The 114,676-nt window shown below is 64.9% G+C and carries 100 protein-coding genes, 1 tRNA gene and 4 rRNA genes (1 of these 105 cut by a window edge); 51 read left to right on the top strand and 54 right to left on the bottom strand.

All coding sequences use genetic code 11. From position 1 onward, the window contains the following. A protein-coding gene (locus AC1MB9_RS15390; protein ID WP_479962788.1) for an MFS transporter crosses the window boundary here: on the bottom strand, positions 1–999 show its 5' portion. The gene continues 330 nt to the left of window position 1, outside the view; 999 of the gene's 1,329 nt are visible here — the first part of the coding sequence; it begins with the start codon at positions 997–999; its stop codon lies off the left edge, out of view. Between the two features lie 166 nt (positions 1,000–1,165). Here AC1MB9_RS15390 and AC1MB9_RS15385 point away from each other — a divergent pair, with 166 nt between their 5' ends. Beyond that, on the top strand, positions 1,166–2,359 hold the full coding sequence (locus tag AC1MB9_RS15385; protein ID WP_479962787.1) for a PucR family transcriptional regulator: 1,194 nt from the start codon (positions 1,166–1,168) through the stop codon (positions 2,357–2,359). Positions 2,360–2,375: 16 nt separating this feature from the next. On the opposite strand, the gene AC1MB9_RS15380 is transcribed toward AC1MB9_RS15385, so the two are convergent. The 4 genes from AC1MB9_RS15380 to AC1MB9_RS15365 are packed head-to-tail and all read right to left on the bottom strand — an operon-like array spanning position 2,376 to position 6,118. Further along, positions 2,376–2,990 carry an RraA family protein gene (locus AC1MB9_RS15380; RefSeq protein ID WP_479962786.1) on the bottom strand — a complete coding sequence of 205 codons (615 nt, stop codon included), beginning with the start codon at positions 2,988–2,990 and terminating at the stop codon, positions 2,376–2,378. Positions 2,991–3,033: 43 nt separating this feature from the next. Further along, positions 3,034–4,413 (bottom strand): TRAP transporter large permease, encoded by a 1,380-nt coding sequence (locus tag AC1MB9_RS15375; RefSeq protein ID WP_479962785.1) that lies wholly within the window; start codon positions 4,411–4,413, stop codon positions 3,034–3,036. 12 nt (positions 4,414–4,425) lie between these two features. Then, a complete protein-coding gene (locus AC1MB9_RS15370) occupies positions 4,426–4,980 on the bottom strand; it encodes a TRAP transporter small permease subunit (RefSeq protein WP_479962784.1) in 555 nt (184 codons plus the stop codon). A gap of 40 nt (positions 4,981–5,020) precedes the next feature. After that, complete coding sequence (locus AC1MB9_RS15365; RefSeq protein WP_479962783.1) at positions 5,021–6,118, bottom strand: C4-dicarboxylate TRAP transporter substrate-binding protein; 1,098 nt, start codon at positions 6,116–6,118, stop codon at positions 5,021–5,023. A gap of 582 nt (positions 6,119–6,700) precedes the next feature. Here AC1MB9_RS15365 and AC1MB9_RS15360 point away from each other — a divergent pair. Then, positions 6,701–8,386, top strand: coding sequence for a thiamine pyrophosphate-binding protein (locus AC1MB9_RS15360; protein WP_479962782.1), 1,686 nt, complete (start codon positions 6,701–6,703; stop codon positions 8,384–8,386). Positions 8,387–8,585: 199 nt separating this feature from the next. Here AC1MB9_RS15360 and AC1MB9_RS15355 read toward each other — a convergent pair whose 3' ends face one another. Then, entirely contained in the window at positions 8,586–9,302 is a 717-nt protein-coding gene (locus AC1MB9_RS15355; protein ID WP_479962781.1) for a fumarylacetoacetate hydrolase family protein, read from the bottom strand. 235 nt (positions 9,303–9,537) lie between these two features. On the opposite strand from AC1MB9_RS15355, the gene lhgO reads away from it, so the two are divergent. After that, on the top strand, positions 9,538–10,725 hold the full coding sequence (lhgO, locus tag AC1MB9_RS15350) for an L-2-hydroxyglutarate oxidase (RefSeq protein ID WP_479962780.1): 1,188 nt from the start codon (positions 9,538–9,540) through the stop codon (positions 10,723–10,725). A gap of 134 nt (positions 10,726–10,859) precedes the next feature. Here the strand turns inward: lhgO and AC1MB9_RS15345 are convergent, their stop codons facing one another. Continuing rightward, entirely contained in the window at positions 10,860–11,780 is a 921-nt protein-coding gene (locus AC1MB9_RS15345) for an AEC family transporter (protein WP_479962779.1), read from the bottom strand. A 92-nt stretch (positions 11,781–11,872) separates the two neighbouring features. Here AC1MB9_RS15345 and AC1MB9_RS15340 point away from each other — a divergent pair, with 92 nt between their 5' ends. After that, a complete protein-coding gene (locus AC1MB9_RS15340) occupies positions 11,873–12,688 on the top strand; it encodes an alpha/beta fold hydrolase (RefSeq protein WP_479962778.1) in 816 nt (271 codons plus the stop codon). A gap of 40 nt (positions 12,689–12,728) precedes the next feature. Here the strand turns inward: AC1MB9_RS15340 and AC1MB9_RS15335 are convergent, their stop codons facing one another. Together AC1MB9_RS15335 and AC1MB9_RS15330 are read right to left on the bottom strand one after the other, a co-directional pair. Further along, entirely contained in the window at positions 12,729–13,592 is an 864-nt protein-coding gene (locus AC1MB9_RS15335; protein ID WP_479962777.1) for an SDR family oxidoreductase, read from the bottom strand. Between the two features lie 102 nt (positions 13,593–13,694). Further along, positions 13,695–14,090 carry a sortase gene (locus tag AC1MB9_RS15330; RefSeq protein ID WP_479962776.1) on the bottom strand — a complete coding sequence of 132 codons (396 nt, stop codon included), beginning with the start codon at positions 14,088–14,090 and terminating at the stop codon, positions 13,695–13,697. Positions 14,091–14,447: 357 nt separating this feature from the next. Here AC1MB9_RS15330 and AC1MB9_RS15325 point away from each other — a divergent pair, with 357 nt between their 5' ends. Both AC1MB9_RS15325 and AC1MB9_RS15320 read left to right on the top strand, forming a co-directional pair. Next, positions 14,448–15,590, top strand: coding sequence for a methyltransferase (locus tag AC1MB9_RS15325; RefSeq protein ID WP_479962775.1), 1,143 nt, complete (start codon positions 14,448–14,450; stop codon positions 15,588–15,590). Positions 15,591–15,606: 16 nt separating this feature from the next. Next, on the top strand, positions 15,607–16,956 hold the full coding sequence (locus AC1MB9_RS15320; protein WP_479962774.1) for an MFS transporter: 1,350 nt from the start codon (positions 15,607–15,609) through the stop codon (positions 16,954–16,956). A 35-nt stretch (positions 16,957–16,991) separates the two neighbouring features. Here the strand turns inward: AC1MB9_RS15320 and AC1MB9_RS15315 are convergent, their stop codons facing one another. Next, entirely contained in the window at positions 16,992–17,768 is a 777-nt protein-coding gene (locus AC1MB9_RS15315; protein ID WP_479962773.1) for a DNA alkylation repair protein, read from the bottom strand. Positions 17,769–17,805: 37 nt separating this feature from the next. Next, positions 17,806–19,236 carry an APC family permease gene (locus AC1MB9_RS15310; protein WP_479962772.1) on the bottom strand — a complete coding sequence of 477 codons (1,431 nt, stop codon included), beginning with the start codon at positions 19,234–19,236 and terminating at the stop codon, positions 17,806–17,808. 340 nt (positions 19,237–19,576) lie between these two features. Here AC1MB9_RS15310 and AC1MB9_RS15305 point away from each other — a divergent pair, with 340 nt between their 5' ends. From AC1MB9_RS15305 to AC1MB9_RS15290, 4 genes are all read left to right on the top strand, one after another. Continuing rightward, positions 19,577–20,983: a DUF6421 family protein gene (locus tag AC1MB9_RS15305; RefSeq protein WP_479962771.1), complete on the top strand. Its 1,407-nt coding sequence runs from the start codon at positions 19,577–19,579 to the stop codon at positions 20,981–20,983. Then, the gene (locus AC1MB9_RS15300) at positions 20,976–21,623 is read left to right on the top strand and encodes an SDR family NAD(P)-dependent oxidoreductase (protein WP_479962770.1); all 648 of its coding nucleotides are present in this window, start codon (positions 20,976–20,978) and stop codon (positions 21,621–21,623) included. The genes AC1MB9_RS15305 and AC1MB9_RS15300 overlap by 8 nt, the downstream gene beginning before the upstream one ends. A gap of 62 nt (positions 21,624–21,685) precedes the next feature. Then, a complete protein-coding gene (locus tag AC1MB9_RS15295) occupies positions 21,686–22,570 on the top strand; it encodes an ABC transporter ATP-binding protein (protein WP_479962769.1) in 885 nt (294 codons plus the stop codon). Beyond that, positions 22,567–23,676: an ABC transporter permease gene (locus AC1MB9_RS15290; protein ID WP_479962768.1), complete on the top strand. Its 1,110-nt coding sequence runs from the start codon at positions 22,567–22,569 to the stop codon at positions 23,674–23,676. Before AC1MB9_RS15295 ends, AC1MB9_RS15290 begins: the two co-directional genes overlap by 4 nt. Before the next feature lie 64 nt (positions 23,677–23,740). Here AC1MB9_RS15290 and rrf (AC1MB9_RS15285) read toward each other — a convergent pair. The 4 genes from rrf (AC1MB9_RS15285) to AC1MB9_RS15270 all read right to left on the bottom strand — a co-directional run bounded on the left by rrf (AC1MB9_RS15285) (position 23,741) and on the right by AC1MB9_RS15270 (position 29,485). Continuing rightward, positions 23,741–23,857: ribosomal RNA gene (gene rrf, locus AC1MB9_RS15285) — 5S ribosomal RNA — on the bottom strand. A gap of 294 nt (positions 23,858–24,151) precedes the next feature. Then, positions 24,152–24,268, bottom strand: a 5S ribosomal RNA gene (rrf, locus tag AC1MB9_RS15280). Positions 24,269–24,391: 123 nt separating this feature from the next. After that, positions 24,392–27,519: ribosomal RNA gene (locus AC1MB9_RS15275) — 23S ribosomal RNA — on the bottom strand. A 432-nt stretch (positions 27,520–27,951) separates the two neighbouring features. Further along, positions 27,952–29,485 (bottom strand): 16S ribosomal RNA (locus tag AC1MB9_RS15270). The 16S, 23S and 5S rRNA genes sit together here, the layout of an rRNA operon. A gap of 689 nt (positions 29,486–30,174) precedes the next feature. Between AC1MB9_RS15270 and AC1MB9_RS15265 the strand changes: the two genes are divergently transcribed. The 3 genes from AC1MB9_RS15265 to AC1MB9_RS15255 all read left to right on the top strand — a co-directional run bounded on the left by AC1MB9_RS15265 (position 30,175) and on the right by AC1MB9_RS15255 (position 33,644). Then, complete coding sequence (locus AC1MB9_RS15265; protein WP_479962767.1) at positions 30,175–31,245, top strand: threonine aldolase family protein; 1,071 nt, start codon at positions 30,175–30,177, stop codon at positions 31,243–31,245. Beyond that, complete coding sequence (locus AC1MB9_RS15260) at positions 31,242–32,930, top strand: long-chain-fatty-acid--CoA ligase (RefSeq protein WP_479962766.1); 1,689 nt, start codon at positions 31,242–31,244, stop codon at positions 32,928–32,930. Before AC1MB9_RS15265 ends, AC1MB9_RS15260 begins: the two co-directional genes overlap by 4 nt. Positions 32,931–33,038: 108 nt before the next feature. Beyond that, positions 33,039–33,644, top strand: coding sequence for a nitroreductase family protein (locus AC1MB9_RS15255; protein ID WP_479962765.1), 606 nt, complete (start codon positions 33,039–33,041; stop codon positions 33,642–33,644). Between the two features lie 5 nt (positions 33,645–33,649). On the opposite strand, the gene AC1MB9_RS15250 is transcribed toward AC1MB9_RS15255, so the two are convergent. The 3 genes from AC1MB9_RS15250 to AC1MB9_RS15240 form a co-directional block, all read right to left on the bottom strand. After that, positions 33,650–34,120, bottom strand: coding sequence for a hypothetical protein (locus AC1MB9_RS15250; RefSeq protein ID WP_479962764.1), 471 nt, complete (start codon positions 34,118–34,120; stop codon positions 33,650–33,652). A gap of 50 nt (positions 34,121–34,170) precedes the next feature. Then, the gene (locus AC1MB9_RS15245; protein WP_479962763.1) at positions 34,171–35,220 is read right to left on the bottom strand and encodes a zinc-dependent alcohol dehydrogenase family protein; all 1,050 of its coding nucleotides are present in this window, start codon (positions 35,218–35,220) and stop codon (positions 34,171–34,173) included. Between the two features lie 68 nt (positions 35,221–35,288). Beyond that, a complete protein-coding gene (locus tag AC1MB9_RS15240; RefSeq protein ID WP_479962762.1) occupies positions 35,289–37,472 on the bottom strand; it encodes an ATP-dependent Clp protease ATP-binding subunit in 2,184 nt (727 codons plus the stop codon). A gap of 158 nt (positions 37,473–37,630) precedes the next feature. On the opposite strand from AC1MB9_RS15240, the gene AC1MB9_RS15235 reads away from it, so the two are divergent. The 9 genes from AC1MB9_RS15235 (at position 37,631) to AC1MB9_RS15195 (ending at position 51,244) form a co-directional block, all read left to right on the top strand. Further along, positions 37,631–41,032 carry a DEAD/DEAH box helicase gene (locus AC1MB9_RS15235; RefSeq protein ID WP_479962761.1) on the top strand — a complete coding sequence of 1,134 codons (3,402 nt, stop codon included), beginning with the start codon at positions 37,631–37,633 and terminating at the stop codon, positions 41,030–41,032. A gap of 149 nt (positions 41,033–41,181) precedes the next feature. After that, positions 41,182–42,366, top strand: a complete 1,185-nt coding sequence (locus AC1MB9_RS15230) for an ABC transporter substrate-binding protein (protein ID WP_479962760.1) — start codon at positions 41,182–41,184, stop codon at positions 42,364–42,366. Position 42,367: 1 nt separating this feature from the next. Further along, a complete protein-coding gene (locus tag AC1MB9_RS15225) occupies positions 42,368–43,240 on the top strand; it encodes a branched-chain amino acid ABC transporter permease (protein WP_479962759.1) in 873 nt (290 codons plus the stop codon). Between the two features lie 4 nt (positions 43,241–43,244). Beyond that, positions 43,245–45,155, top strand: coding sequence for a branched-chain amino acid ABC transporter ATP-binding protein/permease (locus tag AC1MB9_RS15220; protein ID WP_479962758.1), 1,911 nt, complete (start codon positions 43,245–43,247; stop codon positions 45,153–45,155). Next, positions 45,152–45,862: an ABC transporter ATP-binding protein gene (locus AC1MB9_RS15215; RefSeq protein ID WP_479962757.1), complete on the top strand. Its 711-nt coding sequence runs from the start codon at positions 45,152–45,154 to the stop codon at positions 45,860–45,862. The genes AC1MB9_RS15220 and AC1MB9_RS15215 overlap by 4 nt, the downstream gene beginning before the upstream one ends. A 215-nt stretch (positions 45,863–46,077) precedes the next feature. Continuing rightward, positions 46,078–46,650, top strand: coding sequence for a histidine phosphatase family protein (locus tag AC1MB9_RS15210; RefSeq protein WP_479962756.1), 573 nt, complete (start codon positions 46,078–46,080; stop codon positions 46,648–46,650). A gap of 117 nt (positions 46,651–46,767) precedes the next feature. Beyond that, on the top strand, positions 46,768–48,729 hold the full coding sequence (locus tag AC1MB9_RS15205) for a primary-amine oxidase (RefSeq protein WP_479962755.1): 1,962 nt from the start codon (positions 46,768–46,770) through the stop codon (positions 48,727–48,729). A 37-nt stretch (positions 48,730–48,766) separates the two neighbouring features. Continuing rightward, on the top strand, positions 48,767–49,678 hold the full coding sequence (locus AC1MB9_RS15200) for a universal stress protein (RefSeq protein WP_479962754.1): 912 nt from the start codon (positions 48,767–48,769) through the stop codon (positions 49,676–49,678). Between the two features lie 21 nt (positions 49,679–49,699). Then, on the top strand, positions 49,700–51,244 hold the full coding sequence (locus tag AC1MB9_RS15195) for an APC family permease (RefSeq protein WP_479962753.1): 1,545 nt from the start codon (positions 49,700–49,702) through the stop codon (positions 51,242–51,244). A gap of 29 nt (positions 51,245–51,273) precedes the next feature. Here the strand turns inward: AC1MB9_RS15195 and AC1MB9_RS15190 are convergent, their stop codons facing one another. The 5 genes from AC1MB9_RS15190 to dnaK all read right to left on the bottom strand — a co-directional run bounded on the left by AC1MB9_RS15190 (position 51,274) and on the right by dnaK (position 56,486). Beyond that, positions 51,274–52,440 (bottom strand): class I SAM-dependent methyltransferase, encoded by a 1,167-nt coding sequence (locus AC1MB9_RS15190; RefSeq protein WP_479962752.1) that lies wholly within the window; start codon positions 52,438–52,440, stop codon positions 51,274–51,276. Positions 52,441–52,527: 87 nt separating this feature from the next. Next, positions 52,528–52,944, bottom strand: a complete 417-nt coding sequence (locus tag AC1MB9_RS15185) for a heat shock protein transcriptional repressor HspR (protein WP_479962751.1) — start codon at positions 52,942–52,944, stop codon at positions 52,528–52,530. 2 nt (positions 52,945–52,946) lie between these two features. Continuing rightward, entirely contained in the window at positions 52,947–53,957 is a 1,011-nt protein-coding gene (locus tag AC1MB9_RS15180) for a DnaJ C-terminal domain-containing protein (protein ID WP_479962750.1), read from the bottom strand. After that, positions 53,950–54,603 carry a nucleotide exchange factor GrpE gene (locus AC1MB9_RS15175; RefSeq protein ID WP_479962749.1) on the bottom strand — a complete coding sequence of 218 codons (654 nt, stop codon included), beginning with the start codon at positions 54,601–54,603 and terminating at the stop codon, positions 53,950–53,952. The genes AC1MB9_RS15180 and AC1MB9_RS15175 overlap by 8 nt, the downstream gene beginning before the upstream one ends. Before the next feature lie 8 nt (positions 54,604–54,611). Beyond that, positions 54,612–56,486: a molecular chaperone DnaK gene (gene dnaK, locus AC1MB9_RS15170; protein WP_479962748.1), complete on the bottom strand. Its 1,875-nt coding sequence runs from the start codon at positions 56,484–56,486 to the stop codon at positions 54,612–54,614. A 214-nt stretch (positions 56,487–56,700) separates the two neighbouring features. Between dnaK and AC1MB9_RS15165 the strand changes: the two genes are divergently transcribed. The 3 genes from AC1MB9_RS15165 to AC1MB9_RS15155 all read left to right on the top strand — a co-directional run bounded on the left by AC1MB9_RS15165 (position 56,701) and on the right by AC1MB9_RS15155 (position 65,544). Then, positions 56,701–63,189: a DUF4082 domain-containing protein gene (locus AC1MB9_RS15165; protein ID WP_479962747.1), complete on the top strand. Its 6,489-nt coding sequence runs from the start codon at positions 56,701–56,703 to the stop codon at positions 63,187–63,189. A gap of 125 nt (positions 63,190–63,314) precedes the next feature. Then, complete coding sequence (locus AC1MB9_RS15160) at positions 63,315–64,634, top strand: MFS transporter (RefSeq protein WP_479962746.1); 1,320 nt, start codon at positions 63,315–63,317, stop codon at positions 64,632–64,634. A gap of 109 nt (positions 64,635–64,743) precedes the next feature. Continuing rightward, complete coding sequence (locus tag AC1MB9_RS15155) at positions 64,744–65,544, top strand: isocitrate lyase/PEP mutase family protein (RefSeq protein ID WP_479962745.1); 801 nt, start codon at positions 64,744–64,746, stop codon at positions 65,542–65,544. A 142-nt stretch (positions 65,545–65,686) separates the two neighbouring features. Here the strand turns inward: AC1MB9_RS15155 and AC1MB9_RS15150 are convergent, their stop codons facing one another. Then, positions 65,687–66,211 (bottom strand): hypothetical protein, encoded by a 525-nt coding sequence (locus AC1MB9_RS15150; RefSeq protein WP_479962744.1) that lies wholly within the window; start codon positions 66,209–66,211, stop codon positions 65,687–65,689. 151 nt (positions 66,212–66,362) lie between these two features. Between AC1MB9_RS15150 and AC1MB9_RS15145 the strand changes: the two genes are divergently transcribed. From AC1MB9_RS15145 to AC1MB9_RS15100, 10 genes are read left to right on the top strand one after another with little or no spacing between them, the layout of a single operon-like run. Further along, complete coding sequence (locus AC1MB9_RS15145; protein ID WP_479962743.1) at positions 66,363–66,794, top strand: hypothetical protein; 432 nt, start codon at positions 66,363–66,365, stop codon at positions 66,792–66,794. 23 nt (positions 66,795–66,817) lie between these two features. After that, positions 66,818–67,717: a hypothetical protein gene (locus AC1MB9_RS15140; RefSeq protein WP_479962742.1), complete on the top strand. Its 900-nt coding sequence runs from the start codon at positions 66,818–66,820 to the stop codon at positions 67,715–67,717. Continuing rightward, on the top strand, positions 67,704–69,005 hold the full coding sequence (locus tag AC1MB9_RS15135) for a V-type ATPase 116kDa subunit family protein (protein WP_479962741.1): 1,302 nt from the start codon (positions 67,704–67,706) through the stop codon (positions 69,003–69,005). The genes AC1MB9_RS15140 and AC1MB9_RS15135 overlap by 14 nt, the downstream gene beginning before the upstream one ends. Beyond that, positions 69,002–69,436, top strand: coding sequence for an ATP synthase subunit C (locus tag AC1MB9_RS15130; protein ID WP_479962740.1), 435 nt, complete (start codon positions 69,002–69,004; stop codon positions 69,434–69,436). Before AC1MB9_RS15135 ends, AC1MB9_RS15130 begins: the two co-directional genes overlap by 4 nt. 14 nt (positions 69,437–69,450) lie before the next feature. Beyond that, complete coding sequence (locus AC1MB9_RS15125) at positions 69,451–69,675, top strand: hypothetical protein (RefSeq protein ID WP_479962739.1); 225 nt, start codon at positions 69,451–69,453, stop codon at positions 69,673–69,675. Beyond that, complete coding sequence (locus AC1MB9_RS15120) at positions 69,672–70,199, top strand: ATP synthase subunit B family protein (protein ID WP_479962738.1); 528 nt, start codon at positions 69,672–69,674, stop codon at positions 70,197–70,199. The genes AC1MB9_RS15125 and AC1MB9_RS15120 overlap by 4 nt, the downstream gene beginning before the upstream one ends. Beyond that, complete coding sequence (locus AC1MB9_RS15115) at positions 70,196–71,929, top strand: V-type ATP synthase subunit A (protein WP_479962737.1); 1,734 nt, start codon at positions 70,196–70,198, stop codon at positions 71,927–71,929. Before AC1MB9_RS15120 ends, AC1MB9_RS15115 begins: the two co-directional genes overlap by 4 nt. Beyond that, positions 71,926–73,362 carry a V-type ATP synthase subunit B gene (locus AC1MB9_RS15110; protein WP_479962736.1) on the top strand — a complete coding sequence of 479 codons (1,437 nt, stop codon included), beginning with the start codon at positions 71,926–71,928 and terminating at the stop codon, positions 73,360–73,362. The genes AC1MB9_RS15115 and AC1MB9_RS15110 overlap by 4 nt, the downstream gene beginning before the upstream one ends. Next, positions 73,359–74,000 (top strand): V-type ATP synthase subunit D, encoded by a 642-nt coding sequence (locus tag AC1MB9_RS15105; RefSeq protein ID WP_479962735.1) that lies wholly within the window; start codon positions 73,359–73,361, stop codon positions 73,998–74,000. Before AC1MB9_RS15110 ends, AC1MB9_RS15105 begins: the two co-directional genes overlap by 4 nt. Next, a complete protein-coding gene (locus tag AC1MB9_RS15100) occupies positions 73,997–74,422 on the top strand; it encodes a universal stress protein (RefSeq protein WP_479962734.1) in 426 nt (141 codons plus the stop codon). Before AC1MB9_RS15105 ends, AC1MB9_RS15100 begins: the two co-directional genes overlap by 4 nt. Before the next feature lie 47 nt (positions 74,423–74,469). Here the strand turns inward: AC1MB9_RS15100 and dcd are convergent, their stop codons facing one another. Beyond that, positions 74,470–75,057 carry a dCTP deaminase gene (dcd, locus tag AC1MB9_RS15095; protein WP_479962733.1) on the bottom strand — a complete coding sequence of 196 codons (588 nt, stop codon included), beginning with the start codon at positions 75,055–75,057 and terminating at the stop codon, positions 74,470–74,472. Between the two features lie 71 nt (positions 75,058–75,128). Between dcd and AC1MB9_RS15090 the strand changes: the two genes are divergently transcribed. From AC1MB9_RS15090 to AC1MB9_RS15065, 6 genes are all read left to right on the top strand, one after another. Continuing rightward, positions 75,129–75,199: transfer RNA gene (locus AC1MB9_RS15090), tRNA-Gly, on the top strand. Between the two features lie 119 nt (positions 75,200–75,318). Further along, positions 75,319–76,173 carry an NAD-dependent epimerase/dehydratase family protein gene (locus tag AC1MB9_RS15085; RefSeq protein WP_479962732.1) on the top strand — a complete coding sequence of 285 codons (855 nt, stop codon included), beginning with the start codon at positions 75,319–75,321 and terminating at the stop codon, positions 76,171–76,173. A 139-nt stretch (positions 76,174–76,312) separates the two neighbouring features. Then, positions 76,313–76,720: a DUF4383 domain-containing protein gene (locus AC1MB9_RS15080; protein WP_479962731.1), complete on the top strand. Its 408-nt coding sequence runs from the start codon at positions 76,313–76,315 to the stop codon at positions 76,718–76,720. A 34-nt stretch (positions 76,721–76,754) separates the two neighbouring features. Beyond that, positions 76,755–77,312 (top strand): hypothetical protein, encoded by a 558-nt coding sequence (locus AC1MB9_RS15075; protein WP_479962730.1) that lies wholly within the window; start codon positions 76,755–76,757, stop codon positions 77,310–77,312. A 222-nt stretch (positions 77,313–77,534) separates the two neighbouring features. Further along, positions 77,535–77,816, top strand: a complete 282-nt coding sequence (locus tag AC1MB9_RS15070; protein WP_479962729.1) for a hypothetical protein — start codon at positions 77,535–77,537, stop codon at positions 77,814–77,816. Between the two features lie 57 nt (positions 77,817–77,873). Then, the gene (locus AC1MB9_RS15065) at positions 77,874–78,572 is read left to right on the top strand and encodes an HNH endonuclease signature motif containing protein (RefSeq protein WP_479962728.1); all 699 of its coding nucleotides are present in this window, start codon (positions 77,874–77,876) and stop codon (positions 78,570–78,572) included. 66 nt (positions 78,573–78,638) lie between these two features. On the opposite strand, the gene AC1MB9_RS15060 is transcribed toward AC1MB9_RS15065, so the two are convergent. Both AC1MB9_RS15060 and AC1MB9_RS15055 read right to left on the bottom strand, forming a co-directional pair. Continuing rightward, the gene (locus tag AC1MB9_RS15060; protein WP_479962727.1) at positions 78,639–79,946 is read right to left on the bottom strand and encodes an ATP-dependent DNA helicase; all 1,308 of its coding nucleotides are present in this window, start codon (positions 79,944–79,946) and stop codon (positions 78,639–78,641) included. 92 nt (positions 79,947–80,038) lie between these two features. After that, positions 80,039–80,809, bottom strand: a complete 771-nt coding sequence (locus AC1MB9_RS15055; RefSeq protein ID WP_479962726.1) for a Gmad2 immunoglobulin-like domain-containing protein — start codon at positions 80,807–80,809, stop codon at positions 80,039–80,041. A 64-nt stretch (positions 80,810–80,873) separates the two neighbouring features. Between AC1MB9_RS15055 and AC1MB9_RS15050 the strand changes: the two genes are divergently transcribed. Further along, positions 80,874–81,920, top strand: a complete 1,047-nt coding sequence (locus tag AC1MB9_RS15050) for a hypothetical protein (protein WP_479962725.1) — start codon at positions 80,874–80,876, stop codon at positions 81,918–81,920. Between the two features lie 44 nt (positions 81,921–81,964). Here AC1MB9_RS15050 and AC1MB9_RS15045 read toward each other — a convergent pair whose 3' ends face one another. The 15 genes from AC1MB9_RS15045 to AC1MB9_RS14975 all read right to left on the bottom strand — a co-directional run bounded on the left by AC1MB9_RS15045 (position 81,965) and on the right by AC1MB9_RS14975 (position 96,193). Next, the gene (locus tag AC1MB9_RS15045) at positions 81,965–83,941 is read right to left on the bottom strand and encodes a bifunctional copper resistance protein CopD/cytochrome c oxidase assembly protein (protein WP_479962724.1); all 1,977 of its coding nucleotides are present in this window, start codon (positions 83,939–83,941) and stop codon (positions 81,965–81,967) included. Positions 83,942–84,140: 199 nt separating this feature from the next. Next, positions 84,141–84,428 carry an HU family DNA-binding protein gene (locus AC1MB9_RS15040; RefSeq protein WP_035835256.1) on the bottom strand — a complete coding sequence of 96 codons (288 nt, stop codon included), beginning with the start codon at positions 84,426–84,428 and terminating at the stop codon, positions 84,141–84,143. A 372-nt stretch (positions 84,429–84,800) separates the two neighbouring features. Further along, entirely contained in the window at positions 84,801–85,106 is a 306-nt protein-coding gene (rpsN, locus tag AC1MB9_RS15035) for a 30S ribosomal protein S14 (RefSeq protein WP_134173000.1), read from the bottom strand. Positions 85,107–85,108: 2 nt separating this feature from the next. Beyond that, positions 85,109–85,276, bottom strand: a complete 168-nt coding sequence (gene rpmG, locus AC1MB9_RS15030; protein WP_022885354.1) for a 50S ribosomal protein L33 — start codon at positions 85,274–85,276, stop codon at positions 85,109–85,111. After that, complete coding sequence (gene rpmB, locus AC1MB9_RS15025; protein WP_479962723.1) at positions 85,276–85,512, bottom strand: 50S ribosomal protein L28; 237 nt, start codon at positions 85,510–85,512, stop codon at positions 85,276–85,278. Before rpmB ends, rpmG begins: the two co-directional genes overlap by 1 nt. A gap of 190 nt (positions 85,513–85,702) precedes the next feature. Continuing rightward, the gene (locus tag AC1MB9_RS15020) at positions 85,703–86,104 is read right to left on the bottom strand and encodes a Fur family transcriptional regulator (RefSeq protein WP_479962722.1); all 402 of its coding nucleotides are present in this window, start codon (positions 86,102–86,104) and stop codon (positions 85,703–85,705) included. Further along, positions 86,101–86,907 (bottom strand): metal ABC transporter permease, encoded by an 807-nt coding sequence (locus AC1MB9_RS15015; RefSeq protein ID WP_479962721.1) that lies wholly within the window; start codon positions 86,905–86,907, stop codon positions 86,101–86,103. Before AC1MB9_RS15015 ends, AC1MB9_RS15020 begins: the two co-directional genes overlap by 4 nt. Further along, on the bottom strand, positions 86,907–87,794 hold the full coding sequence (locus tag AC1MB9_RS15010; RefSeq protein WP_479962720.1) for a metal ABC transporter permease: 888 nt from the start codon (positions 87,792–87,794) through the stop codon (positions 86,907–86,909). Before AC1MB9_RS15010 ends, AC1MB9_RS15015 begins: the two co-directional genes overlap by 1 nt. Continuing rightward, positions 87,795–88,580 (bottom strand): metal ABC transporter ATP-binding protein, encoded by a 786-nt coding sequence (locus tag AC1MB9_RS15005; RefSeq protein WP_479962719.1) that lies wholly within the window; start codon positions 88,578–88,580, stop codon positions 87,795–87,797. 7 nt (positions 88,581–88,587) lie between these two features. Beyond that, positions 88,588–89,598 (bottom strand): metal ABC transporter substrate-binding protein, encoded by a 1,011-nt coding sequence (locus AC1MB9_RS15000; RefSeq protein WP_479962718.1) that lies wholly within the window; start codon positions 89,596–89,598, stop codon positions 88,588–88,590. 58 nt (positions 89,599–89,656) lie between these two features. Beyond that, a complete protein-coding gene (locus tag AC1MB9_RS14995; RefSeq protein WP_479962717.1) occupies positions 89,657–91,390 on the bottom strand; it encodes a hypothetical protein in 1,734 nt (577 codons plus the stop codon). 112 nt (positions 91,391–91,502) lie between these two features. After that, complete coding sequence (locus tag AC1MB9_RS14990; RefSeq protein ID WP_479962716.1) at positions 91,503–92,852, bottom strand: dihydrolipoamide acetyltransferase family protein; 1,350 nt, start codon at positions 92,850–92,852, stop codon at positions 91,503–91,505. Between the two features lie 34 nt (positions 92,853–92,886). Further along, positions 92,887–93,849, bottom strand: a complete 963-nt coding sequence (locus AC1MB9_RS14985) for an alpha-ketoacid dehydrogenase subunit beta (protein ID WP_479964667.1) — start codon at positions 93,847–93,849, stop codon at positions 92,887–92,889. 80 nt (positions 93,850–93,929) lie between these two features. Next, positions 93,930–95,021 carry a thiamine pyrophosphate-dependent dehydrogenase E1 component subunit alpha gene (locus AC1MB9_RS14980; protein ID WP_479964666.1) on the bottom strand — a complete coding sequence of 364 codons (1,092 nt, stop codon included), beginning with the start codon at positions 95,019–95,021 and terminating at the stop codon, positions 93,930–93,932. Between the two features lie 65 nt (positions 95,022–95,086). Further along, positions 95,087–96,193, bottom strand: coding sequence for a histidinol-phosphate transaminase (locus tag AC1MB9_RS14975; protein WP_479962715.1), 1,107 nt, complete (start codon positions 96,191–96,193; stop codon positions 95,087–95,089). 85 nt (positions 96,194–96,278) lie between these two features. On the opposite strand from AC1MB9_RS14975, the gene AC1MB9_RS14970 reads away from it, so the two are divergent. After that, positions 96,279–96,665 carry a phage holin family protein gene (locus AC1MB9_RS14970; protein ID WP_479962714.1) on the top strand — a complete coding sequence of 129 codons (387 nt, stop codon included), beginning with the start codon at positions 96,279–96,281 and terminating at the stop codon, positions 96,663–96,665. Here the strand turns inward: AC1MB9_RS14970 and AC1MB9_RS14965 are convergent. Both AC1MB9_RS14965 and AC1MB9_RS14960 read right to left on the bottom strand, forming a co-directional pair. Next, positions 96,640–98,124, bottom strand: coding sequence for a hypothetical protein (locus tag AC1MB9_RS14965; RefSeq protein ID WP_479962713.1), 1,485 nt, complete (start codon positions 98,122–98,124; stop codon positions 96,640–96,642). The two genes, AC1MB9_RS14970 and AC1MB9_RS14965, sit on opposite strands and share 26 nt — an antisense overlap. A gap of 81 nt (positions 98,125–98,205) precedes the next feature. Beyond that, positions 98,206–98,487: a hypothetical protein gene (locus AC1MB9_RS14960; RefSeq protein WP_479962712.1), complete on the bottom strand. Its 282-nt coding sequence runs from the start codon at positions 98,485–98,487 to the stop codon at positions 98,206–98,208. 126 nt (positions 98,488–98,613) lie between these two features. On the opposite strand from AC1MB9_RS14960, the gene AC1MB9_RS14955 reads away from it, so the two are divergent. After that, positions 98,614–99,141, top strand: a complete 528-nt coding sequence (locus tag AC1MB9_RS14955) for a low molecular weight protein-tyrosine-phosphatase (protein ID WP_479962711.1) — start codon at positions 98,614–98,616, stop codon at positions 99,139–99,141. Further along, entirely contained in the window at positions 99,138–100,520 is a 1,383-nt protein-coding gene (purB, locus tag AC1MB9_RS14950) for an adenylosuccinate lyase (RefSeq protein WP_479962710.1), read from the top strand. Before AC1MB9_RS14955 ends, purB begins: the two co-directional genes overlap by 4 nt. An 85-nt stretch (positions 100,521–100,605) precedes the next feature. Here purB and AC1MB9_RS14945 read toward each other — a convergent pair whose 3' ends face one another. The 5 genes from AC1MB9_RS14945 to AC1MB9_RS14925 are packed head-to-tail and all read right to left on the bottom strand — an operon-like array spanning position 100,606 to position 104,381. Beyond that, the gene (locus AC1MB9_RS14945; RefSeq protein WP_479962709.1) at positions 100,606–100,857 is read right to left on the bottom strand and encodes a hypothetical protein; all 252 of its coding nucleotides are present in this window, start codon (positions 100,855–100,857) and stop codon (positions 100,606–100,608) included. Next, positions 100,854–101,459 (bottom strand): HdeD family acid-resistance protein, encoded by a 606-nt coding sequence (locus AC1MB9_RS14940; protein WP_479962708.1) that lies wholly within the window; start codon positions 101,457–101,459, stop codon positions 100,854–100,856. Before AC1MB9_RS14940 ends, AC1MB9_RS14945 begins: the two co-directional genes overlap by 4 nt. A 50-nt stretch (positions 101,460–101,509) precedes the next feature. Beyond that, complete coding sequence (locus AC1MB9_RS14935) at positions 101,510–102,883, bottom strand: NAD(P)(+) transhydrogenase (Re/Si-specific) subunit beta (RefSeq protein WP_479962707.1); 1,374 nt, start codon at positions 102,881–102,883, stop codon at positions 101,510–101,512. Continuing rightward, the gene (locus tag AC1MB9_RS14930) at positions 102,880–103,194 is read right to left on the bottom strand and encodes an NAD(P) transhydrogenase subunit alpha part 2 (protein ID WP_479962706.1); all 315 of its coding nucleotides are present in this window, start codon (positions 103,192–103,194) and stop codon (positions 102,880–102,882) included. The genes AC1MB9_RS14935 and AC1MB9_RS14930 overlap by 4 nt, the downstream gene beginning before the upstream one ends. After that, complete coding sequence (locus tag AC1MB9_RS14925; RefSeq protein WP_479962705.1) at positions 103,194–104,381, bottom strand: Re/Si-specific NAD(P)(+) transhydrogenase subunit alpha; 1,188 nt, start codon at positions 104,379–104,381, stop codon at positions 103,194–103,196. Before AC1MB9_RS14925 ends, AC1MB9_RS14930 begins: the two co-directional genes overlap by 1 nt. Before the next feature lie 172 nt (positions 104,382–104,553). On the opposite strand from AC1MB9_RS14925, the gene AC1MB9_RS14920 reads away from it, so the two are divergent. Further along, entirely contained in the window at positions 104,554–104,961 is a 408-nt protein-coding gene (locus AC1MB9_RS14920; protein ID WP_479962704.1) for a GtrA family protein, read from the top strand. A 7-nt stretch (positions 104,962–104,968) separates the two neighbouring features. Here the strand turns inward: AC1MB9_RS14920 and AC1MB9_RS14915 are convergent, their stop codons facing one another. Continuing rightward, the gene (locus AC1MB9_RS14915; RefSeq protein ID WP_479962703.1) at positions 104,969–106,456 is read right to left on the bottom strand and encodes an MFS transporter; all 1,488 of its coding nucleotides are present in this window, start codon (positions 106,454–106,456) and stop codon (positions 104,969–104,971) included. 113 nt (positions 106,457–106,569) lie between these two features. Here AC1MB9_RS14915 and AC1MB9_RS14910 point away from each other — a divergent pair, with 113 nt between their 5' ends. Then, positions 106,570–107,199, top strand: a complete 630-nt coding sequence (locus AC1MB9_RS14910; protein ID WP_479962702.1) for a TetR/AcrR family transcriptional regulator — start codon at positions 106,570–106,572, stop codon at positions 107,197–107,199. Between the two features lie 14 nt (positions 107,200–107,213). Here AC1MB9_RS14910 and AC1MB9_RS14905 read toward each other — a convergent pair whose 3' ends face one another. Both AC1MB9_RS14905 and AC1MB9_RS14900 read right to left on the bottom strand, forming a co-directional pair. Beyond that, on the bottom strand, positions 107,214–107,714 hold the full coding sequence (locus AC1MB9_RS14905) for a nucleoside deaminase (protein WP_479962701.1): 501 nt from the start codon (positions 107,712–107,714) through the stop codon (positions 107,214–107,216). A 2-nt stretch (positions 107,715–107,716) separates the two neighbouring features. Then, positions 107,717–108,505, bottom strand: coding sequence for an IclR family transcriptional regulator (locus AC1MB9_RS14900; RefSeq protein ID WP_479962700.1), 789 nt, complete (start codon positions 108,503–108,505; stop codon positions 107,717–107,719). 239 nt (positions 108,506–108,744) lie between these two features. Between AC1MB9_RS14900 and aceB the strand changes: the two genes are divergently transcribed. From aceB to AC1MB9_RS14885, 3 genes are read left to right on the top strand one after another with little or no spacing between them, the layout of a single operon-like run. Then, positions 108,745–110,349, top strand: coding sequence for a malate synthase A (gene aceB / locus AC1MB9_RS14895; protein ID WP_479962699.1), 1,605 nt, complete (start codon positions 108,745–108,747; stop codon positions 110,347–110,349). A gap of 5 nt (positions 110,350–110,354) precedes the next feature. Further along, positions 110,355–111,629, top strand: coding sequence for a DUF6986 family protein (locus tag AC1MB9_RS14890; RefSeq protein ID WP_479964665.1), 1,275 nt, complete (start codon positions 110,355–110,357; stop codon positions 111,627–111,629). A 4-nt stretch (positions 111,630–111,633) separates the two neighbouring features. Further along, positions 111,634–112,452: a bifunctional allantoicase/(S)-ureidoglycine aminohydrolase gene (locus AC1MB9_RS14885; protein WP_479962698.1), complete on the top strand. Its 819-nt coding sequence runs from the start codon at positions 111,634–111,636 to the stop codon at positions 112,450–112,452. 26 nt (positions 112,453–112,478) lie between these two features. Here the strand turns inward: AC1MB9_RS14885 and pucL are convergent, their stop codons facing one another. Further along, positions 112,479–113,381: a factor-independent urate hydroxylase gene (gene pucL / locus AC1MB9_RS14880; RefSeq protein WP_479962697.1), complete on the bottom strand. Its 903-nt coding sequence runs from the start codon at positions 113,379–113,381 to the stop codon at positions 112,479–112,481. A 1-nt stretch (position 113,382) separates the two neighbouring features. Continuing rightward, entirely contained in the window at positions 113,383–113,721 is a 339-nt protein-coding gene (gene uraH, locus AC1MB9_RS14875) for a hydroxyisourate hydrolase (protein WP_479962696.1), read from the bottom strand. 359 nt (positions 113,722–114,080) lie between these two features. Between uraH and AC1MB9_RS14870 the strand changes: the two genes are divergently transcribed. Beyond that, a complete protein-coding gene (locus AC1MB9_RS14870) occupies positions 114,081–114,560 on the top strand; it encodes a nucleoside deaminase (protein WP_479962695.1) in 480 nt (159 codons plus the stop codon). Positions 114,561–114,676: the final 116 nt, after the last annotated feature.

Here is a 114,676-nt window from a genome sequence, read left to right as displayed (position 1 = left end):
AGCCGGCACGGCAACGATCGCAGATACGACCCCGCCGTAGAAGATGACTCGGCTGGCGCCGAACCGCTCCCCCAGACGGCCTCCGATGATCAGCACCGGTATCTCAACGACCGCAGCGATCATGCCGCCGAGCAGCATCAGCCTGGCGCTGTAGCCCAGCGTATTGACGCCGTACCAGACGACGAACGCCGTCACCAGGTAGAACCCGCCCACGCCCAGCATGCCGGCGGCCATGCCAATAATGATCTGCTTCCAGTGGTTCACGAGGGTCGTCTTAATGGGCGCCTTTTCCGTCTGACCGTTTTCCACGAGCTCGGTGAAGACCGGGGACTCTTCGAGACGGCTACGAATGTAGAGCGCGAGCAGAAGCATCGGGAAAGCGGCAAGGAACGGGATGCGCCAGCCGAAAGCCGTGAAGTTCTCCTGCGAGAAGAAGAACGTCATCAGGAAGAACCCTCCGGACGAGAGGATGGTGCCGATCGGTGAACCGATCTGCGGGATTGCCGCATAGCGAGCCCGGCGGTGCAGGGGCGCATTCTCCACGACCAGGGTCATGGCGCCCGACCATTCGCCGCCCACGAAGAGCCCCTGCAAGACCCGGAGCAGCACCAACAGGATCGGTGCGGCCACGCCGATTGCGGCATACGTCGGCAACAGTCCGATCAGGCCGGTAATGACGCCGATGCCGGCGATAGTGATCATCAGGGTCTTGCGGCGGCCGATCTTGTCGCCCATCGCCCCGAAGAACATGCCGCCGAGGGGACGGGCGACGAGCCCGACCCCGAAGGTGGCGAAGGCGGCCAGCGCGGAGGCCGTCGCATTCTCGCTGTGGAAGTACTGGACGTTGAAGACCAGTGCGGCAGCAGCGCTGAAGAGGAAGAAGTCGTACCACTCCATGGCGGTGCCGATCAGGGCCCCGATTGCGACCTTTGTCGCTTCTTTGTCGGAGATCTGCCGCGTCGCGCCAGCCTCCACATTAACTTCGCTTACTACGGTCATTAGCATCTCCGCGGTGAGGGACGAGGCCTACCGCGGTTCAGATTGAAGATCCGCGGGGCCTCTTATGGGAATTCATCAAAGTATTCCAGTGGATCGCCCTCGCAGGCTGAACGAAATGAAACGGGTTGGCGCAGCAAGCGTGTGCAAAACCACATAAAATGATGAAATGAACCCCATTGCCGGCCCGCAAAATGTTGAATCAGCCAGGGATGACGCGAAACGATGGAGCGCGCTCTTGGCCCAGCTGTCAGTCGATGACCTGACCGCGCACTTTCTCGACCGTGTTCTTCGCGTGCCGGGATATGACGCCCTGCCGCTCCCGAGCAGTGAGATCCGCCGCACCGGAGCGGCATCCTTCGACGCTTTGATTCGAGGGATGCGGCAGGGAGCCGAGGTCGGCAACGACGGCAGCGGGAGGGCGGAATGGTTGGCCATCGCCACCGATGTTGGTGTCTCCCGCGCCCGCGCCGGGATTCCAATCGAGTCCTTGATGACCGCGATCCGCCAGGACTTCTCGATTCTCTGGGGCGAGCTGACTTCAATCGCAGATGACGCCGATGCAGGACTTCTCGTGCGCCACGCAGATCGAGTGTGGGACATAGTTGATTCCTATGCGAGTCAAACTCAATCGATCTATATGGCCGAACGGCAGCGCATGCACAACGAAGCATCCTCGATACGGCAGGGGTATGTAGCGGCGCTTTTCGGCGAGACAAGCCCGCCCTCGGAGATGCTCAGCCACATCGCTGGCGAACTGAAGCTAGCCGAGGCTGCACCGCTCTGTGTTGCGATGGCGATCGGGGACGAAATGGCGAGATTGCGTGTCGTCGTTGCTTCGGCCGCTCATCGCGATGCGGAGATCTTCACCCATCACCTGGGCGACGGACTCGTCGCATTCTGGCGGCACGACGATCGACCGGGGTCGGCCGTTCAAGAGGCGGCGTCACAAATCGGCGATCTTCGTGTGGGGCTCGTGGAAGCGGTGCAGGGCATCGCGGACCTCCCTGATGCGGCACGCCTCGCCCGAGAACTTGCACATTTGTTGACTCCTCAGGACGGACGGGCGCTAACGATGACCATCGCCTGGGCGCGCATCGCTCGGCTGCGACTCGGAGCGTCGGGATCGCCCATCACTGCGGATGTCGATGCTGCGCTGGCCCGTTGCGGCGTTGTGGAACGAGCCAGATTGATCGAAGGGGTGCGAGCATATCTCGCGTCGGGAAGTATTGCCGCTTCCGCGGAAAGCCTCTTCTGTCATCGAAACACCATGATGAATCGCCTCCGCCGGTTTGCTGAAGTCACCGGGGTCGATGTCACGGTGCCACAACAGGCCGCCCGCCTCGTGGTCGCCTGGGCGTAGTGAGTTGGGGGCCGACCTATCCGCCTATGTAGAGCAGCTCGGTGAGCGGAATGCCGGAGCGCATGCGGGCGAGCAGATCGGGTTCGGCTGCGTCGTTCTCGAGAGACATGTCAATGACGGCCTCAAGTGTCTCATCGTCGGCGATGAGTACGCCGTTTCGGTCACCGAGCACCCAATCGCCTGGGTTCACTGTGACCCCACCGACCCGCACCGGAACATCGAAGGTTGAATTGCCGGTACCGCGTCGCTTAGTGGTCATACCACTGCTGCCGCGAGCGAAGACGGGAACGCCAACGCGCTCGAGGTCGTCGAGATCCGTGACAAGTCCGTTCACCAGCACACCGGCGAGGCCGACGGTCTGAATCGCGGCGATCGTCACGGCGCCAATGCAGGCGTGGATCGCGTCGTCGCCGAGGTCGACGACGAGCACCTCTCCGGGCTCCGCTCGCATAATCGCGAGGTTGACTCCTGCGGCATCGGAGTCTGGAACGCTCACGGTGCGCGCCCGTCCGACCACCCGCATACTGCGTGCGATCGCCTTGATCGACGGGTCGCAGAACCCCTCGTCGATGAAGTGCCCGAGCGTCGGGAACTCGACTCGTTCGAGTTTGGACTGCAGCATTTCTTCCATGTCGGACTCCTTTTCTCGTGAATGCGGGTGATTGTTGTCGGCGTTATCCGACGGCAGAGGAGAGATCTGGCAGCCAGGTGACGATACCCGGAAACGCGAACAGCACCGCGATGATGGCGATGTCGGCAAAATAGAAGGGAATAACTCCCTTGAACACCTCGTGCACACCGAGGCCCTTCGTGGTGCCGGCCGTGACGAACACATTCATCCCGATCGGGGGAGTAATCATGCCGAGCTCGATGAGCTTCACGACCAGAATGCCAAGCCAGATGCCGTTGAAGCCCAGATCCATGATCGGCTGGTACACGAGCGGGACCGTGATGACAAGCAGCGAAATGGAATCGAGGAACATGCCGGCGGGTATGAGGATAAGGAGCAGGAGGATCACCGTGAGCTCCGGCGGAACATCGAGGCCGACCACGAACTTCGAGATCGCGGTGGGCACACCCGATGCGACCAGGAAGTACGAGAAGATGCCAGCTCCAACAAGGATCATGAAGATCATCGAGTTCAGCGAGACAGTGTCCCAAATCGAGCTTGAGAGATTCTTGAGCATCACCCGCGGCTTTTTGATGTGCTGGCTAATGAGCAACAACATCGCCACAACAGCGCCGACCGCAGCCGATTCGCTTGGGGTGAAAATGCCGGAGTAAATACCGCCCATGACGGTGAGAAAGATGAGGCCGATTGCAATCAATGCGCGGGTGACCGACGCCGTACTGATTTTCACTGACTCCATCTGCTCTAGCTGGTGGTCCTTGCCGACGGCCCTTGCGTCTTCAGCGAGCTGGCGACCCTGGGAGCCATCCACGAGCGCAGGCTTGCGCCAGGGCAGAACCAGCGCAAAGGTCGTGAGCATGATGGCGGAGAGCACACCTGGGACGATTCCGGCGATCAGTAGGCTGCCAACTGACTCTCCCGTGACCGCACCATAGAGCACCAGGATGACGCTCGGCGGAATGAGAACAGCGAGCGAACCCGATACGGCGACCGCAGCACCCGCGAAGCCGCGATTGTAACCGTGGCGCACCATCTCGCTGATCGCCAACTTACCGATTGTGCTCACGCTCGCCATGCTTGATCCTGAGACAGCGCCGAAGCCGGCCGAGGCGAAGATGGTCGCGATTGCAAGGCCGCCGGGCAGGCGTTTCAGCACCTTGGCCGCTAACGCGAACAGTTGCTCAGCTATGCCACTGTGCAGCGTGAACATGCCCATGAGAATGAATAGCGGCACGACCACGAGACCGGAGCGACCGACGGCAGTGTAGCTGGTTCCGGCAATAACACTGCCTACGATGTCTCCACCCGACATCAGAGCGAGACCCACGACACCGGTCACCGCCAGTGAGAAAGCGACGGGAATACCCGAGAGCAGGAGGACAAGAAGCACAACCAGTGCGACAAGAAGGGGAATGGTTTCCATGTGGTTCGTTCCTTAGTAGAGATCCGCCGAGGCGTTGACGGTCGCGACCTCTTTGCCGAAGGCATTGCGCACGTTGTCGATGAGACGTGGCACGGCCTCGAGGAAGTAGGCGGCGAACCCGAGCGCAATAGCTACGCGACCTGGCCAGACGGGAATCTGAACAAGTCCGAATCGGAACTCGTTCTGCTCGATCGACTCGAGTGCCCGCCCGGTGGTCACCCAGACCATCCAGGCGAGCGTCGCGAGCACGAGGAGCATACTGACGGAGCTGATGATCGCCGCTAGGCGCGGAGGGAGCTTCTCGAGAACGATAGTCACGCGAACGTGAGCGTTACGGTACTCGGCGAATGCGAGACCGAGGAACACGCTCATCACCATGAGTACTTCGCCGACCTCTGTTACGCCGGGGATCGGGGCGCCGGTGAAGTAGCGGCTGGCTACGTCAGCGACGGTGGCGACCATCATGAACGCGATCGCCGCCGCTGCGACGCTCGCGAGCGCGATTGAGACCCCATGTATCGTGCGCCGAAGCGCATGCTCCTTTGGTGGCGAGACTTGAGTTGTCATGTGTGACTACCTAGTTCGATTGCTTGGATAAGTCCGCGACTTAGCGAGCTGCGCAGCGCTGAAGTGCGGGCTCGTAGGTGCTTTCGGCTTCGTACTTCTTCACGACAGCGGTGTACTCGTCGTAGAAGGCGCTGGCGTCACTGGTTGAACCGGAGCTCTTGACGTTGCTCTCCCACGCATCCTTGATCGCCGGACTGACCTGTTGGGACCACTCGTCGGCTTCGGTCTGATCGAGTACGGTGATGGTGCCGTCGGCATCGATGAGCTTGGTGCAGGCAGCATCCTCGTGCGCCATGAGCACCTCCATGTAGATATCGAGGTAGTCTTCGCTCTCAGTATTCATGGCGTCCTGTACATCGGAGGGCAGGCCGTCCCACAGCTTCTTGTTGATGATCACGGCCGACACAGCGTAGTTCCCAGCCCGCAGATCCATGAAATTCGGGGCGATCTCCTGGTAGTCGCGGTCGGTGAGGATGTCGAGCGAACCGCCCGAGACGCCGTCGATGACGCCGCGTTGTAGCGCTTCGTAGACTTCGCTGTGCGAGATGGCCACAGGGGTGATGCCGACCTGCTGGAAAGCCTCAGCTGAGAAGCCGATCTGGCGAACCTTGCGGCCCTCGAGGTCTCCGAGGTCCTTCGCGGGCTTCTCGAGTGCGACGGTGTTCGGCGGAACCGGTGCCCACATGAGCACATGAACGCCCTGCTTGTCCCACTCTGCGCGGAATGCCTCGTTGGTCTCGTACAGTTCGGCGAATGCCTTGCCCTGAGCCTCGGCGCTGGAAGTGATGAAGGGCACGCCTGCAATGTTGGTGAGGGGAAGCTCGCCCGGGTAATACGCATCGGCGACGTAGCCCATGTCAGCGCGGCCATCGCCGACACCCTTTAGGATCTCGGCGCCAGGAAGCAGAGCCTCCTGGTACATGTACTCGACGTCGACGCGGCCGTCGGTAGCCTCGTTCACGTTGTCAATCCACTTGAGGGTGGCCTCCGGCTCCGCAGCCCCCGGAGGCTGGTACGACGCCAGCTTGAGCGAGAAGCTTTCCTCGCCCGATTCATCTCCGCCACCGGCGGAGCAGCTGGTCAGGGCAAGTGCGGCGATCGCGAACACCGCAATAGACAGGGAATGTTTCTTCATCATTGTCTTAGCCTTCTGCTTGTCTGCGCCGTCCGAGGCCGCAGATGGTTCCAGAGCGATACGAAACCGCAAGCCCTTGCCCATCAACTATTCAGAAGGGAGCAGAGATGAGCAAGGAGATGCTGCACACGGTTCGGCGGTGCTCGATGTGCATATGCACTATCGCGGAAAGAGTCGACGGGAGACTGGCAAATGCATACGCACAGCCTGGATGCTTAAATCGGGGGCGCGGGCACCTCGGCGCCGAAGCGGGACGGTGAAAGGATGAAAAGCAACTCCGCAACGTACGGCGGTTTCACGAGAAGATGGATTCGCCGATGCCGCCCAGATGCCACGCAGGACATCTGATCGTCGGGCATCCAGCCACAGCTGAAACTGAGCGGGTTTACAGCGAGGCGCTCTTCACCGCAGATTGTGGTCGCCCTGGGCCCATCGTCGTCGGACTTCCCGAGGACGTGCCCACGCGCCTCACCCAGCGTGAAGCAGCCACTAATTGCCGAGCAGCCGCGTCGGCGCCGCCGCACTCCCAGGCGCGCTCGTCGAACCGAAGTAGCTGAAGCTACTACAAGTAAAAGGAGAGCAACCATGAATGCTGCCACTGGACACCCTACGGATGAAAAAATTGCCGAGAGCACCGAGGCACGTGACAATCTCGGGTACGCAATTCTTCATCTCATCGCCGGATATGGCGTGCGAACGATCTTTGGTATTCCGGGAACGCACAACCTTGAGTTCTATCGGCATTTCGATCGGTTGGGTATTCACGCGGTCACTGCTCGTCACGAGCAGGGAGCAGGGTACGCGGCAGATGCCTGGGGGAAACGCACCCGACTCCCCGGAGTCGTCATTGCCACCTCAGGACCCGGTCTTCTGAACGCACTTTCGGCGGCCGGTACTGCCTATTGCGAGTCTCGTCCAATGATTGTGCTGGCTCCGGGTGTGCCGCTCGGTAGAGAAAACGCCGAGCTCGGCAATCTCCATGAGACCAAGAATCAGCTTCAGGCCGCTGGCGGCGTCTTCGACGTAGCGCACCGTGTCACGAACGCGCAGGAAGCACTCGACGCGGTGCATGATGCCTTCGAACGATTCAGTCTCACGCGTCCGCGCCCCATTTACATCGAGGTTCCACTTGACCTACTAGAGGCCACCGTCGACCCCGCGCTGGTCGCGGAAGCACCACGGGAGATTGGTCCCGTGCCAATGCCTGCGGCCGAGCAGCTGAGCGAGGTTGCTGATCTTCTGGCCAGCGCCAAACGCCCCCTCATCATCGCGGGTGGAGGTTCAATCGATGCCGTCGAGCAACTTCAGTCAGTCGCGGAGCGGCTCAGCTCGCCGGTCTTCAGCACCCTTAATGGAAAAGGCGTGCTGCCGGAGAGCCACCCACTGAGTCTCGGTGCAGAACTTCGCCTCGAAGCCGCGCTCGATTGTGTGCGCGATGCCGATGTGCTTCTGGTCCTCGGTTCCAAGCTCGGCGCCGCAGAGCGCCGCGGCCGCGCTATTGAGGCGAACGGGAAGGTGATTCGCGTTGATATTCTCGACAGCCAGCGCGACCGGAATTTGCGATCGGACTGCGCACTCATCGGTGACACTCCGACAATCCTCGCGGCGATCGACCGTGAGCTCAAGAAGCGTGAAATTCAATCCAAGCCGCAGAATATACCTGCGATGCGCAAGCGATTCGCAGGGGAAGCGGCCGAGTTCGATCCGATCGCCGATGCGCTTTCCGCGCGCATCGTTAGCGCGCTGCCGCAGGGTGTCATGGTCAGTGGCGACTCGTCGCAGATCTTCTTCAATGGTGTCGGTAGCCGGCTGCAGCTTGAGGAGCCCTGCGCGTTCATGTACATGGCGACGTACTGCACCCTGGGCTACGCGCTTCCGGCCGCGATCGGTGCGAAAATCGCAGACCCCGGTCGCCCCTCGGTCGCGATCACCGGCGACGGCGCACTCATGTTCTCCGTCCAAGAACTGCAGACCGCAACCGAGCAGGGTCTCGACATCACGGTGATTTGTGTCGATAACGGCGGATATGGTGAGATTCGACAAAATGAGATTGACCGCAGTATTGCTCCCGTCGGCGTCAACCTGTCGCAGCCGAATTGGCCGCTGCTCGCAGAAGCGTTCGGGGGCACAGGCTACGCGGTGAGGTCCGAGGATCAGCTCGAGCAGACCATCCGCGACGCCATCGCCGCACCGGGCGTGACCCTCGTGCACGTGCCGATGGACCTCTTCGCCGCTTCCCAGCCACTGACGGCATCTAGCAGCGGCGAGTAGCAACCGGCCGCAATTCATCGCCACGTCGGCGGAGGCCGTGTTCTGTCATCGAAACACGCTGATGAATCGCCTCCGCCGGTTTGCGCGGTCGCGTGGGTGTAGCCGCGTACCAAGCCACTGTCGCCAGGAATTCGCCAGAACGGCGCTCCGGCGACTCCGGGCTGCGCCCAGTCAGCGTTCGCGGCCATTCGGCGGGCGCCTACACGATGCGAAAGCTAAGCTCGCCGATTCCGTCGACTCCGCCGACGACCACATTTCCAGGGGCGACGGCCCCAACTCCCGCGGGCGTGCCGGTGAAAATCAGATCCCCGGGCATCAGTGTGACGAAACGTGACAGCGACGCGATCACCTCGGGAACCGTCCAGATCTGGTCGGCAAGGTCACCGTGTTGCCGGGGCTCGTCGTCGACACTCAGCCAGATCGAACCCGCCGTCGGATGCCCGACGTCTTCGGCAGCCACGAGCGCTGTGCACGGTCCCGAGAAGTCGAAACCCTTAGAGAGGTCCCACGGTCTGCGTAGCGACTTGGCCTGGTCTTGAAGATCGCGCCGGGTCAGGTCGACTCCCGCGCCATACCCCCAGACGTGCGCCAGCGCCTCCGCTGGGTCGATGTCGGCCCCGCCGCCGCCCATCGCAACGACGAGCTCCATCTCGAAGTGCAAGTTTCCTGTCTGCGACGGGTACGGCACCTCGTGGGCGGCAACACCCCGTTCCGGGAACCCCTCATCGACGGCGAACACCGTATCGGCCGGCTTGGAGAAGAAGAAGGGAGGTTCCCGGTCGGGATCATTGCCCATCTCCCTCGCGTGATCGGCGTAGTTTCGGCCCACGCAGTACACGCGACGCAGGAAGAAACGGTCCGTCGAGTTCGCGATGGGGAGACTCGGAGGCGTGGGCGGCAAGGACACGTCAGGCATCGGGCCCCTTTCCAGGGTGAAATTCACGTCAAGCGTTCAGAGAGAAGCGGTCCCGCCGTCCGATCATGCAGCGTCCCCTGCGACAACTCATGCATGTCCGGTCCCTCCACTGGACCCGAGCTTACGCAGCCACACTCCTGGCCACCCGGCCTCACCGCAATATAGTAGGTTCGCACTACTCAAACTATAAATTGCTCGCTGCTGAGGTCGAGGCAGGAGGCAGAGGGGCGCGTCAATGGAGACTCACGTCATCGTGGCCGGCGGCGGCATCGTCGGCCTCTCGACCGCCTATGAACTCGGTCGCCGCGGCCATCAGGTGACCGTCCTCGAGAAGGAACGTCAGGTTGCCGCGCACCAGACGGGACACAATTCGGGCGTCATTCACTCGGGGCTGTACTACACGCCCGGGAGCCTGAAGGCGACTTTGGGTCGGGCCGGAGCCATCTCGATGGAGCGGTTCGCTAGAGACAACGGAGTCGCCGTCGACCTCTGCGGAAAACTCGTCGTCGCAACCACACCGGACCAACGCCCGGCACTCGACAGGCTCTACGAGCGCGGGCAGGCCAATGGAGTGAAATGCCGAATTGTCACGCCGGCCGAGGCCCGCGAGACCGAACCACACGTCAACGCTGTGGCCGCTCTCAGGGTTGAGTCGACGGGCATTGTGGACTACCGAGGAATCTGCGACGCCCTCCGCCGTCTGATTGAGGAACAGGGCGGGCGCGTCCTCTTCGACCAGAAGATCGTCGGGGTCGCCACGTACAGGGACGCGATCACGGTCACCACACCTGTGTCGGAGTTTCGTGCCGACGAGTTCGTGAACTGCGCCGGCCTGCACAGTGATCGGGTCGCCCGATTGGCCGGCCTCGAGCCTGATGTCAGGATCATCCCCTTCCGGGGTGAGTACTTCGAGCTCGCCTCCGAGTCGACTCATCTGGTGAAGGGCCTCATTTATCCGGTGCCGAACCCGGCATTTCCGTTCCTGGGCGTGCACCTCACCCGCATGATCAGTGGAGGCGTTCACGCGGGTCCGAATGCGGTTTTCGCGCTCGCACGCGAAGGCTACACCTGGCTGCAGATCAATCCCCGGGATGTGTGGGAGAGCGCCCGATGGCCGGGGCTGTGGAGGTTGGGCAGGAAGTTCTGGCGTAATGGGCTGGACGAGGTCGCCCGTTCGTTGTCCAGGAAGAAGTTCCTCACAAGCCTTCGTGAGCTCGTTCCCGAGCTGGCAGACAACAGCCTGATCCCTGCCCATGCCGGCGTGCGGGCGCAAGCCATGCGACGTGATGGCAGTCTCGTCGACGACTTCCACTTCGAACGAGCACCCCGACAGATTCATGTTCTCAATGCGCCCTCCCCCGCGGCAACGGCCGGGCTCGAAATCGGCCGCGCCGTGGCGAACGAGCTGGCGGCTATCCGATGATCGCTGGCGGACGGCCGGTCGTCCGCGCCGGATATCGATCCCGGCGTGCCCGCTGAATCAGGTGGTGCGGCGCGGCGCTCCGCGACCCAGTGGTCTTTTGACTCCAGGAGACGGGAAGTGGGCATGTCTCCAGGTCAGGCCAGGAGCGCCGCGATCACGAGCAGAGCCGGAATCGACCCGAGGGTCGTCAGCAACACGGTATCGCGGGTGACGACAAGGCCCCGGTTGTAGCGGGACGAAAAGTTGTAGATGTTCTGCGCCGTGGGGAGCGCGGAGATGGCGACGACCGCGAAGAGCTCACCGTCGGCGAGCCCGAAGACGAACCGTCCGAGGAGAAACGCAATCACCGGCATGACGGCCACCTTGATGCCGGCGGCCACGATCACCTGCTTGCGGCCGGTGCCTCGTTTGAGCAGACGCTGGCCGTGCAGGGACATGCCGAAAGACATGAGCACCATTGGAATCGCCGCGCCGCCGATGAGTTCGAGCGGCGCGAGCACCGGAAGCGGAACGTCGATGCCGAGGATGGCGACGACGATGCCGGCCACCGACGCGATGATCATCGGGTTGCGCAGCGGCTGCGTGAGAATCAACCGCAGAGACACACGCCCGCTGGTCGCGATGTCCAGGATCACCAGGACGATTGGCGCGAAGACCAATAACTGCAGCAGCAGCACGGGTGCCACGTAGGACACGCTGCCGAGCACGTAGATCGCCACCGGCAGTCCGATATTGTTGGCGTTCACGTAGGTCGCCGACGCCGCGCCAAGAACGGTTTCGGCCACCGGCATCGGAAAGAAGATGCGCGCGATCACGAGAAACAGCACGATTCCGGCGACGACGGTGCACAGTACGGCCAGCAGGAACGTCGAGAACAGCACGGCGATGTCGGCGTGGGAGAGCACGGTGAACAGCAGCGCAGGCGTGGCCACGAAGAAGGCCATCCGATTGAGTACCCTGGTGGCCCCTGGCCCCGCGATCCCGAAGCGTTCCACGAGGTAGCCGACCAGAATCACGAAGCCGATGATCCCGAAACCCACCAGTACACCGCCCATTCACTCGAGCTTACGACCACGAGCGAGGCTTCCGCCGCAGAACCCGGAGCGGAGGCTATGCCCCGCACGACCCGCACCGCTACGCTCACACCATGGCACACCTCGATGTTCCCGGCGCGGCACTGTACTACGAGACGGCCGGACACGTTTCGGCCCCCGCGCTGCTGCTGCTGCATGCGGGAATCGCCCACCTGCGCATGTGGGATCCCCAGGTGGTGGCCCTCGCGGCCCGCCACTACGTCATTCGTTTCGATGCACGTGGTTTCGGGCGTACGGTCGCCGAAGACGTTCCGTTTTCGAATCGAGCGGATGCCATCGCCCTGCTCGATCACCTCGGCGTGGACCACGCAACCCTGATCGGGTGCAACCGTGGGGGCATGATCGCCCTCGACCTGGCGGTGGAACACCCGGAGCGCGTCGCCGGGCTGGTCACGATCGGGGCCGGACCGAGCGGATTTCCCGAAGTTGAGCTCTCCGAGGCCGAGGACACCGTCTTCGATGCCCTGGACGAAGCGTTCACCGCCCAGGATTCCGAGGCCATCTCGCGCTTGCAGGTGCGGCTGTGGGCGGTCGGCCCACTTCGTGAGGAAGAACACATCGACCCGGCCTTCCTACACATGGCCCAGGCCATGAGCCTCGACAACGCGGCGCACTTCGATGAGCACCCGCGCCCGCAACCGCTGGATCCACCGGCCGCCGACCGGGTGGGCGAGATCACGGTGCCGGCCCTGGTGACCGTGGGCGAATTCGACCTCACGCCCGCCCTCGCCGAATACGAGTACCTGCTCGAGGTGATGCCGCAGGCGAGCGGTTGCACGTTCCGCGATTCCGCGCACCTGCCCAGCGTCGAGCATCCGGAGGAATTTCAGCGCGTTCTCGTGAGCTGGCTCGCGCGCAACGGGCTCTGACTCCGCGGCCGTACCGCGCCGACCGGCGGCCGCGGGGCCGCTAGTCGAGCGGGATCGCGTCGGACGCGAGCGATGCGCGACCGACCCAGTCGTCCATCGAACGGTACACGCCGCTCCCGCCGGCCACGCGGTCCCAGACTGGCAGCGGCAGCACTCCGCGCAGCGCCCGGGCGAGCGTGACCGTCCACGGCATCATCAGCATCGGTTTGCCGGCGAGCATCGCCCGCCACACCCGCTCGACCACATACTCCGGCGTCATCAACGGGGTGAGCAGGGGCCCTCGCGCGCCGTCGAACATACCGGTGGAAATGTAACTGGGGCACACCGTCGTGACCCGCACCTGGCCGAAACCCTGCTGCTCGAGTTCGAGGCGCAGGGAGTCGCTCCAGCCGATGAGTGCCGCCTTCGAGGCCGCGTAGACACTCATCCTTGGGTTGGATAGGGTTCCGGCGGCCGACGCGATGTTGACGATGCGGGCCTCCCGACCCCCGTTTGTCATCATGTGCGGCAGAAATTCGCGCGCGATGTACATGGGCGCCAGCGCGTTCACCTTCATGGTGGGGCGAATGTCATCGCCGTTGTCGTGCTCCCAGAAGAACTTGCCCCGGACGATCCCGGCGTTGTTGATAACGATGTCAGGGTTGCCCACCTCGGTGCGCACCCGCTGTGCGGCCTGCGCGATCGCACCGAGGTCGGCCAGGTCCACCACGAAGGGCGCGATAAGCGTGCCCTTCTCGGCGCGTTCGGCCAACACCGATGCCGTGGTGGCCAGAGCGGCCGCGTCCCGGTCCCACAAAATCACCGCCCTGGCCCCCTCGGCGACCGCCCGCTCGGCATACAACCGGCCCATCCCCCATGCCGCACCGGTAATCAACACACGTGCTCCAGCAACCGTTCGAGTCATACACCCATCATTGCAACTTCTGCAGCCGTTCTGGCGTTCGCGCCGATACGTTTGTGCGAACTTCTTGCGGGTCGACACTCCCCGGGCGCACAGGGTGTCCAGCTAGACGAACATGAGAACCAGGCCGTAGATGCCCGATGCCACGGCCACCAGAATCAGAATGAGTCCGGTCATGCGCAGCGCCCGTCCATCATGAGCGGGGTCGTCGGTGCGGCAGCGCTCCGGCGAGCGCGGCACAAACCACACCGTTATGTCATCGCCCGGCAACAGCCCGTGGGACTCGTGGGTGTTTTGGTGTCCGGCATGCACGTCGCCCTGCCCGTCAAACCAGCGGATGACCGAGCCCGACTTCGAGACGGCGATCACCCCATCCGTCTTCACCCACCGATGGCTCACCGCGCGCACAATCAGCCCGGTGATCAGCAGCGGCACGCCGGCCACGAAACCGACCAGGGTGAGGATCTCACTGATGATGCCGGACGTTGAGTGAAGGTCCAATCCGCCCGCCATCCGTCGTCGTAACTCTCCTGGGTAAATGTTATCGGCTGGTCGGGTACGTCAGGCAACAACGTCCACCGTGCGTTGTTCCTTTTTCGGCGAGTACTGGTGCGCACGTTCTCCCCTGGCGGCGCTCTCGGCCGTTTCCCGCACGCATTGGGCCCGTGTCGGAGCACGTTTGGCCGGCATGATCCACTCCAGGATGCCGCGGCGCACGGATCGCGTACTCCAGAGTGCCTCGGCGATCACCATGGTTCGGGAGGGGCCGACTCAGGGCCGCGGCGGGCACCGACACGGTCCAAGTGGGATAATTCAGGACAGACGGCCGTTTGGTCGCTCGACCCCGGGAGCACCGCAATGCCCAGCACCACGACCACCGCCACCGCACCGCTCATCCACTGGGAGGAGGCCGGGACCGCGCACTCCGCCCTGTGGCGCTCCGACAGCGGCTGGGCGCCGCCCAAACACGTGGTCATCGCCGACGACACCCTCACCGCGGATGCCGCCTACCGCCTCGCCTCCTCGGGAACCGGCATCTTGTGGCGCGGGGACTTTCACAACGCCCGCCAGCTGCTGAGCGCGCTGGCGCGCCGTGTGGAACGCGGGCAGCGCACGCGGGACCGCGACCTGACTGCGGCCTTCCGCCGCCACCGCACCGACGCCCTCCGCCGCGCCCACCTGCTCGGTCTGCTGCTCATCCCCCTCGACCCTGATCTCAGCATCCCGCTGCGCCGGGCGCCGAACGTGCGGCAGGCCTGCCTCGAGGTATACGGCCCGAAGGCCCCTGCCTCCGTCGTCGCTCTCCGCGAAGTGATGGGGGTTATCGGTGCGCACGAGTGGCGCACCAAGGGCGTGGAGATCGAGGAGCTCGGCGCGCGCATCCACCCGCACTACGGGGTGTTCTCCCCCGTGCGCGGCGAATACCTCGAGCTGGTGGCAACGGCTCCGCTTCCCGGCACCCGGCTCGCCTTCGACATCGGCGTCGGCACCGGTGTGCTCTCCGCGATCCTCGCCAATCGCGGCGTCGCGCGTATCGTCGCCACCGATCAGGACCCCCGAGCTCTCATCTGCGCGCGGGAGAATATTTCGGCACTCGGGTTCTCGTCGCGCGTCGACGTGGTCGGCGCGGACCTGTTTCCCGCCGGGCGTGCCGAACTGGTCGTGTGCAACCCGCCCTGGATCCCCGCCGCGGCGACAACGTCCACCGACTTCGCCGTGTACGACCCGGACAGCCGCATGCTGCGTGGTTTTCTCTCGGGGCTGGCCGAGCACCTTGAGCCGAACGGCGAAGGCTGGCTGGTCCTCTCCGACATCGCCGAGCGTCTCGGCCTGCGCTCCCGGTCGCAGCTGCTCGACCTGATCGAGGACGCGGGACTGGACATCATCGCCCGCCTCGATACCCGCCCGAAGCATCCGCGCGCCGCCGACGCCGGCGACCCGCTGCACCCCGCCCGCGCGGCCGAGGTCACCTCACTGTGGCGCCTGAAGATCGCGAACTGAACCGGGCAGACACATCATGACTACGGAAGTTCCTGCCCGGTCACGGTCGATGCGCCTCGACGCCCTGCCCTTCACCCGCGAACACCGCAAACTGCTGGTGGGTTCGGGTGCGGGCTGGGCGCTCGACGCGATGGACGTGGGGCTCATTTCGTTCGTGCTCGCGCAGCTCGCCGTGCAGTGGCAGGCGAGCAGCGTCGAACTGTCGTTCATCGCCTCGGCCGGCTTCGTGGGAATGGCCATCGGGGCCGGACTCGGCGGCCTGCTCGCCGACCGCATCGGCCGGCGCCAGGTCTTCGCTCTGACCCTGCTCGTCTACGGTCTCGCGACCGGGGCGTCTGCTCTCTCGGGCGGCGTCGCGGTTCTTATCGCCTGGCGTTTCGTGGTGGGCCTCGGACTCGGAGCGGAACTGCCCGTGGCGTCGACCCTCGTGAGCGAATTCGCTCCGCCGAGGATTCGCGGGCGCATCATCGTGATTCTCGAATCGTTCTGGGCGGTGGGCTGGACCCTCGCGGCCGTGATCGGCTTTCTTGTGGTGCCGGCCTCTGCGGATGGCTGGCGCTGGGCTCTGTTCATCGGCGCCATTCCCGCCGTCTACGCCGTCGTCGTGCGCCTCGGCCTCCCCGAATCGGTGCGCTTCCTTGAGTCGAAGGGCCGTCATGACGAGGCGGAAGCCACGGTGCGACGCTTTGAAGCCTCGGCGGGGATTCCGGCTCCCCCGGAGGTTACGCCGGCCGCTCCCGACGACGCGGCCCCGCCCGCCGCACGGCCGGTCTCGCGCGTGTCGGCGCTCTGGTCCCCCCTGCTGCGGCGCCGCACGGGCGCCCTGTGGCTGGTCTGGTTCTGCGTGAATTTCTCCTATTACGGAGCGTTCATCTGGCTGCCGACCATTCTTGTTGCGTCGGGGTTCTCCCTCGTGCGGTCGTTCGCCTACACGCTCATCATCACCGTGGCGCAACTGCCGGGCTATGCCGCATCGGCGTGGCTCATTGAACGCTGGGGTCGCCGCCGTACCCTCGCCGTGTTCCTCGTGGGTTCCGCCGTCTCGGCCGTGCTCTTCGGACTCGCCGGGGACACGAGCCAGGTGATTGCGGCCGGCATGATGCTGTCGTTCTTCAATCTGGGCGCGTGGGGCGCGCTGTACGCCGTGACCCCCGAAATCTACCCCACGAGCATTCGCGCCACCGGGGCCGGGTGGGCGGCGGGAATCGGCCGGATCGCGGCGATTCTCGCGCCACTGGCGGTGGTCGCGCTGCGGGAAGTGGGCGGCACGGGCCTGCTGTTCGCCGTGTTCGCGGCCTTCTTCGTGGCGGCGGCCCTGGGCGCCCTCGGCCTTCCCGAAAAGCAGGGCAAGGTTCTCGAAGACTAGGGCGCGTCGGCGTCGGCCGCAGACCGAGGGCTCCGCTACCTCAAGGCACGGTAGGCCGCGCGTATCTCCGGGCTCAAATGTTCGGTCGCGTAGCTCAGCGCCGTGCGCGGCATCGCCGCCGCATGCTGATCGAGGAAGGTCAGCAGCAGCGACTTGTCAATGTGTCGTCCCACTTCGCGGAGCATCCAGCCGACGGCCTTGTGCATGAGCGGTTGCCGATCGCCGAGCAGACGCGCGGCCAGCTGGAGGGTCGTGCTCGCGTCACCGCGCGTGATGAGGCCGAGGGTGCCGACCATGGCCACCCGCCGGTGCCAGAGCACGTCGCTGTCGGCGAGCTCGAAAATTACGTCCCGCGGCCGGTCGAAAAGGTACGCGCCAACGAGCGTGGGCGCCGAACAGTCCACGAGGTCCCAGTTGTTCACCCGTCCTCGTCGCACGGCGGCGAGGTAGGCCGCAGCCAGTCGAGTGCGAATCTCGTCATCGCGGGCGGCCGGCTTGCTCGCCTTCTCGAACTGGGCCACCAACAGAAGCAGACCGGTCGTACGGTGCTCGTGCACCTCACTGTCGAGCAACACGTCGATCTCGGTCTGCGGCATCGCGGTGAAGGACTTCACAATGCTGCGCATGACCGGCATTCTGAGCCCGAGGAACACGTCCCCTTCGGCGTACTGGCCCGGCCCGGTCCGAAAAAACCGGGCCACGCCGGTGGCGAATTCCGGGTCGGCCCGGGCGCCGAGAGCCTCCTGCACCGCAGACGCCGTCGCCGGAGCGACGGCGGGCGGGGCGGGGGAACCGGGCGCCGCATCCGTCATGCGCGCGCTTCCCCGCCGTGGGCCGGTCGGGACCCGATCAGGAGCGTTTCGATCCCAGCGTCGCGTGAAGTCGTTCCTCGGCGTCATGGCCCGGCGCGATGCCGGCCGGAATGCGCAGGAAGAAGAAGGCGCCGCCGACCCACCACAGGCCGAACAGCACCCAGGGTTCGACGGGCAGACCTGCGGGCATGCCCGGCAGGTACAGGCTGAGCAGGGCAAGGCAGAGCACGGCTGCCGCGACGCCGATCACGATGCCGCCGTTGCCCTTGCCGCCGATGCGCAGCGGGCGATCCATATTAGGTTCGCGGCGGCGCAGCAGCACGAAGGCGATGGCCACCAGGATGTACGCGATCACGATGCTGGGCGCACCGGAGTCGACGAGCCAGCCCAGCATCTGCGTGCCGAAGAACGGTGCGATGAACGACAGCGCTCCGATGAAGAGGAGCGCGTTGGTGGGCGTGCGAAACTTCGGGTGCAGCACGCCGAACCAAGCCGGCAGCATGCCGGAGCGCGCCATCGAGAACATCAGGCGTGACGCGCCGAGCAGCAGCGAGTTCCATGACGTGAGGATGCCCGCGATTCCGCCGGCGATCAGCACCTTGGCCATCACATCGCTGCCGAACAGTGCCCCCATGGCATCCGCCGTGGCAATGTCCGTGTTGCCGATGTCGGCGGCGCTCATCGACGATGACGTCGTCAGCACGATCATGACGTACCAGATGGTGGCCAGAATAACAGCGACGACCACGAGCTTGCCGATCTGGCGCGGCGCCACATCGACCTCCTCGGCGGACTGCGGTATCACGTCGAAGCCAACGAACAGGAACGGCACCACCACGAGTACAGCAAAGAAGCCGCCCATACCACCGGTGAAGAACGGCTGCATGTGCTCCGCCGATCCGCCCGTGAACGAGCCGAAGATGAGCATGGCGCCGATGATCAACAAGAAGAGCACGACGAACGTCTGCACGATGCCGGCCAGTTTCACTCCCCGGATATTGATACCGGTGATGACGACGGCGGCGAGGGCCCCGACCAGTGCCCAGGTCAGGTACACCTGCTCGCCGGCGATCTGCCACAGCGGAATCTGGCTCAGGTCCGGGAAGAGATACCCGGCGGTGCGCGGCAGGGCGACGGCTTCGAAGGCGACGATGGTGACGTAGCCTCCGGTGATCGCCCACGATCCGACGAACGACCAGCGCGGTCCCATGGCCCGCAGCAGGAAGTTGTGTTCACCGCCGGCCTTGGGCATGGCCGCGGTGAGTTCGGCGTAGGTGAGGCCGACGATGCCCATGATGATGCCTCCGGCGATCATGGCCGAGACGGCGCCCATCGTGCCGGCTTCGTTGATCCAGCCGCCCGTCAGAACGACCCACCCGAAGCCGATCATGGCCCCAAAGCCAAGCGCTAGAGCGTCTCGGTTTCCCAGGACCTTGAGGAGGGAATGATCTGATTTTTGATTCTGCATGGCAGTGATGTCTCCCAGTTGTTTCTACTCGCACTCGACGCTGAATGGAGCTCGAAAGGTGCGCTTTCGACGAATCACTCGGGTCGCCAAACTGCGTTCCTAGGCATAACTGTGCCACACGAGCGGCCGTGGGCCGAGCGCCTCGCGGAAGCGATCGAAACGCCCCATAACGCGCGTCGCAGGGACGACAGCGATGATTCTCGCCGCAGCGGCCGCTCCGCGCGCAATTACCCCCGCAAAATCGCAAGAAAACGCCGCGTCGGCCTCGATACGCTTAGGACTTGCGCACTCGCTGCGCTTCCAGTCGCATCCGCGGCGATTCAGAGGACGGGAGGTTCCCATGTCGATGTCAGTAAAAGAAACGCACGCTCAAGATGCGCTGGTCGGTGAGCCCGAGGTTCTCGAAGACGCTCGTGCCGCCCGTGTAGCCGATGACCCAGCCTGGTTGCGCCTCAAGGCCGCCGCGACCGCACTTCAGGCCGTGCAGACGCAGGACGGGTCGGTCGCCGACACCTCCCTGCACACGGATGCCGCGGCATCCGTGACCGTGATCACGGATGCGGTGCAGGAACTGGCGCCGCTGTTTGCCCACGACGCGGCGTATCTCACCTCGCTCGTGGCGGACTTTGAGCGGTGGGTCGCCGAGGGATTCGGTGTGCCCGACTTCTACGATGCCCTGATGGCGTTCCAACCGCAGAAGGACCGCATCGACGGCCTGGCGCACCTCGTGGTCTTTCCGATGTACACGCAGAATGGCAGCACGAACCGACTCGTCGAGGCGGTGCTGATCGAGGTGATCTGGCCGCGGTTCATCGCCGAGCTGGAGGAGGGATACACGAACAAGCTGTTCGTCCCGATTCGTTTCCTCGACTTCACGCCGGGGTACGACACGAATTCCGCCGTGTTGTTCCCCGAGACGGTGGCGATGCGGGAGATCCCGACGTTCACCTGGGGCGCGATCTTCGCCGATCGTGAGGCCGCCCGGTTCCGTCGGGTCGTGCGCGCGGCATCCGACATCACTCGACTCGATCTTCCGACGGGAGCAGCGAGCCTGCTCGACGACCAGCACCTCACCGAAGAAACCTTCGTGATGTGGGACCTCATCCACGACCGCACGCACATGCGCGGCGACCTGCCGTTCGACCCATTCATGATCAAGCAGCGGATGCCGTTCTTCCTCTATTCCCTGGAGGAACTGCGCTGCGATCTGACGGCGTTCCGCGAGTCCGTGACGATCGAGCGCAGCGAGCTCGCAAGCCCGGAAGCTCGCCGTCACGCCAAGCTCGTTCAGTATGCCGTGATCTTCGACCGCATCTTTCGATTTGCGATCACCGGCAGCCGGGTGCGCAACTATGACGGTCTCGGCGGTCAGCTGTTGTTCGCGTGGATGCATCAGCACCACGTGCTGCACTGGACGGACACTCGTCTCACCTTTGACTGGGAGGCCGTTCCCGACGTGGTCATTGCGCTCGGCAAGCGGATCGACGACCTGTACTGGGCGTCGATCGACCGGCCGAAGAAGGCGCACTGGCTCGCCGCTTACGACATGATCGCCGAGACACTCACCCCGAACCCGGCCTCGGTCTGGGCCGCGGGGCTGCCGCGTGAGGTGCTCGCGGGGGCACCCAAGGGTTACACCGACGCCGTGTTGGACGACGAGTTTCCCCTGTCGATGTTCTTCGAGGCACTGGAGAAGAAGATGAAGACAGTCATCGCATCGACGGCGGGCATCACCGCTCATGACTAGCGCCGTCGCTGGACGCATCGTGCTGATTGCCGGTGCGTCCAGTGCGGCCGGCCGAGCCACGGCCGCCGCACTGGCCGCCTCCGGCGCGCGGGTCGTGGCGGTCGGCTCGAACGCCGAGCGGCTGGAGTCAGTCTCGGCCGAAGCCCGTTACGTGTGCGACCTCGCCGATTTCAGGGCCGTGCAGCAGCTCGCGGAGACCGTGCGGGCCGACCTGGGTGCGGTCGACGGTCTCATCCACCTCGTGGGCGGATGGCGCGGCGGCGGAGGCCTGGCCGGCCAGAGCGACGAGGACTACGCATTTCTGCACGCACACGTGGTCACGACGCTGCGCAACACGACGCGGGCGTTCAACGCCGACCTGCTTGCATCGTCGGCCGGTCGACTCGCAATTGTGTCTTCGGTGTCCGTCGACCGGCCGACGCCCGGCGGAGCGAATTACGCGACGGTCAAGGCGGCCGCTGAAACCTGGGTGCGCGCGGTCGGCTACGGCTTCGCCAAGGCCGGGTCCGATGCTGCCGCGGTCATCTTCGTCGTGAAGGCACTTGACGTCCTCGAGGCGGAGCTGGCGTCACGTGCGGTCCTATTGTGGGAGGAAACCGCGACAACCGTCAACGGAACGCGGGTCTTGCTCACCGCATGACGTTGCCGCCGCGGCGTTCTCGGTCTGGGTAGCCTGTAGAGCACATCAACGAAAAGGTGGGCATGCTCGATATCAAGGACGTCAATAAGAGCTACGGCAGCAGGTCCGTTCTCACCGATGTGAGCTTCACGGTGCGAAATGGTCGGATGACCGGCTTTGTCGGCGCCAACGGTGCAGGCAAGACCACCACTATGCGCATCATCCTCGGCGTGCTCACGCCCGACTCCGGCACGGTGCTCATCGATGGCCAGCCCGTGACGGCGAGCGATCGACGCCGTTTCGGCTACATGCCCGAGGAGCGCGGCCTGTACCCCAAGATGAAGCTGGGCGAGCATCTCATCTACCTCGCGCGCCTGCACGGTCTGAGCCCGGCATCGGCTCGCGCAAACACCCGCACGCTCCTCGAGCGCCTCGGCCTGAACGAGCGGACCGGCGACCTGGTGCAAGCACTCTCGCTGGGCAACCAGCAGCGGGCGCAGATCGCGGCGGCACTCGTGCACGACCCCGAGTTCCTGGTGCTCGACGAGCCATTCTCCGGGCTGGACCCGATTGCCGTCGAAACGGTCATGACCGTGCTCACCGACTACTCCGCGACCGGCGCACCGGTGCTGTTTTCCTCCCACCAACTCGACATTGTCGAACGCCTCTGCGACGATCTCGTCATCATCGCCGACGGCCGGATCCGCGCCAACGGTTCGCGCGAGGGGCTGCGGCAACGATTCAGCAGTCCTCGGTTCGAAATCACGTCCCCGGGCGACACAGGCTGGATTGGCGCTGTGCCCGGCATCACCCTTCTGGAGACGACTGCCGGCACCGCCGTCTTCGAAGCCGACACGGATGCCGCCAGCCAGACAGTGCTGCGCGAGGCGCTTGACCGGGGCCCGGTGGACTCGTTCAGCCCGCAACATCCCAGTCTCGCCTCGATATTCAAGGAGGTCGTTCAGTGACCGCCCACCGTCCCGTTCACACCGCACCCACGTTCGTGCACAGCGTCTGGCTCGTGGCCAACCGTGAGATCGTCGCGCGGATGCGCAGCAAGACCTTTCTGATTTCAACCGCCATCCTCCTGCTGCTCTCCCTGGCATCCGTCGTTGTCGGGAGCATCGTTGCCCAGAACACGTCATTGCCACGGGTGGCCGTGGTGGGTGTCGCCGCCCAAAAGGTCGAACAGATCACCACGCTGGACCTCATCCCGGCCGCCAGCATCTCCGAGGCGGAAGCCCTCGTGCGTGACGGGAGCGTCGACGCAGCATTGGTGCCCGCAGCCACTGACGCGTCTCCCCTGGGAGTCTCGGTCATCGCACTCTCGGAGCCGCCGGCCACGATCATGGCGACACTGAGCGTCGCGCCAACACTGCGGCTGCTCGAGCCACCCGAGCGGGACAATCGTCTCGCGTATCTGGTGGCCCTCGGGTTTGGGCTCGTCTTTCTGATGTCATCGACGACGTTCGGGGCAACCATCGCACAAAGCGTGGTGGAAGAAAAGCAGACGCGCATCGTGGAGATTCTGATGTCCACAATCCCGGTGCGCGCGCTCCTGGCCGGGAAGGTTGTCGGCAACAGCATCATGGCCTTCGGTCAGATCGTCGCCATCGGCCTGCTGGTGTCGATCGGATTGGCCGCCACCGGACAGAACACCCTGCTCTCGGGCATCGGCCCGTCTATCGCTTGGTTTGCGGTTTTTTTCGCATTTGGCTTCGTGCTGCTCGCATCGTTGTATGCGGCCACGGCATCCCTCGTCGCCCGCCAGGAAGACGTGGGATCGGCCACGTCGCCGGTGCTCGTTCTCGTGATGCTTCCGTATTTTCTGGTGATCTTCTTCAACGACAACCCCACGGTGCTGGCGGTCATGTCGTATGTCCCGTTTTCTGCGCCGGTCGGAATGCCAATGCGCATCTTCCTGGGCGCCGCGGACTGGTGGGAGCCGCTCGTGGCACTCGTCATTCTTCTCCTGACGACAGCGGCAGTGATAGCCCTCGGGTCGCGTGTCTACGCGCACGCCCTGTTGCGCATGGGCGCGCGGGTGCCTCTGCGCGAAGCACTCAGGCGCTGATCGGGGGAGCGTTAACGCAGGAAGGCCGCCCCGTGGGGCGGCCTTCCTGGTGGTGCCAAGTCAAGTCCGGCGGTGTCCTACTCTCCCACAGGGTCCCCCCTGCAGTACCATCGGCGCAAAGAGTCTTAGCTTCCGGGTTCGGAATGTGACCGGGCGTTTCCCTCTTGCTATAGCCGCCGAAACACCTGTGCGACGCCGGGGCGTCAAGTCTTCCGAACAGTATTTGCTTCGTGCTTCCAGCGTACAGGAACCGTGCGGCCGCATATGACCAGATCATGGCGGTTGCGTTGGTCGAGGCGCGACGAAGGAGCGATCGAGACCACGCACCCCGTTCTCAGACCCGACTCCACTCTCAGGGGCGTCTCACCTGGTCTCGATCTCTCGTGCCTCGACCCGCGGCACCGGCGGCACCGGGCGGGTTAACGCAAAAATGGCCACCCCGTGCGGGGTGGCCATTAGTGTGTCGCTAAGTTAAGTCCGGCGGTGTCCTACTCTCCCACAGGGTCCCCCCTGCAGTACCATCGGCGCAAAGAGTCTTAGCTTCCGGGTTCGGAATGTGACCGGGCGTTTCCCTCTTGCTATAGCCGCCGAAACACCTGTGATGCGTGTTTCGAACCTATATTTTTTAGTTATAGTGCTTCCGTAGAAGCGGTTGTTCTCGACCGTACATCGAGAACCACATAGTGGACGCTAAAGCAGCTTCTTCAAACTGAGTGTTATCAAATTATCGGCTTATTAGTACCGGTCAGCTTCATGGGTCTTTAGTCCCCACTTCCACATCCGGCCTATCAACGCAGTAGTCTAGCTGCGAGCCTCTCCCCCGAAGGGATGGAAATCTCATCTCGAAGCTGGCTTCCCGCTTAGATGCTTTCAGCGGTTATCCATTCCGAACGTAGCTAATCAGCGGTGCTCCTGGCGGAACAACTGACACACCAGAGGTTCGTCCATCCCGGTCCTCTCGTACTAGGGATAGATCTTCTCAAATTTCCTGCGCGCGCAGCGGATAGGGACCGAACTGTCTCACGACGTTCTAAACCCAGCTCGCGTACCGCTTTAATGGGCGAACAGCCCAACCCTTGGGACCTACTCCAGCCCCAGGATGCGACGAGCCGACATCGAGGTGCCAAACCATGCCGTCGATATGGACTCTTGGGCAAGATCAGCCTGTTATCCCCGAGGTACCTTTTATCCGTTGAGCGACAGCGCTTCCACAAGCCACTGCCGGATCACTAGTCCCGACTTTCGTCCCTGCTCGACTTGTCAGTCTCACAGTCAAGCTCCCTTGTGCACTTACACTCGACACCTGATTGCCAACCAGGTTGAGGGAACCTTTGGGCGCCTCCGTTACTTTTTAGGAGGCAACCGCCCCAGTTAAACTACCCACCAGGCACTGTCCCTGAACCGGATCACGGTTCGAAGTTAGGTATCCAATATGACCAGAGTGGTATTTCAACGATGACTCCACCTGAACTAGCGTCCAAGCTTCAAAGTCTCCCACCTATCCTACACAAGCCACACCGAACACCAATACCAAGCTGTAGTAAAGGTCACGGGGTCTTTCCGTCCTGCTGCGCGTAACGAGCATCTTTACTCGTAATGCAATTTCGCCGAGTTCGCGGTTGAGACAGCTGGGAAGTCGTTACGCCATTCGTGCAGGTCGGAACTTACCCGACAAGGAATTTCGCTACCTTAGGATGGTTATAGTTACCACCGCCGTTTACTGGGGCTTAAATTCTCAGCTTCGCCTTGCGGCTAACCGTTCCTCTTAACCTTCCAGCACCGGGCAGGCGTCAGTCCGTATACATCGTCTTGCGACTTAGCACGGACCTGTGTTTTTAGTAAACAGTCGCTTCCCACTGGTCTCTGCGGCCTTCGAACGCTCCCGGAGCAAGTCCGTTCACGCCTCAGGCCCCCCTTCTCCCGAAGTTACGGGGGCATTTTGCCGAGTTCCTTAACCACGATTCTCTCGATCTCCTTAGTATTCTCTACCTGATCACCTGAGTCGGTTTGGGGTACGGGTGACTAAAACCTCGCGTCGATGCTTTTCTCGGCAGCATAGGATCACTGATTTCACCCTTACGGGCTACCCATCGGGTCTCAGGCTATATGAACGACGGATTTGCCTATCGTTCGCCCTACATCCTTAGACCGGGTCAACCATCGCCCGGCTCAGCTACCTTCCTGCGTCACACCTGTTAATACGCTAACCGCACCAGAATAGGGTCGTACGCTAGGCCCCACGCCTCACCCCGAAGGGATCGGTCTAGGGGATTCAGATACTTAGCATTACTGGATTAGCTTGGGCGGTTTTTCGTCAGTACGGGAATATCAACCCGTTGTCCATCGACTACGCCTGTCGGCCTCGCCTTAGGTCCCGACTTACCCAGGGCGGATTAGCCTGGCCCTGGAACCCTTGATCTTTCGGAGGACGGGTTTCTCACCCGTCTTTCGCTACTCATGCCTGCATTCTCACTCGTGTGGCCTCCACGGCTGGTTTACACCGCCGCTTCGCTGGCCACACGACGCTCTCCTACCCATCAACACGGCTGAACCAACACCACAAGGGTGCGGCTAACCAAAAATATCAATGCCACAACTTCGGTGGCGTGCTTGAGCCCCGTTACATTGTCGGCGCGGAATCACTTGACCAGTGAGCTATTACGCACTCTTTCAAGGGTGGCTGCTTCTAAGCCAACCTCCTGGTTGTCTGTGCAACTCCACATCCTTTCCCACTTAGCACGCGCTTTGGGACCTTAGTTGGTGGTCTGGGTTGTTTCCCTCTCGACGATGAAGCTTATCCCCCACCGTCTCACTGCTGCGCTCTCACTTACCGGCATTCGGAGTTTGGCTGACGTCAGTAAGCTTTTGGGCCCCATCGGCCATCCAGTAGCTCTACCTCCGGCAAGAAACACGCAACGCTGCACCTAAATGCATTTCGGAGAGAACCAGCTATCACGAAGTTTGATTGGCCTTTCACCCCTATCCACAGCTCATCCCCTCCATTTTCAACTGAAGTGGGTTCGGTCCTCCACGACGTCTTACCGTCGCTTCAACCTGGCCATGGATAGATCACTTCGCTTCGGGTCTAGGACATGCGACTGAATCGCCCTATTCAGACTCGCTTTCGCTACGCATTCCCCTCTCGGGTTAAGCTCGCCACATATCACTAACTCGCAGGCTCATTCTTCAAAAGGCACGCTGTCACCAGAATCAGACTGGCTCCAACGGATTGTAAGCAAACGGTTTCAGGTACTATTTCACTCCCCTCCCGGGGTACTTTTCACCTTTCCCTCACGGTACTTGTTCACTATCGGTCATGTAGGAGTATTTAGGCTTATCAGGTGGTCCTGACGGATTCACACGGGATTTCTCGGGCCCCGTGCTACTTGGGATACTCTTCGGGTGATTGCTGCATTTCGACTACGGGGTTCGCACCCTCTATGACCAGGCTTTCAATCCTGTTCGTCTATACAACGCTCTAACCCTTGCCATTCGGTAGAATCAGCTGAAAAGTCCCACAACCCCGACCATGCAACGCCTACCGGCTATCACACATGATCGGTTTAGCCTCATCCGGGTTCGCTCGCCACTACTAACGGAATCACTATTGTTTTCTCTTCCTGTGGGTACTGAGATGTTTCACTTCCCCACGTTCCCTCTACCCGCCCTATATATTCAGGCGGGAGTCACCAGGTCACCTCACGGGCCTGGCGGGGTTTCCCCATTCGGACATCCTCGGATCACAGTTCGTTTATCAACTCCCCGAGGCTTATCGCAGATTACTACGTCCTTCTTCGGCTCTACATGCCAAGGCATTCACCGTTTGCTCTTAAAAATTTGAAATCACATGAGTTTGAATCGATTGGTGCCACGAATAAATTCGCGGCAGAAATTGACCAATGATCTAATTGCTTAGATCTTTGTAATTTGGGGACCGAAGTCCCACAAATTTAAGATGCTCGCGTCCACTGTGTAGTTCTCAAAGTACGGGCGGTACCCCTCGAAGCCGGCGATTAATGCCCACAACAAGAAGTCCAGAGGAAGGTCCAAACCACCGAAGTGATCCGTTCCGGTCCCTCAGGACCCAACAGCGTGCTCATGCAAGTCTCTCCACCCCAATCTTTTCCAACCTCCGAAGAAGCGTACTTGAACCGAACTGGCCGTTCTTACATCAATGTCAATGTTCCACCCATGAGCGCCATCGAAAACGTTCGTTTCCGTATGACTGGCAACCGTATTCCGCTGTATACAGACGGGATTGCACGTGCTCCTTAGAAAGGAGGTGATCCAGCCGCACCTTCCGGTACGGCTACCTTGTTACGACTTAGTCCTAATCACCGATCCCACCTTCGACAGCTCCATCCCTTACGGGTTTGGCCACCGGCTTCGGGTGTTACCGACTTTCATGACTTGACGGGCGGTGTGTACAAGGCCCGGGAACGTATTCACCGCAGCGTTGCTGATCTGCGATTACTAGCGACTCCGACTTCATGAGGTCGAGTTGCAGACCTCAATCCGAACTGAGACCGGCTTTTTGGGATTCGCTCCACCTTGCGGTATTGCAGCCCTTTGTACCGGCCATTGTAGCATGCGTGAAGCCCAAGACATAAGGGGCATGATGATTTGACGTCATCCCCACCTTCCTCCGAGTTGACCCCGGCAGTATCCCATGAGTTCCCACCATTACGTGCTGGCAACATAGGACGAGGGTTGCGCTCGTTGCGGGACTTAACCCAACATCTCACGACACGAGCTGACGACAACCATGCACCACCTGTATACCGACCTTGCGGGGCGACTGTTTCCAGCCGTTTCCGGTATATGTCAAGCCTTGGTAAGGTTCTTCGCGTTGCATCGAATTAATCCGCATGCTCCGCCGCTTGTGCGGGCCCCCGTCAATTCCTTTGAGTTTTAGCCTTGCGGCCGTACTCCCCAGGCGGGGAACTTAATGCGTTAGCTGCGACACGGAGACCGTGGAATGGTCCCCACATCTAGTTCCCAACGTTTACGGCATGGACTACCAGGGTATCTAATCCTGTTCGCTCCCCATGCTTTCGCTCCTCAGCGTCAGTTACGGCCCAGAGATCTGCCTTCGCCATTGGTGTTCCTCCTGATATCTGCGCATTCCACCGCTACACCAGGAATTCCAATCTCCCCTACCGCACTCTAGTCTGCCCGTACCCACTGCAGGCCCGAGGTTGAGCCTCGGGTTTTCACAGCAGACGCAACAAACCGCCTACGAGCTCTTTACGCCCAATAATTCCGGACAACGCTTGCACCCTACGTATTACCGCGGCTGCTGGCACGTAGTTAGCCGGTGCTTTTTCTGCAGGTACCGTCACTTCCAGGAAAACCCAGTCACTTCTTCCCTACTAAAAGAGGTTTACAACCCGAAGGCCTTCGTCCCTCACGCGGCGTTGCTGCATCAGGCTTGCGCCCATTGTGCAATATTCCCCACTGCTGCCTCCCGTAGGAGTCTGGGCCGTGTCTCAGTCCCAGTGTGGCCGGTCACCCTCTCAGGCCGGCTACCCGTCGTCGCCTTGGTGAGCCATTACCTCACCAACTAGCTGATAGGCCGCGAGCTCATCCTTGACCAAAATTCTTTCCACCCCAGAAGATGCCTTCCAAGGTCGTATCCGGTATTAGCTACAGTTTCCCGCAGTTATCCCAGAGTCAAGGGCAGATTGCTCACGTGTTACTCACCCGTTCGCCACTGATCAAAGAAGCAAGCTCCTCATCACCGTTCGACTTGCATGTGTTAAGCACGCCGCCAGCGTTCGTCCTGAGCCAGGATCAAACTCTCCGTAAATGTTTGAATAGCTACCCAACCGAAATCGAGTGCCCATCTAGTGCACCAAGCCGCCGGAATAGGCGAACAAGATGCAAGTTTGAAACTAGCAAGAACAAATCATTACTGACTTGCTTTTGTTATTTTGCGTGATCGAAACCACGACTTTCAATTCATATTCCAAAGGAATCTCCCGGCTGCGTACCCGCTAGAAACGGGACAACAACCACGAGGTATTTGGCATTTGACATTGTGCACGCTGTTGAGTTCTCAAGGATCGGACGCACCCAGCTTCACACCCTAACGGGCACTCTCGCTGAGGCAACTTGTCTAACTTAGCCACCCTGCTCGCCGCTGTCAAGTCGAGCGAAACGCCGGTTTCGCAGCCGCCGAAGCACACCACAAAACCCACGACTCAGACCTGGAAACCAGCGAGATGGGAGACTTACAATTCTAACCACGAGACAACGTTCATACAAGATGAACAACGGCTGTCTTCACGGCGTCGAGATGGTCCCGCATGAGGCCGAAAAGCTAAGCAGCTTTCCGCACCTGTGGGGTGACTTAGAAGACATTACGGCCATTCCCCAGGCCACGCAAATCCACCCCCAATCCCCCACATCCCGGGCGCGCCGCACCCCCGACGCCGATCTTCCATACGCTCGGAACGCCATGGGCCGGAGTGCAGAAAGGTGCGGAACAATAGGGGGGTGACTCAACTCCATGATTTGACCCTGCGCGGTTTCGCTTCTGACAACTACTCCGGCATTCACCCCGAGATTCTCGAGGCGATCGTGCAGGCAAACGGTGCCCACCAGGTGGCGTACGGCGAGGACGTTTATACGACGCGCCTACAGGAGGTGTTCGTTGAACAGTTCGGCGAGGGCGTCGAAGCCTTCCCCGTCTTCAACGGCACCGGCGCAAACGTGATCGGCTTGCAGTCGATGCTCCCCCGCTGGGGCGCGGTGATCTGCACGTCCACCGCGCACATCAACTCGGATGAAGGCGGCGCTCCCGAGTATGTGGGCGGCTTCAAGTTGTTGCCCATCGTCACCCCCGACGGCAAGCTCACTCCCGACCTCATCGACCAGGAGGCATGGGGCTGGGGCGACGAGCACCGCGCCCAACCCCTCGTGGTCTCGATCACGCAGAGCACCGAGCTGGGTACCGCCTACACCGTGGCGGAGGTGCGGGCCATCGCTGATCACGTGCATGAGAAGGGCATGACCCTGCACATGGACGGCGCCCGCATCAGCAACGCCGCCGCCTCCCTCGGGGTTCCCCTGCGTGCATTCACCCGCGACGCCGGCGTCGATGTGCTCAGTTTCGGCGGCACCAAGAACGGCATGATGCTCGGCGAGTGCATTGTGGTACTCAACCCGGCGGCATCCACCGGGTTGAAGTACCTGCGCAAGACCAACATGCAGCTGTCGTCGAAAATGCGGTTCATTTCGGCTCAGCTCGTTGCCCTGCTGAGCAACGAACTGTGGCTGCGCAACGCGAGCCACGCCAACGCCATGGCGCGGCGGCTGCGGGACGCACTCGAGGCGGGTGCAGCAGATGGCTCGGTCCCGAACGTCGGTTTCACGCAGGCAACGCAGTCCAATGCGGTCTTCGCTCGGCTGCCGCTCGGCATTGCCGACCGGCTCCGCCAAAGCTTCCGCTTCTACGACTGGGACGCGCAGACCGGCGAGGTGCGATGGATGTGCGGTTTTGACACGAGCGAAGAAGACATCGATGCGTTCGTCGCCGCTCTCAAACGTGAGCTCGTCGCCTCGTGAACGCGTTCTCCGACCGCCCGTGGCTCGCTGCCTACGCGCCGGGCGTTCCGCATGAGATCACCGAGCCCACGGAAACGCTCAGCGACATGATGGAGGCCTCGGCCAAGCGCTACGGGCGACACATCGCGCTCGACTTCTTCGGGGCGACGACCAGTTATGAGGAGCTCCGCGAACAGATCAGCCGGGTGGCGAACGGACTCCGCAAGCTGGGGGTGAGCCCGGGCGACCGGGTTGCCCTCGTGCTGCCGAACTGCCCGCAGCATGTGGTCGCGTTCTATGCGGTGTTGCGCCTCGGCGCGATCGTCGTCGAGCACAATCCGCTGTACACCGATCGCGAGTTGCGCCACCAGTTCGAGGATCATGGCGCGCGCGTGGCCATCGTGTGGGACAAGGTTTACGACAGCGTGCGGTCCTTCCCCAAAGACATGGGCGTCACGGAGGTGGTCACCGTTGACCTCATCCAGGCGATGCCCCTCGGCAAACGCCTCGCCCTGAAGCTTCCCGTCAGGAAGGCGAAAACAGCGCGCGCCGCGCTCACGTCCGGCACCGTCAAGGGTTCGACCCCCTGGGACACCCTCGCTGACTCCCGACGGCTGCACCGCTCGCATCCGCGGCCGTCACTCACCGACACGGCCGTGCTGCAATACACAAGCGGCACCACCGGCACACCCAAGGGCGCCATGCTCAGCCACTACAACCTGCGCGCAAACGCAGCACAGGGTGCCGCCTGGGTTCCGGGGCTGCGTCCCGGCGATGAAACGGTGTACGCCGTACTTCCCATGTTCCACGCCTACGGGCTCACCCTGTGCCTCACCTTCGCCATGAGCATGGGGGCGCGGCTGGTGCTGTTCCCCAAATTCGACGAGAAGCTCGTTCTCGATGCCGCCCGCCACGCTCCGCCCACGTTCCTGCCGGCGGTTCCCCCCATCTATGACCGGCTGGTCACCGCGGCCGCCGCACGAAAGACGAGTCTCAAGGGCATTCGCTTCGCTATTTCCGGTGCGATGAATCTGCCGGTGTCCATCGTGGAACGGTGGGAGGGCGCTACCGGCGGGCTGCTCGTGGAGGGGTACGGCATGACGGAGTCGTCGCCGATCGCCACCGGTAACCCGATGGGGCCGAGCCGGAGGCCGGGAACGGTTGGCGTTCCCTTCCCGAGTACGGAGATCCGCGTCGTCGCCCCGTCCGACCCCCTCGTCGATCTGGAGTTCGAAGAAGAGGGTGAGCTGCTGTTGCGCGGACCGCAGATCTTCTCCGGCTACTGGGATCGACCGAGCGAAACCGCGCAGGTGTTGTTGCCGGACGGCTGGTTGCGAACCGGCGACATCGTGCGGGTCTCGGCGGACGGCTTCATCACCGTCGTCGACCGCATGAAGGAACTCATCATTTCGGGTGGTTTCAACGTGGCGCCCTCCGAGGTCGAGGCAGCCTTGCTCAGCCACCCCGACGTTGTCGATGCCGCCGTTGTCGGGCTCCCCAGCGCCTCCGGCGGCGAGGACATCGTCGCGGCGGTCGTTCTGGTTGACGGCTCGGTTCTGGATGTGGAGGCGGTGCGCGAGTACTGCCGCACGCGGCTGTCGGCCTATAAGATTCCGCGTCGCATCGTGGACGTCGCCGACCTGCCGCGGTCGCTGATCGGAAAGGTACTCCGCAGAGAGGTTCGCGCCACGCTGATGCGCGGCTGAGGAACCGCCGGACGGATGCCGCGCGCGGGAATGAGCCGGCGGCATCCGTGGTTGCGGTGGGTGGGTCAGCGTTGCCCCGCACATTCGCCTCGACCAAGGAACTGACCCATGAGCCTCGTCACTGATACCCACAATCGCCGCGCCGACACCGATGCGCCGCTGATTCCGATTCTGGCCGAGCGCTGGAGTCCGCGCGGCTTCGACGCGACCGCCGTCGTGGACGAGGCTGCGTTGACGACGGTGCTCGAGGCCGCGCGCTGGTCTCCGTCGGCCAGCAACGTTCAGCCGACCCGGTTCATCGTCGCCCGTCGCGGCTCGAAGAGCTTCGACACGATCCACGACAGCCTCATGGGCTTCAACCAGACTTGGGCCGATTCCGCATCCGTGCTCATCGCCAACGTGGCGGAGCTGCCCGTTGATTCCGAAACCGGAGTGGCCCAGGAGAGTCCATGGACGCGCTACGACGTGGGCCAGGCCGTGGCACACCTCAGCATTCAGGCGCAGCACGAGGGGCTGCACACCCATCAGCTCGGCGGTTTCGACGGCGTAGCCCTGGCCGAGGCTTTCGGTTTGGCCGCGAACCAGGTCGTCGTTACGGTCACGACCCTCGGTGTTCTGGGTGACGCATCGGCTCTCTCCCCGGCCCTGCTCGAACGAGAGATCGCACCGCGCATCCGCAAGCCCCTCACGGAGCTGCTGCTGATCAACGACTAAGTCGGCTATGCCGCGGCGCGTGGCCCACGGAGTAACAGTGTTGGAATCAACGATCCGACGATGATCAGAGCCGTGAGCCACGCGAGGTGCACCACGAGCGAATACGGCCAGTACATGGTCACACCCACCCCCGCGAGGGTGATCACGATCGCCGCGAGGACCGGCCACCAGACGCGCCGCCAGGCGGCCACCAGGGCTGCAGCCGGGGCCCAGTAGGCAATGTGGCTCCCCAGGCCCAGGGCGCGAACCATGTCGGCCGGGGCCTGCAGAAGCGGCACCGCGTCGATCCATGGCACGAAGAACATCGCCGCGCAGTGGAAGACCAGCGCCAGGGCACTGACCGCGGCCACGGCCGCCCCAACCGGGCCCACGCGCACGGAACGGCGACGCAACAGCGGGTACCCCACGACGAATCGAACACTTCCGGCGGCCACGGCGAAGGCCAGCAGGCCTCCCCACAGGAACGGTTGGTTCACAGTGTTCCTTCCCGGGTGACCTGCGCGGCGCGCATCGTTTCCGGCTGTTCCTACGGGCGGAGCAGCACCTTGATGGCGCGACGCTCGTCCATGGCCGCATAGGCCTCGGCAACCTCGGCCAGAGAAAGCTCCAGGTCGAAGACACGGCCCGGGTTCAGGGCGCCAGAGAGCACCTCGGGCAGCAGCTCTTCGACATAGCTGCGAACGGATGCGACGCCTCCGTTGACGCCGACGTTGTTGCTGAATAGGGCGCGCACGGGCAGCACCGGGCCGCCGTTCGGCACGCCGACATAGCCGACCATTCCGCCGGGTCGGGTCGACCGAATGGCCTGGTCCATCGATTCCTCGGTGCCGACGCACTCAAGCACGCAGTCCGCGCCGATGCCTTCGAGCATCTCGTGTACGCGGGCCACTCCTTCGTCTCCGCGCAGCTCCACGATGTCGGTGGCTCCGAACTCCCGGGCGACGGCCTGACGGTCGGCGTGACGCGACATGGCGATGATTCGTGCGGCGCCGAGGCGCTTGCTCGCAAGCACGGCGCAGAGTCCGACGGCTCCGTCGCCGACGACGACGACAGTGCTGCCCGCGGTGACGCCGGCGGAGACGGCCGCGTGGTGCCCGGTCCCCATCACGTCGGCGAGGGTGAGCAGGCTCGGAACGAGTGCGTCGTCGGGCTGCTCGGGCGTGGCCACGAGCGACCCGTCGGCGTGGGGCACACGAACGCGTTCGCCCTGAGCGCCGTCGGCGAAGCCGCCGATCTTGTCGTCGGAACCCCACCAGGCGCCTTTGAGGCAGGAGGTGCTGACGCCGTTCTGGCAGTTCACGCAGGTGTTGTCACAGTCGTAGAACGGGGCGATGACGAAGTCGCCGACCTTGATCGTGGAGACGTCCGCGCCGATTTCTTCTACGACACCTACGAATTCGTGTCCGATGCGGTGGGGTTCCTTGGTGGGGGCCACGCCGCGATAGGGCCACAGGTCTGATCCGCAGACACACGCGGCGACGACGCGCACGATGGCGTCGCCGCCGGTGGACAGTACGGGATCGGGGACCTCTTCGAGGCGCACGTCACGTTCTCCATGAATAACAGTTGCAAGCATGAATTGACCCTATCCCGCGGTTCTGTGCGGTTCCGGTGCGCCTCCTGTACGCCTCCTGTACGCCCGGCTCAGAACAGGTCGTCGAGGTCGCCGGGGGCGGCATCCTCAAGAGAGGCTGTTGCGACCATGAGTGATCCGCCGTCCGCTGCCAGTTCGACGAGCACCCGGTCCCCGTCGCGAATGTCTCCCGCGAGCAGTGCCCGGGCGAGCCGGTCGTCGATCTCCCGCTGCATGAGGCGCCGAAGTGGACGAGCGCCATAGATGGGATCGTAGCCCTCGTCGGCGAGCCAGCGGCGGGCATCCGGGGTCACAGCGAGCTCAAGACGACGCTCACCGAGTCGGCGCTGCAGGCGGTCGACGTACAGTTCGACGATTTCACCGAGTTCATCGGTGCTGAGGGTCGAGAAGATCACGATGTCGTCGAGGCGGTTGACGAACTCGGGCTTGAAGGCCTGGCGCACCAGTTGCTGCACCGCTTCCTCCTTCTGCTCGGTCGACAGTGTCGGGTCGACGAGAATCTGGGAGCCGAGGTTTGAGGTGAGTACGAGGATGCTGTTGCGAAAGTCGACCGTACGGCCCTGACCGTCCGTGAGCCGGCCGTCGTCGAGCACCTGCAGGAGCACATCGAACACCTCGGGGTGCGCCTTCTCCACCTCGTCGAAGAGGATGACGGAATAGGGTCGTCGCCGCACCGCCTCGGTGAGCTGGCCGCCCTGCTCGTAGCCGACGTAGCCGGGAGGCGCCCCGACGAGGCGGGACACGGAGAATTTCTCGCCGTACTCGCTCATGTCAATGCGAACCATGGCCTTTTCGTCGTCGAAGAGAAACTCGGCGAGCGCCTTGGCCAACTCGGTCTTGCCGACGCCGGTGGGTCCGAGGAAGAGGAAGGAGCCGGTGGGACGGTCGGGATCGGAGATGCCAGCACGGGAGCGCCGCACGGCGTCGGCGACCGCACGAACGGCGGGCTTCTGCCCGATGAGGCGGTGGCCGAGTTCCTGCTCGAGGCTCAGCAGTTTTTCGGTCTCGCCCTGCAGCAGTCGACCCACGGGAATCCCGGTCCAGGCGGCGACAACCGCGGCAATATCTTCGGCGGCGACCTGGTCGTTGACCATGCGCGGGCCGTCGGACTCTTCCTTTTCGGCGGCTCCGAGTTCGCGTTCCATCACGGGAATGTCGCCGTAGAGCAACCGGGACGCCTTCTCGAGGTTTCCTTCGCGCTGGGCGCGATCAGCGTTGCTGCGCGCGGAGTCCAGGCGTTCCTTGAGCTCGCCGATGCGGTTGAGCGATGCGCGTTCCTTGTCCCAGCGCACCTGCAGGTCGGCCAGGACCTCCTGGCGTTCCAAGAGGTCGGCTCGCAGCTTCTCCAGCCGCGCCTTTGAGGCGTCGTCCTTCTCCTTCTTGAGGGCGAGCTCCTCCAACTTGAGCCGGTCGACGCCACGTCGAAGTTCGTCGATCTCCACCGGCGAGGAATCAATCTCCATCCGCAGCCGGCTTGCGGCCTCGTCGATGAGGTCGATGGCCTTGTCCGGCAGCTGGCGAGCGGTGATGTACCGGTTGGACAGGGATGCCGCGGCCACGAGCGCCGCGTCGGCGATGGTCACCTTGTGGTGGGCTTCGTATCGTTCCTTGAGGCCGCGGAGAATGGCGACGGTGTCCTCGACCGACGGCTCGTCCACGAGCACCGGTTGGAAGCGACGCTCCAGGGCGGCGTCCTTTTCAATGAATTCCCGGTATTCGTTGAGGGTTGTCGCCCCGATGAGGCGCAGTTCACCACGGGCCAGCATGGGCTTGAGCATGTTGGACGCTGCCACGGACCCCTCGCCGCCGCCCGCGCCCATGAGCGTGTGCAGTTCGTCGACGAAGGTGATGATCTGACCGTCGGCGTCGTTGATCTCCTTCAACACGGCCTTCAGCCGCTCCTCGAACTCTCCGCGGTACTTGGCTCCCGCCACGAGCGCGGCCAGGTCGAGTGCTACGAGCTGTTTGTCCTTGAGGGATTCGGCAACGTCGCCGGCCACGATGCGTTGCGCGAGCCCCTCTACTACGGCCGTTTTACCCACTCCGGGTTCGCCGATCAGCACCGGGTTGTTCTTGGTGCGCCGGGTGAGCACCTGGCTGATCCGGCGAATCTCCGCGTCGCGGCCGATCACCGGGTCGAGCTTGCCGCTTTTCGCGATGTCGGTGAGGTTGACTCCGTAGAGCTCCAACGCCGACTTGGCTTTTTCCTGTGACGGTTGCTGTCCGGCTTGCATCGCGGTTCCTCCCGAGTTGCGGCGAATTCGCTCAACTGTATCCCTCTCCCCGGCTCCCCCGCCATCGCTGGGCGCTGTTCACCGACGCGCGCCGAGAAACGATTCGGATCAAAGGTGCGACAATAGAGGTTGCCCAAAGACTGGAGTCCTTCATACCTATGGCGCATTCCCTCAGCACACACGAGATTGCACGACTCGTCGGCAGCCAGTCGTTTTCCCGCGGCGAACGCTATGCCCGCAACGGTCACGTCACGTCCAGATCCTGGTTCGGCAACGGCACGCAGCTGTTCGGCAACGTGCAGGGTACGAACCGCGAGCCGTATGCCGTGACCGTGTCATTCACACTCAGCTCAACGGGCGCCGTTCTGCGGGCATCCGGTGTGTGCACCTGCCCCATGAAGACCAATTGCAAGCACGTGGCCGCGCTGTTGATTACGAGCGCAAGCGCGCCGGAGACCAGCCAGCCGCCGCGCGGTACCGGGCGTGCGCTCGGCGACCGACGGATGCCCGTGTTCGAGTCGACCCCGGGGCCGCCGGCTCCCCCGGCTTGGCAGGCCGCGCTCGGGGCGATCACCCGCCAGCGCGAGGATGAGTCCACCGCCACGGCGCTGGCCCTGCAGTTCGACCTGCTCGAGCCGCCCAACGCCACGCGTTTTTCGGCCGCCCGTGGTCCGCAGCCGCAGCGACTGGGCGCGCGCCCCATGGTGATGGGCAAGAAGGGCAAGTGGATTCGGGGCAACATCACGTGGGACAACGTGTCGTATCTGCCTGGCTCGTTCGTTCCTGAGCATCGCAAAATTCTGAGCGCCATCTATGCGCTGTACTCGGCGGGTTCGCGCTTCTACACGTATGCGGATCAGTGGATCCACCTCGACGGCTTCGCAAACCGCGCGCTCTGGGAGCTGCTCGGCGAGGCCGAGGCTAGCGGCCTCCCGCTGGTTTCCACCAAGGCCGCCCAGTCCGCCGTGGTCTTGAGCACTGCGGATGCCGCACTGGAACTCGACATCAGCCGCACCGAGGCAGGCCTGACACTCACACCCCTGGTGGTGCTGGACACCGTGCGGCTCCGGCGCCGCGAATTCGGCTTCATCGGGGAGCCGGCACACGGGATCTTCACCTGGTCCAACGCGGTAGATCTCGATGACGACACCGTGACGAATCTCACGCTGGCGCCCCTCGCGCACCGGGTAAGCGCTGAGGTGCGCGCTCTCGCAACGGCACAGGACCCGCTGCTGATTCCGGTGAATGATGAGCCCGCCTTCGTCGCCGACTACTACCCGACGCTGCGGCAGCAGCTTGCGCTCACGAGCCACGACGGCTCATACACCCTGCCGGAGACCCCGCACCCCGAGCTCGTGCTCGACGTCACCCACCAGGCCGGCCACCGCGTTGAGCTCCTGTGGCAGTGGCGCTACCTCACCGCCGCCGAGGTCGCGGACGACACCGGCGTTTCCGAACCCGATGTCACAGCGCGCGGTCGTGAGCGCTATCGCCTGGGTCTGTGGCGTTCGGCGAGCGACACCGGCTACCGGGACGACGCCGCAGAGACCGCCATCCTGCAGGTTCTCGATTCTTCCCTCGCGGCCTTTCCCACGCTGGCTCCGGAATACCGAGGACGCCCGAGGTTGAACGCGCGATCCAGCCTCGAGGGCTCCGCCATGATCGCCTTTCTCGACACGCTGCTGCCGGCATTGCGGGTCCTCCCCGACGTGAGTGTCGTGGTGGCCGAAGGCGCGCCGAGCTACCGGGAGGCCGACGAGGCGCCGGTGATCAGCCTGGCCACGAGCGCTCGCGCAGACAGCCGCGACTGGTTCAACCTTGACGTCACGGTGAGCATCGATGCCGAAGAGATTCCGTTCGACGAATTGTTCCGTGCGCTCGCTTCCGAGCAGGAACTGATGATCCTGCCCACCGGCACATACTTCAGCCTCGACCGGCCCGAGCTGCATCAGCTGCGCGCCCTCATCGAGGAGGCCCGCGGGCTGCAGGATGCCTCCTCTGACTCGCTCGGGCTGAGCCGCTTCCAGGCCGACCTGTGGGAAGAACTGCAGGAACTTGGCGTTGTCGCCCAACAGGCGGCGACCTGGCGCAGCGCCATCGCCGGCCTGACCGACGCGACGCAGATCGACGAGCGCCCGCTGTCCCCGCTGGTGCATGCCACATTGCGTGGGTACCAGCAGGCCGGTTTTGACTGGCTCAGCTTTCTCTATGACCACGGGCTCGGCGGCGTGCTCGCCGATGACATGGGCCTCGGAAAGACCCTGCAGGCCATTGCGCTCATCGCCCATGCCCGCGACAACCCGTCAGACGGCACCGGACCCCGGTTGCCGTTCCTCGTCGTCGCCCCCACGAGTGTGGTCTCGAACTGGGCCACCGAGTGCGCCCGCTTCGCACCCGGCCTCAGCGTGGCCACGGTCAGTCAAACGGCCGGCAAGCGCGGCGAATCCTTGGCGTCCCTGAGCGAGGGAGCGGACGTCGTGATCACGAGCTACACCTTGTTCCGACTCGACTTCGACGAGTACAACGCAATCGGCTGGGCCGGGCTGCTGCTCGACGAGGCCCAATTCGTGAAGAACCACCAGGCGAAGGCGCACCAGTGCGCGCGTCGCCTCAATGCCCCGTTCAAGCTCGCCATCACCGGCACCCCGATGGAGAACAACCTCATGGAGCTGTGGTCGCTGCTGTCGATCACGGCGCCCGGGCTGTTCCCGAGCCCCGCCCGATTCACGGACTATTACCGCAAACCGATCGAAACCGACGGGGACGGCGAGCGGCTCGGGCAACTGCGCCGTCGCATCCGTCCGTTCATGCTGCGACGCACCAAGGACCAAGTCGCCGGTGACCTGCCCGAGAAGCAGGAGCAGGTGCTTGAGCTCGACCTGCATCCCAAGCACCGCAGGGTGTACGACATGCACCTCGCCCGGGAACGGCAGAAGGTGCTCGGGCTCATCGACAACATGAACGCCAACCGGTTCGAGATCTTTCGCTCGCTCACCATGCTGCGCCAGCTGAGCCTCGACGCGAGCCTGTACGACCGGAAGTACGACAATATTCCGTCGACCAAGCTCGATGCCCTGCTCGAACTTCTGGAAGACACCGTGGCCGAGGGGCACCGCACGCTGATCTTCAGCCAGTTCACGCAGTACCTCGGCAAGGCGCGTGACCGGCTCGACGCGGCGGGAATCAGCTACTCCTACCTCGACGGCAAGACACGCAACCGGGCCAAGGCGATCAGCGATTTCAAGGACGGCGATACCTCGGTGTTCCTGATCAGCCTGAAGGCCGGAGGGTTCGGACTCAACCTCACCGAAGCGGACTACGTGATTCTGCTGGATCCGTGGTGGAACCCGGCGACCGAGGCTCAGGCCGTTGACCGAGTGCACCGCATCGGCCAGACGAAGCACGTCATGGTCTACCGGCTGGTGTCGAAGGACACCATCGAGGAGAAGGTCATGGCGCTCAAGGCCACCAAGGCGGCCCTGTTCGAGAGTGTGATGACGGATGGCGCCGCTCGCGCAACAGCGCTCACCGCCTCCGATATTCGCGAGCTCCTGGCCTGACCGCCCGCGAACTGTCACTGAGTTGTTACGTTATCGAGCCTGAATCGCTTGTGGCAGGCTTCCCGCGACTTGTACTGTGTGTTGTGAAGGTTTAGTTACCGACTGTTCGGTCACTAATTCCTTACCCATTCTCAAAGAGGAGATTTTCAGTGAAACAGTCTCGAATGCGCCTTTTCCTTCCCGTGGTCATCGCGTCCGCCCTGGTACTTGCCGGATGCAGCACGTCCAACCTCGGCGGCTCCAGTGATGGAGACTCGTCGGCGGACGACGGCCCGATCAAGATCGGTGCCGTGCTCGACATCACCGGTGTCGGCGCCAGCCTGGGCGTGCCTGAACAAAACACGCTCACGATGCTCGCCGATCAACTGAAGGCCGACGGCGGCATCAACGGACGTGATGTCGAACTGATCATCGTCGACAACCAGTCCACCGAGGACGGCGCTGCCAAGGCCACCGCCAAGCTCATCGAGAGCGAGGGAGTCGACTTGATCATCGGAGCCTCGCGCACCGGTCCCAGCCTCGCCATGCGACCCCTGGCTGAAGCCGCAGAGATTCCGATGATTTCCGTGGCCGCGAACGTGGCCATCGTCGCAGACTCCAAATGGGTCTTCAAGACCACGCAGAACGACAACACCGTGCTCGAGACCATCCTCAACGACGCCGAGAAGAAGGGCTACACGAAGCTGGCCCTCGTCCGCGACGCCACCGGGTTCGGCGAGGGGATCGCTGACTACATCACCGAGCTCGGAGCCGAACGCGGCATCACGCTCGTGACAACCGAGTCCTTCGAGCCGAGCGCGACGGACTTCACCCCGCAGATGACGAACGTGCGCTCCTCCGACGCCGATGCCGTCATCATCTGGGGAATCAATCCCGCGGCTGGACTGGCACAGAAGGCCTACGTTCAGCTGGGCGTGAACAAGCCGGTTTACCAGTCGCACGGCATCGCCAACCAGGCGTTCTTCGACGCAGCCGGTGACGCGGCCAACGGCGTCATCGCGGCGATGGGTCGTCTGCTCGTCACCGAGCAGCTCGATGCCGACAACCCCCAGCGCCCGGTCATCGAACAGTTCCAGGCCGACTACAACGAGGCGTACGGCGAGCAGCCCTCCACCTTCGGCGGCCACGCGTACGACGCCTGGCACATCGCGGTCAACGCGATTGAAAACGCCGGCACCGATGCGAACGCACTGCGCGATGAACTCGAGAAGACCGAATTCACCGGAATTTCCGGAGTCTACAAAATGACCCCGGACAACCACTCGGGCCTCACGGCATCCGCACTGATCCTCGCTGAGGCGCAGGGCGGCCGCTGGACCCTCCTCAAGGACTGACGTGCTCACCGACTTCCTGCAGCTGACGGTGGCAGGGCTTTCACAGGGATCTGTGTACGCCCTGCTTGCCGTCGGCCTGATCGCCGTCTACACCGTGCGGCATGTCGTGAACATTGCGCAGGGCGAATTTGCGATGCTCGCGGGCATCGGCGGCGCATGGTTGACGGCGGCCGGTATGCCACTATTCCTGGCGATTCTCGTGGCGATTTTCTCGGTGACCCTGGTCGCAATCGCCGTTGAGCGTTTGATCATCGCCCGGGTGAAGAACCTGACAACCCTGTTTTCCATGATCGTCACGCTCAGCGTGTCGATCATGCTCCAGGCCGGCATGTTGCTGCTGTGGGGGCCGGAAGCCCGAGGAATGCCGCGTTTTCCCGGGGAGAATGTGCTCATCGGCGGGGTGAGCATTCGCTCCCAGGAGATCTGGATGCTCGGCGCCCTCATCGTCGTCGGCGGCGGCATCATGCTCTTCTACGAAAAGAGCCGCTGGGGCAAAGCCTTGCGCGCCTGCGCAGAGCAACCCATCGCCGCCAAGATCGTGGGAATCTCACCCGTGATGGCATCCGTCCTCGCCTTCGCAATCGCCGGATTCGTCGGGGGTGTGGTGGGCGTTGTGTCCTCGCCCATAGCGCTGTCGATCTGGTCTGGAGGCCTGCTGCTTGGCCTCAAGGGCTTCGTGGCCGCGATCCTCGGCGGGTTCTCGTCCTTCCGCGCGGCCATCGTCGGCGCGCTGCTGCTCGGCGTGATCGAGGCCTACGTTGCCGGCTATATCGCCTCCGGACTCCGCGACGGCGTGGCCTTCCTCATCCTCATCCTTGTGCTCACATTCAGAACACAGGGCCTCGTTCTCAAGCCCACAGCAGTCAGGGTGTAACGCAATGACAGACTCCACAGCTCCAACGTTCGTCGGCAACCTCACCCCCCGAAAGCGATTCTGGGCGACCAATCGCGGCACCCTCATCGGGTGCTCCATTCTCATCGTTGTGGCGATCATCATCCCGTTCACCGCCAGCGCCTCGATGATGAACGTGGCCGTGTTCGCGATGATCTTCGCCTTGCCCGCCATCGGGTTGAGCCTGCTCATGGGTTTGGCCGGGCAGGTGAGTCTGGGCCAGGCCGCATTCTTCGGGATCGGCGCCTATACGCACGCCATTCTGCTGACCAAGTTCGATGCGTCCGGGCCGGTCGCGGCCACTGCCGGCGTTCTCGCTGCGATGTTCGTCGCGCTGCTGGTCGGCCTGCCTCTCATGCGACTGCGCGGCCACTATCTCGCACTTGCAACTCTCGGCCTCGGCTTCATCGTCATGATCACGGCCCGGGAATGGGATTTCACGGGACGCACCACCGGCATCTTCGGCATCGCAAGGCCGGAGGTGTTCGGGATCGCGATTGACAACAATGGTCTGTTCTTCTGGTTCGTGACGCCGTTCGTCGTGCTCGGTCTCATCCTGGCGCTCAATCTGACCCACAGCCGCGCCGGGCGTGCGCTGTCGGCGGTCAACGATTCCGAACTCGCTGCCGAAAGCCTCGGGGTGAGCACCTATGCACTGCGGTTGAAAGTACTGGTGCTCTCCGCCGGGTTCGCCGGTCTCGGCGGAGTCTTCTACGCCTATCAGGTTGCAATCGTGAGCCCGCAGATCGCCGGCTTCGGTGTCTCGGTCGAGTTCCTGCTCATGGTCGTGATCGGTGGTCTCGGCTCTGTCTGGGGCGCGCTGGCCGGGGCCTTCCTGATCGAATTCCTCGGTGAAGGCATGAGCGAGCTCATCCCGGCGCTCATTCCGGGCGCCACCGGTGAGGTACAGCTGCTCGGCTACGGCATCGTGCTCGTTCTGGTGATCCTGCTTCTTCCGGGTGGGCTGGTTCAAGCCACGACCGCGCTGTGGCGGTGGGTCCGGCACAAACTGCCCGGTAGACCCGCGGTCGGCCTGACCGAAGTCGATGACACTGCGGTTGTCGCGCTGCCCCGAGTCAGTGCCCCTCTGGCAGCTGGCGAGCCGATCCTGGAAATCTCCGGGCTCACCATGCGCTACGGCGGCGTCGTCGCTCTGGATGAGGTGAATCTCACGGTTCCGGCCGGAACGATCCTCGGGCTCATCGGTCCCAACGGCGCCGGAAAGACGACCTGTTTCAACATCATCTCCGGTGCACTGGCGCCCACGTCCGGCACGGTCAGATTTCTCGGTCGAACCATCTCCGGACGCAAGCCGCACGTTGCGGCAACCCACGGACTCACCCGCACGTTCCAGAACCTGCAGATCTTCAGTTCGACCGACGTCGTCGGAAACGTGTACATGGGCCGGTACCGCCGGGGGCGGGCCGGAGTCCTGCGCGGCATGCTAGGTTTGCAGGCACACGAGCAACGGTCGCATCGGGGCGTCGCGCACGACATCCTGCAGTCGATGAATTTGACCGATGTCGCTCAGGAAGACGCCGGGTCGCTCCCGTTCGGCCGCCAGCGCATGATGGAAGTGTGCCGTGCCCTGGCAGCCGAGCCCGCACTGCTGCTCCTCGACGAACCCATGGCGGGTCTGTCCGGTGCAGAGCGCGACGTGCTGGCCGAGCTTCTGCGTCGTTTGCGCGATGCGGGACTGACCATTCTGCTCGTCGAACACGACGTGGCACAGGTCATGTCACTGGCCGACCACGTTGCGGTGCTCGACGACGGCGTGCTCATCGCACACGGCGAGCCCGAGATCGTGCGCAACGACCCGGCGGTCATCGCCGCCTACCTCGGCACCGACGCCGACGAGGTCGAAGCCGAATTGAAGGACTTGGAAGGACACGCATGACACTCTTTGTTTCCGGGCTCCACGCCGGTTACGGCCAGCTCGGGGTACTGCACGACGTGTCGATCGAGGTGGCCCGCGGCGAGATTCTCGCGGTCGTCGGTTCGAACGGAGCGGGAAAGACCACCCTGCTGCGCGCAATCAGTGGACTGATCAAGCCCACCAGCGGATCGGTCATCCTGGAGGACCGCGCGATCGCCGGCAAACCGCCGGAGAAGATGGCCGGATTCGGACTGACCCTGGTTCCGGAAAATCGGCTGTGCTTTCCGACCTTGTCGGTGCGGGACAACCTCATGCTCGGAGCCTGGACGAAGAAGGGACGAGGCGATGTCGACGCCGTGCTTGAACTGTTCCCGCGGCTGAAGTCCCGCATGAGTCAGGACGCCGGAACGCTCTCGGGCGGCGAGCAGCAGATGGTCGCCATCGGTCGAGGCCTCATGGCCGATCCGACGGCGATCATGCTCGACGAGCCGTCGATCGGGCTGGCACCGAAGGTTGTCTCGGAGATCATGGAGGTGCTCGCGCGCCTGTGCAGCGAGAAGCAACTCGCCGTGCTGCTGGTCGAGCAGAACGTGCGTGCGTCGTTCAAGATCGCACACCGCGCGACCGTGCTGCACCGCGGCCGCGTTGCTCTGTCCGGCACACCGGCCGAACTGATTGAGCTGCCCGAGGTGCGCGATGCCTACCTCGGCGGAGGCACCGCGGCCTGATTCATGCGTCAGGGTGCCGCGCGGCTTCCCTGCGCCTGAGTCGTTACCTCTCGGCGAATATCTTCAGATTGCCCTCGCAAGTGCACCCGGCCAACCCAGCGCCTGCCAATACCCCGACACAGATCGCTGCACCCACCCGAAACTTCCCCGCTGACTTCAGCCCCCGAGACTAGCGGCACGCCAGGCGGATCCCCCGGCTGAGGCACAATGGAGGAGTGACTGCCACGACCACCTTCGCCCTCATCCGCCACGGCCAAACCGACTGGAACGCGGCCCTGCGCATCCAGGGCGCCACGGACATCCCCCTGAATGATGTGGGGCGAGGCCAGGCAGCGGATGCCGCGACGCCTCTCTCGGCCTTCGAGTGGGACTTCGTGGTCTCCAGCCCGCTCTCTCGGGCTGCCGAAACCGCCGACCTCATCGCCGCAGACCTCGACCTCACGGTGAGGCACCGCATCCCGGGCCTGATCGAGCGCAACTACGGACCGGCCGAGGGCCTGCAGGCCGGCGAGGAGCTCGAGGCGCTGCGTTTTCCCGGCGGATTCCACGGCGCCGAAACCGAATCGGACGTCGCCGAGCGCGGGATCGACGCCCTGCAGCAGCTCGCACGCGAACACCCCGGCGCTCGTATCGTCGTGGTGAGCCACGGCACGCTCATCCGGTTGAGCCTTGAGCGAGCCCTGGAACGGCCGATCGGCAGCATCCGAAACGCGTCGCTCAACGTCGTGCACCATCACCCGGCCGGCTGGAACCTCCACGTCTTGAACGGCGAACCGGCCACCGCGTAGTGTCGGAGATCCTTTCAACACGGGTACTGACCGTTTGCTGGCGCTGCATCCTCTGCAGGTGACATACTGACCCCAGCTTCACCGTTGTGACGTCGCTCAGAGTAGAGGATGAAACCCGTGACCACCCCGCAGGTGCCCGACAGCCGCACCCACCCGCTTGATCCCCTCACGGCCGTTGAGTTCACGGCGGCCGCCGGAATCCTCGCTCGTGAACGCGGAGTTGCCACCGGCTGGCGCTTCGCCTCCATTGAACTCGTCGAGCCGGCGCGGACCACGCTCGAGGAGTACCGGCGAACGGGCACCCACCCCGACCGGCAGGCGCGACTCGTCGTCCTGGACCGGGCCGAGAACGCCACGTACACATCCATCGTGTCGCTATCAGAAGACCGCCTGCTGGAGTGGACTCACGTTCCGGGGATGCAGGCGAACTTCACCGTCGACGAGTGGGAGGAAGCCGATGACGTGCTGCGGCACCACCCCGACGTCGTCGCCGCCCTCACCGCGCGCGGTATCACCGACCTGAACCTCGTTTTCATCGACACGTGGACATATGGCGACGCCGTAATCCCTGACGAATACCGGGGTCGTCGCCTGGGCTGGGCCGACATTTGGGTGCAGGCCTCCCCCGGGGCAAATCCCTACGCGGGACCGGTGAACGGCCTGCATCTCGTCATTGATGTGAACAGCATGGAACTGCTGAGCATTGAGGACTCCTTCACCGTGGACCGGCCCGAGATCATGGGCGAGTACGTGCCGCACCTGATCCCGGAACGCATCCGCGCCCGGTTCGACCGGCCGCCGCTGGCCGCGCTCGACGTCGTGCAGCCCGACGGCCCCGGTTTCACGGTCGACGGACACCGCATCCAATGGCAGAACTGGTCGATGCGGGTGGGCTTCAATTACCGGGAGGGCATGACCCTGCACGAGGTGGGTTACCGCGACGGCGGTCGCGTGCGCCCCATCGCGAATCGGCTGTCGTTCTCCGAGATGGTGGTCCCCTACCGCGACCCGAGTGTCGACCATTTTCGTCGCACAGCCTTCGATATCGGCGAGTGGGGGCTGGGGTTCATGACCACCTCACTCGAACTCGGCTGCGACTGCCTCGGCGAGATTCGTTACATTGATGCCGTGCTGCACAACAGCGCAGGCGAACCCTACGAGATCCCCAACGCCTTCTGCGTGCACGAGGAAGACGCCGGCGTTCTCTGGAAGCATGTCGACCACGCCGGGCACGCCGAAGTGCGACGGATGCGCCGGCTCGTCGTGTCATTCCACGTCACCGTCGCCAACTATGAGTACCTCGTCTACTGGCGGTTCTACCAGGACGGCAATATCGAATGTGAGGTGCGCGCGACCGGAATAATGGTAGTCACGCATGTGGACGAAGGCCAGGCGCACCCGCATGGAACTCTCGTGGACAACCGGACCTATGCGCCCTTTCACCAGCACTTCATCGTGGCCCGCCTCGATATGGACATCGATGGACAAGAAAACACAGTGTTCCGGTCGGAAACGCGGATGGAGCCGATCGGCCCCGAGAACCCGCACGGTCTCGCGCTCACCCAGGTGAACACGCCGATGGAGGCGGAAGGCTTCGACGACTACTCCTGGGAAACGCAACGAGCGTGGAAGATCGCCAATGAGAGTTCCCTCAACGGCCTGGGCACACCGGTGTCGTACAAGTTGGTCCCCGGTGGCGCGATCCCCTCGTTCTTCGGCCCCGAGGCACCTGTCTACCAGCGGGCGCCCGTGATCGGGCACACCGTGTGGGTGACCCCGAGCGACGGCGGGGAACGCTGGCCCTGTGGGGAGTTCGTGAACCAGAGTTCGGTCGATCATGGGTTGTCCGAATGGATCAGAGCGGGTCGATCGGTGCGCAACGCCGACCTGGTGCTCTGGTACGTTTTCGGAATCCATCACATCACCCGGCCGGAGGACTGGCCGGTCATGCCCAGTGACACGGTGTCGTTCTGGCTCAAACCGATCGGCTTCTTCGACCGGAACCCGTCCCTCGACGTGGCGCCGACCCCCTCCGCACACTGTGCCCCGGGCCACGAACACAGCGAAGATGAGCACTAAGAATCAGGACTCCGCACCAGCATAAGGAGGTAACGGAATGACACGAGTGGCGAACTACGTCGTGGCCTACGAGCCAACCGACCGTGGAGCTGAAGCAATCGAACTCGGCGTGGCGCTCGCCCGTCTCACTCACGCGGAGTTGAGGCTCTGCCTCGTGCTGCACAGGTCCACCGCCGTGCCTGCGAAAGTGGGTGCGTCCACCTCCGACTTCGACGCCTTGCTCGAGGAACAGGGCGTCGCATGGCTCGCGGCGGCGGTCGCCCTGGTGCCGAGCGACCTGGTCGCCACCAGCCACGTGCTATGGGCGCACTCCACTTCGGAGGGCCTGATCGCGGCGGCACTGGAGTTCAATACAGACCGCATCGTCGTGGGGGCCGCCCGCGGCGGAATCCTGAACCGGTTCACGATCGGAAGTGTCGCGAACTCTTTGCTGCACGCATCCCCGGTTCCGGTCGCACTCGCTCCCCGCGGATACCGGGCCCCCGACGCCGTGACCCGCATCACCTGCGCCATCGGCACACGGCCAGGCTGGGAGGCGCTGCTCGACTCCATGCTCGAGCTCTCGAAGGACATCCCGGTGGACCTGCGTTTCGTGACACTCGTCGAAGCGGATGCCGCGCGCGGTCGGCCCGCCCACGAGAAGAACGTGAATCTCTCCTCCGACAAAGCGGCGAAGGCCGACGGCACCGCACACTTGACCGAGGTCCTCGAGTACTTCAAGAAGCGCTCCCGCGCCGAAGGCACGGTAGCGACCGAGGTCGCGTCCGGCCCCAGTGTCGAGGCCGCGGTCGAAGGCCTCGAGTGGCGTCCCGGCGAGATCGCCTTTGTCGGATCCAGCCGCCTGGCTGGCCCAAGCACAATCTTCCTGGGCATCACCGCGCACCGTATGCTGCACGCCCTGCCCGTGCCCCTCATCGTCGTTCCAAACAGTCCCACAACCCGCGCTTAGCCGAACACAAGGATACGGATCATGGCACACACACCCTCACCGGGCGTAACGCCCGATGCTTCCGCAAAACCGACCGCCGGTGGTCTCTCGGCAAAGGGCCTCAAAGCCGGTTCCGTCGGCCTATTGGGCGCAACCGTCATCGGCATCTCCTGCGTCGCGCCCGCTTACACGCTCACGGCCTCCCTCGGCCCGACAGTCGCCGCCGTCGGTACCCAGATGCCCGGCATCTTTCTTGTGGGATTCGTCCCGATGCTGCTCGTGGCGCTCGGCTACCGGGAACTCAACACGGCGATGCCCGATAGCGGCACCTCCTTCACGTGGGCGACCAGGGCGTTCGGCCCGTGGATCGGCTGGATGGGGGGCTGGGGGTTGATCGTCGCAACGGTTGTGGTGCTCTCAAACCTCGCCGGGATCGCCGTCGACTTTCTCTACCTGGCCCTCGCGCAAGTGTTCAACACACCCTCCATCGCCGACCTCACGAACAACCTGCTTATCAATATCGTGACCTGTCTGGTCTTCATGGCGCTGGCCTGTTACGTCTCCTACCGCGGCATGGAGACGACCAAGGCGGTGCAGTACGTCCTCGTGGCTTTCCAGCTCATCGTTCTCGTCTGGTTCAGCGGCGCCGCCCTGATCGAGTACGGCAACGGCTCGGCGTTCGACCCGCTCGCGTTCAGCGGCAGCTGGTTCAACCCCTTCCTCGTTCCGAACTTCTCGGCCTTCGCCGCCGGGGTCTCGCTGTCCATCTTTATCTTCTGGGGCTGGGACGTGACGCTCACCATGAACGAGGAGACCAAGAACCCCGAAACCACGCCGGGGCGGGCCGCCACCCTCTCCGTGGGCATCATCTTCGCCCTCTACGTCCTCGTGGCCGTCACCGCCCTGATGTTCTCCGGCATCGGCACCGGGGCGCTCGGTCTCGGCAACGAAGGCATCCAGGGCAACGTGTTCGCGGCCCTCGCCGGCCCTGTGATGGGTCCGTTCGCAATCTTGCTCTCGCTCGCAGTGTTGTCCAGTTCGGCCGCGTCACTGCAGTCCACGTTCGTGGGACCGGCTCGCACGATGCTTGCGATGGGCCATTACAAGGCCTTCCCGAAGCGATTCGCGAGCATCAGCCCGCGGTTCAAGTCCCCCGGCTTCGCAACCGTCATCGCGGCGGTTGTGGCGTGGGTGTTCTATGCGGTGCTGCGCGTGGTCAGCACAGACGTGCTCACCGACACGATCCTGACCCTCGGCATGATGATCTGCTTCTACTACGGCGTGACGGCTTTCGCGTGCGTCTGGTACTTCCGGGCTGAAGCGTTCTCGAACGCACGGGCATTCTTCCTGAAGTTCCTCGCACCCCTGATCGGCGGAGTCATCCTCAGTGTCATCTTCGTGACGACCGTGATCGACAGCACGAACCCCGACTACGGCAGCGGCTCGAGCATCGGAGGCCTCGGCCTGGTGTTCATTCTCGCCATGGTGCTGTTCATCTCCGGCATCGTGCTCATGCTAGTGCAGCGCCGCGCGAACCCGTCGTTCTTCCAGGGCAAGACTCTCACCAAGGGCACCTCACGTGATTGAGGGAGGCGCCCTCCGGAGCCCGGATTGAGCTAACGGCGGGTCGACACCGTCACGGTGAATTTGGTGTTGCGGCCGACCTGACGGGTCGGGCCGACGATGCGGGTGAGCTCCGGTCGATAGCCGAGGTGCGTGTTCCACACCGCCCACAGTTCTCCGCCGGGGCTGAGTACCCGCGCGGCGTCGGCAAACAGCTTGAGCGCAATGCCTGCATGCACCGAGGACCCAATGTGGAACGGCGGGTTGATCAGAATCAGTTCGGCCGAGTTTTCCGGTCGGCTGCTCAGGGCGTCGTCGCGCACCACGGTGACGCGTTCGGCCAGAGCGTTGGCGTCCATCGTGGCACGAGCGGATGCCACGGCGGCGGCCGACTGGTCGCTTGCGATCACGCGCAGTCGCGGACGCTGCAAGGCGAGGGCGGCGGCGAGCACGCCGGTGCCGCAGCCGAGGTCGATTGCGGATTCGGCATCCGGTTTCATCCGGTCGAGCACATCCAACAGGGCACGGGTGCCAACGTCGACGCTCGTGCCGGCGAAGGCGGCGCCGTGCGCACTCACCGTGAGGCCGAGGTCGTCGTGCGTTTCGGAATGCGGCCAGTCGGACCCGCCCGTGGCTATGGGCGACGTGGCAATCAGCACCCGGGACTTCTGACGTGCCGGCGTCACGTTGAGGGCACCGAAATGACGGCGCAGCACCTCATTCATGCTCACCGACATGTGCTTGATGCGGCCGCCGGCGAAGACGAGTACGTCGGGAGCGGCGTACCGGGCAATGTTGCCGGCGATCTCGTCGAGTTCGCCGAGGCTGCGGGGGATCTGCAGCAACACCACGCGCGCGCCGGCCAGAAGCTCTTCGCCGAGTGGCAGCGAGCGGTAGCAGTCGTCCAAACCGAAGGTGGAGGCGTTGCGCTCGAGGGCGTGCTCTCCCGACAGGGCGTCCTGGTAGACGCGAAGCTTGCGAGAACCGTGCAGGGCAGCGGCGCCCAGGGTGAGTGCTCCGTAGCGGTCCTCGAGGACGACAACGTCGCCGGCGCCGGCTCCGGCGAGGGCCCCGGCCGCTTCGTCGAGGATGAGCCGGTCACTCGCGTCGACCGCGAAGAGGTTGTCGGCTTCGACATCTGGTTGGCGGCTCAGTCGATCGAAGTCGAAATCGGTCTGTGACGCGGAGTGCGTCTGCTTGCGTGTGCCCGATTCGGACATCGTTCCCCCTGCTAACTGCGGTTACGTGGTGACGCTGATCTAGAAAGCTAAAACTGCGTATTCATGGATGATTCAAAGTGCAATGGTTCAGCTGTGCTCTCGCGGCCGCCAGATGACGACCTGGTTGGCACGCCTCGTGCGCGTGCCCGCCTTCATGGAGGTGACGTCCCCGGCCGAGCCAGCCGCGAAAACGCGGCGGCCCGGTCGGTTCAGAAGCTCATCGGCGAGCGTCGATTCCAAATCTCGCAAGCGAGTTTCGAGACGACGCACGTGATCCTCCAATTCGAGGATACGTCGGATGCCCTCCAAGCTCACTCCCTGAACGCCAAGTTCCGCGATTTCCCGCAGTTTGGCGACGTCTCGCGTCGAATAGCGTCGAGACCTTCCGGCAGTGCGCTCGGGACAGACGAGGCCCAGGCGATCGTATTGGCGCAGAGTCTGCGGGTGCATACCAGCAAGCTCCGCCGCCGTGGAAATCACGAAGACCGGGGTGTTCTCGTCCATCGTTAGCCCTTGGCCCGAGCGATCAATTCATCGCGCGGGTTTTCTTTGGGCAACGACTCGGCGAAGGCGTTGAGCTTGTCCTCGGCGTCCTTGGACAGGTGCGATGGAACTGCCACCTGCACCTCAGCGAGCAGATCGCCGGTGCCCTTGGCCGTCACAACACCGCGGCCCTTGACCCGCAGCACGCGACCGCTCGGCGTTCCCGGTGCCACGCGCAGTTTCACCGGCGTCCCGCCGAGGGTGGGTACCTCGATGGTGGCACCGAGGGTCGCCTCTACGAAGGTGACGGGAACATGCACGCGCAGATTCAAGCCCTCACGCTCGAAGACGGGGTGCTTACGAACGGTGATGGTGAGCACGATGTCACCGGACTCTCCACCGTCAGGGCTCGGCTGGCCTTTGCCGCGCAGGCGAATCTTCTGCCCGTCGGCGACCCCGGCCGGAATCTTGACCTTGATCGGCCGGCCATCGTGCATTTGCAGGCTGATCTGGTCACCCTGCGTCGCCGTGATGAAGTCGATGGTCGTTGTCGCCACCACGTCATGACCGCGCGTCGGCGCTCCTGAGCCTCGAAATCCGCCCGTCGGGTTGCCGAAACCGCCGCCACCCTGGCCACCGCGGCCAAACATGCCGCCCAGGATGTCGTCGAAGCCGCCCTGCTCGAAGGTGTAGCTCTGCTGGCGGCCACCGCCGCCACCCCCACCGAACATGCCTCCAAAGGCATCTTCGAAGCCGCCGGACTGGCCACGGCCGCCGGGCGCGGCGAACCGCGCCCCGCTGCCCATGGCCCGAACGGCGTCATACTCCTTGCGCTGCTCAGGATCGGACAGCACGGAGTGCGCCTCACTCAGTTCCTTGAACTTCGCCTCGGCGGAGGAGTTCCCCGGATTGGAGTCCGGGTGGAACTTACGAGCGAGCTTGCGATATGCCTTCTTCAACTCGGCCGGGGTGACGTCTTTCGAGACACCCAGAACCTTGTAGAAGTCCTTGTCGAACCAGTCCTGGCTAGCCATCGCTCGGTACCTGAACGACGACCTTGGCCGCACGCAACAGTGTGGAGCCGAGGTAGTAACCCGTCTCCGCCACGTCGCCGACGGTTTCCGTGTCGACGTCCGCCGACGGCTGCTGGAAAATCGCCTCGTGCATGGTGGGGTCGAAGGGGTCGCCGACCGCTCCGAATGAGGTCAATCCCAGACGCTCGACGCTGGCGCGCAGCTTGCCCGCAATCGTGGCAAACGCCGAGTCACCCTCCAGGTCGCCGTGCTTCTCGGCACGGTACAGGTCGTCGAGAATCGGGATCAACAGCTTCACGATGTCGCCGGTGACGCGCTCCTTTTCCACCTCACGGTTGGCTTCGGTGCGTCGACGGTAGTTCGCATACTCGGCGGTGACCCGCTTGAGGTCGGCGAGGTGCTCGCTGCTCGGTTCGGCAGCCTCGCGCTCTGCAGCGTCGAGGATGTCCTGCACGGTCAGTTCGTCTTCCTCGATGCCTTCGGCCGAGGCCGCAGCATCGGCCGGCGCGGTCGACTCTGCGGGCTCTGCCACGTCGGCTGCACCAGACGTCGGGTCGGCCGCCCCCGGGGCACCCTGGGTGGGTGCCCCTTCAGCGGAAGACTCGTCGTCCCGGCGCTTCTTGTCGGGGTTGTTCTTCTCTGCCATAGCCCGTTCTACTTCTTGGTCTCGTCTTCGTCATCGTCGACAACCTCGGCGTCGACAACGTCTTCGTCCTGGGTGGCGTCGGCCGGAGCGTCTTCAGCACCTGCCTCGCCTTCTCCCGCGGCCGCATCCGCCTGGCTGGCCGCGTAGATGGCCTCGCCGAGCTTGCCCTGACTCTCATTGAGCTTTTCGAAGGCGGTCTTCACGGCGTCTTCGTCATCGCCGGCCAGGGCCGACTTGAGGGCGTCAACGTCGGTCTGAACCTCGGACTTGACGTCTTCGGGCAGCTTGTCGTCGTTGTCCTTGATTAGCTTCTCGGTCGAGTAGGCAAGCTGCTCGGCCGTGTTGCGGGTCTCGGCCTCGGCACGGCGACGCTTGTCTTCTTCGGCGTGCTCTTCGCCTTCGCGAACCATGCGATCGATGTCTTCCTTCGGGAGCGAAGATCCACCCGTGATGGTCATCGACTGCTCGGTTCCGGTGCCCTTGTCCTTGGCGGACACGTGCACGATTCCGTTGGCGTCGATATCGAAGGTGACCTCGACCTGCGGGATCCCGCGGGGTGCGGGTGCGATTCCAGTGAGCTCGAACGTGCCGAGGTTCTTGTTGTCGCGGGTGAACTCGCGCTCGCCCTGGAAGACCTGGATGGCGACGGACGGCTGGTTGTCGTCGGCCGTGGTGAAGGTCTCGCTGCGCTTGGTCGGGATGGCCGTGTTGCGCTCGATCAGGCGCGTCATGATGCCGCCCTTGGTCTCGATGCCGAGGCTCAGGGGGGTGACGTCGATGAGCAGAACGTCCTTGCGCTCACCCTTCAGCACACCGGCCTGGAGCGCGGCGCCGACGGCGACAACCTCGTCCGGGTTGACGCCCTTGTTCGGGTCCTTGCCGCCGGTCTCGGCCTTGACGAGCTCGTACACGGCGGGCATGCGGGTGGAGCCACCAACGAGAACAACGTGTGCGATGTCAGCGACCTTGACGCCGGCCTCGCGGATGACGTCCTGGAAGGGCTTCTTGGTGCGGTCGAGCAGGTCCTCGGTCATCTTCTCGAACTGGGCGCGGGTGAGCGTCTCATCGAGGTTGGCCGGGCCGTTTTCGGTCAGCGAGAGGTAGGGAAGCTGGATGCTCGTCGACATGCTCGACGACAGTTCCTTCTTCGCCTGCTCTGCGGCTTCCTTCAGGCGCTGCTTGGCGATCTTGTCGGTGGAGACGTCGACGCCCGTGGTCTCCTTGAACTTCTTGATCAGGTGATCAACGATGCGCTGGTCCCAGTCGTCGCCGCCGAGGCGGTTGTCGCCGGAAGTCGAGCGAACCTGGATGGTCGAGAAGTCATCGTCCTTGCCCACTTCGAGCAGCGACACGTCGAACGTTCCGCCTCCGAGGTCGAAGACCAGGATGAGCTCGTCTTCCTTGCCCTTGTCCAGGCCGTAGGCGAGTGCGGCCGCGGTGGGCTCGTTGATGATGCGAAGCACGTTGAGTCCGGCGATTTCGCCGGCCTCCTTTGTGGCCTGGCGCTCGGCGTCGTTGAAGTACGCGGGAACGGTGACGACGGCGTCGCTGACCTTTTCTCCGAGGTACTGCTCGGCGTCGCGCTTGAGCTTGGCGAGGATGCGCGAGGAAATCTCCTGCGGCGTGTACTTCTTGTCGTCGATGCCCACGGACCAGTCGGTGCCCATGTGGCGCTTCACGGAAGAGATGGTGCGGTCGACGTTGGTGACGTTCTGACGCTTGGCGGTTTCGCCAACCAGAACTTCGCCGTCCTTGGTGAATGCGACCACCGAGGGGGTGGTGCGCAGTCCTTCCGCGTTGGCGATGACGGTGGGTTCTCCACCCTCAAGTACGGCCACCACAGAGTTTGTGGTTCCGAGGTCGATGCCTACTGCACGTGCCATGTGGATTGTTCTCCTTCAGAGTGTTCGGAGTCAAGCTTTCTAAGACTTGAGTCTCATTGGCTCAAGTATTCCAGTGTCCAAATCAGGTTGTCAAATGCTCCTGCTGAGAGTTGAGTGTGAGTGACTCAACTTTGCGGGGCGATTGAACCCGCCGCGCCGAGGTCGATAACCGTGCTGTCTAGTCTGGGCAAGGACGGTATCAAGGTCTATTGTTTTGGCTGAACAGCGCCACTCCGGTTGTTACGTCGATCGGGCCGTCGCGCTCGCAGAGGTGGAGAAGGACATGGCTCGGGCCCGCAGGTCGTTTCTCCGGAATCTTGCCCTGTGGTTGGTAGTCCCTGCCGTCCTGGCGTCAGCTGTCACCGTCGGGGCGAGCGTTCTCACGCTTGGGGCCGCCATTGCCGCGACGGACCCCTGCGCGGCACCGGTCACGAGCGCCGTCGCCTGCGAGAATACGCTGCCCGGAACGCCCCGCAGCGACTGGGAAGTCGCCGGCAACGGCGACGCCAGCATCCAGGGCTTCGCGACGTCGATGAGCGTCACGGCAGGCTCCCCCGTTCGCTTCAAGATCAAGAGCACCGCCTCGTCCTACCGCGTCGACATCCTCCGACTCGGGTACTACCAGGGCAACGGCGCCCGCAAGGTCGCCGTCGGGCTGCTTCCCACGGTCTCGCTGCCGCAGGCGCAGCCGGCCTGCCTCACCTTCTCCGCCACGGGTCTTGTCGACTGCGGAAACTGGGCCCAGTCGGCGCTCTGGAACGTGCCGGCCACCGCGGTGTCGGGTGTGTACATCGCGCATCTGATCCGCAATGACACGGGTGGCAGCAGTCTGATTCCCTTCGTCGTGCGCGATGACGCGAGCACGAGCAGCATCGTCTTTCAAACCTCGGACACCACATGGCAGGCCTACAACAACTACGGCGGTAACAGCCTCTACCAGTGCACCGTCGCCTGTCCCCCCGGTTCCCCTCAGGCCTACAAGGCGGCATTCGCAGTCTCCTACAATCGACCGTTCACGCCAGCTGCGCAGGGACCCAACTGGCTGATGGATGCGGAAGTCCCGATGATCCGATTCATGGAGGCCAACGGCTACGACGTCACCTACCAATCCGGGCTCGATACCTCCACCAGCGGTCCGCTCCTGCTCAACCACAAGGTCTTCCTGTCCACCGGCCACGACGAGTATTGGGATGCTTCGCAGCGCGCCAATGTCGAAGCCGCGCGGGATGCCGGGGTGAACCTTGCCTTCTTCAGCGGAAACGAAATTTTCTGGAAGACGCGCTGGGCCGCCAGCTCCGACGGCACGTCCACGCCCGGTCGCACAATCGTCTGCTACAAGGACACGCATTTCAATGCTCCCACTGATCCCGTGGAGTGGACAGGTACCTGGCGCGACCCGCGCTACGGCACGTCCGGCGGCGGCGGAAACCCTGAGAATGCACTCACCGGTCAGTTCTTTCTGGTTAATGCCGGATCCGCCGACATCAAGGTCCCTGCCGAATACGCTTCGATGCGGCTGTGGCGGAACACCGCCGCGGCGGCGCTGACCGGAAACCAATCCCTCACCCTCGGCTCCGGCCTGAACACCCTGGGCTACGAATGGGACGTGGATTCGGACAACGGATTTCGGCCCGCGGGTTCCTTCCGCCTGTCATCAACCACGGTCGCTGCGTCGGAGGTTTTCACCGACTACGGCACAAGCGTGTCGCCGGCAACGGTCACTCATAACCTCACGATGTATCGGGCCCCGAGCGGCGCCCTCGTCTTCGGCGCCGGCACGATCCAGTGGTCGTACGGACTCGACAGCTATCCGAGCCGCGGGGCACCCGACCGCAACATGCAGCAGGCCACCGTGAACCTGTTCGCGGACATGGGGGCCCAGCCGGCGACCCTGATGCCAACCCTGGTGGCCGCCACAAAGTCCGCAGACACGACAGCTCCCTCGTCCGTGATCACGTCCGGCTTGGACGGCCAGACCCTCACCGACGGCGTGAACGTCACCGTCGCCGGTACGGCGTCCGATATGGGCGGGGTCGTCGCGGGCGTCGAAATCTCCACCGACGCGGGCGCGACGTGGCGACCGGCCACCGGAAAGAGCAACTGGACGTTCACCTGGATTGCTCATGGCAGCCCCAGCGCAAACGTTAGGACCCGGGCCGTCGACGATAGCGGCAATCTGGAGACACCCGGCGCGGGCGCCACGGTCAGCATCAACTGCCCCTGCTCGATCTTCGGGCCGAATGTGATCCCGGATGTTGCGGATGCCGGTGATACGAGCAGCGTGGAACTCGGGCTGAGGTTCACGTCGGACATGCCCGGGAACGTTACCGGCGTGCGATTCTACAAGGCCACTAACAATAAGGGAACGCATTCAGGGAGCCTGTGGTCCTCCACCGGCCAGCGTCTGGCGACGGCGAATTTCTCGAATGAGACCGCGACCGGCTGGCAATCGGTCACCTTCTCCACTCCCGTGGCCATCGCGGCAAACACGAATTACGTCGTATCGTACTTCGCGCCCCAGGGACACTATTCCCAGGCCTCGGGATACATGTACCCGCACCCGTCCCCGATGCCGGCCGGGAACGCCTCGCTTGACAGCGCCCCGCTGCATGCGCCCCGAAACACGCCGACACAGGGCAACGGCCTGTACTCCTACTCCGGCACGAGTTCCTTCCCGTCAAACAGCTTCAACGCGGAGAATTACTGGGTGGACGTGATCTACTCGGCCGGCACCGCCACCGTCCCCACGATCACCTCGACGACCCCTGCCGCCGGGGCCACGGGGGCGCTCGTGAGTACCACGCCAACGGCGACCTTCGACCAGCCGGTGACCCCCTCGTCGGTCACATTCACCCTCACGGATGGGGTCGGGGTCGCCGTAACCGGAACGACCGGATACGACGCCACCAACAACAGGTCCACGTTCACCCCGGCCAGCACCCTGGCGTACAGCACCGCGTACACGGCCACGGTCAGCGGCGCCACGAATTCATCCGACCAAACCATGGCCGCACCGATGTCCTGGACGTTTACGACCGCCGGCACTCCGACGGAGCCCGCGGTCACGTTGACCAGCCCGGCGGCCAGCACGGTCAGCGTGCCAATCGGCGCCGCCCCGTCGGCAACGTTCGATCAGCCCGTCACCCCGGCCTCGATCGCCTTCACGCTGCAAACCACCGCGGGCGCCACGGTCACCGGATCGACGGGCTACAACAGCACAACCAACACGGCCACCTTCACGCCGGCTAGCGCCCTGACCAACAGCACGAGTTACACCGCCACGGTCAGCGGAGCCACCAACTCCACCGGCCAAACCATGGCCACGCCCAAAACCTGGACGTTCACCACCGCCGCGGCCGGCGCGTGCCCCTGCAGCGTCTTCAGCCCCAGCGCTCTTCCCACGATCATCACCGACAGCGACACATCAGCCGTGGAACTCGGAATGAAATTCCGCTCCGACGTCGCCGGCACCGTCACCGGCATCCGCTTCTACAAGGGAAGCCAAAACACCGGCACCCACACCGGACACCTCTGGTCCTCAACCGGCGCACTCCTCGCCTCAGTGACCTTCACCGGAGAAACCGCATCCGGATGGCAACAAGCCACCCTCTCCACCCCCATCAACATCACCGCCAACACCACCTACGTCGTCTCCTACCAGGCACCCAACGGACGCTACTCCGCCACGTCCAACTACTTCAGTGCCGCCACCAACAACGCCCCCCTGCACGGACTCGCCAACGGCACCGACGGCGGAAACGGCGTCTACCGCTACGGGGCGACGGCATACCCCTCCTCCAGCTACAACAACACCAACTACTGGGTCGACGTCGTCTTCACGAACGCCAGCACCGCCCCCCTCGTCACCGCGACCACACCCGTCGCCGGCGCCGCCAACGTTCCCGTCAACGTCGCACCCTCGGCAACATTCGACCAGCCCGTCACCCCGGCCTCGATCATCTTCACGCTCACAGACGCCGCCGCTACTACCGTGGCCGGATCGACCAGCTACGAGCCCTCCGGCAACATGGTGACCTTCACGCCGACTAGCGCCTTGGCCAACAGCACGAGCTACACCGCCACGGTCAGCGGCGCCACCAATGCGACCGGCCAAACCATGGCCGCACCGAAGACCTGGACCTTCACCACCGTTCCCCCACCAGCAGCCCCCACCATCACCGCGACCACCCCGACGACCGGCACCAGCAACGTCACCGTGACGACAGCGCCGTCGGCAACGTTCGACCAGGCCGTCACCCCGGCCTCGATCACCTTCACCCTGCAAACCACCGCGGGCGCCACGGTCACCGGATCGACGGGCTATAACAGCACGACCAACACCGCCACCTTCACGCCGGCGACCACGCTCAACTACGCAACGAGTTACACCGCCACGGTCAGCGGCGCGACCAATGCGACGGGCCAAACCATGGCCGCACCGAAGACCTGGACCTTCACCACCGCGGCGGCCCCGGCAGCCCCAACCATCACCGCGACCACCCCGAACACCGGCGCCACCAACGTCGCCGTCAACACCGCACCGACAGCCACCTTCGATCAGCCCGTCACCCCGGCCTCGATCGCCTTCACGCTGCAAACCACCGCGGGCGCCACGGTCACCGGATCGACGGGCTACAACAGCACAACCAACACGGCCACCTTCACGCCGGCTAGCGCCCTGACCAACAGCACGAGTTACACCGCCACGGTCAGCGGAGCCACCAACTCCACCGGCCAAACCATGGCCACGCCCAAAACCTGGACGTTCACCACCGCCGCGGCCGGCGCGTGCCCCTGCAGCGTCTTCAGCCCCAGCGCTCTTCCCACGATCATCACCGACAGCGACACATCAGCCGTGGAACTCGGAATGAAATTCCGCTCCGACGTCGCCGGCACCGTCACCGGCATCCGCTTCTACAAGGGAAGCCAAAACACCGGCACCCACACCGGACACCTCTGGTCCTCAACCGGCGCACTCCTCGCCTCAGTGACCTTCACCGGAGAAACCGCATCCGGATGGCAACAAGCCACCCTCTCCACCCCCATCAACATCACCGCCAACACCACCTACGTCGTCTCCTACCAGGCACCCAACGGACGCTACTCCGCCACGTCCAACTACTTCAGTGCCGCCACCAACAACGCCCCCCTGCACGGACTCGCCAACGGCACCGACGGCGGAAACGGCGTCTACCGCTACGGGGCGACGGCATACCCCTCCTCCAGCTACAACAACACCAACTACTGGGTCGACGTCGTCTTCACGAACGCCAGCACCGCCCCCCTCGTCACCGCGACCACACCCGTCGCCGGCGCCGCCAACGTTCCCGTCAACGTCGCACCCTCGGCAACATTCGACCAGCCCGTCACCCCGGCCTCGATCACCTTCACGCTGAAAGATTCAGCTAACAGCACCGTCACCGGAACCACCGGTTACAACAGCACCAACAACACTGCCACCTTCACCCCCATCTCACCCCTCGCCCAAGGAACGAGCTACACCGCCACGGTCACCGGCGCCACCAACACCACCGGCCAAACAATGACCGCACCGAAGACCTGGACCTTCAGCACAATTCCGGCGCCCGCGGCCCCCACGATCACCGCGACCACGCCGACGACCGGCACCAGCAACGTCACCGTGACGACAGCGCCGTCGGCAACGTTCGACCAGGCCGTCACCCCGGCCTCGATCACCTTCACCCTCACAGACGCCGCCGCTACTACCGTGGCCGGATCGACCAGCTACGAGCCCTCCGGCAACATGGTGACCTTCACGCCGACTAGCGCCTTGGCCAACAGCACGAGTTACACCGCCACGGTCAGCGGCGCGACCAATGCGACGGGCCAAACCATGGCCGCACCGAAGACCTGGACCTTCACCACCGCGGCGGCCCCGGCAGCCCCAACCATCACCGCGACCACCCCGAACACCGGCGCCACCAACGTCGCCGTCAACACCGCACCGACAGCCACCTTCGATCAGCCCGTCACCCCGGCCTCGATCGCCTTCACGCTGCAAACCACCGCGGGCGCCACGGTCACCGGATCGACGGGCTACAACAGCACAACCAACACGGCCACCTTCACGCCGGCTAGCGCCCTGACCAACAGCACGAGTTACACCGCCACGGTCAGCGGAGCCACCAACTCCACCGGCCAAACCATGGCCACGCCCAAAACCTGGACGTTCACCACCGCCGCGGCCGGCGCGTGCCCCTGCAGCGTCTTCAGCCCCAGCGCTCTTCCCACGATCATCACCGACAGCGACACATCAGCCGTGGAACTCGGAATGAAATTCCGCTCCGACGTCGCCGGCACCGTCACCGGCATCCGCTTCTACAAGGGAAGCCAAAACACCGGCACCCACACCGGACACCTCTGGTCCTCAACCGGCGCACTCCTCGCCTCAGTGACCTTCACCGGAGAAACCGCATCCGGATGGCAACAAGCCACCCTCTCCACCCCCATCAACATCACCGCCAACACCACCTACGTCGTCTCCTACCAGGCACCCAACGGACGCTACTCCGCCACGTCCAACTACTTCAGTGCCGCCACCAACAACGCCCCCCTGCACGGACTCGCCAACGGCACCGACGGCGGAAACGGCGTCTACCGCTACGGGGCGACGGCATACCCCTCCTCCAGCTACAACAACACCAACTACTGGGTCGACGTCGTCTTCACGAACGGCCCCTAGACCGCTCCGCCGCTCGGCCTGCTGCGCGCACGCCGCGGCGGAACGGTTCAACACCGAGGAGGCAACGGCTGAAGTCGGCGCGGAACTATGGGGCTGGCGAGCGCCCCACCCAGTAGCCTGATCGCATGACCGAGCCTGCTGTCAGTGCCGACCGAGAAGTACCTCCGCAACCCGCGCGCGGCCACGTCGTGGCGTGGGCATTTTGGGATTGGGGGTCCGCGGCGTTCAATGCGGTCGTCACCACCTTCGTGTTCACCGTCTACATCACGGGCTCCTCCTTCGGCGACAAGGACGTGATCTCGGCGCAGCTCGGCTGGGCACTCGCGATCGCCGGTTTTCTGATCGCCGTTCTGGCTCCGATTACCGGGCAGCGTTCCGACACGTCGGGTCGACGCAAGTTCTGGCTCGGAGCCAATACCTTCGTGGTCGTGGCGCTCACCGCCGGCATGTTTTTCGTCCAAGCCAGTCCGAGTTTCCTTCTGCTGGGCCTGTTTCTCGTGGCGGCCGGCAACGTGTTCTTCGAGTTCGCCGGCGTCAACTACAACGCCATGCTTGCCCAGGTGTCAACGCCACGTACCATCGGCAAGGTCAGCGGCTTCGGCTGGGGAATGGGCTATCTCGGTGGCATTGTGCTGCTCCTGATCGTGTACTTCGGCTTCATTCAACCCGAGATCGGTCTCTTCGGAGTGACCAGTGAGAACGGTTTGGCAGTGCGCGTGTCGATGCTCATCTCCGCTGTCTGGTTCGGGCTGTTCGCACTTCCGGTTCTCCTACGCGTGCCGGAATACCGTGCGCCGACGGCGGTCCGCCGCGAGCGGGTTGGCTTCTTCCGTTCCTATGCCGTACTCGGCCGCGACATCGCCCGACTGTGGAAGACGAGCAGGCCCACGGTCTACTTTCTGTTGGCCAGCGCGGTTTTTCGCGACGGGCTCGCGGGCGTCTTCACCTTCGGGGGCGTGCTGGCGGCATCCGTCTTCGGGTTTTCGGCCGGCGAAGTAATCATCTTCGCCATTGCCGCGAATGTGGTTGCCGGCGTGGCCACCATGAGCGTAGGCGCCCTCGACGACCGGCTCGGCGCGAAACCGGTGATCGTCACCGCGCTCGTGGGCCTGCTCGTCAGCGGTCTCGTCGTGTTTTTCCTCCACGACGGCGGACAGATCGTGTTCTGGACGGCCGGTCTCGCCCTGACGCTGTTCGTGGGTCCCGCGCAGTCAGCGAGCCGCACATTCCTCGCCCGGCTCATCCCCCCGGGACGGGAGGGCGAGGTGTTCGGCCTCTACGCCACCACGGGCCGCGCGGTGAGCTTTCTGGCCCCGCTCGCATTCGCGCTCACGGTAACTATCTTCGGTGAAACATACTGGGGAATCCTCGGAATCATGCTCGTTCTTCTGCTGGGCCTGCTGCTGCTGATACCGGTGAAGGCCCACCAGGAGCAGATCAGGTAAGTTGACGCGGCGTTGGGGTCATCCGCAAAGCTGAGTACCGACCGGTGGTATCCTGAGTGTTGACTGAACCGATGCCGTAGTCGTCGGCCCCGCCGGGCAAGCTGGAGGGATGACACTCACACAGCTTCAGAAAGCCGAACTCCTGAACACCCTGCATGTGCCCGGTGAGCCTCTCATCGTGACCAACGTGTGGGACGCCATCACGGCCAAGATCGTCTCTGACGCACCCGGCGTCAGGGCTCTCGCCACGGCGAGCCACTCCATCTCCAACGCTCGCGGGCTGCAGGACGGTGAGGGTCTGTCCGTTGATGAGGCCATCCTCGCGGCAGGCATCGTCGCCCATGCGGTCGATCTGCCCGTCTCCGCGGACTTCGAGAAGGGCTACTCCGATAGCGCGGCGGGCGTTACCCGCAACGTGCGCCGCCTCATCGAGGAGTCCGGCATCGTGGGCATCAACATCGAAGACTCGATTGGCGCGCCGAAGGCCCCACAATTCGACATCGCGACCGCATCATCCCGGGTCGCGGCAGCCCGCGCCGGTGCCGACCAGAGCGGGATCCCCCTGGTGATCAACGCACGCGTGGACACCCTGGCCGGCGGCGGGGACTGGGACGACGCGGTCGCCCGCGCCAATGCCTACCTCCGCGCCGGCGCCGACGTAATCTTCTTCCTCGGCCTCACCGACGAAGACAAGGTGCAACGCGCGCTGGAGCAGGTCAACGGCCGCATCTCCGTCATCGGAGCGCCCGGTCTGGTCCCGCTGGCCCGCCTGGCCGAACTAGGAATTTCCCGCGTGAGCTTCGGCCCCGGAACGCTCGGACTGAGCCTTGCGGCGCTGCAGCGCACGGCCGCAGAACTCACCGCGCTCGGCGACTACCCCGCCGATCTGGGCTTCACGTTTGCGCTGTAGCCCGCAGATCTGCCGCACAGGTAGACGCGAGGCCAGGCGTCGAGCTCGACGGTGAGCCGATGTCCCTCCGCGTGGGATTCCGTTCGCCGCGGCCTGCTCTTCCACATGAGCGGGCCGTGGCCGCCACACGCTCGTGCGGTGGTCAGTGGATGCGGGTGGCCTCGTTGTGCTCGATGAGCAGCCAGGTCACGCCCTCGTCGGAGGAGACCCAGCCCTCCCACTTGTACGACGTTGCGGTGATGGACGTGAAGTTCCATCGGATCGGCTTGCCGTCGGTGCGGGTCCCGTCCTGGCGGATTCCGTAGCGATAGGGTGTGGCCACGAGATGGCAGTACTCGCCTGTCACGGGCGAGAAGTAGCTCACGCGCCACGCGCCGGCGAGAGGGTCGTACACGCGGATGGCGGTGGCGACCGTCTCGCTGCCGGCCGGCTGCGACGAACGAGTCTCGATTTCGATGTCCTGCACCGCACGGCCATCGAGAATGAATTCCATCTGCCACACGAACGTGCGTTCTGACCACTCGCCGGTTGCCTCGTTCAGCCGCGTGCCCCTGACAGCCCACGACCCCACGAGGCGCCCGAAACGTTTCATGCGTTCCGGGTACTGCTGGGTCGCTTCGGCCGCGACGAGCGCCTCAACGAATCGGGGCGTGGGAGTGGCGGTCATGAGTTGATTTTACCGGGTGAACATTGCCTGCGTATTAACTGGACGAGCAGAATAAAGGATCCGGTGTGGTGCACACCGCGCCACGCCCTTTTGCTGCGGCGCGCTGGGTCTACACTCCAAGAGCAGGGCACCGTCGACCTCGAGGAGACGAATGGCAGGACAGAATTTTCTGGACCGGTTCCGCCCGGTCGGCGCGCCGGGAGCTGCGGCCCCGGCCGGCGTCCCAGCGTCAGACGATCTCGACCCGGCAACCGAGATCGCCCCAGTCTTTGCTGCCCTCGCCGCTGACATCGCCGCGTGCCACACCCTCGTCCAGGAGGCCACGGCCGAGGCCGACCGAGCGGTCTCCCAGGCGCGCGAACGAGCGGACGCGATCGTGGCCCAGGCGAAACTGAATAGGGGCGCCGAGGAGTCGCGTGCGTCGGCACGCGTATTGCAGGGCGCCGCGGACGCGGATGCCGGTCTGCTCGCTGCGGCCGACACCGAAGCCGCCGCCCTGAAGTCCGCGGCGGGCACCCGATTGCCGACCACCGTGCGGCGCGTTCTGGACACGATGCTGGCGGAACAGTTGGCCTCGCAGTGAAGGCCGATTGGGTGGCGGCCTCCGTGCGAGCCAGGTCCATGGCCCAGCGCCGGGTCGGCATCGGTGGAATCCAGCGCATCGCGGCGCAGCACAGCCTCCGGGAAGGTCTAGCCCTGCTTGAGCACACAACTTACGGCGAACGCCTGGTCGGGTGCGCGGACCGTGCCGGTGCGGAACGCGGCATCCGCTCGACGGTGCTGTGGCAGCTGAGGGTCCTCGCGGGGTGGATCCCGGGCACGGGAACGCGGCTGATGCGGGCAGCCGCGGGTGGTTACGAACGCGACAATATCGTGAGCCTCGCCCACAGTTTCGACGGCAGCCCGACCTCGCCTGAGTTCTTCGATCTGGGCGCCCTGGCGACGGCGTGGCCTCGATTGCGGGAAGCGCAATCGACTGCTGAGCTTGACGAGGCCCTACGAACCTCCCGATGGGGAGACGCCGGATCCGACGATGCCACACCTCGCCGGGACATCTTGACCGTGGTCTGGCTCGGTCGGCTCGCTGCGGTCGCGGGAGCCGCCCGGCCGTGGGCGGAGGCCGCGAGCGGTGTGCTGGCGGCGCGGCTGCTGCTGGTCGACGAATCCGTGCCCTCGGGACGGTTCCGTGACGCCGTACGTCCCCTTCTCGGGCGAGCATGGGAGGGCGCCGCCAATCTCAACGAGCTGCGCTCCGCCCTGCCCAGGGCGGCTCGGGACGCACTACGAGATGTGGACGGCCCGAAAGATCTGTGGAGGTCCGAGGCCCGGCTGCGGGCGACGGTGGAGACCGATGGCTTCCGCCTCCTGCGCGGCGCCATGCCCGGTCCCACCATCGTGCTGGGTGGCATCGCTGTGCTCGCGATGGATGCCTGGCGGGTACGTGCCGCACTTTCCGCTGCGGCCTCCGGAACGGGAACAAGTGAGGTGCTCGATGCCGTGGCGTGAGTCTCTCAGTCCGGTGCAGATGAAGCGGGTGGCCATCGTCGCCCCCGAGGAGCGTCGGAGCATCGTACTCGCGGCGGTTTCCTACTGTGCCACCGTCGAGCTGGACCTCCCCTACCCGCCGGGGGCCGGTCCGGAGGAACTAGTGCGAGCCTCGGACGCGGCGATCGTCTCCGGCCCCACCGTGGGTTGGGTGGGTTGGGCCCCATCCAGAGAACTCGTCTCGCTGGCCGAGACTCTTGCGCCGCTGGGTGCCGCCGTCGTGCCGTTGCCTCGTCCGCGGGGCCTGCAGCCGCCCACGTTGCTCACCGGCACCGGTTCCGGGCACGTATCGCGCACCCTCGTCGATACCTACGGGACGGTGCCCTACGCCGATGTCGATCCGTCGCGGCTGGCCGGACTGGCCTATATCGTCATGTTCGGGATGATGTTCGGTGATCTCGGACACGGTGCCATCCTGGTCGTCGCCGGGCTCGTGCTCCGCAGCGGAAAGATCGTCCGGTTGGCGAAACTGCGCAAGACATGGCTGTTCGTGACCGGTGCCGGGCTGACATCGATGCTCTTCGGTGCCCTCTACGGAGAAGCCTTCGGGCCGACGGGAGTGATTCCCGTTCTGTGGCTCGACCCCATGGCCGACCCGGTTCCGCTGCTGGTGACGGCCCTGGTGTTTGGCGCCGTACTGTTGGCCGGCGCCTACGCCCTCGGCACCATAAACCGGATCAGGGAGGCGGGGTGGGGTTACGCACTATATGCCAGTTCCGGCATAGCCGGCTCCGTGCTGTTTGTGGCCGTCGGGCTGCTCGCATGGGGACTCATCGCCGACCAGGGCGCGCTCGTGGTTGTCGCGGTCGTATTCGCGTTGGCGGCACTCGGGTTCATCTTTGTGGGGTACTTCGTTGACGCCGGAGGCGGCGGGACCGGGGTGATTCAAGCCGTCATCGAGGTCATTGACACGGTGATCCGGCTCGGATCCAATGTGGTCTCGTTCGCGAGACTGGCCGCCTTCGGCCTCACCCACGCGGCGCTCCTAACGGTCGTTTGGGCCGGCACAACAGCACTGTGGGGCCCGGACTGGCGGGCCGCAGCGGCCGTCCTCCTGTTCCTCGTCGGCAACGCACTCACGTTCGGGCTCGAGGCCCTCGTGGCGGGGATCCAGGCCCTCCGACTGGAATACTACGAGCTCTTTTCCCGCATCTTCCAGGCCGAGGGGCGTGCGTTTCGTCCCTGGTCGCCCACTCCGGCCGACGAGTCCGCCGACGGCATCCGTGAAACTGAAAGGCATCACTCGTGAACATCTGGCTCGGCACGATACCTGCGTTCCTTCTGGCGACCCTCGGCGCGGTCGTACTCATGAGACGCAAGCGCAGGTCAGGCCGCACTCTTCTCGTGGGGATCAATGCCGCCATCATGGCTGGCGCCCTCGCTCTCGTCGCCGCCGCGCTTACCGCTGCGCCTGCGACCGCGGCGACCGTCACAGCCGCGACCGCAACGGCCGCGACCACCACGGGCAGTGGCGGTTCCGCCCTTATCGCTGCCGCCATAGCGGTAGCCGGATCATCCATCGGCGCGTCGTTCGCCGTCGCCTACACGGGCTCGGCGGCGCTTGCCGCGATGAGCGAACGACCAGAGATCTTCGGACGGGCGATGGTCGTCGTCGGGCTCGCGGAAGGAATCGCGATCTACGGGCTGATTATCGCCATCATCCTCATCGGCAAAGCCTAAAACGGGCGGAGATCATGTCGGATGTCGTTGCCGCTCTCGGCGAGAGGGTGTTGCTCGAAGGATTCGGGCTGGCCGGAGCCAGCATTATTGCCGCGGAGACGGAGACGGAGGTACATCGGCGCTGGGCCGAACTCGCGGGGCATACGGGCGTCGTGATACTCACCCCGCACGCTGCGCGCATCCTTGGCCCGGCCGTGTCCGATCCGCATTCCCCCCTCACGGCGGTGTTGCCGTCATGACCGGTCTTCAACGTGAGGCCGACATTGCGCTCGCCCCGGTGCGGGAATCACTGCGTGCCACAGCGCAAAAATCGGCTGCGGAAGCCCAGGAGAAGGCTCGCGCTGAGGTGCAGGAAATTCTGGACGCGGCGCACAGGAAGGCCGACAGTATCCGAGCGGCCGCAGTCGCTTCCGGTGAATCGGCCGGCCGGTCGCAAGCGGCACTGCGATCCGCCCGCAATCGCCGGCAAGCCCATGAGGCGGTGCTGACGCAGCAGAACAGCCTGCTGCTGGAACTTCGTCTCCGGGTCACCGAGGCGTCGATCGCGTTACGTAGCGATGCGCGGTATCCGGAGCTCATGGCCCGACTCACGGAACGCGCCCACGCGATGCTGGGTGCGGAGGCGTCGTGCACCGAAAGCCCGGACGGCGGCGTTATCGCCGAACAGGGATCGCGTCGCCTGGACCTGTCTCTACCGACTCTCGCCCTGGGCACACTCGAGTCCCTCACAGCCGAGATCAGCACCCTGTGGATACCGGCATGACCCGCACCGGCGCCGTGGTTCGGGTCAGCGGACCACTGGTGCAGGTGGAGGGCCTCGACCGACTGTCCATGTTGGAGATCGTGGCCGTCGGGCCCGATCGAATCAGCGCCCAGACCGTCGCCATCCGGGGCACGCTCGCGACCCTGCAGGCCTACGAATACACGGGAGGACTCAAGGTTGGGGATACCGCGGAGGCCACGGGAAGTCCGCTCATCGGCCTGCTCGGGCCGGGCATGCTCGGTCAGGCCTTCGATGGATTGATGCGTCCGCTGTCTTCTGCCCCGCTGTGGCTGCAGCCGAACCGGGCATCATCCGCGAATGATCCCGCCACGATATCCCGTGTGTGGACCTTCGTTCCCCGGGCGGCGGTCGGCGCCGCCGTCACGCCCGGGCAGGTTCTCGGCACGGTACCTGAATCGGGTTCGGTGGAACACCGTGTTCTGGTACCGCCAAGGATGTCCGGGACGGTGACCTGGCTGGCACCGGAGGGTTCCGTACGGGCCCTGGATGCTGTCGCCAGGATTGACGACGTCGATGTACCGCTCGCGGAGTCGTGGCCGGTGCGCGTCCCGCGGCCTTTCCTGGAGCGTCCCGTTGGGGTTGTTCCCCTGCACACCGGCCAGCGGGTGCTCGACCTGATGTACCCGCTCGCTCGCGGGGCCGCGGCCGCCGTACCCGGCGGGTTCGGTACCGGCAAGACCATGCTGCTGCAACAAATCGCCAAGTGGAGCGACGCGGACGTGATCGTCTACGTGGGCTGCGGGGAACGCGGCAATGAAATGGCGGACGTTCTCGACGGACTGTCAAACCTGGTTGACGAGCGTACGGGCGGCAAGCTGATCGACCGCACGGTCATCATCGCCAACACGTCGAATATGCCGATGATGGCGCGCGAGGCCAGCATCTACACAGGTATCTGTGTCGCCGAGTATTACCGCGACATGGGCTACGACGTCGTGCTGATTGCCGACTCCACCTCACGATGGGCGGAGGCGCTTCGTGAGTTCGCGAATCGCAACGGTGAGCTTCCGGCCGAGGAGGGGTATCCAGCGAGCCTCGCCTCGGCGCTTGCTGCCTTTTACGAGCGCGCCGGCCGGGTGACCACCCTCGGCGGCACGACCGCATCCGTCACGGTCATCGGAGCCGTTTCCCCTCCTGGTGGCGACATGACGGAACCGGTCACGACCGACACGCAACGATTCATTCGCTCCCTGTGGTTGCTGGACCGCGACCTCGCCTATTCACGGCATTATCCGGCCGTCAGCTGGACCGGCTCCTTCGCTCGGGATGAGGAAGCCCTCGGTTTGTGGCACGCCGCGAATGGGGACCCTGATTGGGCGCAGAGGCGGGCCCGCGCGGCGGCTCTCCTCGCTGAGGCAGACCGGTTGAGCGACCTGGCCGAGATCATCGGAACCAACTCGCTTCCCGGCCATGAACGCATGGTGCTCCTCGGCGGTCGATTACTCAGGGACGGTGTGTTGATGCAGAACGCTCTCAGCGCCAACGACGGATTCTGTTCGGCGGAGAAGGGCGCCGCCCTCCTCGACCTGGTTCTCCATGTCGTTGACGTTTGTCAGCAACTCGTGCAGGGTGGAATCCCTGCGACGGTAATTGAGCAGTCGGATCTCCGGCCCGTGCTTCGGGCACGGGAAGACACGGGCCCGGCCGACGCGGCCGGTGTTGCCGCGCTCCGGGCCGACGTTGTGCGACACCTGGAGGAGCTGTCATGACCGATGCGGCGATCCCGTCGGAGGCGACACCGGTACCGGCGCGCGGGCCCGGTGCGGGGCAACTCTCACACGGCGACGTCCGTGAGCTACGTGGTCCTCTCGTCGTGTTGGGCAACGTCGACGACGTGGGCTGGGACGAGTTCGCCACCGTTGAGGTTTCCGATGCGGAGCGCCACGGACTCGTACTGGAGGTGGACCACGACATCGTCACGCTGCAGGTTCTGGAAGGTACCGACGGCATGGCACCCGACGAGACCCGGGTACGGTTCGCCGGGCGACCCTTGCAGATTCCGGTCAGCACCGGCTGGCTGGGACGTGTGTGCAATGGCCGGGGCGAACCTTTGGACGGCGGCCCTCCCGTTTCCGGGGCGACGACCCTGCCGGTCACCGGCTGGCCGCTGAATCCCGTGTACCGAGAGCCTCCGCAGGAACCAGTGCTGACCGGCGTTTCGGTCATCGATGCTCTAACCACTCTCGTCAGGGGTCAGAAACTGCCCATCTTCTCGGTAGCCGGGCTTCCGCACCTCACCTTGGCCACGCAGATTGCGGCGCAGGCGACGTCCGGCGGTGGTGCCTTCCGGGTCATCTTCGCCGCGATGGGACTGACTCACGCTGACATTGGGTATGTTCGCGACCGTCTCGAGGAACGATCAGCGGCCGGCGAGCTTGTGTTGCTGCTCAATGCCGCCGATGACCCCGTTATCGAACGCATCCTCACGCCGAGGATCGCGCTCACGATCGCGGAGTACCTCGCGTACACGGAGGGCGATGATGTGCTGGTCATCATGTCCGACATGACGAGTTACGCCGAAGCCGTGCGGGAGGTTTCCGCCGCCCGCAGGGAGATTCCTGCTCGCCGGGGCTACCCCGGCTACCTCTACAGCGACCTCGCGGGTCTGTATGAACGGTGCGGCCGGGTTCGCGGCCGGGCCGGTTCGGTGACGATTGTGCCCGTGCTGACGATGCCGGGCGGCGACATCACGCATCCGGTTCCCGACCTGACCGGATACATTACCGAGGGCCAGATTGTACTGTCACCCGAGGCTCACGCTCGCGGGATCTACCCGCCCGTCGATGCCCTGTCGTCCCTGTCGCGTTTGATGCGCAGTGGCGCGGGCGCTGGGCGCACCAGGGAGGATCACCTCGACGTGGCGGCGCAGCTGCTTGCCGCCCTGGCACGCGCCCGCCAGGCCAGCGAACTCGCTGAACTCGTCGGTGCTGACGCATTGAGCGAAACGGACCGCAGCTACCTCACCTTCCGCCGACTGGTCGAGCAGGACCTGTTCGGCCAGGGGCGCGACGAGCTCCGCACCCTGGACGACACGCTGGGTCGAGCCTGGACGGCGCTGGCCGAGCTGCCGGAATCGGAGCTCACGATGCTCTCGACGGCATTCTTGAAGCGCTATCTGCCCGCACGATCGGGGACGGCATGACCTCCACCGGGCGGGCGGGGAAGGTGCGTCTCGAACGCCGACTCGTGACGGCACGGCACGGCGCAAATCTTCTTGATCGCAAACAGCGCATCGTCGCCGACGAGCTCGACCGCCTGCAGCTACACGCCGACGCTATTCGGCGACGGTGGGAAGAGGAGGCGAACGAGGCAGCCGTGTGGCTTCGACGCGCCGTTGCTCTCGACGGCCAAGAACTGCTCACACACGCATCCCCCGTCGACCCAGCCCTCGTCGAGGTGAAGTGGGGCGGCGCCATGGGTGTCAGCTACCCGGTGGATGCGACCTGCGTGCTGCCCGACGCGGTGCCGGCGGGTGGAAGTTCCGCGCTGGCCTGGGCCGCGGCAACACATCGATCTGCCCTCATAGTCGCGGCCCAGCACGCTGCAGCGCAGCGAGCCGTCGTGCTGCTGTCCAGGGAACTGACCGCGACCCGCACTCGCCAGGGAGCCGTCGAAAACCGTTGGATTCCCCGGCTCGAGAAGGAGCTCAGGGTGATTCGGCAGAAGCTTGAGGAACAAGAACTGGAGGAGAACCTGCGCGTGCACTGGGCCGCCGAGCACCAGGCCGACGCCTCCTCCCCGATTCGGACGATGGATACTGGACGAAAGGAATCTTCATGAGCGAGGTGATTCTGGTGGCAGTGAACGATTCCCCGGCAGCATTCGCGGCCGTCACGGTGGCGATAGATCACGCTCAACGGCGCGGAGCCAAGCTGCACGCGATCGTCGTGATCGAAGGTGGGGAGACGGAGCGTCACCTGGCCGTGTCCACGCTGCCGGCCACCCGACGGCACGCGGGCGCCGATGCTGTGCTGGCGCATGTTGTCGCTCGTGGGTCCTCAGCTGGGCTTGAGGTCACCGGTAGTCGGCGGTCTGGACGCGTGGCTGCCGAAATCCTGGATGAGGCCCGCACCGTCGACGCAATCATGATCGTCATGGGACGAGTGGATCGGCCGGGGCACCTGATCCCCACCATCGGCAGTCACACGCTGCGGGTTCTCGAATTCACGACCGTTCCCGTGCTCGTCGTACCCCTCCGCTGACCGCCGTTCTCCGCGCAAGGGCCGCGTGAGCGGATGCCTGACACCCGCTATTCGGCGACATGCACCTGGGTGCGGTGGAAGTTCTGGAAGGACCGGCTCGCCGTGGGACCACGCTGCCCCTGGTAGCGGGAGCCGTACTGGCTTGAGCCGTAGGGCTGTTCGGAGGGCGAACTCAGCTGGAAGAAGCACAGCTGTCCGATCTTCATGCCTGGCCAGAGCTTGATCGGCAGGGTTGCCACGTTGCTGAGCTCAAGGGTCACGTGACCGGTGAACCCCGGGTCGATGAAGCCGGCGGTGGAGTGGGTGAGCAGCCCCAGGCGCCCGAGCGAGCTTTTGCCCTCCAGGCGGGCGGCGATGTCATCGGGAAGAGTCACCTTTTCATACGTGGCGCCGAGCACGAACTCACCCGGGTGCAGGATGAACGGTTCGCCTGGCTTCGCCTCGATCAGTCGGGTGAGCTCCGGCTGGTCTTCGGCCGGGTCGATGTAGGCATATTTATGATTATCGAACAGTCGAAAAAACCCGTCGAGCCGCACGTCAATGCTCGACGGCTGAATCATGGCGGGGGTAAACGGGTCGAGACCGATTCGTTCGGCGTCGAGTTGGGCCTTAATATCGCGATCCGAGAGCAGCACGGTGCAAGCCTATCGGCGAGAGCTTGATATGCTGGCACCGTTCCGGTTGTTGTTCACTCACGGTCGGGCGCGCGGATGTAGTTCAATGGTAGAACTTCAGCTTCCCAAGCTGATAGCGCGGGTTCGATTCCCGTCATCCGCTCTCTTACCGAGACGCAACACGTGTCTCTCGCCCGGTCGGTCGGTGCCGACAATGATTGCCCGTTGACTCGTCGGCTCACCCAGCGCCGGGCACGGCGCATAGGCAGAACGAGGAGACACATGACGGTGGTAATTGCCGGATGCGGCGACCTGGGCACCGAGGTCGGGCTGAGGTTCGCACGGCTCGGCTATCGCGTGCTGGGGTTGCGTCGAAACGCTGACCGACTTCCAGCCGCCCTCATCGGCCAGTCCATCGACCTCACCCGCGAGCAACCCGTCCTCCCCTCAGACACCGAACTTGTCGTCGTGGCCATCGCCGCGGGCAACTCAACCGTCGACGCGTACCGCACCGCTTACGTTGAGGGGCTGAGTCACGTGCTCGACGCCGTCGAAGCCCTGGACGGGACCCGGCCTCGCCGCGTGCTTCTCGTCTCCTCGACCGCGGTGTACGACATCAACGATGCCAGCTGGGTCGACGAACAAACCCCGGCAAACCCGGCCCCGGGAACCAACGCCATTTTGCTGGAGTCCGAACAGCTGCTGCACGCGCGCATGCCCGCTGCCATCGTGCTGCGTTTGTCAGGTATCTACGGCCCCGGGCGCGAGCGCCTGATCACTCAGGCCCGTGAGGGCAGGGCCACGGTGTCCACGGCGTCTCGCTACACCAACCGTATTCACCGGGACGACGCGGCAGCGGCGATCGTGCACCTGCTCACCCAGGTCGAAGCCCCCGACCCGCTGTACCTCGGCGTCGACAATTCACCCGTGCCGATGAACGACGTGGTGACATTTCTGGCGGCCGAGCTCGGACTGCCTCGGCCGACCGTCGACGATACGCCCCGTGCGAGTCAGCGCGGCGGCGACAAACGCCTCAGCAACCGGCTCCTGCTCGACACGGGCTTCACCTTCGGCTATCCCTCCTACCGTGAGGGGTACCGCGCCGTGATCGCCGGCCGGGGAACCCGTCACACCTGAGCATGGCAGGACACCCGGCGGCACATGAGTGCACCCCTGATGTCGATCCCTCCAAGATCCAGACCAATCCGAGTCGGCCGCACCTCCGAATAGAGGGCAAGACACGGGTTCGCCGTGGCACATACAGGAGGCAATCGAAATGTCCAAGTCACCCAACCGCCTGATCGCAAGCATCTTTGGCGCGGTCTATCTGCTCGTCGGCCTGCTCGGCTTCGCCTATACCGGAGGGGTCAACTTCGTGGCGACCTCCGGTGGATTGATTCTCGGAGTCTTCGAGGTCAATCCGCTTCACAACGTGGCCCACCTGCTGATCGGTGCCGCCCTGCTGCTCGCCGGAATGTCGAACGTTTCCGCGGCGAAGGCGACGAATACCACCATCGGTGCCGTGTACCTCCTTCTCGGAATCGTCGGGTTCTTCCTCGTGGGAACCGGGCTCAACATCCTGGCCCTCAACACGGCAGACCACTTCCTCCACCTCGCCAGCGCCCTCGTGCTGCTCGGCGCCGGTCTCGGAGCGGACAAGTCCGTGAAATCGGTCACCGTCTAGCCCCGCCGTTCACCGACCCTGGAAGGGAGCCACCGTGGCCCCGGCAATCCGCCTTCTGCTCGCATTCTCCGCCCTCGGCGCAGGATTGATACACCTCGCCGTTGGCGCCGGAGCTCCCTTCCCCCTCTGGGTCTTGCTGGTTGGCTTCGGCATTGCCGAACTCGGCTGGGCCGTGGCGACGCTCTACACAGGCCGCATCGTCCTGCCCCGCCTCACTCTGGGCGGCTCGCTCGTGCCGGTCGCCGTCTGGGCCGCGACGGCCACCCTCGGTAGCGGCCTCGGGGTCTCTGCTCAGGCCATCGGCCTCCCCTTGTTTCCGATGTTCATCGCCTCACTGTTCAACATCTTCCTGGCCGCTACCCTCGCCGCCCTCGCCCGAAACGCAGCGAACAGCACCCGTCAGCCGCTTGCACCGGAAAAGCCGGCCGGCTGGAAGTTCGCTACCGCGCTCGTTCTGGGTGGCGTCATCTTCTCTGGACTCACCACGCCCGCCCTTGCCGCCACGAACGCCGGACTCTACGCCGTTCCGCACGGATCGCATTCGATCCCCGCGCTGGAATTACTCGAGTCCGACTCTCACGCGGGTCATTAGCGGCAAGACAAGAAGCCGCGGAAACAACACGAACCGGCTGCCGGGCACTCGAGAAATCCCGTGCCCGGCGGCGTCGTATCCACCCGTGTCGGGACGGCGGTTGGTGCCCGGACATGGGCGCCTGAAGATAAAACCTGGGTGCAGGCGCGCCTCTTATGACGACGAAATCGAGCGCTCCCCTCGGGACGACTCAGTGTCAGTGGTGCCTGTCACACTTATCTCATGACAACCACCATTGACGGTGTTTTCGTTGAACTGACCGGGGCTCTGGCCCGGTCAGGTATATCCGCGGCGTCGTTCGCGGACCTCTCCGACGACGAGTCGGAGAACACCCATCGGGCCATCGCCCGGCTCTCCCGCGAGGTCGCCACCTACCTCGCCCTGTCGGCGGCGAACGTCGCCGCCCGCTCCGACTGGCAGCTCGGTCGCGAGGGCCTCGCCAGAAAGAAGGGTTACGGCTCCGCAGAGTGTCTCGACGGGCTCGACAACCGGGTGCAGGCATAAGACTGCGCCGGCGGCAGGAGCAAGGCGGATACTCGCCGCCTGATCGAGGCCGGCACCATGGCCTCCGAAGCCGAAGCCGAAACCGCCCGGGAACGCCAGAAGCAGGCCGACCGGCTGGCTCTTGCTCACCCGGAGGCGCCGCCGGTCGAGGTGCACGTGCCGTGGTTCGCTCCGCTCGGTCCCGGCACCCTCTTCGGCCGGATCCGCCGCTCCGTGAAGCTCGTTGGCACTGCGACAGATGCTCCGGCACCGACACCCTCGCGTGGCGCCTCGGGCCAACTGCTTTTGACAAACGGGTTCATCGAAGGGACCCCGGACGCGATCCCGACGACCACCATCGTCCGGTCGATCTGCAACACCGGCTTTATCCCGGTGTTGTTCAGTCGAGGTGGCACCGTGCTCGACGTCGGGCGAGAACAGCGCCTCTTTTCACGGGCGCAACGCGCGGCCCTGGCGCTCCGGGACGGCGGCTGCAGGTGGCCGGGTTGCCACCGACCACCCGCTTACTCCGAAGCCCACCACATCAACGGGTGGAACACCGGCGGATTCACCAACCTGGATGATGGCATCCTGCTCTGCGTCCGTGACCACCTCCGCCTGCACAACGACGGGTGGCAGATCAGTCGCATCGGCACCGGTACCGGCATGGAGTACTGGCTGACCCCACCATTGGCCGCCGACCCGACCCGCACGCCCATCAGTCTGGCCGGCACATCAGTCCTGACATCGGGGTCGCCGCTGCAGCGCCGCACCTGATGCGCGCGCCAGACGCGCGCATCAGGTGCGGTGCCCACCGGACGGATGGGTAGTTTCAGACGGCCGCTACGACGCCGGGTTCAGTTCGGTCGAATCGGTGCGCGGGATGTTCATGAAGCGCTGCACATTCTCATCCACGATGATGTCGCTGGGCCGAAGTGGGCGAGTCAGGTACAGGCCATCGAGGCTGGTCAGCCGGCTGAGCGCCACGTAGGTCTGCCCGGGACTGAAGACCCGGGCACCGAGGTCCACGATCGCCCGTTCGTAGGTCGCGCCCTGCGACTTGTGAATGGTGACGGCCCAGGCCAGCCGCAACGGAAACTGCGTGAACTCCGCGACGACATCCTTGCTGAGCTTCTTCGTGGCCGCGTTGTACGTGTACTTGTACTTCTCCCAGACCACGGGCTCGACCTCGTGAGTCTCGCCGTCGATGTCGACGAAGACCGTCGAGTCGACCTTCGTAACGGTGCCGATCGTGCCGTTCACCCAGCGCGGCCCGCCGTCGAGCGGTGAGTCGTTGCGCAGAAACATGACCTGCGCGCCCACTTTCAGCTCGAGCACCTCATCCGCCGGGAACGTGCGCCCGCCGAAGTCCCCGACCACGTCGGCCTTGGCGGTGAGCGACTTGCCCGACAGTCGCTTCAGAGCGGATGCGTTGATGCGGTTCACGGAGTCATTGCGCGTTGCCAGGGTGATCACGTCGGTGGTGGGCGGAGTCCGTCCGCCGGCGGCGTTCAGCGCCCCACCGATCTCGGGCGTGACCTGCCCATGACGCACGGCATTGAGCATGGTCTTGAAGTCGGAGTCACTCTGCCGGTGAATCTCGGTGAGCTCCACGATGCGCAGCTCCGCGTCCTGCCAGATCTTCGCGTCGAAGAACCACATAGAGCGGTAGTGGTCGGCGAAGTAGGCTCGTTCCTCCGGTCCGCCGGGCACCGGTGCGAGCTGGTAAGGGTCGCCGAAGAGCACAATCTGCACCCCGCCGAAAGTGTCGTGTGGGCGCTGCCTGGCCTGACGCAGGCTCCGATCAATGGCATCCATCAGGTCGGCGTTCACCATGGAGACCTCGTCGATGACGAGGGTGTCGATGGTGTTGAGAAGCTTGCGGACCTGGTCGTTCTGGTCGATGGGGCTGTCCGCGATCACTCCGATCGGTAGCCGAAACAGGGAATGCAGCGTTTGTCCGCCCACGTTCAACGCCGCGACGCCGGTGGGTGCGGCAATCACGATCTGCTTGCTCGTGTTCCACGACAGGTGGTTGAGCAGCGTCGATTTTCCCGTGCCGGCCCGGCCGGTGACGAAGACGTTTTGACGGGTGCCCTCGATGGCCGCGAAGATGGCGGCCTGCTCGCGGGACAGCGGAATATCAGACACTCAGTACCTTCGATAGAACAGACCCCGCGTGCTCAGCCACCCACGGTGACTGCAACGGGACATTCCACTGTAACCGCCCGGCACCCGCACTCTTACTGCAAGCGCAACTGGATTGAGAACTCGTCGATCACGCTGCCGTCCTTGGCGCTGTTGTCGAAGGCCACCAGATCGTAGTAGCCACTGACGGCGTCGCCGGGAAGGGCCATCGTCGCCGTGAAGTCCGACTCCTCGGTACCGGCTTCGGCCGTGACCTCCGTGTTGACGATCGTTGCCCCCGCGGTGTTGCGCAGCTCGAGCGTGAACATGGCCTCGAATACGAGCGCCCGTCCCTTCACGGTCAGCGTCGATCCCGGAGCAACCTGCTGGCCGCAGGTCGGGGACGTGATGAAAATCGCTGGATGATCGGCCGATACCGTGACCTGCCGCTCCACGAGATTCTCCATCGAGCCGTCTTTCGCACTGTAGTCGTAGGCACGCAGGGTGATGGGCCCGGATTTCGCGGGCGGGGGGAAGGCCAGTGTGGTCTGCCAGGTGCCCGGGGTTCCCGACCCGGATGTGGCCATGATGCTACGCACGCACAACTGCGTGCCGGCGGCATCGAGGGCATCCACGGTGAGCGCGGCTTCAAAGGTGTTGGCCGTTCCGCTCATCTCAACCGGGGTCGCCACCGTCGAGTCGGCAGCCGGCATGTCGATCGAAATCAAGGGATCGGATGTCGCGGTGGGTGTGGGTGTAGGTGTGGCCGTTGTCGACGTGGGTGTCGGCGACCCTGTCGGTGAGGTGCCTTCACTCGCACACGCCGCACTCATCAGGAGCACGACCGCGGCCAGCGCCACCACGGACAAGACTCGGCGACTGGACATGGGTGCCTTCTTCCTCGAATCTGTCGTGAGTGTAGCGCGGGCGGGGCGCCCGTAGGATGTTGGAGTGACCGTAGTTGACCGAAGAGACCGCACCGCGGTCGTGCGAGCCACGGTGGCCGTGGCCCTGGTCGCCGTCCTCCTCGTGGGAGCCTTGTTTGCCGCGATCGGCTCATTGAACAGAGAGGTCTACAGCGCGGGCGGCTTTGTGCGGCAATACCTCGATGCGCTGGCCCGGACGGACACCGGCGCGGCCCTCAAGCTCGACGGCGTCGTGCCCACGTCGGATCAGCTTGAGGCGGCCGGTCTCCCGGCCGACCTGCCGACAACGCTGCTGCGGGCATCCGTTCTGGGTGATCTCACGGACATCACGCTCATCAGCGACGTGGAATCGGCACCCGACCTGCACACCGTGGTCTACGATTTCGAGCTCGACGGGCAGCCGTCGAGCATGCAGTTCTCCGTGCAGCACACGGGTCGGTTCGGCGGGGTCTTCGACAGTTGGCGCTTTGCGACCAGCCCGATCGCGGCACTTGCGGTGACGGTGCAGCACGAATCCATTTTCACGGTGAACGGGCTCACCCTCGACACTCGGGCACACGCGGCAGCGGATGCCCCGGCATCCTTCAACAATGCGGCCACCTACCTCGCCTTCGCGCCGGCCGTCTACACCTTTCGACACGACTCGACCCTGCTCACCGCCCCGCCCGAGTCCGTGGCGGTGACCACGCCAGGCATCACGGAGGTGTCCGTCGACGCGGCACCCAACGAGGCCTTCACGAAGCAGGTTCAGGATGAACTCAACAACTTCCTCGATACGGAATGTGCCACGCAAACCGTACTGCAGCCCACCGGCTGCCGATTCGGCATCGACATCAACAACAGGGTGCTGAACGCGCCGACGTGGTCGATCGCCGAGTACCCGGTCGTCACGCTCACCTCGGGAGAGGTCCAGTTCGAAATGCCGGACACCGTCGGACAGGCACACATCAACGTGAAGGTGCAGTCACTCTTCGACGGCAGCATCGAAACCCGTGACGAAGACGTACCGTTCACCATGGGCCTGAGCGTGACCATCCAGCCGAGCGGCGCCCTGGCCATCCAGCTGCACTAGCGCGGGTCGGCATGCGGGGCTCCGTGAGGCCGTGCGCGCGGCGGCTAACGGTCGCGGGCCGCCATGCGCGACAACTTCGCGTTGTACTGCGTGAGTTCGGCGTCGTGGGTACGGTCCGCGTTTCGGTCGAGGCGCTTCGTCTCCTTCGCGTCGCTGCGGCTCCACTGGATCGCCACCACGATCGCCAGGGCGATTGTCGGAAGCTCACCGACACCCCACGCGATACCGCCGCCCATCTGTTGATCGTCAATGGCGCTGAGCCCCCAGGTGCGGCCCATCGCGCCGTACCAGTCGGCCAATAACAGGCGCGTCCCCATCATGAGGGCAACGCCGAAGAAGGCATGGAAGACCATGGTCCCAATGAGAAGCAGCAGACGGAAGGCATACGGAAGGCGGTACGGCACCGGGTCGATGCCCACGAGCGACTGCACGAACAGGTAACCGGTGATGAGGAAGTGCGCCATCATCCACTGATGCCCGGTGTGGTCGGTCGTTGCCCAGCTGAACAGCGGCGTGTAGTAGAACACCCAGAGTGAACCGGCGAACAGCCCGGCTGCCACGAGCGGGTTGGCCACCGTTCCCGCAAACTTGGAGTGCACCGCGAGCAGAATCCACTCACGCCCGCCGCGACTGCCGTCTTGACGCTTGCGAATGGCCCGAGCAGCGAGCGTCACCGGCGCACCGGGAACAAGCAGCACGGGAATGAGCATGGTCAGCATCATGTGCATGAGCATGTGGCTGGAGAACAGGTACTCCTGGTACACCGCGACGCCACCACTCGTCAGGTAGAAGAGTGCGACCAAACCGGTCACCCAGAACACGGAACGGTGGATCGGCCATTTGTCGCCTCGCTGGCGCAGCCTGTACACACCGGCAAGGTAGAAGAAGATGCCGAAGGCGCAGAACAGCAACCACGCGAGGTCGACGTCCCATTCGGTGAAGTACCGGGCGAAGGTGAGTTCGGGCGGCAGGGGCTCGCCCGTGAGGATCTGGGCCGGCGTCGAGGTCGGCACCGACGACGCCACGGTCTGGGCAATCGGGGTCGCCGTTCGGGCGAGCGCGGCAGCCACTCCGGAAGCGAGGCCCATGAAGCCCAGCTCGGCCACGACGAGCCACCAGAACCAACGACGTTCGTGCTCGGCGCTGGAGTTGAGCCGCCCGATGAAGAATCGCCGGTACACCAGACCGAAGCAGCCCAGCACAATCAGAGCCGCCACCTTCACCAGCACGAGCACGCCGTAGGGCGTGAGCAGGTTCTCCCATGTGCCCACGCGAAGCTCCGCGCTCACGTAGCCGGACGCGGCCACCGCGACGAACGAGACGAGCGCCAGCGACGAGTAGCGTCCGAGCACCACGCCGAGGCGGTCCTTGGCGAGGTGGTTGCGCAACACGATGATGGTGAGCAGCCCGCCGAGCCAGATGGCGGCGAACACGAGGTGCAGCCCCAGGGCGGTGATGGCCGCATTGTGCCCGGAGGCGCCGGCAGAGTGCCCCTGCTGGGCCATGGGCAGCAGCGAGAGCAGCGACACGCCGAACACGAACACGAGCGCTGTCTGGTTGCGCACGGCGAAGCACAGCACGGTGATCAGGGCGGCGATGAGGGTTGTGGCCAGCCACGCCTGGCCGAGCGAGATCTGACCGAAGAACTGCCCCATCGTGGCGCTGAACCGGTCGTCGAGGCTGACCGGTACGTTCGTGACCTGCAGGAATGTGAAGAATCCGGCGCCGGATGACGCCACGGCGAAGACGGCCGCGGATGCCGCAGCGAAGTCGAGCGCGAAGGTGAATTCACGGGCCTTGGGGGTGAAGGCGAAGATTGCGAGCATCAGTGCGCCGATGGCGCCGGCGGCAGAAATGTTCACGAACATCTTGGAGATCGGGAGCCCCCACCGCACGACCGGACCTGGATCGGCGAGCAGTTGGGCAGCCGCTCCCCCACCAATGTTGAGGGCGACAAGGGTAGACAGGAACGCGACCAGCAGCAAGACTGACGGACCGAGAACGCGGACAAGACGAGGCACCTGCCAAGCTTAACCGCCGTACCGGTGCGGTGGCCGCACGCCCGCCGGCCACCGGCATCCGCTCCTCGCGAGGGCATACAAAAAGGGCGCCGACCGAGGTCGACGCCCTTCTGCGCGCTCGGGCTTCACGGGCTACGCAGGTTTGCTGAGAATTCAATCAGCTAGCCGCGGTCGTAATGAAACCGAAGTTCTTTTCAGACTACTTAGCGGCAGCCTTGAGCTTGCTACCGGCGGTCAGCTTGACGCGGTGACCGGCAGCGATGGCGATCTCTTCGCCGGTCTGCGGGTTGCGGCCGGTGCGAGCGGCGGTTGCGGTGCGCTCGACGCCCAACCATCCCGGGATGGTGACCTTGCCGTCAGCGGCAACGGTCTCGGCGAGGGTTGCGAAGAATGCGTTCAGAACGCCGTCAACTGCAGCCTGGCTCTGTCCGGAGTCAGCGGCAACCTTGGCAACGAGCTCGGTCTTGTTCAGCGACTTGTCAGCCATTGAGTGTCCTCCTCGGACCTACGTGTATAAAAACAGCGATATTCGTAAACGGTAGCAACTCGTGAGAATTGCCACGCCGGTCGGTTCGACCGAGTTGAAATCTAGCAGAGATCCGCGAAATTCCGCGGATTTACGCCTGTTTGAGGCGGTTTCACGGCACTTTCACCCTCTGGGGAGCTAGATTTTGCGCTCTCGGCGAACCGTCGGGGTGCAATCGGCGTGATATCGCGGCCGGTGCTGTCCCCCGCGCGGGGTGCGCACGCACAAAAAACGGGATGCCGACCGAAGTCGCCATCCCGTTCAGATGATTCTGAACCTCGAAGATTGTGAACCTCGAAAATTCAGAGGCCGTTCACCGGCCGCCAGCCATACTTACCAGCTGGACTTGATGATGCCGGGCAGCTCGCCGCGGTGCGCCATGTCGCGGAAACGTACGCGCGAGATGCCGAACTTGGAGAGGTGGCCACGGGGACGACCGTCAACGGCGTCGCGGTTGCGCAGGCGCACCGGGCTCGCGTTGCGCGGAAGCTTCTGCAGGCCCTTGCGTGCCTCTTCGCGAGACTCGTCGGTGCCGGCCGGGTCCACGAGGGCCTTCTTGAGCTCAAGGCGTGTCGCGGCGTAGCGCTCGACGATAACCTTGCGCTGGTTGTTCTTGGCAATCATGCTCTTCTTCGCCATTTTTAGCGCTCCTCACGGAAGTCAACGTGCTTGCGCACTACGGGATCGTACTTCTTGAGTACGAGACGGTCGGGGTTGTTGCGACGGTTTTTCTTGGTCACGTAGGTGTAACCAGTGCCAGCCGTCGAACGGAGCTTGATGATCGGACGTACGTCATGTGCCTTAGCCATTAGATCTTCACCCCACGAGCGAGAACGTCCTTGACGACGCGCTCGATACCACGTGCATCAATAACCTTGATGCCCTTTGCCGACAGCGTCAGCGTTACATTGCGACGAAGTGACGGTACGTAGTACGTCTTCTTCTGTACGTTCGGGTCGAAACGACGCTTGGTGCGTCGGTGCGAGTGCGAAATGTTGTGTCCGAAGCCGGGAACAGCTCCGGTCACCTGGCAGGTTGCTGCCATGATTTCCTCCATTACCGAAGGGCGATTGCCCCTCCCAAGATTTCTTGTCGGCGGGCCGTCCATAAATGGACAGCACGCAATGCGCGCGCAGAGGCGCAGCAGCCTTCAACACTACGGGCTCGCGGCCCTCGACGCAAACTTCAGCCGACGCCACTGCGTTCACGGCCACCGTCGTCGCGGGCGGAGCCGGTCAGAGAGCGGAGGCCGCGGACGCGGTGCACCGCTCGCACAGCCCGAAGACATCAACGACATGAGCCGCTTCAGTGAATCCGTGCTCGGACGCCACGTTCTTCGCCCACGTTTCGACGGCATCCGCTTCGATCTCGACGGTCAGACCACAATTGCGGCAGATCAGATGGTGATGATGGTCGTTGGTGCTGCACGCCCGGTACAGGCTCTCGCCCTCCGGAGACTGCAGCGAATCGGCGCTTCCCTCGGTTGCGAGGTCCGAGAGTGCACGATAGACGGTGGCCAGTCCGATGGGCGAGCCGGTCGCGTGCAGGGTGGAATGCAGACCCTGCGCGCTGACAAAGCCCTCGCTGGCGCCGAGAGCGCCGCGAACCGCCTCGCGCTGCCAGGTGTTTCGCTTCATGTCTTCAACCGTAGCCACATCTCGCTCGTTCGGTGCACCCCGAGCGCTACCAGGAAGAACCCCGCCGCGGTGAGGGCGATGGCGGGGCCGGCGGCCACATCGAGCGCGCGCGAGAGCAATACGCCGATCACGCCGGATGCGGCGCCCAACACCGGGGCGATCACGAAGACATGCGTGACGGTGCGCGAGAGCAATCGCGCGGCGGCGGCCGGGGCGGCGATGAGCGCAATCGCCAGAATCGCACCCACCGCAGGCATAGCCGTGACGACCGTTGCCGTGATGAGGGTGAGGGTGAGAACCTCGATCGGCCATTCTCGGTAGCCGGCGGCGCGGTACCCGTCCACGTCGAACGTGGAGAACAGAATCTGTTTTCCCAACACCCCGATCACGACGAGGGCCACGAGAAGAACGCTCCCGGCGAGCACGGTGTCCCCCGTCGTCACGGTGAGAATCGAGCCCACCAGGAAGGAATCCACCTGCACCGGCAGGGACGGATTCAGCGCCTGCAGCAACACGCCCAGCGCGAAGCCGGCCGTGAGGAGAATGCCAGAAGCCACCTGGCTGCCCTGACGGCGAACCCGGCCGATGAGGGCCATGAGGCCCACGATGACCACGCTCGCCAGGGCGGCGCCGAGCGGGATGCTCACGCCCAGGATCGTGGCCGCGACCGCGCCGGGAAAGGTCGCGTGGGTGAGCGCCTGCGCGAAGAAGGTGCGCTTGCGCAGCACGACGAGGGTCCCCACCAGACCGCTGAGGGCGCCGATCACAACCGCGGCGAGCAGGGCATGTTCGAAATACCCCATCAGCGCCGCACCCGCAGGGACGGCCGGGAGGCACGCCCGGCAAACCGGTCGACGGTAACCCTGGCCACCAGCGCCAGCGCGTAGCCGGCCACCAGCACGAGCACCACGGTGGCCCCGCTCGGCAGGTCGATCCCTGAGGTGACGGATGCCTCAAAGCCGATCGCCAGGCCGAACCAGGCCGCAAGCACGGCGAAGCCGGCCGCAACCGGAAAGAGCAGCCAGAGCCGATGAGTGACGAGCCGGGCGAACGCGCCCGGCACGATCAGAACCGCGAGCACGAGCAGATTGCCGACGGCGTTGCTGGCGGCCACGACCACCATGGCGATCGCGACGTTGAGCACGATGTCCAACACGAGCGGGCGGTATCCGGCGGCCGCGCTCCCGGCGTGGTCGAAGGCACGAAAGACCTGCTGCTTGAGGGTGGCTCCCACAAGCAGCAAGGCGATGCCGCAGATGACGGTGGCCTGTACGACCTCGGCGGCGCTGACGGTGAGCAATCGGCCAAACAGCAGTTGTTCCAGCTGGCCCACGTAATTGGTTTCCCGCGATACCACGATCACGCCGATGCTGAACATGGCCGTGAAGACAACGGCGATGGCGGCATCCGAACTCACGGCACGGCGCACGATCAGGGTGAGCACCACGGCGGCAACGAGCGCGGCAACCATCGCGCCGACAAAGAGGCCGCCGCGGCCGCCCCAGACGAAACCCACGGCGATTCCGGGAAAGACCGCGTGCGTGAGGCCGTCGCTGATGAACTCCAGGCCCCGCAGGTTCACGAGCACGCCGACCAATCCGGCGACGAGGCTCAGCACCACGAGCACAATCAACGCCCTGGCCATGAAGGGTAGCGTGAACGCCTCGATCAGCGGGCCGTCGAGGATCATTCAGTGACCGCCGTGGCCGGGCAGCACCACGGTGTGCTCGTCCATCTCGACGCCCACGTCGCGGAAGGCGCGCTGCACGTTGTCGAGGGTGAGCACGTCGTCGAGCGGGCCGAACGCCACCTGCGTTCCGTTGACCAGCAGCACACACTCGCACACCGCCCGGGCAAGTTCGAGGTCGTGAGTGGAGACCAGCACGGCCACGCCGTCCGCCTTGAGACGGCGCACCGTATCGATAAGCGCGTCGCGGTTCTGCTGGTCGAGGCCGTTGAAGGGCTCATCCAATAGCAGCAGGCGGGGACCGGAGGCGATGGCGCGCGCCAGCAGACCGCGTTGCTGCTGACCACCGGAGAGTTCGCCGAAGCGCGTTTTCGCCCGGTCGCGCAGACCGACGGCCTCCAGGGCCGCGGCCACGGCCACGCGGTCGATTCGTCCCGGCAGCCGGAACCAGCCGAGGGAACGGTAGCGCCCCATCATCACGACCTGCGCGAGCGTGATCGGAAACTGCGGGTCGAGCTGATCGGTCTGCGGCACGTAACCGACCGCCCCCGCCGGGGCTGGGGACGCCCCGAGCACCTCGACGGTTCCGCTCGTGCGCTGGATCAGGCCGAGGACGCCCTTCAGCAGCGTCGACTTCCCCGAGGCGTTGGGCCCGATCAGCGCCACTGCCTGGCCAGGCAGAATCTGGAAGTTCATGCCGGTGAGTGCGGGCGTCGGACCGTACGCGAAAGCGGCGTTCGACACGCGCAGCGCGACGGTCGACGATTCTTGAGAAGGGTTCTCGTTCACGTGTCCACTATTGCAGGTCGCTGGGGAGCGCGGTGGGCGTGGCGCCCCAGGACTCGAGAATGAGCATTGTGTTGTGGATCTGCGCCTTGAGGTAGCTGTCACCTGCGCTGCCCTGTGGGCCGAGCGAATCGACGTAGAGGGCATCGTCACCGGAGTACACGGTCACGTTCGCCTCGCTCGCAATGGTGTCGGCCAGCTTGGGGCTGAGGGAGGCCTCGGAGAAGACCGCCTTCACGCCGGTCGCCTTGATGGCACTCACGAGCGTGTCGATGGCCGCGGCACTCGGCTCGGCGTTGTCGTCGAAGCTGGGTATGACGGCTCCCACGTAGGTGATGCCGTAGGCCGCGGTGTAGTAGCCGAGGGCGTCGTGGTTGCTCACCAGCAGCCGCTCGGCGGCGGGAACGGCGTCGACGTTCTCGTGAATCCAGGCGTCCAGCTCGGCCAGTTTGGCCGAATACGCGGCCGCATTCGCGGTGAACAGCGACAGGTCGGAGGCACTGGTGCCCTCGGCTCCCGCGAGTCCGACCTCAATGGTGTTCACGATCGTTTCCGCGTTGCGTACATCGGTCCAAATATGCGGGTCACCATCGGTGTGGTCCGCGTGCTCCTCCGCCTCGCCGTCCGCGTGCTCGGCGCCGACCTCGCTGCCGAGCACCGTGATGTCGTGGCTGGCGTCGATGGTGACTCCGTCGAATCCGGAGGCATCGATCGCGTCGGACAACCACTCCTCCAGGCCGAGGCCGTTGATCACGAGCACGTCGGCGGAACCGAGAGCGGTGAGGTCGGCAACGGACGGGTCGTAGCTGTGGGCACTCTGGTTGGGCTGAATCAGCTGGGTGAGGCCCACGTCGGGGGCGTCACCCACAACGGCGCGAGTGAATTCCGCGACCTGCGTCGTGGTCGTGACGATCTTGAGCGCGGCATCCGACGAGCTGACAATGGGCGTCGCGGAGCATCCCGACAGGGCCAGCGCCGCCGCGGCGATCAGGGCCGGGACCGCAAAAAATCTTGTGTGCATGTTTCGACATTAACCTTGTTGATAATGATTGTCAAAACCATTAGTGGCGGGGAAGCCGCTATTGGTAGGTGACCAGATCCGGGGTTGGGGTCACGTCGACCATCGTCTGCTCCGGGGTCAGCGTGGGGCGGTCCTCGTCGATGAAGTTCTTCCACCCCCAGGCCAGACCGGGAGGGGCGTCCGTCTGCAGTGCCGACCAGGTGGCCTGCTTGTCGGGCTGCCCGCCGAGACCGTCAACGTGCAGCAGCAGCGCCAGCTCCGGGTGTGTCAGGTCGAGCGCGCCCCGATTCTGAATCATGCTCGACCGGAACTGGTGCAGCACGAGCAGCTTCTGCGGGAGGGCGTTGTCGCTGGTGAGCGCGGCCAGCCAGCCGACGACGGCGTTGATCTCCGCGACGTCGACGCGACCGATTTGCGCCAGATGCCGTTGGTCGGGCGCGAGCCGCCACTCGGGATCGAGCGCGAGGCCCACATAAGGAAGCTCAAGCAGGCTGGAGTATTGCTGCGCCTGGCTGAGGAAGTCGGTGCGCCCCGGCTGCAGGTCGAGAACAACATAAACGCCGGCGGCGCCGGCCGCCTCCACCCAGGGACGCAGCACCTCCGCGGGAATCTCGTTGGAGTAGTTTCCGTCAGCACCGGCGCCGGCCGCGGCCACGGTCGCGATGATCTCGTGCATGGGGACGACCGGACGATCGCTGAGCGGTTGGTAGGCGGCGGCCAGCTCCTGGGCCCGCGCGATCGCCTCGGTGACCGGCTGTTCCCCGAGCACGCCGAGCACCGGGGCGCCGGGCGTGCCATAGAGAGCCACGAAACGTCGACCCGGGAAGAGGAGTTGCCCACCGCCGGGCAGGTGGATTCCCGAGGTGGCGGCGCGCACCTTGTAATCGAGGCTCAACTCGGCGGCGAAGGGCGCACCGAGCGCCAGCACGGACGTTGGCGCCGCGGCGCCGAGCGCCGTCACCGTTTCGGCCGACGCCTGCGGGTTCGGCCGCATCGTCGGCACCAGCGTGACGGCCACGGAGGCCGCACGCGCCGTGGCGACACCGGCCAGCTGCGCCGGGTCATCCGTGGCCAGCAGCATGCCGTCGGTGAGAGCGGCCGGGCGGCTGACCTGCGGCAGGGCGATCTCGGGCTCGGCCGCGGATGCGGTGGGCGTTGGCGTGCTGGTCGCCGTTGATGGCAGCTCGAGCAGCACCGGCCTGAGCGGATTCACCCGGGCCAGTGCGGTGAGCGCCAGCGGCGCTGTGGCCACCGGCACGATCCGGAGCGGCTTCGGCAGGATGGCGTTCACGGCCTCGGCCGTGGCCGGAACCGACAGTCGTGTACGCGGGACATCCGCTCGCCGCGCCGCGGACGGCGAAGCGGAGGACGGGGTTCCGGTGGCGCTCACGCTGCGACCGCCGCCGCCCACGCTCACGACATAGGAGGCCTGAAGCCGAGTGAGCTCGGCACTGACCGCGGCCGTGGTGGGGGCTCCGAACTCCGGCGTCAGCAGCAGCGGCACACCCAAATTCACGGCGGCAGAAGCAGCGAGCAGCTGGGCTCCGACGTTGCCGACGGGCGCCGTCACGACGAACTCGGATGCTTCGTACAGGGCGGAACTCGTCGCCACGGCGTTCACCACCGGGTCGTCGTCCGCAACAACGGTGAGAAACGACGTCGGCAGCGCGGTCCGCGTCTGCAAGGCCGGGGGTGAATTCGCCTCCACGTCGGACACGCACCCGGTGAGACCCCCCAGAGTCGCGACGGTGGCAACCAGCAGCAGGGTCAGCGAGCGCCCCCGGCCTCTCACGTGTCACACCGCATCAGTCGTCACCATTCCACTGGGGAGCTTTCAGTTTAGGGACGCATCCGAACCGCGACAAGCATTCACACGTCACCGGCTGAACACGCGAGAGCACACTCTACTCGAGCAGCAGCGCCGGCTCTTCAATGATGCTGGCCACGTCGGCGAGGAACCGGCTCGCCACATCGCCGTCAACGACCCGGTGGTCGAAACTGGCGCCGATGGTGGTCACAAAACGCGCGCGCACCTCGCCATCCACCACCCACGGCTTTTGTTTGATGGTTCCGAGGGCCACGATGCCCGCCTCACCCGAGTTGAGGATGGGGGTTCCGGTGTCCATGCCGAACACGCCGATATTGGTGATCGTGATCGTGCCATTGGCCATCTGTGCGGGGGTTGTCTTGCCGTCGCGCGCGGTGAGGGTGAGTGACTCAAGCGCGGATGCCAGCTCGAGCAGGCTCATGTCCTGCGCCTCCTTGATGTTCGGCACGATCAGTCCGCGCGGGGTAGCTGCGGCTATCCCGAGGTTCACATAGTGCCGCACGATGATCTCCTCATCGGTGAACGTGGAGTTCACCGTGGGATTGCGACGCACCGCCCAGATCATGGCCTTGGCCATGATCAGCAGCGGCGACACCCTCACGCCGGCGAAATCGGTGGAGGCCTTGAGCCGCTTCACGAATTCCATCGTGCGGGTCGCGTCCACGTCGACGAACAGGCTGACGTGCGGGGCGGTGAAGGCGCTCTTCACCATCGCCTGCGCGATGGTCTTGCGCACCCCCTTCACCGGAATGTGCTCGTCGCGATCCACCGGCCATTCCGGCGTCTGGATATTGCGGAACACGCTGGCCTGAGTGGCGGCGCGCAAGACGTCCTCGCGCGTGACGTCGCCGACCGCTCCGGTCGCTTCCACGAGGCCGAGCTCAACACCGAGGTCCTTCGCGAGCTTGCGGATCGGCGGCTTGGCCAAAACCGGACCCGCGGATGCCGCCGGTGACGTCGCGGAAACCGTGGCGGACGCGGATCGGGCCGGCGCGGGCGCGAGAGTCTCGTGCGCGATCGCCCGGCCACCGTGCCTCTGGCGGCGGGTGGGCATGGTGGCCGGAGCGGCGCGTCCCACGAGCACCTGGTCGGCCGGCTCGTCGGTGATGGTCGAGCCGGCGTCGGCGGCCGCGTCGGCGATTTCGCCGTCGGGAGCGCTCGCATCCTTTGCACCCGTTGCATCGTCAGCGGAACGAATCGTGATGATGACCGTGCCCACGTCGATCGTGGTGCCGGGCTGCACCAGGATCTCGCCGACGACACCCACGTAGGGCGAGGGGAGCTCCACGAGGGACTTGGCCGTCTCGATCTCGACGAGAACCTGATTGATCGCGACGGTGTCGCCGGGCGCCACCTTCCATTCCACGATTTCGGCCTCGGTGAGGCCCTCGCCAACATCGGGCAGGGTGAATTGCGACACGCTCATGAGGCGCCTTTCTTGCGAGTCAGTTGACGGGAGGTCACGAGAAGGCCAGCGACCGGTCGACGGCTTCGAGCACGCGGTCGGGGCTTGGCAGGAAGTGCGTCTCCACCGCGGCAGGCGGGAACGGAGTGTCGAAGCCCGACACCCGCAACACGGGAGCCTCCAGCGAATAAAAGGCCTTTTCGGCCACAGTCGCGGCAATTTCGCTGCCGACGCTGACGAAACCGGCGGCTTCCTGCGCGACCACGAGGTGGCCGGTCTTCTGCACGGACTCGAGGATGGGGCCGTAGTCGATCGGTGACAGCGAACGGAGGTCGATGACCTCCATGCTGATGCCTTCGGCGGCCGCGAGATCGGCGGCCTGCAGCAGCACGCTCACCATCGCCCCGTGACCGGTGACCGTGACGTCGGTACCCACCCGCACGACCTTGCTCTCGTGCAGCGGTGTTCCACTCTCCCCCAGCAGTACCTCGCCCTTGGGCCAGTAACGACTCTTGGGTTCGAAGAAGATCACCGGGTCATCACTCCGGATCGCCTGCTGCATCATCCAGTAGGCGTCGTGCGGATTCGAGGGGCTCACCACGCGAAGGCCCGGGGTGTGCGCGAAGTACGCCTCCGGGCTTTCCTGGTGGTGCTCGATCGAGCCGATGTGCCCGCCGTAGGGAATTCGAATGACCACGGGCATGATCAGCCCGCCCTCGTGGCGGTTGCGCATGCGGGCCAGCTGGCTGGTGATCTGGTCGAAGCCGGGGAAGACGAAGCCGTCGAACTGGATCTCGCACACGGGCCGGAAGCCGCGCATGGCAAGGCCGATGGCGGTGCCGATGATGCCCGATTCGGCGAGCGGTGTGTCGAGCACGCGCTTGTCGCCGAATTCGGCGATCAGCCCCTCCGTCACCCGAAAAACACCACCGAGCGGGCCGATGTCCTCGCCCATCAGCAGCACCTTGGGGTCGTCGAGCATCGCCTGACGCATTCCGGCGTTGAGCGCCTTCGTCATTGGCAGCGTGACCGACGCCGCGGCCAGGGCGTCGGGGCTCGTCGTGGTGGGCGCCGGCGGACGTACGGTCGTGTCGGTCATCAGTGGGACCCTTCCTCGAAGGACGCTTCGTAGCGTTCGAGCCAGGCGCGCTGCTCGGCCACGAGGGCGTGCGGTTCGGCGTAGACGTTGTCGAAGATGACCGAACGTTGCGGGCCGGTGATCTCGAGTGCGCGCCGCCTGGCATCCGCGGCGAAATCCGCGGCCTCCTCGTCGACCGCATCGAGGAACTGCTGCTCGATGCCGCGTCCCTGCAGGTAGCTGCGGAACCGCACGATCGGGTCGCGAGCCACCCAGTAGGCAAGCTCGTCGGGGTCCCGGTACTTGGTGGGATCGTCCGCCGTGGTGTGCGCGCCGACGCGATAGGTGAGCGCTTCGATCAGGGAGGGGCCACGACCGGCGCGGGCATCGTCCATGGATTTGCGCGTCACCGCGTAGCTCGCGAGCACGTCGTTGCCATCGATCTGGGTGCCCGGCATGCCGAAACCGCCGGCCCGCAGGTACAGCGGGGTGCGCGACTGGCGGGACACCGGAACGGAGATGGCCCACTGGTTGTTCTGCAGAAAGAAGACCTGGGGTGTCTGGTAACTCGCCGCGAACACGAGCGCCTCGCTGGCGTCTCCCTGGGACGACGCACCATCGCCGTAGTAGACGATCACGGCCTGATCGGTTTCCGGTGTTCCGGTGGCCGTCGAGCCGTCGAGCTGCATGCCCATCGCGTAGCCGGTGGCGTGCAGCGTCTGCGAGGCCAGCACGAGGGTGTACAGGTGAAAATTGCCGTGTTCTTCGGGCTTCCAGCCGCCCAGGGTGACCCCCCGCAGCATCCGCAGCACGTCGACGACGTCGAGCCCGCGGATCATGCCGACGACATGCTCGCGGTACGACGGGAACACGTGGTCCTGCGGGCGGGTCGCGTAGGCAGAACCGACTTGCGCGGCTTCCTGGCCGTGGCTTGGCACCCACAGGGCCAGCTGGCCCTGTCTCTGCAGGTTGGCGGCCTCCGTGTCGAATTTTCGCACCACCACCATGTCGCGGTAGAAGCGGCGGTAGTCGTCCTCGGTCAGCGCCTCGAGGTACGGCAGGAACTCCGCCGCGGACTCACTCGGCTCCAGGCGTCCCGCGGGCGTGAGCATGCTCACCGTCGGGCTCGTTGCCGCGTTGTGCTGACCCGTCGGGTCGATGGTCTGGGCGGTCACGTCTAATCCTTCCGTCGTGCCGCGTGTTCGGGCGGGAGCGACTCGATAATGTCTGCGGTTGCCATGAGGAGTTTCTGAATCGCTTCGTCTTCGCCGATGGACACCCGGATGCCCTCGGGCGGGAAGGGCCGCACGATCAGCCCGGCGGCGGCGAGCGTTTCCGCCACGGCCGCTGTCTCCTCGCCGGTGGGCAGCCAGAGGAAGTTCCCCTGCGACGCGGGAAGGCTCCAGCCCTGCAGGGTGAGAGCGCGCCACGTGGCGTCGCGGCGGGCCACGAGCACGCTCACGCGCCCGAGCAGCTCGGGTTCCAGGGCGAGGCTCGCGATGGCGGCGGCACTGGCCGGCCCGGTGACCGAGAGCGGAATCGCGGTCGCGCGGGCCGCGTCGAGAACGTTGACGGCACCAAGGGCGTAGCCCACGCGCAGGCCGGCGAGACCGTAGGCCTTGGAGAACGTGCGCAGCACTACGAGGTTCGGGTAACCCACGAGTAGCGGGCTGCCGGAGACCGCATCGAGATCGGTCACGAACTCGGCGTACGCCTCGTCGAGAAGCACGAGCAGGTCGGCGGGAATCGCCGCCATGAAGGCGTGGAACTCGTCGGCGGTGACGATGCTGCCCGTGGGGTTGTTCGGTGAGCAGATGATGACGACCCGGGTGCGATCGGTGATGGCGGCGGCCATGGCCGCCAGGTCGTGCCCGTGGTCGGGTCGGTTCGGCACGCGGACGCTCGTGGCTCCGGCCACGGTGACGAGACCCGGGTAGGCCTCGAATGAACGCCACGAGTAGACGACCTCGTCGCCTGGTCCTGCCGCGGCCAGGATCAGCTGCGCCAACAGGGCAACGGACCCGCTTCCGACGTGCACCTGCTCGGTGTCGACGCCGTACTTGGCGGCGAGCTGTTCCCGCAGGGCGAGCGCCGAGGCATCCGGGTAGCGGTTGAACGCGGTTTCGGCCTGGACGGCGGCGATGACGCCCGGTAGTGGATCGAACGGGTTCTCGTTGCTGGACAGTTTGAACGCATCGGCCTGTGCCGGTTTGCCCTGCTTATATGCCGGCAGGGCGATGATCTCCGGGCGCAGTCGGACTGAGGGCTGGTCAGATTGGCTCACTCCGCGATTCTACGCCGCCCCATATTCATGGCCGGGCATGTTTTTTCTGCCTTGTTCGAGCCGGTGAGGGTGTCATTATGGGTGCATGGCCCGATTTCTGCTCAAGCTCCTCGTCAATGCGGTGGCCCTGTGGGTGACGGCGAGCCTCGTCGCCGGCGTGCATGTGCTGCCGTACGCCCCCGACACCGGTGCCGTCGTTGTCACCTATCTGCTCGTGGCCTTCATTTTCGGCGTCGTGAACACGATCGTCGGGAGCGTCATTCGCGTCGTCGCCTTTCCCCTCTATATCCTGACGCTCGGCTTGTTCGCACTCATCGTCAACGGGGCACTGCTGCTGCTGTCCGCGTGGTTTTCGGGCTTTCTCGGCTTCGGGCTTGTCGTCGACGGCTTCTGGGACGGTGTCCTCGGCGCTCTCGTGCTGAGCATCGTGAGCTGGCTCCTCGGCCTCATCGTTCGCGCCCGGCGGGACTAGGCACCAGGCGTTCGCCCTTCCATCTGGTTGCTGAGCCGACGCCGGTTCCCAGGGTGGTCGTCAGCAGGCCGGCGAAGTCCGTCAGCCGAGTCTCCGGGGAACGGTCCATGGCCCGGGCCGTGGCCGCATAGGCCGACATGCTGTGGGCCGGAAGCGGGTCGTCGGTCGGGATCGACTGGTTGTGAAAGGCCTCGCGGCGCACGATAAGCCGGTCACCGACCGCCTCCGCTCCACCGACACCGCCCACCCCGGTCAGGGCGGGAACGAGGTCGTTGGTGTGTTCCACGGCGATCTCGGAAACGCCCTCCGGAACCGGGACGTTGCCCTCCGGCGCCCCGAATGTCACAACGGCTTTCGTATTGAACGCGCGGCCCGCCGCCAGGATTTGCACCACGGCCCCACCCTGCGAGTGTCCGGCGAAAACCACGGGGTCGCCGGGCTTGATCCCGGCTTTGCGCATGGCCTGGGCGACTGCGTCGGCCGAGGCGGGTTCCCCTCCGGCTACGGCATCGAGGTTTGAGGTGATGTCCCACGGTTGCGAGGTCGTGATGGGGCTCCACTCCACGGTTCCCGGCACGTACACGCCCCACGAGGGGCGCTCCGGGTCGCCGTACTTCTCAATCCGCACCTGCGGGCGACGCGCCTCGGCCTGCGGGATGCGAGAGGCGACCTCTTCGAGGCTGGTGGGAGCCCGAACCGGGACGGCCGCTCCCCGGCGGGTCACGGCCACAGGACCGTCGCGGAACAGGCCGACGGATCGTCCCGCGATGACCGTCTCTTGCGCCGCGCTCTGTGTGCCTCGGATGCCCGCACCGCCCTCGCCGAGAAATCGTGACAGGGAAAGCGGCATGTGCAGTGCACCGGCTTGAACGTCGTCGAGCGAGGACATAACGACCCTTAACGCGCCGACGAACGCCGTGCTCGTGAGCACCCGCGGATCCAGCTGCAGCGTGGGGGCCGTCGCGCGCGACGGCGGACGCTCTTCGACCGCCGTGAACACCGGCTGTCCATTCACCAGAATGTCCGCCCTCTGGACGACGGCGCCGCTCGCGACGAGGACGGCGGCCCACAGCAGCAGCGCCTGCACCGGCGGAAACTGGCCGAGCACCGCACCGAGCCGCCACCCCACTTCCTCCCCCAGAATGCGACCGCCGTTCGCACGAGCGCGTTCGACCAGACCGTATGCCTGGGCAGCGCTCTCAAGCCGGTCGGCGAGATCGCCGCTGCCCACCTCGATCGCCTCGGCGGCCCCTGCCGCACGCATCACCGACGCCCCGACAGTGCCGTGCACCCATTGCGGGGCCGGACTCAGTTGCAACTCACGAATGCGAGCCAGCCGCAACTGCCAGTCGTTTGCCTCGCCCTGAAGGCGGCGCATTTGCTGCATCTGCGCAAACACGGTGTCGGTCTCGACCATGAAGCTGCCTCCGCCGGAGAGCACCAGGTCGCCGTCGTTCATTGTGCCCCTTCCCCCGCACACGATCGGGCCCGCCAGGCCGCCTGGACGTCATGCACCTGGCGGTACACGAACAACGCCCGTTCACCAGAGCCCGGCATGTGCCCGGTCGATGGCCACTGTCGCCTCCCACACCGCATCCTCGAGCAGGCGCGCAAGCGCGTCGCTTTCGCTGCGCAAGTGCTCGAGCCGGTCCAGGTACCCCTGTTGAGCCGTGCCCCGCCATGTGTGTGTGACGCCTTCCGTCGAAAGGCTCTGCCGCGCGGCCTGCACATCATCGTGAAGTGCGGCGAGCAGCGTCCGCTGGTGGCGGAGTGCCGGAACCGGATTCGGGGCGGTGCCCAGGACATCGGCCAGGGGGTACATTTGGTCTCCTTCTCACCGTCGAGAGTGGCACCGTGCGCCCCCGTTCATCCCGCACTTCCCACATCTGTCGATAGATATTCATCCGGTTCACTGTGGAGGAGCGCAAAAGTGCTCCACAATGACAGCATGAGTTTTGTGTCGCTCAATCCCGACGAGTCGACGCCCTTCCGCATCATTTTTGTGTGCACCGGAAACATCTGCCGCTCCCCAATGGCCGAACTGGTGCTGCGGGACCTGTTCACTCGTTCCGGCCTCGGCCGCCTCGTGAGCACGAGTTCCGCCGGGACGGGCGACTGGCATGTCGGTGAGCGCGCCGACGCCCGCACCATCGCCGCGCTGGCGGCCAGGGGCTATGACGGAAGCCACCATCGTGCACGACAGTTCGATCCGGCGTGGTTCGCGGATTTCGATCTCGTTGTCGTGCTCGACCGGGCGCAGGATCGTGTTCTGCGCAACTGGGCGACGACCGACGGCGACCGCGACAAGGTGCGGTTGCTGCTCAGTTTCGACCCGGAACAGGCGGCCCTCAGCGATGTTCCCGACCCGTACTATTCCACCGATGCGCTCTTTGCCTCGGTTTTAGGCATGATTGAGAGAGCAAACCAGGCGCTGTTCATGCAACTCGCGCCAGCAATACGACAGGGAGACCGATGAGTCCACTACCCCCGCAGGTTCTAAGTCCACTCGATGGCCGTTACCGCAGCATCGTCACCGAACTGGGTGAGCACCTCTCGGAGGCCGGGCTGAACCGCGCCCGGGTGCAGGTTGAGATCGAATGGCTCATCGTGCTCACCGACCGCGGCCTCTTCGGATCGGCACCGCTCGACCCGGAGCAGAAGGCCTCGTTGCGGTCGCTCGTGACCGAGTTCGGCCAGGCCGAGATCGACGAACTCGCCGAGCTCGAGGCCACAACTCGGCACGATGTGAAGGCCGTGGAATACCTGGTTCGCCGCCGTCTCACCACGCTCGGGCTCGACCACATTGCCGAACTCACCCACTTCGCTGCAACCAGCGAGGACATCAACAACCTGTCGTACGCACTCACGGTGAGCCAGGCCGTTCACGAGGTGTGGCTGCCGAAGTACCGACTCGTGATCGAGGCGCTGCGCGGCCGAGCACTCGAATTTCGCGGCGATGCCATGCTCGCCCGCACGCACGGCCAGCCGGCCACGCCCACCACAATGGGCAAGGAACTCGCCGTCTTCGTGCACCGCCTCGAGCGCATCCTGAAACAGGTGGAGTCGAACGAGTATCTCGGCAAGTTCAGCGGTGCCACCGGCACGTTCGCCGCCCACGTCGTTGCGGAGCCGTCCGTCGACTGGCCCGCCGTCTCCCGCGAATTCGTGGAGGGCCTCGGCCTCGGCTGGAACCCGCTCACCACGCAGATCGAGTCCCACGACTGGCAGGCCGAGCTCTACTCGAAGATTTCGCATTCCAACCGCGTGCTGCACAACCTGGCGACGGACATCTGGACCTACATTTCCATCGGCTACTTCCGGCAGATTCCACAGGTCGGTGCCACCGGCTCGTCCACGATGCCGCACAAGATCAACCCGATCCGCTTTGAGAACGCCGAGGCGAACCTGGAACTCTCGAGCGCGATTCTTGATTCGCTCGCGTCAACTCTGGTGACGTCGAGACTACAGCGCGACCTCACCGACTCCACGACGCAGCGCAATATCGGTGTGGGCTTCGGGCATTCCCTGCTCGCCCTGGACAACATCCTGCGCGGCCTTGGCGAGATCGACATCGACCGTGCCCAGCTCACGGGCGATCTTGACTCCAACTGGGAGATTCTCGGTGAGGCGATCCAGACCGTGATTCGCGCCGAGGTGTCGGCCGGACGCTCCACGATCGCCGACCCCTACGCGCTGCTCAAGGAGCTCACCCGAGGCAAGCGCATCAACCGCGACGACCTCGTGGCCTTCGTCTCCGGTCTTGAAATCGGTGACGCCGCCAAGGCCCGGCTGCTCGAGCTCACGCCGGGCACGTACGTGGGACTGGCCGACCCGCTCGTCGAGTATCTCGGCTAGCACCACCCGATCGCCCCGAAAAGCGGATGCCTCAAGCCCCAAAATCCGGGCTCGAGGCATCCGCTTTCCGGTTGTCGACGTGAGGCTAGTGCCCGTTCTGCTCGTCGATGTCGGACTTCTCGTCGGCGTTGGGCTTGATGCCGAGTACGAGCATGGCGATGAAAACGAGCGCCACAATGAATGTGATGCCGAGCGTGATGAGGGACAGCACGATGTCGCGGGTGGTCAGCAGAACGGTGAGACCCACGAACAGGGCCAGCACCCCGGAGATTCCGACGAGCTCGACGGGCTTCAAACGGTCGCGGCGGCTGGGCTGGTGCGGGGTGTTCTGGGTCACTGGGAGTCCGAATCTGTGGTGACGGGGGCGACGGTGCGCGCGGCATCCGTTGTCGCCCATTTGAGTGAGAGCCCGGCAATGACCAGGTACACGCCGATCATGACCAGGTAGGCGCCGAGCAGGCCCACCGACACGACGGCGTTCGGGGGCAAGAGCAGGAAGATGAGGGCGAGTACGGCGGTCGCGGCGCCGACGAGCATCCAGTCCTTCGCGACGATCGAGCGCCCACGGGCGCGGGTTCCGCTGTAGAGCTCAAGGAAGCCGGTGACCGCGGCCCAGACGCTCACGAGGTAGAGGAAGAAGCCGAGACCGCCCGTATGAAATGCCAGCGCCAGACCGCCGGCGACGATGCCGACCACGCCCTGGATCAGGAACAACCGGCGCGCACGCACATCGGTGAGGGTGAGCCGGCTCACCACGGCCAACAGAATGCCGGAGGCGAGCGCGAAGGAGCCGAAACCGACGAGACCGAAGGCTGCGGAATGGTCACGGTTGAACGTGATCGCCGCGGCGGGAATCAGGGCGAGAACGGCTCGGCCGATCGGAACCGTCCAATACCGTGCGCCGGTGCCCGTGCCGGATGTTTCCAGCGCTGTGGCCACGCCTGCCTCTTTCACTCCGCGAATATCTACCCCTGTAGTCTACGCGGCGGCTAGAGCGCCTTGACGGCGGTGAGTACCCGGCCGAGGCTGTCCTTCGCGTCACCGAACAGCATCGTGGTCTTCGGGTCGAAGAGGAGTTCATTCTCGATCCCGGCGAAACCGGGCCGCATGGACCGTTTCAGGAACACAACCTGTGTCGCGTGGCTCACCTCCAGGATCGGCATGCCGTAGATCGGCGACCCGGGCGAGGTCTTCGCGGCGGGATTCACGACGTCGTTGGCGCCCACAACGAGCACCACGTCGGTGTTCTTGAACTCCGGATTGACCTCCGCCATTTCCTTGAGCGACTCGTAGGGCACATTCGCCTCGGCGAGCAGCACGTTCATATGGCCGGGCATGCGACCGGCCACGGGATGAATCGCGAAGGCGACGTTCACACCCTGCGCCTCGAGGGTCAGGGCCAGCTCGGCGACCGCGTGCTGCCCCTGGGCTACGGCCAGCCCGTAGCCGGGCACGATCACCACGCGCTCCGCGTAACGCAGCAGCACGGCGATGTCGTCCGGGGCCCCGGAGCGCACCGGGCGGTCGCTTTGCGTGGTCGAACCGGCCGTGGATCCGCCGCGGAAGGCCCCGAAGAGGATGCCGCTCACGCCGCGTCCCATCGCGCTGGCCATCGCGCGGGTGAGGATCGTTCCGCTGGCTCCGACGAGGGTGCCGGCCACCACGAGCAGCACATTGTCGAGCACGATTCCGGAGGCGGCGACGGCGAGCCCCGTGAATGCGTTCAGCAGCGAGATGACGATCGGGACATCCGCTCCCCCGACCGGGAGAACGAGGAGCAGTCCGAGGCCCAGCGACAGCACGAGGAGCAGGATCGCCCACAGCAGGTTTCCGGTTCCGATCAGCAGACCGCCGGCCAGGACCGCGGCGAGGAGCACGGCCGAGACGAGCCAGCGCATGCCGGGGAAGACAAACGGGCGCGTGCTGATGAGTTCCTGGAGTTTCGCCACGGTGACGATGGAGCCGGCGAAGGAGACCGAACCGATGAGCAGGGTGAATGCCACGGCCAGCAGGATCGCGGGATTGTCGCTGTGGGCGATTTCGAGCATGGCCACGAGGGCGGCCGCGCCGCCGCCGACGCCGTTGAACAGGGCGACGAGTTGCGGCATCTGGGTCATCTGCACGCGCCGGGCGATCGGGGCGGCGATGGCGGATCCCACCGCGATGGCGCCCAGGATGGCGGGGATGTTCTCCAGGCGTGCGGACAGGAAGACCGTGATCACAGCCAGCAGCGCGCCCCCGGCGCCGATGAGGTTACCGCGGCGCGCGGTGCGCGGGGAGCTCAGGCCCTTGAGGGCGAGAATGAAGCAGATGGCGGCCGCAAGATAGAGCACCGCGGTCCACTGCGTCGACAGGATGCTCATTTCGTTTCCCCCGTGCGGTCGGTGGCCGGCGCTGGTCGGCGGCCGCGGAACATGCCGAGCATACGGTCGGTCACCACGAATCCGCCCACGAGGTTGACCGTGGCGAGCACAACGGCCGTCAGCCCGAGGGCCAGCACCCAGCCGTTTGTCGCCTGGCCGGCCACGATGATGGCACCCACGAGGATGATGCCGTGGATGGCGTTGGCGCCACTCATCAACGGGGTGTGCAGGGTGCTTGAGACCTTCGAGACCACCTCGAAGCCCACGAACGTGGACAGCACGACGACGGTCAACAGGGTGATCGGGTCCATCAGCGTTCTCCCTCGGTCGTGGATGTGCTCGGTTGCCGCTCGGCGATCGGTGGCGCGAGCAGTGCTGCGGTCGGCGCGTGCCGCACCGTCCCCTCGGCCGTCAGGCAGGCGCCGCTGATCACCTCATCGTCGAAGTCGGGCGCGACGTTGCCGTCGTGTGTCATCAGGGCCAGGAAATTGGCGACATTCTTCGCGTAGAGGCGCGACGCATCCGTGGGCAGGGCGGATGCCGCATCCTTCATTCCCACAAGGATCACCGTGCCGTCGGCCTCGGTCGAAGGCACCGGCAGGTCGCTGCCGGCGATCACACCGGCCACGTTGCCGCCCGACTCGGCGGCGAGGTCAACCACGACGGATCCCGGGCGCATCGCGGCCACCATCTCGTGTGTCACGAGCAGCGGAGCCGGGCGACCGGGAATGGCAGCCGTGGTGATGAGCACATCGGCGGCCGCGACGTACGGCGCGAGCAGCTCGCGTTGCCGTACGGCGCGGTCCTGACTGAGCTCCCGCGCATACCCGCCGGCACCCTCGATCGCGTCGAGGTCGAGGTTCACGAAGGTGGCACCCATCGACGCCACCTCGTCGGCCGAGGCCGGGCGCACGTCGTAGGCGGAGACCCGGGCGCCGAGCCGCTTGGCGGTGCCGATCGCCTGCAGACCGGCGACTCCCGCGCCGAGCACCAGCACCCGGGCCGGCGGAATGGTGCCCGCGGCCGTCATATACAACGGGAAGAACCGGGGAAAGCGCATCGCGGCCTCCAGCACAGCGCGGTAGCCCGCTACCAGGGACTGCGAGGTGAGGGCATCCATCGACTGCGCCCTCGACAGGCGCGGCAGCAGTTCCAGCGCGAACGACGTGACGCCGGCCTTCGCCAGGGCGCTCACCGTGGCCAGCTCGGTGGCCGGGGACGCCAGGCCGATGGTAATGGCTCCGCGCCGGAGCCGGGCGGCCAGGCCCGGTGCCAGCGGACGCACGTGGCAGAACACGTCGAGGTCGCCGATCGCGAGCTGGGTGACGACCGTGGCACCGGCCTTCGCATAGGCCGAATCGGCGTACCCGGCCTGCGTCCCGGCTCCCGTCTCAATGAGGACTTCGAGGCCCAGGGCCACCAACTGGGCAACCGTCTCCGGTGTCGCAGCGACGCGGCGCTCCCCCGCTCGACGCTCTCGTGCGATCACAACCCTCACGTGCGGCTCCCTCCCGACGAGCACCGCCCTGGCCGGTTACGGTCCGTGCGACACTGCTGACGTACCAATCTTCTGACCTACCCCGTAGCGTAGCGAAAACGAGAGCCCGTCCGATCGGCGACACTGAAGGGAACGGGACTGGACGACAAGTCCGACGCAAAAGGTGAGGCATATGGTGGTCGGGCGAGCGCGCATCCAGGAGTTCCTGACGTTTTTCGGCGGATCGGCCGTGGGGCTGGCGATCGACCTGGTCGGGTTCTCGCTTCTGATCCTGACCGGTCTCGTGCCGTGGCAGGCCAACGCGATCAGTTCGTCCCTCGCCCTCACCGCGGTCTATTTTCTTGTGGTGCGATTCGCTTTCGCCGCCGAGGCGCGGGTAGCAACGTATGTGGCGTTTTTCGCCTGGTACGGAGCCACGATCGTGGTGTTCTCGGTGTTGATTCAGGCGGCCGCGAACCTCACGGACGGGCCGCCCCTCGTCTGGAAGCTCGCGTCAATCCCGATCTCGTTCGGGTCGAACTACCTGTTCAGCCGGTACCTGTTTCGCCCTCGCGACCCCGAACCGACCCTGCAGGGCTAAGCGCCCCTTACTGCGCGTGCGGATTCGACAGCCAGATGCCGTGGCCCATCCGTCGAAACAGCAGGGCCGCGACGATGGCGCCGACAAGGAAGAAGCCGGCGCCCCACCAGTACGCGGTGGCGTAGCTCTGGATGGCGGCTTCGGCCGCGACCGCGGCGGAAGCCGGGGCGTTGGCGACCAGGTAGTTGGTCGCGGCCGTCGCCGCAAGTGTGTTCAACAGGGCGGTGCCGATCGAACCACCCACCTGCTGGCTGGTGTTGACCATGGCCGAGGCGACGCCGGCGAACTGGCGGTCTACCCCCAGCGTCGCGGTCTGCATGGAGGCGGGCATGATCGAACCCATGCCGAAGCCGATGATCATGAGCGGAGGCAGAACATCGACGACATAGACGCTGTTCAGATCGAGGTTTGTCAGGTACACCATTCCGATCGCGCCGAGCATCATGCCGAACGGAACCATGACCTTGGGACCGAACCGCGGTACCAGCAGGTTCGTCGACAGCTGCGCGGCGAGCACCAGCATCCCGATCATCGGCAGGAACGACAGGCCCGTCTGCACCGGCGTGTAATGCAGCGAGGTCTGCAAATAGTAGGTCACAAACAGGAAGATGCCGAACATGCCGGCGCCGGCGATGAGTACCGAGATGTACGCGGCCCCGCGGTTGCGGTCAAGCACAATGGCCAATGGCAGCAGCGGATGCGCCGCCTTGCGTTGCCACAGCACGAAGGCGATCAGGAGCACGCCGGCCACGGCGAGCATTCCCCAGGTGAGAACCGAGCCCCAGCCATCCGTTTCCGCGTTGGAGAAGCCGTAGACCAGGCCGAAGAGCGCGCCGGAGACGAGCAGCGTCCCGGGAATGTCGAGCTTGGGTCTCGGTCCGGTACGGGCGATCTGCTTCACGAAGATGACGGCGCCGATGACCCCGATCACGGCGATGACCACGTTGATGTAGAGGTTCCACCGCCAGTCGAAGTATTCGGTGAGGTAGCCGCCGAGGAGCAGGCCCACCGCACCACCGGCACCGGCAATGGCGCCGAACACGCCGAAGGCCCGCGCGCGCTCCTTGGGAATGGTGAAGGTTGTCGTGAGCACGGCCAGGGCGGTGGGCGCCAGCAGGGCACCGAACGCGCCCTGCAGCGCGCGTGCGCCCACGAGCATCCCGAAGCTCCCGGCCGCGCCGCCGAGCGCTGAGGCCACGGCGAATCCGATCAGACCGATGATGAAGGTCTTCTTGCGGCCGATCAGGTCGGAGAGACGACCGCCCAGCAGCAGCAGGCTGCCGAAGGCAAGCGAATACGCCGTGACGATCCACTGGCGGTCACCGTTGGAGAACCCGAGGTCGGCCTGGGCGGAGGGCAGGGCGATGTTCACGACGGTGGAGTCGAGCACGACCATCAGTTGGGCGAGTGCGACGACGCTGAGGGTCCACCAACGGTGGGAGGGTGCCGGTGGCGAGCTGATGACGCTCGACGACGAGGGAAGAGTCTGTGACATGGATGCCACTCTATACGAAACTAGACAGTTTCGGATATGCTCGGTACCGGAATGAGTGCGGTAAAATGAAGGTCCGCTCACCGTCATGAACCCCGAGTCGAAAGGCAGCAGCAATGGCGCAGCTCGACCCCACCATGATCGCTGAGTCCCCGTCCCGACTCGGGCGCAAACGTGACCACAGCCGTGACTCCGACATCCTGGATGCCGCCCTCGCGATCCTGGCCGAGGTGGGCTACGACGGCATGACGATCGACATGGTCGCGTCTCGGGCCAAGGCCGGCAAGGCGACGCTGTATCGTCGCTGGGCCTCGAAGGGTGAACTGGTCATCGATGCCGTTGCCTGCATGAAGAAGATCGAGGTTGACGAGGCACAGCTGCCGGATACCGGCACACTGCGCGGCGATCTCATCGCCCTGATCAAGCCGCACTCCCTGGAAGAGGCCGAGAAGAAGCTACAGATCATGGCCGGGCTCGTCTCGATGCTCGCGAGCGCGCCGGAGCTCTCCGAGGCGGCGAATGCGGCCATCGTCGAGCCTCGGGTGGCGGTGAACCGGGTGCTGATGCGGAGGGCCGTGGACCGCGGCGAGATTTCGCCGACCTGCGACATTGAGACGCTCTCCCTGATCACACCCGCCATGGCCGCGTACCGCGTGCTCATTCTGCGCAAGACCGTGGACCGCGATTACATCATGTCCCTGATCGACGGAGTGATGCTGCCGGCCGTCGGGCTCGCCCCGCAGTAGCGGCCCGCGCCCGCTCAGTCCCAGAATCCGTGGTGGGCGACGGCGGCTTCGGCCTCGAGGAACGGTCCGAGAACGCGGATGTCGCGCTGGCCGCGCGCGAAGACCTCGCGGCACGGCATCGACATCGTGGGGTTTTCTGGATTGTCCCCGGTGAGACGCAGCAGCTCCCGCTCCGAGAGCGCATAGACCACCCGGCCGATCCCGGTCCAGTAGATCGCGCCGGAACACATCACGCACGGCTCAGCACTCGAGTAGAGGGTCGCGTGGGCCAGCTCCTCCGGCGTCGCGTGCAGAGACGCATCCGCAGCCGCCCGCAACTCGGCGTGCTGCGTCGGGTTGCCGCCCGGCGGCATCGAGTTGTTCTGCCCGACCGCCAGCACGACCTGATCCCGGCCCACCACGAGGGCGGCAAAGGGATGGCGACCGATGTTTCGCGCGTCCTCCGCGAGTGCGATACACCGGTGAAGGTGCTCGAGGTCTGCCGCTGTGGGTATGGAATCGTCTACGTCGGGCATTGTCATTCTCCGCTCAGATCGGGCGAGTCGATGGCCGTGGATCGGCTCAACCCGTCGCTGATGAGTCCGGCTGCCTGGTGCAGCACGGGAACAGCCCGGCGGCCGAACGACTCGTCGACTCGGGAGACCGGGCCGGACACCGAAATAGCGGTGGGGGTCGGCGCATCCGGAACGAGCACCGCATAGCAGCGGACGCCGATTTCCTGCTCATTGTCATCGATAGCGTAGCCGCGGGCGCGGATCTGTGCCAGGTCGGCCAGGAGGGCCTCAATGGTTCCGAGGCTCTTGTCGGTGGGAGTGGGCATGCCCGTCCGGCCGATGATACGGCGCACCGCGCTGTCATCGAGTTGAGCCAGGATCGCCTTGCCGACGCCGGAATCATGGGCGTGGACCCGCCGCCCCACCTCGGTGAACATTCGCATCGAGTGCGCCGACGGCGCCTGAGCCACGTACATGACCATATCCCCGTCGAGCATGGCCATATTGGCCGTCTCGCCCAGTTGGTCGACCAGCGAGGTGAGCTGCGGGATTGCGAGCGAGCCGAACTGGCGGGCGGCCGCGTCGCCGATCCGAATCAATCGGGATCCCAGGACGTAGCGTCGGTTGGGCAGTTGCCGGGCGTACCCGAGGGCGATGAGGGTGCGCAGCAGCCGATGAATCGTCGGGAGGGGGAGGCACGTCGACGCGGCCAGCTCGGAGAGTGTGGCGCCGTCGACGGCATCGGTGATGAGTTCGAGGAGCACAAACACCCGCTCGACCGATTGCACTCCGCCAGGCGTTTTCTCGGACATCTTCGAGTGCTCCCTCTCACGTCGCCGCCGGGAAAAACGACAATCTTATTCCGGATGGTGACAATCTCTGGTCGAGTATATGACCGCTGGCTTCGTGCAGGGCGCGGCGAGTCGTCCCAACTTCCATAGGGTAGATATTATTCTCCGTCATATGAAATAGTTAGCTCAGGTTTGGCCGTCCAGCGAGGGGCGTGTATCTCTCGGGCAATCGTCGGCACCGGCAGAGAAGAGGACCAACCATGGCCATCACAGTCACCGATGCAAAGCCCTTCCCGCGGGCGGATGAGATCCTCAGCGACGAGGCGCTGGCCTTCGTCGAAGACCTCCATCACCGCTTCAATCCGGCTCGACAGACCTGCCTCGCCGCACGGGCCGCCCGAATGACGGACGTGGCCGAGTCCGGCGGCCTCGATTTTCTGCCGGAAACTGCGCCCATCCGCCGCGCCGCCTGGCAGGTCGCCCCCGCGCCCACGGCCCTCCAGGACCGTCGCGTCGAGATGACCGGGCCGGCCTCGCCGATCAAGATGGCGATCAATGCGCTGAATTCCGGGGCCAGGGTGTGGCTCGCCGACATGGAGGATGCCAGCTCCCCTACCTGGTTCAACGTCGTCGACAGCGTCCTCAACCTGAAGGACGCCGCCGAGGGCTCCCTCTCTTATACGTCTCCGGACGGAAAGGAATACCGGCTCAGGGACGACGCCCCCCTGGCCGTGGTCGTTGCCCGCCCCCGGGGGTGGCATCTTCCGGAACGCCACATTCTCATCGACGGAGCGCCCGCATCCGGAGCACTCGTCGATTTCGGACTGCTCTTTTTTCATACCGCGCGGCGGCTGATCGCCAATGGCCAGGGCCCGTACTTTTACCTTCCCAAGATGGAGAGCCACCTCGAAGCTCGACTGTGGAACGAGATCTTCGTCTTCGCGCAGGACTACGTGGGTATCCCGCAGGGCAGCGTGAGAGCCACCGTTCTCATTGAAACCATTCCGGCGGCGTTCGAAATGGACGAAATCCTCTACGAACTGCGTGACCACGCCTCGGGACTGAACGCGGGACGTTGGGACTACCTGTTCAGCGTGATCAAGTATTTCCGCGAGGCCGGGGAGGCCTTCACGCTTCCCGATCGGGCCAGCGTGTCGATGACCGCACCGTTCATGCGCGCGTACACGGAACTGCTCGTGAAGACCTGCCACCACCGCGGCGCCTTCGCCATGGGCGGCATGGCGGCCGCGATTCCCAACCGGCGGGAGCCGCTCGCGACCGAGCAGGCGTTGGAGAAGGTGCGCGCCGACAAGACGCGCGAAGCCAACGACGGTTTCGACGGGTCGTGGGTCGCGCATCCGCAACTTGTTTCAACCTGCGCCGACGTCTTCGACGCGGTGCTGGGCGACCGGCCCAATCAGCTGGACCGTCAGCGCCCGGACGTGTCCGTCACCGCGGCGGATCTTCTGGACGTGGCCTCGGCCGGCGGGCAGGCCACCGAGGCCGGGCTGCGGTTGAACCTGAGCGTCGCGGTGACGTACGTCGCCGTCTGGCTTTCCGGCAACGGTGCCGTGGCGATCCACAATCTCATGGAGGATGCGGCCACCGCCGAAATTTCCCGCTCGCAGGTCTGGCAACAGATTCGGAACAACGTCAGGCTGGCCGACACCGGCAACGTTGTCACCCGCGAGCTGGTCACCAAACTCCTTGCCGAAGAAACCGACTCGCTGCGCGTGCAGGTGGGCGATGAGGCGTTCCGTGCCCACTACGAGCCGGCCAGCCAGCTGATCAAGGAACTCACCCTCTCCCCCGATTTCGCGGAGTTCCTCACCCTCCCCGCCTATGAACTGGCTGCCCGGCTGTGACGCCATTGGGCTCCCTGAGCAAGGCAGACCTCGCCCAGATCGAGTCACGACTCGCCGAAACCGACGAACTGCTCGACAAGAACTACCCCGGGGACGACGGCAGCCGACAGCCCGTGCACACGGTGTACGTTGCCGCCGACCGGTTCACGCCGGACCTCAGCGAACGCTGGGGCGCTGACGCCCTGGCGGCCGTGGCGGCCCAGGGCGGTCTCACCGGGCTCTGTAGTCGCCTCGGGCAGAGCGATGCCCTCGCGGATGCGGTGGCGTCTCGCGTGGCGGCGAAGCTGACGGCCGAGCCGATCGAAGATCTCCGAATCGACTTTGAAGACGGCTACGGCGATCGCGGAGACGAGACCGAGGATGCCGACGTCGTCGCCGCGGCCGGCCGGGTTGCCACGGCGGTGGCGGGCGGAAGCGCGCCGCCCTTCATAGGCATCCGTTTCAAGTGCCTCGAGGCGGCCACTCGGGCGCGCGGCCTGCGCACCCTGGACCTGTTTGTGTCGGGGCTCGCCGCGGCCGGCGAGCTGCCTCCCGGACTGATTCTCACGCTCCCCAAGGTGACGACGGTCGCTCAGGTGCAGGCCATGGACTTCGCGGTCGGTCGGCTCGAGGAGGTGCACGGCCTGGAGACGGGGCGGCTTCGGTTCGAGGTGCAAGTGGAGACTCCTCAGTTGATCCTTGGTGCGGACGGAACGTCACCGGTCGCCCGGCTCCCCCATCTCGTGCCCGGCCGCATTTCCGGTCTGCACTACGGAACCTACGATTACAGTGCCTCGCTGCAGATTTCGGCGGAATACCAGTCGATGGAGCACCCCGTCGCGGACTTCGCGAAGGAAGTCATGCAGCTGGCGGCGGCCGGCACGGGCATCCGTCTCTCCGACGGCTCGACCAACATTCTGCCCGTGGGCGAAGGGGCCGTCGAGGCCTGGCGAGTACATGGTCGACTGGTGCGTCGCTCCCTCGAGCGAGGCTTCTACCAGGGCTGGGATCTGCATCCGGCCCAGCTCCCCAGCCGGTTCGCGGCCACCTATGCCTTTTACCGGGAGGGACTGGACGCCGCAACGTTGCGACTGCGCCACTACACGGAACGGGCCCCGGGTTCCGTCATGGACGAACCGGCGACGGCACGTGCGCTGGCCGGATTCCTGCTCCGCGGGGTGCAGTGCGGGGCCATCGGATCCGACGAGGTGCATGCCCTGGCCGGGGTCGACCACGAACGGCTCGTTGCCCTCGCTCACCCACGATTGGCGACCGCGCGCCCCACGAAACGAAAGAATTGACGTCATGAGCGCCTACTACTCTCCGGATGGCGGTCTTCCGCCGCAGACCGCGCTGTTGACCGACCGAGCCGTGGTCAAAGAGGCCTACACGGTCATCCCCAAGGGGGTCCTCCGCGACATCGTCACGAGCAACCTGCCGGGCTGGGACAAGACCAGGTCCTGGATACTGGCCAGGCCGATCCCCGGGTTTGCCATGACCTTCTCCCAATTGATCGTCGAGGTGTCCCCCGGCGGCGGCAGCGGCCACCCCGAGGCCGAGGCCGGTGTCGAGGGCGTGATCTTTGTGACCCGCGGCGCCCTGACGCTCACCCTGGCGGGGGACGACCACTACATGGAAGCGGGAGGCTACGCCTACCTCGCCGCGGGATCTGACTGGTCGCTCCGCAACCCGGCCGCACACACCGAGACGGCCACGTTCCAGTGGATACGCAAGGCCTACGAACCGCTCGCCGGCTACCGGGCGACATCCTTTGTGACCCGGGAGCAGGACGTCACGCCGCGGTCCATGCCCGGCACCCGTGACGCGTGGGCGACGACCCGTTTTGTTGATCCGGATGATCTGGCTCACGACATGCACGTCAACATCGTCACGTTTCAGCCGGGGGGTACGATCCCGTTCGCGGAAACGCACGTGATGGAGCATGGCCTGTTCGTGCTCGAGGGCAAGGCCGTGTATCGACTCAACGAAGACTGGGTCGAGGTCGAAGCGGGCGACTTCATGTGGTTGCGGGCATTCTGCCCGCAGGCCTGCTACGCCGGCGGTCCGGGCGCCTTCCGCTACCTGCTCTACAAGGACGTCAACCGGCAGATCCGCCTCACGTGAGCCGCACCGGGCGACCGGGCGCACGCTCAGCAGAAGCCGGCAATCCCCTCCCAGGCGTTGCCCGCATCCGATGCGTCGTCGCGTTGCACTGTCGCCTCAATCAGCCCGTACGGACGGTCGGCGGCGAAGAAGACTTCGTTGGGATTGTCGAGTCCGAACGGGGACAGGTCGACCAGAAAATGATGCTTGTTCGGCATGGAGAACTTGATCTCGTCGATTTCGGGGTGGGCGTCCAGCACCTTCGTGCCCATCTCGAACAGCGTCTGCTGCAGGGCATGCGAATACTTTTCGCTGAACGCCTCGAGCAGCAGCGCCTGCACGCTGGCGTACATCGCGTTGAAGTCCAGCTCCGTCGTGTTGTATCGCCAGCGGGCCGCGACGTCCGTGGCCAGGATCCGGTCGGTCACTTCGGGAAGGGTCGTGTACCGGTCCCGAGGAAACCCCACAAAGCCGGATTCGGTCGATTTGAGCACGGTGAGGTTCTTCAACCCCCCGATCACGTGTGCCGTGGCACCGTCCCGCACGACAACCGCGGTGCGCACCGCCTGGCCATTGCGCACGAAGGAGTGCGGGTGGTCGGTTCCCCCGGCCTGGATCCGGTCCCAGGCGTAGGAATCGGCTTCCCAGCGCCCGCCATCAACCCAGTCGAAGCTGGAGGTCAGGTGCTCGGCCAGCCGAAGCAGGAACGCCTCCGGTGAACCAACGCCCTGCCGGGCCAGGGCGTAGACGGTGTTCTTCTGGGTGTCGGTCGCCACCACGTGGGCGTTGTCGCCGTCCCGATGAGCGGCCTCGAAGTCGCCGCGCAATTGCGACGTGACGTTGAGGTCTTCGATCTCGTGCCGATCGGTGTCGCGGGTGATTTTCACGAGGCGCACCTCCGCCTTGCCGAACTGGTTGGATCCGAGGATGATCCGGCCGTCGCCCGACACGTCAGCTCCCCTTGTACGTCGAAAATGTGAAAGGGGACAGCAGGAGTGGTACGTGGTAATGCTCCTCGCCCGCGGCGATCCGGAATGTCACGACGACCTCGGGAAAGAAGGTTGCGAGTCCACGACCGGCGAAGTACTCCCCGGTGGCGAACTGGAGCCGGTAGTTTCCGGGCGGCAGCGTATCCGGTCCGAGTGCGTTGACGCGGCCATCGGCGTCGGAGACGCCGGAGGCGAGCGGAGACCAACTGTCGAGCTCGGTGAGGAGGTCGACCCGGAGGCCCGCGGCCGGTCGGCCGGACACGGTGTCCAGGATGTGGGTGCTGACACAGGAACGACTCATGCGTCGATCTCCGAGCGCATGGACGCGTTGAATCGTTCAAGCAACATTGCCTGGTCCTTACGATCAATGCTGGCATCCACGGTGTAAGGGCTATACGGCGCCGTGCTTCCGTATCGTGGAACTGTTATTTCAGCACATTCACGAGTAAAACGCATCGGCCACGTGGTGTCAACGAGGGGCCACCCCTCCGCGTTTTTTCATTGGTCAGAACAACTATTCCAAAATACGTAGTGGATATTTTCGTGGACTGTTACTGTCGGTTTCAGTCCCGCCGGATCACGGTAGATCATGCGGCTCACGGCGCTGCTTCGTGGGCGATCCGGCTCCCCGCTACGGAGGAAGCCCCCCTGATGGATGCTATGAACCACGACGCGCTCGCCCTGGCCGAAGCCATCGAGCTGGCCACCGACAACGTCCGAAACGACGGCGGCCCGTTCGGCGCGCTGGTGGTCTCCGCAGACGGCAGGGTGTTTGAGGGCACGAACCGGGTGACGGCGAACCTGGACCCGACGGCACACGCCGAGGTGATCGCCATTCGGGCCGCCTGCCAGGGCCTCGGCACCTTCGACCTCAGCGGCGCAACGCTCTACAGCAGCTGCGAACCCTGTCCGATGTGTCGAGCGGCCGCCCTCTGGGCGCGCATCGGCACCGTTCGCTTCGCCGCCGACCGTCACGACGCGGCGGACGCCGGATTCGACGACGCAGCCTTCTACGACTACTTCGACCACCCCGCCGACGAGAGCAGCCTCATGCCGATCGTTCACGTGGCCCTGGATCGCGGCGCGGCGCTCAAACCGTTCAGGGCGTGGACCGAATCCGCCACCCGCATCCGGTATTGACCAGCAGCATGTGACAACGTGCGACCGCGGCGGGTCGTTGCCGTCGGCTTCATGTTCGGTGGGCGCACCAAGTAGCCGATGGCGTTAGGCTCGCCTCAGATGTACGTGACTGGGTG

This window comes from Cryobacterium sp. AP27 (genome assembly GCF_056680495.1).
This window is presented reverse-complemented; position numbering and strand designations above follow the sequence as displayed.

What these genes read in the sequence shown, in the direction of transcription:
- AC1MB9_RS15020 (WP_479962722.1), bottom strand. Translation starts at nt 86,104, where the DNA reads ATGAAGCGAAACACCTGGCAGCGCGAGGCGGTTCGCGGCGCTCTCGGC.
- AC1MB9_RS14970 (WP_479962714.1), top strand. Translation starts at nt 96,279, where the DNA reads ATGGCCCGATTTCTGCTCAAGCTCCTCGTCAATGCGGTGGCCCTGTGG.
- dnaK (WP_479962748.1), bottom strand. Translation starts at nt 56,486, where the DNA reads ATGGCACGTGCAGTAGGCATCGACCTCGGAACCACAAACTCTGTGGTG.
- AC1MB9_RS15335 (WP_479962777.1), bottom strand. Translation starts at nt 13,592, where the DNA reads ATGACTCGAACGGTTGCTGGAGCACGTGTGTTGATTACCGGTGCGGCA.
- AC1MB9_RS15200 (WP_479962754.1), top strand. Translation starts at nt 48,767, where the DNA reads ATGACACGAGTGGCGAACTACGTCGTGGCCTACGAGCCAACCGACCGT.
- AC1MB9_RS14980 (WP_479964666.1), bottom strand. Translation starts at nt 95,021, where the DNA reads ATGCTCACGCCCGCGGGACGCCTGGAGCCGAGTGAGTCCGCGGCGGAG.
- AC1MB9_RS15115 (WP_479962737.1), top strand. Translation starts at nt 70,196, where the DNA reads ATGACCCGCACCGGCGCCGTGGTTCGGGTCAGCGGACCACTGGTGCAG.
- AC1MB9_RS15120 (WP_479962738.1), top strand. Translation starts at nt 69,672, where the DNA reads ATGACCGGTCTTCAACGTGAGGCCGACATTGCGCTCGCCCCGGTGCGG.
- AC1MB9_RS15080 (WP_479962731.1), top strand. Translation starts at nt 76,313, where the DNA reads ATGTCCAAGTCACCCAACCGCCTGATCGCAAGCATCTTTGGCGCGGTC.
- AC1MB9_RS15235 (WP_479962761.1), top strand. Translation starts at nt 37,631, where the DNA reads ATGGCGCATTCCCTCAGCACACACGAGATTGCACGACTCGTCGGCAGC.
- uraH (WP_479962696.1), bottom strand. Translation starts at nt 113,721, where the DNA reads ATGAGTCGTTCCTGTGTCAGCACCCACATCCTGGACACCGTGTCCGGC.
- AC1MB9_RS15070 (WP_479962729.1), top strand. Translation starts at nt 77,535, where the DNA reads ATGACAACCACCATTGACGGTGTTTTCGTTGAACTGACCGGGGCTCTG.
- AC1MB9_RS15305 (WP_479962771.1), top strand. Translation starts at nt 19,577, where the DNA reads ATGTCGATGTCAGTAAAAGAAACGCACGCTCAAGATGCGCTGGTCGGT.
- AC1MB9_RS14915 (WP_479962703.1), bottom strand. Translation starts at nt 106,456, where the DNA reads ATGTCACAGACTCTTCCCTCGTCGTCGAGCGTCATCAGCTCGCCACCG.
- AC1MB9_RS15240 (WP_479962762.1), bottom strand. Translation starts at nt 37,472, where the DNA reads ATGCAAGCCGGACAGCAACCGTCACAGGAAAAAGCCAAGTCGGCGTTG.
- AC1MB9_RS15065 (WP_479962728.1), top strand. Translation starts at nt 77,874, where the DNA reads ATGGCCTCCGAAGCCGAAGCCGAAACCGCCCGGGAACGCCAGAAGCAG.
- AC1MB9_RS14990 (WP_479962716.1), bottom strand. Translation starts at nt 92,852, where the DNA reads ATGAGCGTGTCGCAATTCACCCTGCCCGATGTTGGCGAGGGCCTCACC.
- rpmB (WP_479962723.1), bottom strand. Translation starts at nt 85,512, where the DNA reads ATGGCAGCAACCTGCCAGGTGACCGGAGCTGTTCCCGGCTTCGGACAC.
- AC1MB9_RS15220 (WP_479962758.1), top strand. Translation starts at nt 43,245, where the DNA reads ATGACAGACTCCACAGCTCCAACGTTCGTCGGCAACCTCACCCCCCGA.
- AC1MB9_RS15365 (WP_479962783.1), bottom strand. Translation starts at nt 6,118, where the DNA reads ATGATGAAGAAACATTCCCTGTCTATTGCGGTGTTCGCGATCGCCGCA.
- AC1MB9_RS15055 (WP_479962726.1), bottom strand. Translation starts at nt 80,809, where the DNA reads ATGTCCAGTCGCCGAGTCTTGTCCGTGGTGGCGCTGGCCGCGGTCGTG.
- AC1MB9_RS15215 (WP_479962757.1), top strand. Translation starts at nt 45,152, where the DNA reads ATGACACTCTTTGTTTCCGGGCTCCACGCCGGTTACGGCCAGCTCGGG.
- AC1MB9_RS14885 (WP_479962698.1), top strand. Translation starts at nt 111,634, where the DNA reads ATGAGCGCCTACTACTCTCCGGATGGCGGTCTTCCGCCGCAGACCGCG.
- AC1MB9_RS14870 (WP_479962695.1), top strand. Translation starts at nt 114,081, where the DNA reads ATGAACCACGACGCGCTCGCCCTGGCCGAAGCCATCGAGCTGGCCACC.
- AC1MB9_RS15190 (WP_479962752.1), bottom strand. Translation starts at nt 52,440, where the DNA reads ATGTCCGAATCGGGCACACGCAAGCAGACGCACTCCGCGTCACAGACC.
- AC1MB9_RS15360 (WP_479962782.1), top strand. Translation starts at nt 6,701, where the DNA reads ATGAATGCTGCCACTGGACACCCTACGGATGAAAAAATTGCCGAGAGC.
- AC1MB9_RS15300 (WP_479962770.1), top strand. Translation starts at nt 20,976, where the DNA reads ATGACTAGCGCCGTCGCTGGACGCATCGTGCTGATTGCCGGTGCGTCC.
- AC1MB9_RS15325 (WP_479962775.1), top strand. Translation starts at nt 14,448, where the DNA reads ATGCCCAGCACCACGACCACCGCCACCGCACCGCTCATCCACTGGGAG.
- AC1MB9_RS15375 (WP_479962785.1), bottom strand. Translation starts at nt 4,413, where the DNA reads ATGGAAACCATTCCCCTTCTTGTCGCACTGGTTGTGCTTCTTGTCCTC.
- AC1MB9_RS14910 (WP_479962702.1), top strand. Translation starts at nt 106,570, where the DNA reads ATGGCGCAGCTCGACCCCACCATGATCGCTGAGTCCCCGTCCCGACTC.
- AC1MB9_RS15345 (WP_479962779.1), bottom strand. Translation starts at nt 11,780, where the DNA reads ATGGGCGGTGTACTGGTGGGTTTCGGGATCATCGGCTTCGTGATTCTG.
- purB (WP_479962710.1), top strand. Translation starts at nt 99,138, where the DNA reads ATGAGTCCACTACCCCCGCAGGTTCTAAGTCCACTCGATGGCCGTTAC.
- AC1MB9_RS15355 (WP_479962781.1), bottom strand. Translation starts at nt 9,302, where the DNA reads ATGCCTGACGTGTCCTTGCCGCCCACGCCTCCGAGTCTCCCCATCGCG.
- aceB (WP_479962699.1), top strand. Translation starts at nt 108,745, where the DNA reads ATGGCCATCACAGTCACCGATGCAAAGCCCTTCCCGCGGGCGGATGAG.
- AC1MB9_RS14985 (WP_479964667.1), bottom strand. Translation starts at nt 93,849, where the DNA reads ATGACGAAGGCGCTCAACGCCGGAATGCGTCAGGCGATGCTCGACGAC.
- AC1MB9_RS14905 (WP_479962701.1), bottom strand. Translation starts at nt 107,714, where the DNA reads ATGCCCGACGTAGACGATTCCATACCCACAGCGGCAGACCTCGAGCAC.
- AC1MB9_RS15125 (WP_479962739.1), top strand. Translation starts at nt 69,451, where the DNA reads ATGTCGGATGTCGTTGCCGCTCTCGGCGAGAGGGTGTTGCTCGAAGGA.
- AC1MB9_RS15295 (WP_479962769.1), top strand. Translation starts at nt 21,686, where the DNA reads ATGCTCGATATCAAGGACGTCAATAAGAGCTACGGCAGCAGGTCCGTT.
- AC1MB9_RS14955 (WP_479962711.1), top strand. Translation starts at nt 98,614, where the DNA reads ATGAGTTTTGTGTCGCTCAATCCCGACGAGTCGACGCCCTTCCGCATC.
- rpsN (WP_134173000.1), bottom strand. Translation starts at nt 85,106, where the DNA reads ATGGCGAAGAAGAGCATGATTGCCAAGAACAACCAGCGCAAGGTTATC.
- AC1MB9_RS14935 (WP_479962707.1), bottom strand. Translation starts at nt 102,883, where the DNA reads ATGAGCATCCTGTCGACGCAGTGGACCGCGGTGCTCTATCTTGCGGCC.
- AC1MB9_RS15000 (WP_479962718.1), bottom strand. Translation starts at nt 89,598, where the DNA reads ATGCACACAAGATTTTTTGCGGTCCCGGCCCTGATCGCCGCGGCGGCG.
- AC1MB9_RS15185 (WP_479962751.1), bottom strand. Translation starts at nt 52,944, where the DNA reads ATGGACGAGAACACCCCGGTCTTCGTGATTTCCACGGCGGCGGAGCTT.
- AC1MB9_RS15010 (WP_479962720.1), bottom strand. Translation starts at nt 87,794, where the DNA reads ATGATCCTCGACGGCCCGCTGATCGAGGCGTTCACGCTACCCTTCATG.
- AC1MB9_RS15310 (WP_479962772.1), bottom strand. Translation starts at nt 19,236, where the DNA reads ATGCAGAATCAAAAATCAGATCATTCCCTCCTCAAGGTCCTGGGAAAC.
- AC1MB9_RS15380 (WP_479962786.1), bottom strand. Translation starts at nt 2,990, where the DNA reads ATGGAAGAAATGCTGCAGTCCAAACTCGAACGAGTCGAGTTCCCGACG.
- AC1MB9_RS14930 (WP_479962706.1), bottom strand. Translation starts at nt 103,194, where the DNA reads ATGGACCCGATCACCCTGTTGACCGTCGTCGTGCTGTCCACGTTCGTG.
- AC1MB9_RS15135 (WP_479962741.1), top strand. Translation starts at nt 67,704, where the DNA reads ATGCCGTGGCGTGAGTCTCTCAGTCCGGTGCAGATGAAGCGGGTGGCC.
- lhgO (WP_479962780.1), top strand. Translation starts at nt 9,538, where the DNA reads ATGGAGACTCACGTCATCGTGGCCGGCGGCGGCATCGTCGGCCTCTCG.
- AC1MB9_RS15145 (WP_479962743.1), top strand. Translation starts at nt 66,363, where the DNA reads ATGGCAGGACAGAATTTTCTGGACCGGTTCCGCCCGGTCGGCGCGCCG.
- AC1MB9_RS15385 (WP_479962787.1), top strand. Translation starts at nt 1,166, where the DNA reads ATGAACCCCATTGCCGGCCCGCAAAATGTTGAATCAGCCAGGGATGAC.
- rpmG (WP_022885354.1), bottom strand. Translation starts at nt 85,276, where the DNA reads ATGGCTAAGGCACATGACGTACGTCCGATCATCAAGCTCCGTTCGACG.
- AC1MB9_RS15315 (WP_479962773.1), bottom strand. Translation starts at nt 17,768, where the DNA reads ATGACGGATGCGGCGCCCGGTTCCCCCGCCCCGCCCGCCGTCGCTCCG.
- AC1MB9_RS14900 (WP_479962700.1), bottom strand. Translation starts at nt 108,505, where the DNA reads ATGTCCGAGAAAACGCCTGGCGGAGTGCAATCGGTCGAGCGGGTGTTT.
- AC1MB9_RS15320 (WP_479962774.1), top strand. Translation starts at nt 15,607, where the DNA reads ATGACTACGGAAGTTCCTGCCCGGTCACGGTCGATGCGCCTCGACGCC.
- AC1MB9_RS15160 (WP_479962746.1), top strand. Translation starts at nt 63,315, where the DNA reads ATGACCGAGCCTGCTGTCAGTGCCGACCGAGAAGTACCTCCGCAACCC.
- AC1MB9_RS15255 (WP_479962765.1), top strand. Translation starts at nt 33,039, where the DNA reads ATGAGCCTCGTCACTGATACCCACAATCGCCGCGCCGACACCGATGCG.
- AC1MB9_RS14960 (WP_479962712.1), bottom strand. Translation starts at nt 98,487, where the DNA reads ATGTACCCCCTGGCCGATGTCCTGGGCACCGCCCCGAATCCGGTTCCG.
- AC1MB9_RS15110 (WP_479962736.1), top strand. Translation starts at nt 71,926, where the DNA reads ATGACCGATGCGGCGATCCCGTCGGAGGCGACACCGGTACCGGCGCGC.
- AC1MB9_RS15175 (WP_479962749.1), bottom strand. Translation starts at nt 54,603, where the DNA reads ATGGCAGAGAAGAACAACCCCGACAAGAAGCGCCGGGACGACGAGTCT.
- AC1MB9_RS14965 (WP_479962713.1), bottom strand. Translation starts at nt 98,124, where the DNA reads ATGAACGACGGCGACCTGGTGCTCTCCGGCGGAGGCAGCTTCATGGTC.
- AC1MB9_RS15105 (WP_479962735.1), top strand. Translation starts at nt 73,359, where the DNA reads ATGACCTCCACCGGGCGGGCGGGGAAGGTGCGTCTCGAACGCCGACTC.
- AC1MB9_RS15040 (WP_035835256.1), bottom strand. Translation starts at nt 84,428, where the DNA reads ATGGCTGACAAGTCGCTGAACAAGACCGAGCTCGTTGCCAAGGTTGCC.
- AC1MB9_RS15155 (WP_479962745.1), top strand. Translation starts at nt 64,744, where the DNA reads ATGACACTCACACAGCTTCAGAAAGCCGAACTCCTGAACACCCTGCAT.
- AC1MB9_RS15195 (WP_479962753.1), top strand. Translation starts at nt 49,700, where the DNA reads ATGGCACACACACCCTCACCGGGCGTAACGCCCGATGCTTCCGCAAAA.
- AC1MB9_RS15100 (WP_479962734.1), top strand. Translation starts at nt 73,997, where the DNA reads ATGAGCGAGGTGATTCTGGTGGCAGTGAACGATTCCCCGGCAGCATTC.
- AC1MB9_RS15245 (WP_479962763.1), bottom strand. Translation starts at nt 35,220, where the DNA reads ATGCTTGCAACTGTTATTCATGGAGAACGTGACGTGCGCCTCGAAGAG.
- AC1MB9_RS15180 (WP_479962750.1), bottom strand. Translation starts at nt 53,957, where the DNA reads ATGGCTAGCCAGGACTGGTTCGACAAGGACTTCTACAAGGTTCTGGGT.
- AC1MB9_RS15085 (WP_479962732.1), top strand. Translation starts at nt 75,319, where the DNA reads ATGACGGTGGTAATTGCCGGATGCGGCGACCTGGGCACCGAGGTCGGG.
- AC1MB9_RS14920 (WP_479962704.1), top strand. Translation starts at nt 104,554, where the DNA reads ATGGTGGTCGGGCGAGCGCGCATCCAGGAGTTCCTGACGTTTTTCGGC.
- AC1MB9_RS15015 (WP_479962721.1), bottom strand. Translation starts at nt 86,907, where the DNA reads ATGGGGTATTTCGAACATGCCCTGCTCGCCGCGGTTGTGATCGGCGCC.
- AC1MB9_RS15340 (WP_479962778.1), top strand. Translation starts at nt 11,873, where the DNA reads ATGGCACACCTCGATGTTCCCGGCGCGGCACTGTACTACGAGACGGCC.
- AC1MB9_RS15370 (WP_479962784.1), bottom strand. Translation starts at nt 4,980, where the DNA reads ATGACAACTCAAGTCTCGCCACCAAAGGAGCATGCGCTTCGGCGCACG.
- AC1MB9_RS15150 (WP_479962744.1), bottom strand. Translation starts at nt 66,211, where the DNA reads ATGACCGCCACTCCCACGCCCCGATTCGTTGAGGCGCTCGTCGCGGCC.